Raw genomic sequence first — 115,343 nt, forward strand, 5'->3', positions numbered from 1 at the left:
AATATGATGATCTTGGCGACCGCGCCGCCGCGCTCGCGAAGCCGTTGGCCGATCACGCGGGCTGCGACAGGCCCGAGATCCGGCGCATATTGGCCATTATGGCCGACGCTGGTTCGAACGCTGCGCTTGCGATTGTCCCATTGTTTGCGCAGCGGAAGGGCCGTTAGCCAGGTCGCTAAACATATCCGCGCTTCCCTAGCCCGGTAGATGTAGCCTGCTAACCTATGCGAAACCGAGCCGTGCTAAACTTAGACCTGACAAGGATGCTTTAACGGGTACAGTTCAGTCCGGACTGACCGTCGTTCGGCATCGGCCTGAGCAAGGTTGGACGCGGGGCTTTCGAGCAAGCGGAACAGCAGCTAATCGTGCAAAGCGCGCGGCTCTCGATTCCGGAAATCGATGCTCTCGCCGACGGGTTTGCACATGGCACCATCCAGCTGAACGACCTCCTGCACGGGCTGCTGAAATAATGGGACAGGCCAAACAAAAGAAAAGCCGCTACCAGCAACTGCTGAAGGACAACCCGCTGTGCTGCCTTTGTGGAGGCGTGACCAAGTCGTCCACGGTCGACCACATCCCGCCTCAGGCGTGCTTCCCGCGTGGGTTCTTCCCGGAGGGTTTTGAGTTCCCCGCGTGTGAGGCCTGCAACGGCTCGACCAAGGCGGAGGACCAGATATTCGGCTATCACATGCAGATGGGAAACCCCGACCTGTTCACCAAAGACTTGTGGTCGATGTGGCGGCTGCAGGATGGCATCAAGAACAACTATCCGGCCGCGCTCCTGAACACCAAGCTCAGCAATCAGGCCAAGGCGGCGGCACTGGCTGAAATGGGGATTCATGTGCCAGCGGACGCCGATTTGTCGAACATGCCGTTGGCTGGTGTGCCTGCAGAGTTTCCGGCGGCGGCCACGAGGATCGGGCGGAAGATGGCGTGTGCGATCTACTACAAACAAACGGGCGGCAAGTTCCTTACGAAGAAGCACTACATCTGGACCGCAACGGTTCACAGCAGCCATCCGCGCGCGTCGCAGCTAACCGACTACGTGAATAGGATGTTGCCTGAAAAAGAGGTTGGCGGCCGGGGCAACATCAAGGATTACGGCAGGCGGTTCGGTTACCGTTACGGGTACAAGGAGAAGGAGGACTTCATGATCTCCACCTCGCAGTTTGGAGTCGGGTTCATCACGATCTGTACCAGTGGCATCCTTGATAAGGGCAAAGAGCGGATACCACCCGAGGAGCTTCAGACCATTTTCCCGACGCCCAAAGAGCGGGCAGCTGTCGCTGATGCAAAGGAAGCGGAGAAGCCAGCAGCTGCCCCAAAGGTTTGATTGAGCCTAGTCCTCTACGCTGACGCTCACTTTGCCCGGTCCGTCCTCGATATGTCGGCGTATGACCTGCCCGATGCGACCAAGACACTTTCGGCCTATGCCGACGAAGCGTTGCGGAGCCTGAATGCCGAAAGGATGCCCGGCTTTGCCGGGCATCCTTCTTTCGTCCAGCGAACCGCGTACGTGATTAAATGTCCGTAATCCCTACCGCCATGTCGTCGACTGCGCTTTCGAACATCAGCGGGTTGCGGAGCGCCTGTTTCAGACGGTCGGCCCAGTCCTTGTGGGTTTCCTCCCAGGCAAGGAACGCTGTCGCGACGATGCCGCGATGGCGGAAGAGGTACTGATTGAGGATTTTCGCCGGGATATGGCCCGCGACCACCGTTGCGTTGGTCGGTTTGGCACTCGCGAAAAGCTGGAATCCGCGTGCGACGTCGCCGACATCGCCCTGGGCGGCAATGTCGGACAGGGCCTCCAGCACCGGGCCGGAGGGGGTGTTGTATTTCTTGCTCCCCTGGTTCGCAATCGCCGCCAGGATCTTCGCCAAGTTCTCAGGTTTCATCTCGGCTCCTTTCGAGCGTTGAGTGTGTGCGGCCCTTTTGCGCCTCTGGTCCGCCAGGGCCAAAAGTTCATCGGCATCTTCCTTGGTTGGCACCCACGTGCGTATTTCATGCCAGCCGGCGAGTAATCGGGCTTCCCGCTGCGTGCGTACTCGGGTTTTCGGGTCATTCGCCATCGGTACCTCCGTGAGTGGGTGGAGCCGATATAGGTCGCCGCCAAACGTTATACAAGCCAAAAAGTAACACACTTACAAAAATAGTGCGTCTGAACGGGATGTCGTGATCCGAGCCCGCATGCGGTCTTGCCCATCCGGCTTCCATCCCTGACGCATCACGAGAGCCTATCAAGCCGCCGACGCGGCCATGAGGGAGGCCAAGGAGGCTGCCCCTCTCGCCGAAGCGAAATCGACACGACCGAGGCTCCTCCGTCCTCACGGACTCCGTGCACCCGAACCACATGAATTGATTTCGCGTGTTCCTGCCCGGGTTTCGTCGGGGCTCGGACGACTAAGACGCTGAAGTCGCTCGAGGTGCCTTGAGCCTGGCGGAATGACCGATCAGGCGGCGATATGGGGTCGAACACTGACCGGGCAAACTTTGCCCGATGAAGCCGACCCAGAATGGCAGCTTACCGTGGAGCGATTCCCAACACCCGACAATCTCGAAACGGCCCCAAAGCCGCCACCCGGCAACGCACTGTGAGACAATCTCTGCCGCTTCCTGTTAGGCGAAATTACAATCGGGCCCGCTAACAATCGTGGTTGCGTCTTTAGAGACTATCCATCGACTACACTAGGCAAAGTATCTTCGACGACGCTCAAATTCCTATCGAACGCCTCGATATCGGATGCGTGGGCTCGGAGAGATCGCACCTTGTTCAGGATCGCCGCAACAGCCGCTTCTTTCTCGGGCGGTATGCGTGTGGTCACCGCTTTGGCCGCCAACGCGGAGAAATCGATAGCGGCATAAGCTGGTTCAGCGTCTGTCGCTTTCAGCCGTTCTTTTACGGGTGCGCGCCTGCTTGGCGGCGGAGCTATACGGCCTGCCTTTGCGGCAAATGTCGCGCCGCGCCGCAAGCGGGTCTGCATAAGGCCCGAGCGGTACGCGGGTGCTGCCGGCACAATCGTCGGGAGCGCAGGAGATGGAACTGCCGCGGAAGCGTCCAATGCAGGGCTTTTCGTGCGCGAAGCGTCGGTAGAGGCGGGCAGGGGCATGAACGCGCGTTTGGCGAGCTGGCCGTCGGCGAAATAGAAATTTCGCGTGCCAAGGATCGGCAGTTCCCCACGCGGCAATATGATGACCTTGTTCTTGTCGAGGGTGCGGATTTCGTCCGGCCGCATCAGGGGCCGCCGCACTTCCTTGCGGTGCTCGGAGCGAGTATAATAAGTGTCGAACAACGTAGCCTTGGTGCGCGTCACGTCCTTTTGCACGTCCGACGTTTCGCCGAGCTGCTCGGAAACGTAGCGCAGATCGTCCGCGTCCTGCGCGCCGAAAAAGATCTGCACGCGAGCGGCGTTGATGAGCGTCTTGCGCCCTTCCTGGCGATAGATCTCGTCTACAGCCTTCAGCGACTGCACGAAAAACCACATCGAAACGCCGTTGCCGCCGAGCACGCTCGCCATTTCGGTCACGTTCTCGAGCTTGCCGAGGTTCTGGAACTCGTCGAGCAGCACAAGCACCGGATGCTCGTCCGGACGCGGCATGGTTTCCGACATGAAGTTCATCATCTGCGTAATCAGGACGTTGAACAACGGTCCAAGCGAGGTGATCTGCTCGCGTCGCACGTCGAGATAAAGAGAGATCCGCTCGCGCTTGAGTTTGCGAATATCGAACGTGCTGCGCGAGGTAGCTCGCATCAGGCGCTCGTTGAGAAAGGGGGCCATGCCGGTCCGCACGCCGGCGTAGATTCCAGAAAACTGCCGCTCAGACATCTCAAAATATGGCAACAGGGTTTGCAGCGTGAAATGCGAGCATTCGCGGCGGCGTTCCTCGCGCAGCGAGCCGATGAATTCGAGGAGCGGCCGCTCGGCGCCGTTCATGATCTCGAGGATTGTGGAGAAGGTCTTCTTCTCGTTCGGGATCGCAGGCGATTCCATGACGAAGGACGCTATGCCGGTAAAGAGGAGGCGGGCATCGTTGACCCAATAGGGATCCGCGTTCGAAGGGGGGCGCGGAAACAATGCCGCAGCGATGTTGCGAAGGTCGATGTCGCGCTGTGCCGAATCCAGCGAGATGAAGTCCATGGGATTGTAGCATGCGGTATTGCCGTCCGGATCAGCTGGCGCGAAACGCACCACGCGGCTCATGGTCGAACGGTAACCAGCAGTCGCCGCATAGGTCTCGCCCCGCAGGTCGAGAACCACGAGCGAATGCGGCCAGGTCAAGGCGTTCGGGATGATGAGAGACGTGCCTTTACCGGAGCGCGGCGGCCCTATGACGAAGCCGCCGACATCATCGCCATCAATCCACAATTTCTTGCCGCCGACCAGCTTGCGGTGCCTTAAGCGGATCCTGCCGGAGCGCCGATCGCGGCCGGGCGACAAAATTTCGGCAAGCCTACCGCCGGCTCGGCCGACGAAGACGCCGCCCACTTTCGTCAGGCCGGTTTTCGATACGCCGCTCATCGTCATGAAGCGAGAGTCATTGCGCTTTCTCGGGCGCATGAGAAACAGGCTGACCAGGGGCGCAAGAAACCCTAATGCGCCCGCTGCAATGGCGTATTGGACCCGGCCAAAATTCCTCGCCATCGTGTCGCCCCAGGCCTGACGAACGACCGGCAATGGATTGGCGTTCAGCTGGTCGAACAGGACGTGGGAGCCGGTCCGGTACCAATCAGTCGCGGTATAGGCGACCGTGAAGAGCAGGACACCCAGGGCCATCGCCATGAGCACCATGAAAATTGCTGTTGCGACTTTCTGCATGGATAGGCCCCGCTAGATCGTCTCGGCCTTGGTGAACTTGATCTCGCTGATGCCGCGCCGGCCGCCTTCGGTGCGGACCATCTGGACGACCACCGGAATGACCTCGCGCAGATAGTCGAGGATTTCGCCTCGTGAGAGGCCCGTACTGCCCTGCATGACCATCAGCGCCAGCCGCTCGTAGGCGGATCGGGCGGAATTCGCATGAACGGTCGTGAGCGAACCCGGGTGGCCGGTGTTGACCGCCTGCAGGAACGCGAAGGTTTCAGCGCCGCGCAATTCGCCCAACAGCAGACGGTCGGGCCGCATGCGAAGCGAGGCCTCAAGCAGCTGTTGGGCGGAGACTTTGGCAAGGCCCTGGTCGCCCTTCGAGGCTATCAGGGTAACGTTGTTGGGAGCCGGCAGCCTCAGTTCGCGGGTGTCTTCGATCGTGATGATCCGTTCATGAGCCGGGATCTCCTTCAAGAGCGCATTCAAGAACGTCGTCTTGCCGGTCGACGTGCCGCCTGAAACGACGATCGAGACGCGGTTGCGCACCGCATACTGCAGGAACTCCATCGGCGACGTGTCCTGCAACATCTCGACAAGTCGCTTTTCTTCGGTTGACAGCGCCAAGCCGCTGCCCATCGCCGTGTCCTCGAACGCGCCAAGATCCTTGTAGGCATCAAGGCTCATATCCATGATGACCTGTTTGCGGATCGAAATCGCCCCGCCTTCGGGAGCCGCGGGCGGCAAGATGCATTGGATGCGCTCACCCGAGGGTAGCGCTGCCGACAGGACCGGTTTTTCTTCGTTTATGACCTGATTTGTCGCCGAGGCGACGCCCGTCGAGATATGCCTAATCCAGCCGGGCGTGACTTCGCGCTTGACGACGTGCTCCATTTCCTTGGCGCCGAGGCGTTCGATGAACAATTCACCTGGCCTGTTGATCGCAATCTCGGAAACCGCGTCTTCGTTCAAATAGGACCATATTGGCTCCAGATGAGCGCGCAGGACCGGGGCTCTTGCCCAAGGGTCGGGGAGGGGATGCAGGGCGTTCATTTCACCGGGCTCCCATAGCCGGGATAGAAATGATCCTTCGGAGTCGCGTAGAGGGGCGTCGGATCAATCGCCGTCTTCGGCCGCCCACCCGCCCTCAGACGCGCAACTTCTTCTTGGACGGGATCGGCGTACAAATCCGAGAAATCGAGATCTCGCCGTACCAGCACGACAATCGATGTACCCTGGTCGACGTAGACTGTCGGGCCAATGTTCTGCGTGTCGCGAAAAGCCTCTTGCGCGAGTTGCTGCAGGGCGGTCGATGATTTGTCGAACGCGATGCCGCGGGCGTCGCGCTGCGAGCCATTGCCACCATAAGTTATGGTCGTGGTCTCACCAGTTACGGGATCGATCGTCGACACCTGGCGCTGTTGTCCATCCTGGCTCCTATCGCCAAGCGAGGACAGATATTCAGAGACGCCGCCAACGACGGAAAGCATGATGGCGTTGCCGTATCGTTCAACCCAGTGCGTATCGACACGGCCGCCCATACCGCCGCGGCCGATCGCATCTGCACCGGGCGACTTGATATCGACGGAAATGCCGTCCGAGCGAATGACCCTGTTCCAGACGATGAAAACACGCTTTTGTCCGCGCGCAAGCCCCGAGCGGTATTCTCCGGTGAGGCGCGAGCCCTTCGGAATGAGGATCCGCCTGCCGTCGAGCGAAAACACGTCCTCACGCACGACAGCGCGCACCGCGCCGGGAAGGTCGGTGTTAACAGCGGTTTCCAAATAGCCGCGAAGGATCGTTCCTTCTGGGATCAACGCATCGGTGCGTCGGAAGATTTTTGCTTTGACGATGCCGGAAGAGCTTGCCTCGGACTGTGCCAGGAATGCCTTGTTGGGATCACTGTCGGCTCCGGGGACCGGGACGATCTGACCGTCGGGCGCGATTTCGACCTGTGCCGCCTGGGCGCCGGCATCCGTCGAGCCGGTTTCACCATTTGTCACCATCTGGTTCGACCGCAAGCGTTCCCACACCGCCTTTTCATGCTCGGCGGCCTCAGCCTTGCGGCGAGCCTCGTCCTCAGCCGCGGCCTTGCGGCGGGCCTCTTCCGCCTCGGCCTTGCGGCGAGCTTCCTCGGCCGCCATTTGTGCCTCCAGCGCGCGCCGCTGCGCATCAAGGTCTGCGCCCTCCTGCACGGTCTGATCGACATTGTCAGCCTGCTGCGTGCCACTCTGGTCGGCGGCCGGCGGGGGCACCACGATCTGGTCGATCGTGCCGTCGGCAGGTTGAGGCGGCTCGTTCAACGCCGGCGGGCGAAACTCCGGCGGGTTGAAGTTTTCCTCGCCATCGCTGCGAAGATCGCGCGATACCGGCTCTCGAGGCCAGTTCAGCCATATCAGCGCGCCCACCAGCACCACGCCGAGGCCGACCAGGGCGATTTTGGTACCCACACCCGCACCGCGCCGCGCGACCGTCGGGCTGCCGTCCAGTTGGTTATAGTCGATCTGCGTCATCACCGCCCCCCGCTGGATCCGAACAGGGTGGAACCACCTGTCAGTTTCGTTGGACCGTAGACCTGCTCGATTGGATCGATGGCGTTGGGTCGAGCCCGGTTGTAAAGGCACAGCGTCTTGCCATCGGCTCGCAAGGTGAACTGCCGTGCCACCTTGTCGATGACGGTGTATTTGCCCTGCGTGCGAACGTTGACCAGAGACTCATGGCGCTTGTCGTCGACCACGAAAATCGCCGGAATGTCACCCTTGAATTCCAGAAACACCTTGGTGCCGTCGTCGAATACGGTGCGCGGCTTCAAGCTGTCATCGCCTTTGTACGCATAGTCGTAATTGAGATCGGCATAGTTCAGGTGCTTCAAATCCGGATCGGCGGCGCTCTCCTTGGCCTGTGAGAGCAGGCGCGCGTTGATATCCTCGTCCGGGTATTTGAACCGGACCTGGAAGGATGCGCGGTCGCGGCTATTGTCAGTTGCCTGCAGCAGCAGGGAATAGACGCGCCGGTTGGTGACGACGTTGACATTGGTCCAGGCATCGCGCTCCAGCGGCTTGACGAACAGAAATCTGGATCCACGTTTGGGAATGATCGACCAGCCCTTCGTGTCGCCAGCGGAGACAGTTTCGATGACTTCGGTCGGACTGAGTTCGACCATGGTTGAAATACCGAGAGCGGCGCGCACCGTGGTCACGTCGTCATTGTTGAAGGTGACATATCGGATGCGGCCATCGCGCGCCGTCGCGCTATGGGGTGCGTAGAAGAGAAGGGCGGCATACAGCACTAGCTTCAGGCGCCGTCTCATTGCAGGCTCCCCGCGGCCGGCGCCGATTCCTGGTCGCGGCGGTAATCCGTAACCTGAAATCCCAACGGGTTGTCGAAACGCCATTCGTTCTTGAGCGGCGTGGAGGTGTAGCGGAATTTTATCACCGCCACCCAATTGTTGGCCGTGGACGAATTGTCCCGACGCGTCGTCGTGGCAAAGCGCACCGAGGCCGTGTTGCGATTGAGCAGGGAAACCGACTTGATCTCGACCGCGACAGTGACATTGCGGCCATAGATCTTGTCGAGCGATTGCGGATTTGCAGGTGTGAAAAGCCATGTCAAATCCTTGGACGCCGCGTCGGTGGAGTAGAGCTGCGCCAGGTCGTAATTCTGTTTCAGTTCACGGGGATCAAAGGTTTCGCGGGCACGAATGTAGCGCACCAGATTTGCCGCCGTAACGGCCTCGTTCTGCGATAAATCTCCAGGCTTCAGCGCGCGCATGATCTCGAGGTAGCCCGTCGATTTGTCGACCTCGACAACGTAGGGTTCGAACTGGCGGAGCGGCAGGATCAGCACGAGCGCCAGCAGCGACAGCACCGCCACCAGTCCGGAAACGCCGCTGACGATCCATGCCAATGTGCGCGACCGCCGCATTGACCTGTGCGTGTCGTCTTCCCAGGTCGCGCCCGCTCTGTAATAGCGTCTGTCGACGAGCTCGCTGCCGCTGTTAGCAGCTGTTTCCGATGGTGTTGACACTTACGATTGCCTCGTTTGCGTGACGCATTCTGATCCAGGGCTGCGATCGATGATCGTTCGTATGTTCTAGGCCAGAGGCCTGGCGTTATCGCGCGCACCTTGCTGGATGGCGGAGCGAGCCGCGTCGTCCGCCCTTGCTGCTCGCGGGGATCGGAAGCGGTTTGCGGCGAGCTGCCGGGCGCCCCGAGCGGCGCGGCCGGCGGCCCATCGTGCACCGGAGTAGCGCACGGCGTTTCTGCCGAAGTTTCTATAAGGGTTGTATGCGCCCACGGTGCTGAGATACCCGCCGCCATTCAGGATGGAAGCAATCGAGGGTATCTGCATGAGAACGTAGATCCCGATGATCGTCACCAGCACCAAGGGCAGCACCAGCGACATCTTGCTGTCCATGGTCGCTCCGCCGGACGTGGCGGTGTTCAGGGCCGCATTGACGAGCGAGAAGTAGAAACCGAGAAAGCCGTAGATCAGGATTTGCTGGATCATGAGAAAGGTGGTGAGCGAAAGGAAGCCTTCGCTCATGCGCGAGGACCATCGGTAAAGCCAAAGGATGATCCATATCGGCGCCAGGGCGAGCGTGATGAACAACATCACCTTGGCGGCGATGATCGCGGCAATGGCAAGCGCTGCGAAGATGATGGCCGACAGCAGGACGAGCAGCGACAAGAGCGCGCCAAAAATGTCGTAGAAGGATCCGCTATAAACCTGATTGGCGACGTCCTGCGCCCCTTGGTAGAGGTTGTCGATCAGCGCTGGAATTGCCGCCTGGTCGTTGAGCTGATTCCCAGTGGCTCGCGACACGGCGCCGACGATGACCTTGCCGACCTCATCTGGAATGCTTTGAACAAGCTGGTAGATCGTCGCGGAGAATGTGCCCCATCCGGTCAGCAGCAGATAGATGATGACGGCGCGGCCGAGGCGATAGGCCGCTTCAAGCGGCGAGATCGACTCCCGCCCGCTCAGGATCGAATAGCCCCACCACACGATATAGAGGGTCAGCATGAGGGTGAAGACGTTGCCCATCGCATTGCCCAACTGCATGTAGACGGTGCGGACGAAGTCCTCACCGATGTTGTCAATGCCACCCAGAATGCTTGCGGCGAGACCGTTCATGGATCCTCGTCAATGATGTTGGCGAACGGCGTTGAATTGACCGGTTTTAGCGCGCCGCATTCGTCGGCGTGGGCATACGCCAGAGGCCCACACGGCGCTTTCCGTTCGCGATTTGCGCATCCGAAAAGCACGGCGCCGAGCCCAATTACAACGCATATGTGCAACGCCCGCCTCGACAAGCGCTAGCCTCCGCTCTTGCCAAATTCCGCGAACGGATTGACGTTGCGCGGTGTCATCATCTTCTGCACCTGGCTTTGACGAAGAAGATCCCCCTTCAGCTTCTCATTCAGGGCGGCGACCGCGCCGTTCTGGACACCGATCAATTCGTTGACCGCGCGCGCGTTTTCCAGCTGCATTCGTGTGTTCTGGTCCACCGATCCCTTGACGTCCTGCGACTGCCCAATCTGCCCGCTCGCGGATTGCAGGGACTGTTGGCGCTGGGTGACGCCCTGCGAGGCCTGCGAAGTCAGCGCGCTTAGCAGCGAGGCCACGTTGACGCTGCCGCCATAGGCTGTGTTGACGGCGCTTGTCTCCTTGCCGGCAATCTGCTGGAGTTGTTTCACCAGCTGGAGCCCATTGATGACGGCGCCGGCGATTTTCTGGATTTCGGGCGACAGGCCACCAAACGAAAGCGCGCCGCCATTCAGGATCGATCCGAACGACGGCGCCTGGGCAATCGACATGTTGCCGCCAAGGCCCATTTGTCCGATGCCGAGCGAACCGTCACGACTGCCGCTGAGAGCCTGCAGGATCTCCTCGCTCTTTTTCAGAATATCCTTGTTCGAATCCATGATGGAGTTGGTGTTGTCCGCATTCTTGCGGGCGACATCGAGATTGGCGCCATCAATGACGGCAATCTGTGCGTGGGCCGTGCTTGCCCAAAGCGCCAGACTGGTAGCAATCGCGAATTTTTTCATGTCAGCCTCCTATTGCTGTAGAGAATTGATCACGCTGGCAGCGCCGGCAGGATCACTGGTGATGATCATCGAGCTGCTGTCGGCCGAGCTTGCCCCCGCGTTCTCAAGTGCGCATGGTAGCCACCGGCCGCGATCGATCCTCAATCGTTCCAGTTCCGCGGGATCACAAGAGAACGGGCTTGGAGAGCCGCTCTTCGGCTGTTGCACCAGCTTGGACGACTGCGATGCCTGAACATTCTGCAACGATAGAAGTTGGGCCAGCAACGTCGTAAAATCCCCCGCCTGGGCGAGGTACTGGTTGGTGACATCGGCGTTGATCCCGCGAGCCGACGAGTTCAGCTCCCACGCATCTTTGTATTCGGTCACCTGGCCAACAGAGCCCGAGAGCGCCTCGATTGCCGCGTCGTTGGTGCCCATCTGCGACGAGCTTGCATCGAGGCCGCCCGCAGCCTTCCTGACCGCGCCCATAGCGTCGTTCTGGGCCGAGCCGCCTGCGCCGTCGGCGGTTACGATCGAGAAGGGTGGCGGCGCAGCGGCCGGAGCCTCGCCGCTCGATACATAGTCGTTGAAGTAGCTGTTCCAACGGCCGACACCACCGGCCCACTGGTTCTGCTCGCCTGCGTTCGATCCGTTGTAGAACGAGGCGAGACAGCTGTAATTCGTCGCCCCGCATTGCTTCACGCCCATTCCGAGGTATTTGACGCCGCCTTCGACGTTCTGCTCGTTCACGTCGCGGTCAAGTCCCATGGACTTGCCGGTGCCCTTGGTCAGCTGCATGACACCTTTGACGCCGGTATGGCTCCCGGCGCATGTGTCGAATCGTGATTCCTGATAGGCAACGGAAAGCGCCAGGCCTTCGGGCACACCGTACTTTTGCGCATAATAGCGGATCATCTTCACGTTGCCCGCGTCGCGCTGCAACGCTTCGGCAGGCGACCGGCGAAACATCTGTGAGCGGTATTTGTTCGAATAGGTGCAAACGACGCTTTTCTTCTTGTCGGTTTCGTCCTTCTTGGCCTCATCCGACTTCGTACTGTGCTGCTCGTCCTCTTGCCGCTTGTCGAGGTTCGGCCCGTCGATGACGGCGATCTGAGCGACAGCCACGGTCGTGCTTCCGGCTGTCGCGAGAGCCACGGCCAGACAAAAGCTGCTAAGCCGCTTCGTCATGCTCGTCCTCCCATCCGCAGAAGTACGGTAGCCACATCTGCGGCTCGTCGCCGAAGGTTTCCCGGAGCCGTGCGCATTCCTTGCTGTTGGCTTCGTTCGAGGACAAGACCTTGATGAGATCGGGCATCGCCGACAAATCGAGCTTGGCTACAACCGAGTCGCTGTCGTGCTTGACGAGGAAGGTGCGTGTTTCCTTCGCGGTCCGGCGCACGAACTCGAATTCCTTCGCTGTCAGCGAGAAGCGCTCCATGTAGGACTCTTTGCCCGCCTTCGGATTGGGGAAGAAAATGTTGGTCTTCGTTTGCTCGATCAGCGACGACGAGATGGAAGAATTGACGACGTCTTCCGCCGTCTGCGTGCCGAAGCCGACGACGCCGTTGCGCCGACGAATGGTCTTCAGTGTCTCATTGATGAAGGCAGCGAAAACCTCATCGTCCAGCAGCTTCCAGCCTTCATCGAGGAAGAGCATGATCGGCGAGCCATCGATGATGTCCTCGAGACGGTGGAAGATGTAGAGCAACGCCGCCGAGCGCAGCTTTCTGTCGCCCAGGATCCTGGTCATGTCGAAGCCGACGACGGGTTTTGAGAAATCGACCAGATCGACGGGATTGTTGAAAAGCCAGCCCTTGTCCTTCGGGTCGAGCCAAGGTTGTATGCGCGCCGCCAGATCGTTCATGCCAGGCATGAGCGAGCCCCGCAGCACTTCCGGCAGCAGGTCGAAGGTCCGCTGCTGGCGCGGAATCTTATAGATCATGTCGACGGCGGCGTTGATGACGCGCATCTCCGCCACTTCAAGCGCGCCGCTTTCCGGCGTCAGAATGTAGATGAGCAAATCTTCCAGGAAAGAACGGTTTTCTGACGTATCATCAAGCTGCAACGGCGCGAACCCGGTCGGCTGGGAAGGTTCCATCACCTCGTAGCGACCGCCGAGCGCCCGAACGAAAATCTCGGCGCCGCGCATGTAATCGAAATAAACACATCGTGGCCGCGGCATGATGCGCATGGCCTGCGCCATCAGGAACGACAGCACGACGGTCTTGCCCGAGCCGGTCGGGCCGAACACCGTGAAGTGCCCGACATCGTGAACGTGGAAATTGAAATAGTAGGCCGTCTGGCTGGTTGTTTCGAGCAAGGCGATGGGCCGGTTCCAATGCAGCCGCTCGCGTTGGCCGGACGGGAAATTGTGTCCTGAAAAAAGGCCGGCGAAATTCAGCGACGAGATCAACGCACGTCGCGCGATGTAGCTGAAGTTTCCCGGCAACTGCGCCCAGAAAGCCAGTTCCGTGTTGAGTGTCTCGCGGACCGGCACGATCGACATGCGCGAAAGCTCCGCCGTAATGTCGGACAGCGCACGGTTGAGGCCGTTCATGTCCGAGGCCAATGCCATGACGCTCATGTGATGCTGTCCGAACACGACTTCGCCGCCGGCCAGCTTGTCGGCGCCGTCATGGACGGAGACCTCGACCGTCGTGCCCGCCTCGTCGGAACCCTCAACCTGGTTGGCGATGGTGTTGATCCTGCGCATCGCCGTTACACGGTCTTCGATCGCGAAACTCTGGGTCAGGACAAACTCATGTGGCAGGCGCAAGAGACCGTCCAATGAGCCCGGAGCCGTGAACGGCGGGTATTCCTTGATTGAAACCATGGCGCCGAGCTTGGCGGCGTCCGGCCCGCGAAGTTCCAACGCCGACTTGCCGAAAAACAGCTGTCGCGTCGCCAGAACATCGCCAAGGGACATGCGCGGCAAAGGCATTTCCACGTCGATGCCGCCGGCGAGGATCTTCGCCAAAAATTCCGCGGGCTCGGAAAAGAAACTGTCGCGGCGCTTCACGACGCCGAGAAGACGCGCACCATAGGCCGTGAAATCCTTGACCATCCCGTCAAGGATGTCATGCAGTTCGACTATTGCATCTTCGCGGGTTTCTTCGCCTGCGGTGCTGATGCGGAACGCATTGAGCGCCTTGTCCACCCAGCCGACCCGGCCGACCATCGGACGGCGTATGACCGTCAGATACGCCTCGTTGACGAAAAGGTTCTTTGACCCAAGCTCATCCATGTAGCGGGCGTCGAGCTCGGCCACGAAAGGATTGTCAAAGTCGCCTTCGATCTCCGGCGTCACGTGGCGGCGGATGATCGTTGTGTAGACCGCAAAGCGAGAGGTCGAGAGATTGCGGAACGTCGTGTTGCGGTTGAACATACGGCTGTTCAACTCGGCCTGGTCCATGGTCTGGAACGGCAGGCCGCTGAGCTGGATGGCGCCGACCAGAAAGCCGCTCTTCGTCACGATCAGATTGTCATCGACATGGCGAAGGTAGGGGATGTGCATCGCAGCCGGCTTTTCGCGGCGGCGCTCACGGCCAAATTTCAGCTCCGCGTCGAGGCTCATGGCGAATAGCTCCTCGCCCCCCAGAAAGTGAGGTTCGCCACGGCTCCGCGTTTGGAGACGCGGCGTTCGAAAATGTGAAAGATGTAGGGGTCACGCTGGCACAGATATGCGCTGACCAGATGCACCACGCCGAACACGCCAAGGCCGAGCATGAAGCTGCTCGTGGCGATAAAGCCGATCACCGCCAGGATGCCATTCAGTGCAAAAACTTCATAGCGCACGCCCCATTTCATTGGGGGGCGTGTTAGTGGCAGGCTGACCGGCTCGACGTAGACTTCCTCGTCATCCATGTCTCAGCTGCCTCCCGCGGTCGCGCGAACCGCATCCACCAGCTGGGCAGCGCCGAAGATCAGAGCGATGCCAATGATGATGGAAAAAGCCATCATCCACGCCAGCCGGCCCGTCATGGCGAGGAAGCCGAGAAAACAGACCGCGATGATGGCGAATGAGCGGGCTATGTTGCCCTGCAGAACTCCGACGAACCACTGCAGCACGTTTTCGACGGGCGCGGCCGACTGGGCGTATGCGGTGGCTGGCACCAGAGCTATTCCGACCGCCGAGGCCAAGGCCAATTTCAGGGCAAATTTGCCCGCTTTCCTGTATTCCACCCTTGGCTCCTTTCAGTTGCCGAAATCCATGACATGACCCTCCTGCCAAGCGTCTCCGCTTGCTGGCGGAGCGGCCGCGAGCATTTCGGATTTGGTCAGGACGGACTTCCTCACAACACCGCCGAACTTCCAGCGGTTCAGTATTTTCACGATGTATTCCGCCGTCTCCGGATTCACCGGAATCCCTTGCGCCTTGTAGACGCTGTTAGGCCCGGCGTTGTAAGCCGCCAGCATCAGCAGCGGATCCTGGAACTCGTCATAGAGTGACTTCAGATAGCGCAAGCCAGCCCGAACGTTCGCCCGCGTATCGCAACGGTCGCGCACGCCGAGATCGGCCGCCGTCGCCGGCATCAACTGCATGATCCCAAGGGCTCCGGCCTTGGAAGGACCCTGATTGGCGCCGAGATCGCTTTCAGCCCATGCAATCGCCTCGGCCAGATCGGCGTCGAAGCCTTCGTCCCGCGCGATTGAACGCACAAGTTCGGCGACTTCAGTACGGTTCCCGGTCTTGCACGCCCCAGGCCCCTGCGCCCCGACTGAGGGAAGGGCTTGCGCCGGCGTTGCAAAGGCGACTGCGACGCGGTCTGATGCCAGATCCCGGCCGTGAGCTTCCAAGGGCATTGTAGCGGCACACAGAGTGAGCAGGAGAGCTGTTCGAGTGTTCATACTGTCGCCAAAATTTAACACTTTACTATGGCTACACGCAGCCCTAGTAAAGTGTCAATACCATATGCACCGCGAGGACGGATTTCGATGAAACAGACGGCCCTTTGCACGGTTTTTCTGCTCCAGGGTGCCGTGGCTTATGCTGCAGGCGCCGACGCCCCGAGTGCCTTCTCGCAGCCGTCAGAGCACTACCTGCTCCAGTTTGCGAAGCCGGGCGAAAAGGTGTTTGTCTATGAACGCTACGATGCGAAAGGCGTACTCTTTCAGCGTGATGCGGCCGCTATCATCGGGCCAGTTAAAGTGCCGTCGGCGACCGAGCGCGTGGTCAACGGGGTCACATACCGGCTTCGCGGCCTTGCCGCCTGCCCAAAACCGAAGATTGCGTACAAGACGCAGCAGTGGGATTGCACGAAAGCCGCGCAGGACTACGAAGAGGCAATCTACAACAACCGTGCATCTGTCGTGCTTTGCAAAACACTTGTGCTGCAAAGCAGGAAGGGTGAACCCGACGCTGTGTCGTGTTTCTCTCTCGTGGGTGCGGGCAATGCAAACGACCCGTACAACGTCGCCTACGATGATGACGAAATGGTTTTTTTCGACATGGCGGCAATCGGACGCAACAAGGACGGCAAGTCGCTGCGCCCCGATCTGGAGCATTCCGCCGACCTCGGTGGACAGTTCCAGGAATGAAAAAGGCGATCTTCGCCGTGCTGGCGGCATTTGGTTTGTGCGCATCGGCACAGGCCCAGGATGCATCCGAGTCTGCCGTGCGAACGCCCTTCGCGGTATCGAAATCGGCTCAACTGCTGACTGGAGATACGTGGCGTGACGGCGACCACCTTTTCCGCCTCTATGGCGTGCAGTCATGTCTTCGCGGCACGTCGGCTGAACAGCCAAATGGGAACAAACTCGATTGCGGGAACATCTCGCTGGCGCACCTTGCTGCGGTGTTCGATAGCGCTGCGGTGACATGCCAGCCAATCGGCTACGCCCTCGACAAGGCGGCCTTTGTCGTCTGCGGTGCGCAGCTCAATGGCGACACAATCGACGTCGGCACCGCGCTCATAGCGACCGGATACGCGTTTGCCGCAACGACAGCGAAGGGCAAAGCCGTCAATGAGAACTACCTCGTCGCGGAAATCAACGCTAAGATGAAACGTGCAGGTTTGTGGGGCATGACGTTTCAGCATCCTGTTCAGCTGCTGCTAAATAAGCGGTCGGAGAGACAACAATGAAGCACGACGATGAGGCGCACAAATATTACTATCCCGTGGAAGGACGCGGTGACGGCGCTATTGGCGGAGCTGCGGCGTTCTTGGCGATCATCTTGGTGCCTGCAGGGCTGTATGCGGCCTGGAACACCGTGGCTGCATGGATTTCAGCACTCTTCTCCTAGGACTGCAGTTTCGTGAAAGAACCGAGCAACGCGCGCAAATCGTCGACGTCAATCTCGCACCAGCCATGAGCCGTCAGCCGTTGAAAGTAAGCAGCCTTCATTTTCATTTCCGCGATCGTGGCTACTGGTGCAATGGCAGCACGCCTTCGCACTGCGGCCTCTTCCGCCATAATCGCGTCCAGCTTTTGACCCAGCAGAACCGCATCCTTCCCCTCGGCCTCCATCGCTTGCTTGCCGAGACTTTCAAGCTCGGCGACGCTCTGACGATGTTCCGCAATCAGTTTCGCGACGCCTTCTGCCGCTTCCATCTGTCGGTTGCTGCAGACCAGTTGAATAGGCATCGTGTTGCTCCTGGCTTACATCGGTCAGACACAGATAGCCGTGGAGGTGAGGAAAAATAGGGATGGCACCATCCCTATTTTGAAGCGACCAATTCTGAAAGACAGGGGGCGGGGGGCGCCTGCGTAGAAGGATTGGCTTCTGATGTTTCGTGCCCTGGTGGTCGAAGACCAGACGCTTATGCGTCTGGCACTGATGAACGAAGTGCAAGCAAGCTTCGAAAAATGCGTCGTTCTGGGCGCCGAAACGCTGAACATCGCGACCGTAGAACTTCAAAACAACCATTTCGACATTGTCGTGATCGATCCTGGCTTACCCGGTTTTGATCCCACCTCACAAGGCGATCGCGTCGCTGTCGTCGATAGGATCATCGAGGCTTCACCCAGTGCCATCCATATTGTCGTCACCGGTTCCGACAACCGCTCCGAGGCAGATGGTTTCCGGCGAATCGGCGCCGCCGCCTATCTCGGCAAGACCGGCCTTGCGCCCGGCGTGTTCAGCGACGTACTGGACGACATTTCCACAAAGGGATTCTCCTTGCGCCTGTCGCGGGCTGTCATGACCAAGCCCGATTACCGCTTTTCCGTCCTTACACCGCGCGAACAGGAGGCCATTGACATGATGGCGCACCGCGCACCCGGCGTGAAACGCAAGGAGATCTTTTCGCTCATGGCCGATCGGCTCGGCATCGATGCCGGCTCGGCCGAGAAGTACTACAAGCAGGCTCGCGCCAAGCTCATGAGGCAAGGTCATCCGCTACCGCAGGGACTGTGATCGCGATGCCCTCTCTAACCGTACATGGGATCAAGGTTCCCGTCGAACCGCAGGATGTTTCGCCGGTAATCTGGCGAGCGCTTCAAAGCCAGAGCTATGAAGCAAAGGAAGCGAAGTGGATCTTCAGGGCGGTCAAGGCGCGCGATCGCGTACTGGAGCTAGGGTCGGGTATCGGCATCATCACCGCACTGATCGCAAAAATCCCCGGCGTTCAGGTGTGGGCTTTTGAAGCAAATCCTGCAACAGCGGAACTAGCCAAGCGCGTGATAGCTGCCAACGATCTCGACAATGTCACATATTCTCAGGGTATCCTCACAGCAGGTCCGCCGCGGTCCTTCACCTTCTACGTTCGCCGCGACCTTTGGATGTCTTCCACGGACAAAGACCAGGGACCGTATGAGCGCGAACTTTCGATCGTCTCGGGCGACGTCGATCGGTTCATCACCGATCATCGAATAAACGCCCTCGTCATGGATATTGAAGGTGCCGAGAAAGAACTTCTGCAGGATGCCGAGTTGCCCGGCGTCGAGCGCATCTTTCTTGAGCTGCACGACCATCTCTATGGCCTTGACGGCATCCGCAACATCACGCTTGCGCTCGCAGAAAAGGGATTTGCCTACGATCCGCGGGGCTCCCGAGGACCTTGCGTGCTCTTCGCCAAGAACGATGGACCCCGCGAATACGAGGATATGGAAGATGTTGCGTAACGCTCTCGCCGCGCTATTTGCCATGGCCCTACCGCTCGCCAGCGCCGCCGAGGAAATTCCCCTCGATCCCAACCAAGTGTCGGTTCAAGACGCCAGCGGAAAGACCGTCGCGGTCTTTTCGGTAAAGCAGCTGCGGGCAGACTTTCCACAACAGACCTATGACACGCGTACCCCCTGGACGAGCGACAATGAGAAAATTGAATATCGTGGGCCGCTGCTTGCAAACGTGCTTGCCAAGGCTGGAATTGCCGCCGCGCAGGCGGTGAAAGTTGTCGCCTATGACAACTTCGTTTCCGATATTCGTATGGACGAAATCCAGTCTTACAATCCGATCCTGGCAGTCGAGCGTCGTTGCAACGAGAACGACAAGGCCAGCTCGCTCTGCTCGTCAGGCCAGGAGTTCCGCCCGATCAGCATGGTTGAGAAAGGGCCCATCTTCATTGTTTGGCCCTTCGACCAGTTGCCCGCTTCCTACGTTCCCGCAAGAAACTCAATCTGGGTGTTTTTCCCAGTCATCCTACGCGCCACGCAATGAAGTTCTACAACGGCCGTTTGCTCGCTGTTCTGCCGTATCTCGGTATGGCTGCAGCCCTTGGCCTGAGTGCGTGGACATTCATCCAATCCGACCGCTATCGCCAGGAGACGGATGCCATCCTCAATCAGACCTTCGAGATTCAGTGGCGCGCGGCACAGATTCGCGAGCGCCTTATACGGGTCTATGGCTATCTTCGCATTGCCGACGCGACGGGCAAGCTTGATGCGGACATCGATCGGCAAATGGCGCTGGTGAGTGTCAACGTCGCCCAGCTGGAAAACCTGCCCTATCTGAACCGCTTTTTTCCCGATCATGACGCCGAACTCCTAGGCGGGGTTCGCCTGACCCTCGAGCAGAAAATCGCCCCCCTTGTGTCGGCGCGCAAGAACTACACACAAGCCATTGCCGACATGACCAAGCTCGAACAGTCAATTTACGAGATCTCCAGCTCCACCGTTGATCACAGCGCCACGTTGCAGCAGACCGCCAACATCGACATTGCGGCCTCGCGCAACTGGTTCATCTTCGCCATAGCGCTTGGCCTCGGTGCCACCTTCTATCTCGTTATCCATCAGCGCTATTCCTCGGCCAATCGCCGTGACCAGCATATGCGCTCGTTCGCGTCGCTGTTTGCGCATATGACCCGATCGCGTGTTACAGCCTTGCGTCTTTTCCTTGAGCACGCACAGCCAGACAAGCAGCCGAGTGGTGAAATGCTTGACGCTGCGCGCGGTGCTGCCAACGAACTGGAATCGATCACCAACAGCGTGCTTCAGATCGCCTATGCACCACAAGATTCCAGCACCGTGGCGCTCGGCCAACTGCTTGAGGATCTCACGCGCGATCGCAGCAGTTTCGTGCAAGTTCGGGTCGATACTGAAGCGCGTCTGCATCCTGTGCCGGCGGCGCCCTTCCGGCTGGTGGTCAATGAGCTGATCGAAAACGCTCTGGCCGCGTTTTCCAGCGCCAGAACCGCACGAGTACTCATCTCCGCGACACTCAAACGACAACCATTCCTCCCCCGCAGTTATCTCGTGCTAGAAGTGGCCGACAAGGGCGCAGGCATGCCACCTGCAATCGTTGCAAAGGCAACTACCCCTTTCTTTTCAACGCGAGCTGGAAATCATACTGGCCTTGGACTGACCGCATGTTCCCAGATGGTCTCGACGCTAAACGGAAAGCTCGTCATCCATAGCGCCCAAGGTGTCGGTACAACCGTGCAGGTCAGGATTCCTGTGCGTTCCACCGCAGCTACATTTTGGCAATCGTCCTCAGGTGCCAGCTGAAAAAAGGTAGAGGGCGCGGGTGGATCGCAAAGAGCTCTGCTCCATTTTCACTTGAAGCGCAGGGGCATGCGCTACCATCGCGAAAACCTGCCGAGCATTCGTCTGGGCCAGCCTAGCCGATGATGACCCTGGCAGCTTACGGCTCTCTGAAATGAGGATCTACGACTCCGGCTGCGTCAGAAGCAGGTGGTCAGTTGTTGGGGGAATTTTGTCGGAAAAGAGGAAGGTCGCTGGATCAAGTTTCAACGCCTTGGCGATCGCGGCAATCGTGTCGACGCTGATGTTGCCGCTCGCGCGTTCCAACTTCATGTATGTCGCCTCCGCCACGCCGATGAGCTCAGCCATCTCATAGCGGTGCAAAGTACGTCGTTGTCGCTCAATATCGATGATCTGCGCCAGACGCTTGCGGATCGCATTGTCGTCCAACTGATGCGCCCAATCCGGAACCTTCTTCCCGCCGGCGAGCAGTCCTGCAAAAGACACTTGCAAACCGCTTGCCATGATCTGCAGCGTCGTCAGCGTGACATTGTTTTTCTGACGCACGGTCTGGATGTAAGTTCGATAGGCCAGTTTTTCGCCCTCGGCGGTCCGAAACAGCTCGGCCATGTGCATATGGGAGAGACCACGTCTGGCTCTCTCCCGCTCAAGCGTCAGGGCAATGTTGGCGCGCAACGGGTTGTTGACCACGCCCGTATCGTCTCGTTTCATAAATCGATGTAGTCGCACAAACCTGCCTTTTCGATCTGTCTTTTTTCGCGCGGATCATCCATAGTAAACTGTCAAATCTGCAGCGAGGAAAAGGCTATGACCATACTCAAATTCCTACTTGGGGGTGCCGTCGCCATCGCGGGCGCCGCAGCTCTTCCATCCCAATCAAAAGCGTCGGAATGGGGCTGTCAGGTTCTCCTATGTCTTTCCGGCGACTGGCAAGGCACCCCCTCGTGCCACCCGCCAATTTACAAGTTGATTGCGGCGATGGAAGCCCCGGGTTTTAATTGGCCGACCTGTCCGCAAGCCAACTCCAGCGCGGCGAGATATGAGAAGTATGAGGATTGTCCGTCTGGCTGGCAAGCAGTTGGCAGCGCCGAATCTGATCGGCCGGGCTTAGGTCAAGAACGGAATATCTGCCGCATCGCGGCCGATAGGCTCTCCCTGCCCGTTGTTTTCAAAAACAACGCCCTCGGCGGGCATCATGGAGACGGATCACGTCCGGTCCAAATCGAAATCGACGGTAAGGTGGTTGCGGCAACAATCCAGACCGCGGGAAACGATCGAGGGCATTCCCTTGGTAATGACCCGACCTACTACACCATCCCTCGACCGCTGCGCGGAAAGCCCTGGTTCATCGAGTATGATGACGCGAACGGCGTGCGCCAGAAAAGCTGGTTCAATCTCAACATGCCATGAGCCAGGTGATCACGCAGGACGAGGTACTATGAGGGTGACAATTCAGGGTGGTTTGTAGTGTTCAAGGTGCTTCTCCTGTCCACTGTGATTTTCAATATAGGCGCTGTGTTGACAGAGGCTGGTCAGAGCGACAAGCCGCGATCAAACGTGGACAATCCTATGTGGCCCGCTTCACTAAAATGGGACTGCAACACAGCTGCCAAAATCGTATGCGAGCGTGATGGCGGTTGCTCGGTGGCTGAGGACCACACTGGATTTGTGCTGAACTACGGCAGCAACGAAGCTGAGTTTCCGGCCAGCAATGTCAGGATCAAACGGCACTATCAACAGACCGTGCAGGGGAGCCCTTTGCAGCAGGAAGTTAAAGTTGAATTGGCCGACAATCGCGTTCTTTGGCTGACGGCCGTGGATGCCAGCCGCACTTATTCGCAAGCGTGGGTCGGCGCACTGAGCGAGTTGAAGGGTGGCGCGGTTCTGATGGAATCCGAGGGGGTCTATTGCATGCCGCACAAGTGAGTGCACCGAGAGGGAGGCGAACCAAGGACGAAATGGCTGACCTGGAACGCCTGCCCGACTGCTCAGAAGAGTTGAGAGATTTAATCAAAAAGGACGGGTGAAGCCTTAAGTAGCGCCTGTCTGTCAAAACAACACATCGAGTAGGCGTTACTGTTAGGAGCTGAGGGCTATCGGCCCTTGACAAGTGTCATTAAAGCCTACTAAGCTGTTTCTTTACTTTTAAAGTGCGAAAAATATTTGAAAGTCGCATAATCTATCTTATGGAATTATATAACCATATGAAGTAACGTTGCTAATTTCAAACGCTTGCTAGTCGAAAACGTCGCCGTAGAGGCGTTTAGGACGCACATTAAGCTGTGTAGCTGGAACAACGTTGAGGCGATCACTTGATAAGCATTAGCCAAAGGGTGCTCGGGTCGACAGCGCTTACTCAATTCCATGTTATCATTGGAGCTCCGAGTCATTCAGAACTTCAGGAGACGGCGCGCTTGGTTGAGCAAAGCCAAACGACGCCGCGTTCAATCGTCATTCCGAACCGCGTCCCGATAATCGGAATAGCGACTTCTCGCGTGATCTGGCGTGCAAGCTTTACAGGAACCTTCTCCAGCACCATGGAAAAGGCTCCGGACCCGCGACTGCGGCAGCATCGCGCCTTATCCAGTCGGCATCATCGCCCCGCCCCTGCACCCGATAGCCACCGAATGTGCTCACCGCCCACGGCATCAGCCCAAAATTCTCCATAACTGGGATGCCGCGAGCGGAAAGAAAGCGGATCGTGACAGCCATGCTCTCGCCGCCCTCGAGCTCACGGCCGCGCAGCGAGTCTCCGTCGTCAATCGCGCAGCTTGCGGAAGGCCTGCTCTGGCCCCTCCTCGTACGAGACGAATGGCATGTCGACGATCATAAGTGCTCGCTCAAGTCCTTCCCATGCATCATTATCATGTCGAGCGTGACGCCGAGTGTCGAGCACAGGACTTGTAGCGCCATGCCGAACTTTCGCCTAGGAGGGCGACGTCACAATCCCGGTCGAAGAGGCTCGCCATTGGCGCAGTGTGAGCTGTGAGACAAACCACCGGCGCCGCTCCTTTTCGGGCGATCACGTCCGGTGGTGTTATGGATCTCGCCTTTCCAATGACGCTCACTGGCAACTCGCACCTATGTTGACGGAAACAATGGTCGCCGGGGCAGCCGCTGCGTCATGTAGGGCTTGTCCCGCCGATCGAGATAGACGGATGGGCCTTCTCCGGCCTTGGTAATTTACTATGCTCCTTGAGCATTGCTTTGAGCGCCTGAAGCGATACCTCCGGCAGGGCATCAGCTATGGGCCGCTCTCCTGCGTACAACCTTACATGCAAGAGCCTCACCTCATAATATGAACATGTCTCATTTTTATCGTTATTCAAAACTAACAATAAGTGCATCCTTTTCGAATCATAGCTCAGCAGCTGCGCCGACACTTTAACAGTATCTCCGATACGTAGTTCTTTAAGATATGAAGTATGTGTTTCTATCGTATATATAGTTCGATCCGTATTATTGAGATAGTCTTCATCGATACCTATAGATTCAAGTAACGCCTCAAGCGCTTGATTGAACACCGTGGCGTAGGCAAAGCTCCCCATGTGCCCATTATGATCTATCCATTCCTGTTTCACGGGAACGCTAAGGACAGTTGGTAGCGAAGTCATAAAACTCTCCAAGAGTGATAGCGAAACCACGAGCCGGTCGCAAAAATAGCCGCAGTGACGGCGCGGATACCTTCCGACTCGGGCCAACATTTTTTTACAGCGGGAGCCGTTCAATCGGCAATAGATCGCGACGGGCGTCTAGCTCAAATGCCGAACGGCCGGTCGCATAAGTTACAGCCTTTCATCATGCGCGGGCACAGCTCGTCGGTCAGTTCTGGGCCCTCCAGTTTCGTCATCGGCGTCTTTTCTATCGAGATTCGTTGTGCTGGATATATAATCACCCTTATCTACGTGTTTTCGCCGGTCATGGCGGTGCGATCGAAAATTCCTCCGCCTTCGCAGCAGGACTTTTTGGCGCATCGGCGCGGTCGAGAGGGTCTCATCGTCGAAAAATCCTGCAGGGTGATATGACAATTGATAATATAATGCGTCACCTTTATCAACGAACCGATGCGGCTTAGGGCCCCGGCGGCTGCCACAGTATCTGGACATTTGCTGGATTTAACGCAGCGAACGCTAATTGCGCTATTCGTGAACGTGAACCGCATATCAACCCACGTCGATAACCACATGGAGATTAGGATGATATTGCCCCGATCTTCCAGGGCTACGCCACTCATAGTTGCGGCGAAGCCAAAAGCGTTCAAATCGGATGTTAAACCGGACTGATACCGGACTGATGGAGAGATCAATGCTGCCCCTACAAAATATCCTGACCACCGTCGTTAAGCATGAATGGGTAGATTACAACGGACATATGGGCGATTTCGCCTACCCTATCGCGTTCAATGTTGCCCTCGAAATTTTTCTGGATAAAATCGGGCTAGGCTCTGCATACCGTGAGGAAAATAATTGCACAGTTTATACGTTGGAATCTCACACGTCATTCCTCAGGGAACTTCATATGCGCGATGAGATAACTATATCTGGAAATGTTATTGACTACGATTCGCGGAGAATACACGCAATATTTTCGATGCATAATAAAGATTCAGAAATTTGCGCATACTACGAGCTGATGCTTATGCACATGAAACGATTGGAAGGACAGAAGCCATCCGGTGAACCGATTCCGACAAACGCCTTACTGGAACTTCAGAACATTTCGGCGATGTACCATGACACGCCTCGGCCGGAGCGGGCGAACGCATCGATTTCAATACGAAGGTCCTAAGCCACGAGTCAGCGAAGCAGCCTAGGGCATTGGACACCAAGCAAGCCTAAGAATGCGCCGTTATAGTGCACGACGTCCCGTCGCCTCTCCAGTCGGAGACGCGACGCAGGGGACCGCCAATAAGACCGCCTTGACCGAAGCGAGGGATGGCAATGACCGGTGGAGCGGTATGGCCTTGGCACGTTGCCTTCTGCACCTTGTGGCAACGTGTTGTCCCACCGGCATCCGCAATATCGGCCTGATCTGCGTCACCAAGTTGGACTCATTGCCGGCAGCCCAATTAAGCGGCGTTCAGGCCTTCGAGCACAGATGGGTCCCGGGAACTATATGTCCCTCTCGCACGAAAGTCGAAGCCTAGGATTGCCTTGGCAGCATCCGGTCCACTCTAAGACGGTCAACTGGCACCGCAGTCAATCTGTGCGGCAACAACAACACAGATTCCTGGGTTGCTCGAGCCGTGTTTCTGAAGCTTCCTGACCTAGCCAGAAACCCGCTCCCGCGTTCCGCAGTGACATGGAGGCAGTGACATGGAGAGAGAAAGATCTGGCCTTTTGAACGCGGCCTCATTAGATAGTTTTCGAACAATCGCTGACATGAGGCAACGGATGACGGTCGACCTTGAGCGCTACACCGTGATTTTCACCGCGCTGAGTGAAGCTACGCGGTTGCAGATGATTCAGATGATCGACGAAGCCGGCGAGATGCCGTGCACTGCGCTCATTGACAGACTTGCTGTTGCAAAGTCAACCGTCTCCTACCATGTTAAGATCCTCGCCCATGCAAAGCTGATTTCGGTGCGCAAACAGGGCCGCAACTACTTCTACACACCGCGCCGCGATGTGCTAGACGAGGTTATGCCTGGGCTTCGCCGGCGGCTTGCCTCCTCCGTTCCGTCGAGCGAGCAGCAGTCCCCCAATCCGAGCCCTGACCGCCCGGCTGCAACGGCAGCTTGAACAAATCTCGCCCGACGGCATTCTGACTAGCGAGGATTGGTCAGGACGATGCACCAAGACCGGGCTTAGCTGCGCCAACGAGGATTGTCGTGTTCCCCGGTGGGAGTTTGCCGTTCATCATATCCTGGTGGGCCTTGCCGACCTGCTCGAAGTCGCGAACCTCACCGAGGCAGGGATCGATTCGCCCGCTGCGGACCAACTCGTTGTAGGCTTTCGACTGCCCCTCGTTCGAGCCGTGTGAGCCCTGAAGGCGCTTCTGACGCACCCAGTGGTACCGCAAATCCACCACTGCCGAGTAGCCCGTCGTACCGGCACAGATGACGACCATGCCGGCAGTATCACAACAGAAGATCGAGGTCGGGATTGTATCCTCGCCAGGATGCTCGACGATGATGCGCGGGCTGCGCCGTTCGCCGAGAATATCCCAAATCTTCTTGCCAAAGGCCCGCGCTTGCGAGGTCCACGCCTTCTGAGCAGCGTCATCTGTCCAGTGCGGCGGCTGCCCCAATGTGTGAATTCGCGGCGATCAATATAGCCAACTGCGCCCAGTGACTTGCAATATTCCCCCTTGTCTTCGCCAGAGACAACGGCAACCGGAAGAGCGCCCGCTTCACGCGCAATTTGGATGGCTTGCGAGCCGACACCGCCGGAGCCGCCCCAGACTAATACGACGTCGTTTTTGTCGACAGCGTGCTCCTTCCAGCCATGCAGCATCCGGAAGGCGGTAGCACCGACAAGTGTGGGTGCCGCCGCTTGTTCCCAAGTTAGGTGGTTAGCCTTAGGCATAACCTGGTGGTCATAAGCGATGCAAAACTGGCCGAACGAACCGAAGTTGGTGTTGTAGCCCCAGATTTGCGCACTTGCGGCCAACATGGGGTCTTTGCCTGCCTTCACATGTGGGTCGTTGGGGGCCCAGCTTCCAGGAGCTACCACTACTTCGTCGCCTACCTTTATTTTCGAGACCTTGGAGCCAATAGCATAAACGATGCCCGATGCGTCGCTGCCGCCGATATGAAAGCCATGTGGCGATCCCTGCCCTTGCCGCACAGCGATCACATCAATCGGCACTCCTTGGCCGCCCAAACGTTGTTGAAGTTGAGGCCGGCTGCCATCACAGCAATAAGTACCTCATGGTCACCAGGGGTGGGAACATCGATCTCCTCAACCTTAAACGCATCGACCGGGTCGCCTAAGCGGCTGGATCGAATCGTTTGCGCGTACATGCGCTTGGGGATTTCCCCAATGGGTGGCAAGGACCCAATCGGCACAATGTCTACCATTTTAAACAACTCCAGAGTGTGTTTGGAATATTCACGCCCGCGCTGGAAAGCGCGCCATTGCAGTGATTAAGCAAAGTGGCCGCCCCCACGCAGGCTCTTGGCGGCAACGGACTCGCAGAGCGCCTTCTCCGGTGCACGTACGCGCCAAACATGGACACGGGGCAGCGTCGAATTCGTCCCGCAGTCCACCCGTTCTTTGGCCAGTGATGTTAGACTGTCATGAAGGATCTCCATAGTTACCATCTCTGCTCTCCCCTAGACTGTGGTCACGGGTATCAGTCATTCGATCACCCACCGTGAGTTTCTAGTAAGCCCCTCTCGCAGCCGTATCCGTCCTTAGAGGCCTTGCGAGTTGAGTTTGATAGTCGTAAAATAATCAAACTATTCTGGCAAGCGTCATTCGTAGTGGTGGATCGCCGATTTATCGAGCCGCAAGCCGGATCGCGCACGAAAAGGGTCTGTTGAATGGATTGGAGAACACTGGCCGCCCATGAGGTCAAGGCAGATCCCGACACGCTTATCTGGCGCACGCCGGAAGGCATCGCACTCAAACCTCTCTACACAGCACAGGATCTCGAGGGAAACGACCATCTCGGCGGCTCGCCGGGGCAAAAACCGTTCCTGCGCGGGCCGCGCGCAACCATGTATGCCGGCCGCCCATGGACGATTCGCCAATATGCCGGCTTCTCGACTGCGGAGGTTTCCAACGCCTTCTACCGCAAGGCGCTTGGCGCCGGCCAGCAAGGCGTGTCGGTGGCCTTCGACCTTGCCACTCATCGCGGCTATGACAGCGACCATCCCCGCGTCGAGGGCGATGTCGGCAAGGCGGGCGTGGCGATCGATTCCGTCGAGGACATGAAGATCCTGTTCGACGGCATCCCGCTCGACAAGATATCGGTGTCGATGACCATGAATGGTGCGGTGATTCCGATCCTCGCCAGTTTCATCGTTGCGGGCGAGGAGCAGGGCGTGCCCCGCGCGCAACTCTCAGGCACGATCCAGAATGACATTCTCAAGGAGTTCATGGTTCGCAACACCTACATCTACCCGCCGGAGCCCTCGATGCGCATCGTCGCCGACGTCATTGAATACACGGCGAGGGAGATGCCCAGATTCAACTCGATCTCGATTTCCGGCTACCACATGCAGGAGGCCGGGGCGACGCTGGTGCAGGAACTCGCCTTCACGCTGGCCGACGGGCGCGAATATGTCCGCGCTGCGCTGCAGAAAGGCCTGGATGTCGACGACTTCGCAGGCCGGCTGTCCTTCTTCTTCGCGATCGGCATGAACTTCTTCATGGAGGCGGCCAAGCTGCGCGCAGCGCGGCTGCTGTGGACGCGCATCATGGAAGAGTTCCAGCCCAAGAAGGCCTCGTCGCTGATGCTGCGCACGCACTGTCGGACATCCGGCGTGTCGCTGCAGGAGCAGGATCCCTACAACAACATCGTGCGAACCGCCTTCGAGGCGATGAGCGCGGTGCTTGGCGGCACGCAGAGCCTGCACACCAATTCCTTCGACGAGGCGATCGCGCTGCCGACCGAGTTCTCAGCTCGCATTGCACGCAACACGCAGTTGATCCTGCAGCATGAGACGGGCGTGACGAAGGTGGTCGATCCGCTGGCAGGCTCTTATTATGTCGAGAGCCTGACCAAAGAGCTCGCCGACGCCGCCTGGGCGATGATCGAGGACGTCGAGGCCATGGGCGGCATGACCAAGGCCGTCCATGACGGACTGCCCAAGCGCATGATCGAGGAAGCCGCGACCCGCAAACAAGCGGCGATCGACCGCGCCGACGAGGTGATCGTCGGCGTCAACCGGTACAGGCTCGAAGAGGAAGCGCAACTCGACATCCTCGACATCGACAACAAGGCGGTGCGGACCGCACAGATCGCACGCATCGAAACGATCAGGCGCCAGCGAGATCCCGCAAGGGTCGCAAAGGTACTTGCCGCGCTGGGTCAGGTCGCCCGCTCTGGCGAGGGCAATATCTTGGCGACAGCCGTCGAGGCTGCCAGGGCCCGCGCAACGGTCGGCGAGATATCGGATGCGCTGCGCAAGGTCTTCGGCGACCATGCCGCGACCCCGAACGTAGTGCGCAAGGTCTATGATGCTGCCTACCGTGGTGAGCCGGAATACGAGATGCTGGTGAAACGCCTCGCAGCCCTGCGGGCCGACCGGGGAGAAGCGCCCAGGATATTGGTGGCCAAGCTCGGACAGGACGGCCATGACCGCGGAGCCAAGGTCATCGCCTCGGCCTTTGGGGACGTCGGGTTCGATGTGATTGCTGGGCCGCTGTTCCAGACGCCGCAGGAAGCGGCGGACCTTGCGGCGACGCGGAAGGTCCATGTGGTCGGCTTGTCCTCACTGGCGGCCGGCCATAAGACCCTGGCGCCCCAACTGGTCGAGGCGCTCAAGGCAAATGGTGCTTCGGACGTAATCGTGGTGGCCGGCGGCGTCATCCCACGACAGGATTATCAGTTCCTGCTCGATCACGGCGTCGCCGCGGTCTTCGGTCCTGGCACCAATGTACTCGACGCCGCGCGCGCCGTGCTCGACCTGATAGAAGGCAAACGCCGGAATAACTAGGACCTCGAGGTGGCTTGGGAAACCATGCTTCGTCGAACTGTGCATACCTTCGGCTAAATTGAGGAAACGCTATTGCGTGCAGCAATTTCTATCCAAGTCGGTCCTTCCGACACTCTCCAGATCTGCGATATCGATCCACCGACCGCGAAAGCAGACGAGGTTGTTATCGAGGTCGCGGTGACTGCTCTCAATTTCATGGACACTCTAATTATCTGTGACCGCTACCAGGTGAAGCCATCGCGCCCATTTTCGCCAGGAGCTGAATGCGCTGGCTATATCGTGGAGGTTGGCAAGGCGATCACGGATTTTCGGGTGGGGGACCGCGTTTGTGCCTATGTGGGCCATGGCGCGGCGCGAGCGAGGGTCGCAATCAAAGAGTCGGCTCTCGTTCGGATACCCGATAACGTTACCATGGAACAGGCCGCCGCCGTTATCATCACCTACGGAACGGTTGTTTACGCATTCCGGGATCGTGCGTTTCTGTCAAAAGGAGAGACACTGGTAGTCACTGGCACATCCGGCGGCGTAGGAAGCGCCGCGATAGAGTTGGGTCAGCTGTTTGGGGCACGTGTGATCGCTTGTGCCAATGGCGACCACAAGATTGCTGAGCTCCGGGCACTAGGCATCGATCTGATCGTGGACCCTGATGGCGACAATGTGAAAGACGCCGTTCGCAGACTTACCAATGATGTCGGAGCGGATGTTGTGCTCGACGTTACGGGGGAAATCTCACCGAGCAGCTGGTTCGGGCCACCGCATGGGGCGGACGCTATCTAGTCGTAGGTTTCGCGGCGGGTCCGATACCGAAGCTCCCATTAAACCTCGTCATGCTGAAGTCGATAGACGTTATCGGAATCCATTGGAGCGCTTGGGCCCACCGCGATCGCCCAGGTTACCGGCGATTGACCGAGTGGCTCCTGGCACAGGTCGCCGATGGGCTTCTGTCGCCTCGCATTGACGCCCGCTATCCGTTGGAGCGGATCAGCGATGCCCTATCATCTATTGAGCGCCGCAACGTGAAGGGGAAAGTCGTGATCACCTTCTAATGCCTTGATCTATGCTCCGATTTCCCGACAGACGATTAACGGTACAGTCTAGCCGGACGCGACTTCTCAGCCCCAAAACGCGGGTGTTCCGAGCTCAATCCTCCGGCGGTAGCGCTCCTTTGATGTTCCGAAGTATCAGGTCCGCGCTAACGGTTCGGGGATCTTGCCGTACCCTCAAATATTAGGCGTGAAAACGACGTGTCCAAAAGTTCGCTTAGAGTTCCGGGGCGCGGGCCCGGTCTCAGAAACGTCTCAACTAGATTTAGTTTCTAAGGTGATTGGTCAAAAATTGACGGAATCTCTCCGACTTTGGATTTCTAAAAATTTCAAAAGGCGCCCCATCGTCTTCGACCAGCCCACGATGCAGAAAAATGACCCGATTAGAGACATCTCGCGCGAAGTTCATCTCATGTGTCACGATCAGCATAGTTCGGCCCTCTTCGGCGAGGTTTCTTATGACGCGGAGTACCTCTCCAACCAACTCTGGATCAAGTGCGGATGTCGGTTCGTCGAAAAGCATAACCTTCGGTTGCATCGCCAAAGCGCGTGCGATCGCGGCGCGTTGCTGCTGGCCCCCAGACAGATGAGCAGGATAATGGTTGCGTTTATCGGCGATACCGACCTTATTAAGTAATTCCTCAGCTTCGGGGACGACGCTGGCCCGGGAACGTTTCTGCACGTGTATCGGGCCCTCGATAACATTCTCGAGTACGGTCATGTGTGACCATAGATTGAAGCTCTGGAAGACCATTCCCAAGCTGGACCGGATCCGATCGACTTGCCTAACGTCAGCCGCTCGCATCTTGCCGTCCCGCCCCTTTCTTAGGCCTATGGTTTCACCCGCGATGCGAACCACGCCGCTGTCTGGCACATCCAGCATACTTATGCAGCGCAGCATAGTCGACTTTCCCGACCCAGATGCGCCTAACACGGAAATAACTTCTCCCTTGCGAGCACCCAGTGACACCCCTTTAAGAACATCCAAGTGTCCGTAACTTTTCCTGAGTTCCTCCACTTCGACTATGAGGGACGCATGTAAATCGTTCATCCGTGTTACTCCGCCCATATCATGACCGCATACCAATGTCGCTCACTGGGATAAACCGACCGGGCTAACCCTAAGGTGGGTGGGAGCTTGGCCAGCATTCAATAGAAAGAATAGACCTTGTTATAAGGAAGTCTATCGGGAGATATATCGACGCAGCGCAAACGAAGACCTCGATCACTCGACGTGTTTCTGATATTGACCTGCCAGCGATGCCGGTCGCTTTCATCAATCTCACGATTGACGCAAGTGACGTCGACTTAACGATGCCAATGATCTCGTTGGAATACGCGCGCAGCGCCTGCCGGGTCGCAACGGGAAGTATGATCATGAACTTTGCCATGCCACATGCCCGCGCGACTTCAACCGCTCCGACAAGAACTGCGTCCAACCCTCCCCAAACGATCTCGCCTCATATGCAGCTGTATTAGGCGTGAATGCAAGCACTGCGCACAGATATGGGGACGCAAAAAGGACCTAGCCACGCTTTCTGGGATTCCGGAGAAGGTATCTCGACCGCAAAGCCTGCGGCGCAATGATGCGTCGAAACACCGCAAAGCGGTGCATGCCTATGCTTCGAGTCGTTTCAAGTTCCCCTCGCGAAATCGCCAGGAACGCACCAGGAAACACCTCCGCTTGATGGGCTGCAGAAACGACTGCTATCGCCACTATACCTGTCGCGAACACCGGTAATCCTATGAACCAGGAGTAGCCGAATAGTGCTGCAACCACTCCTGAAAGCATACTGCCGCCAATGTAAAACAGATATATGATAAACAAATCAGGTATCCCGCACAGGCCAGTCGTGTAACAGTCTGGTAGGATACTGCCCCAAGCTTCATGCGACAGTCTACCCCATGTGCTCAGAGACCGAAGCATTGCTCCCACTCCGAGTGAGATAAGTGAGACGGCAAGGATTATCAGAGCCCCCTGGGCAAGACCAATCCCCCCCCAACCATGAGTCACGATCAGATCGAAGTAAGTCACGTATTTGCCTCCTATTGTTTTCGGATGACGATGTATACATAAGATAGATTGATCAGCTATGGCGTTATTGCTGCGCGGTAGCTCTTATTCCGTCATCAGCGCTGCGGAGTGATGTCCTCCTTGAACCATTTGACCGAAAGTTCCCTCAACGTCCCGTCGTTGATCATCGAATTGATCGCTTCATCGAACGCGACCCTCAACTCAGTGTCTTCCTTCCTCAGACCGATTGAACCACCGCCGCCCAAGATGTCGCCGCCGAAAAACAGCGGGCCTACAGGGGCATAGTCTCGAAACTCGGGGTTCACGAATGCAGCGCGGTGAGCGCCCGTTGAAGAAAATACGGCATCGACGCGCCCAGACAGCAGATCAAGGTAGCTTTCCTCGGCTCTCGTATAACTCCTGATTGAAAATTCCGCGAAGTATTTTTTAAGAAACTCCTCATTGATCGTGGCAACCTGGACGCCGATCGTTTTCCCTTTTAACAACTGTCTAAGAGTCTCGATTTGCTTTGCGGCAACACCATCGTTGCCGTTTAGGTCAAAGCGCTTTCCGCTACTATTCATCTGACCAAGCGGTCCACTACTGAGGGCGGCAAACCCGTTTGGAAACCCCCCATAGTCGCGAGAGAAAGCCATAATTTCGCGACGTTTCGGCGTCGGCTTAATGCCCGACATTACCGCGTCAAATTTTTTTGCAAACAGACCTGGAATGAGGCCGTTCCAGTCCTGAGCAACCATTGTGCATTGTACCTTCATCCGTTTGCACAACTCAGCTGCCAAGTCGATCTCGAAACCATTTAACTTGCCTCCCGCCTCGGTGAAGTTCCACGGCGGATAGGCACCCTCTGTTCCGATAGTGATGCTGTTGGGAAGCGCCAAGGCCAGGCTCGTCGACGCTACGACTAGATATGCGGCTATTAAAAGCGATTTGACCGGCTCCATATGACGTGCTCCCATTGCTATTTAATTGGCCCGCGAATTCAGCGCGCTCTTGGAAGAGAGGCACTCGCAGCGGATCCAATCAAATGCTTTTATTTTCACCTTCATGAGTTCTCCTCATGACGAAGACGGTTGGAAAACGTACCGTCAAGTCGTCGGCGGCTAGAATCTGGGTGGCAGACTGGAGCAGGCTGACGCTTCGACGTCCCTGGATCAGCGGCCCAAAGCTGTCCCTGTGCGCCGAAGGTCCGCGCCGCCATGAAGCCGATTGTTGGCTTTGACAACCGCGTAAACGGCCGACGTCTTGATCGAGTTCTCCGGCAGCCAGTTCACACGATGGCCAAACCCAGCCAGGATTTCACCGACCTCTTGGCCGATGCCTTCCTCTATGTCGAGTCGGCCCGGGTAATAATCGTGTGGCTCAAAGCTGTCTGGAAAGTTCCTGGTCACAAATCGGGGCGCGTTGATCGCAGTTTGTATATCCATTCCGAAAACGAGATGGTTCAAAAGGACCTGAAGCATCCCCTGCGGCTGCATATCCCCACCCGGCGCGCTGAATGGCATCAGAAACGCGCCGTCGCCTCGCAGCGCCATCGCCGGGTTCGGCGTCAGGCGTGGCCGTTTGCCCGCGGCGATGCAAGACGCATGGCCTGGTATCGCGAACGATTGGGCGCCGCGCGTGGAAGGCGCAAATCCCAGACCCGGTATGACCGGACTTTCCCACGATACGTCGCTTGGCGAACAGGCAAACCCGTTTCCATCGCGATCGATCACGTTGATGCAAGATGTGTCGCCGGGCAAGCCGGGCTCTGCGCTGGCCGGCATCGGCGCAATGTCCGGACGCGACCGGTACGGCTCGGCCAGCATTCCCGGCTGCGGCATATCCCGAAAGGCCTCACGCGGCTTAAGCCGGGCTATTCTCGCGACTGCATATTCTTCAGACAACAAAGTGCCAAGAGGAACATCAACGAACTTTGGATCGCCAAAATAACGTTCTCGATCTGAAAAGCATAAATCCATTACCTGGCTTACGGTGTTTATGTAATCCACGGAGTTATGCCCAAGAGAGTCAATATTCAGTTTGCTTAGCAGCGATAGCATCTGGAGAAGAACAGGGCCTTGGCACCATGGCCCGCAAGAAAAAACCGTCGTGCCTAGAAACGGATATGAGACGGGTGCCTCGATGTCCGATTGAAAATCGTTCAGGTCGTCGGCGGTCAGCAGTCCGCCGTTTTCGCGGTGGAATCGAACCATCGTCTGGGCAATGTCGCCGCGGTAGAAAGCATCCCTCGCGGCATCGAGCCCCGCAGCCCGATCGCGCTGGGCAGCTGCCTTTTCTTCATCTGCCATATACTGGATGGAGCGGGCAAGGTCTTCCTGGACCAGCATGTCCCCTTCCCGCAGGGGGTTTCCGTCACGCAGGTAGATCGCAGCGTTCTGCGGCCATCTCCTATAGCCATCGACATTGTCCGAAAGGAAGGTGGCCATAATCCGATTGACCGCGACGCCTTCTCGCGCATGCCGAATCCCAGCGGCGGCGACTTCCGAGAAGGTCATGGTCCCAAAAGTTTTCAGTGCTTGGATATAGGCGTCCGGGGCGGCCGGGACGACCGTTCGGGTGATGTCCTCCGGAATAAACCCCTTTCCTTTCTTTATGAAATCGCCGAGGCGCGTGGCACGCGGCCACCAGCCCAGCCCGCTGATCGTGTATGCGCGCTTTTGCGCGGCGAGATAGAGGATCATGGGCGCCACGCCCGCGAACTGGACCTGGTCGCTATGGACAACAGCGAGCGTGATTGCGCCTGCGACGCCGGCGTCGATCGCATTTCCTCCCGCATCCAGGATGGCAACGGCCGCTTCGGTAGCGAGATGCTGTCCGGCAGAGACCATGAAATTGTCGGCGATTTCTTGGCGGCGCAGGTGGCTCATGTGCCATAACCCCATTTACTTCGAGCATGATCCAAGGCTCTCGGTGTGGCCTTCTAGAACTCAGCGCCATTGTCCGCAGTCAAATGAGAAGTTTGTCGACGGCATGAAATTGTCGTCGTCGTGATCCGGCGAAGAGGGTCGAGGCCTTACCGGGCGGAATGCGGGACACGAGGCGAAAAGGCATGGCCGTCACCCGAAACGAGGCAGATCTCGATCCTCAATGGACGAATGGGGACCGGTGCGTGCCGCGCGCGGCGGCGTACTCGGTCGATCAAGCGACCATCGGCAAAAGCTGGTCTATCGACTTTTTCGCATCGCCATAAAACATCCGTGTATTTTCCTTAAAGAACAGTGGATTCTCGATCCCAGAATATCCCGTGCCTCGGCCTCTTTTGGACACAAACACGGTTTTAGCCTTCCAGACCTCCAACACCGGCATGCCGGAAATCGGGCTTGTCGGATCTTCCAGCGCGGCGGGATTGACAATGTCGTTGGACCCGATGACGATGACGACGTCGGTGTTTGGAAAGTCGTCGTTGATTTCGTCCATTTCCAAGACAATGTCGTAGGGCACCTTCGCCTCGGCGAGTAGGACGTTCATGTGCCCTGGCAGCCGGCCGGCGACCGGGTGTATTGCGAAGCGCACGTTCTTGCCCGCCGCTCGCAGCTTGTGGGTCAGTTCGCTGACCGATTGCTGCGCCTGGCTGACCGCCATACCGTATCCTGGCACGATTACGACGCTCTCTGCGTCATTGAGCGCGGCAGCCACCCCTTCCACGTCTATCGCCACCTGCTCGCCTTGGATCTGGAGGGCGGACTGCTGCGGCGCGCCGAATCCGCCGAGGATGACGGAGATGAAGGACCGGTTCATCGCCTTGCACATGATATAGGACAAGATCGCGCCGGATGAACCGACCAGGGCGCCCGTGACGATCAGCAAATCGTTGCCCAGGGTGAAGCCAATCGCGGCGGCCGCCCAGCCCGAATAGGAATTCAGCATGGAGACCACAACGGGCATGTCGGCGCCGCCGATCCCCATGATGAGATGCCAGCCGATGAACCCGGCAACCAAACTGGCCACGATCGGCGTCCAAACTCCGGCGCCGAGAAAATAGGCGACGCCCAGAGCAAGGCAGATGACCGCAGCGCCGGCGTTCAGGACATGGCCGCCAGAGTATTTCTTCGACTTGCCGTCGATCTTGCCGGCCAGCTTGCCGAAAGCGACAATCGAACCGGTGAAAGTGGCCGCGCCGATGAATATGCCGAAGAACACCTCGACCTTGAGCATCGCGATTTCTGCCGGCGTTTTATGTGCCAGCACGGACGCAAAGCCGGTGAAATTCTCAGACGTATCCTGAACGCGAGCGGCCAACACGTCCATTAGCGTGATTTCGGCGTTGAAGCCGATGAAGACGGCGGCGAGGCCGACGAATGAATGCAGGGCCGCCACAAGCTGCGGCATCTCCGTCATCTGGATCCGATTGGCGAGATAATAGCCGATCAGGGCGCCAAGCGAGAGCGTAATAATGGCCAAATACCAGTGGCTCGTGCCCGCGCCGGCAAGGGTGGTGACGAGAGCCAGCCCCATACCGACGATGCCGTACCAGACGGCGCGCTTGGCGCTTTCCTGGCCGGAAAGGCCGCCAAGCGAGAGAATGAAGAGCACGGCGACGACAACATGGATCGCCGCGGTCAATCCATATGCCATAGACGCCCCTTACGACTTTTGGAACATGGCGAGCATGCGCCGTGTGACGAGAAATCCGCCGACTATATTGATCGACGCGATCAGCACCGAGACGGCCGAAAGGCCGACAACCCACCAGGAAGAGAACCCGATCTGCAGCAACGCTCCCAGGATGACAATGCCTGAGATCGCGTTGGTCACGGCCATCAAAGGCGTGTGCAGCGAATGGCTGACGTTCCAAATTACCTGGAAGCCAACGAAGCACGCCAGCACGAATACGATGAAATGGCCGATGAAGCTTGGAGGCGCATACAGGCCGATGATTAGCATAAGTACGGATCCAGCGCCCAAAAGCGCGAATTGCGAGCGCGATTGCGCGCGGAAATTCGCCTGTTCCTTGGCGCGTTGCTCCTCCGGCGTCAGTTCCTGCGGCTTTGCTTTAGGCTTCTGCGCCGCGATCGCGGCGATCTTGGGCGGCGGCGGCGGAAACGTCGTCGCGCCGCCATGCGTGACCGTTGCCCCGCGGATCACGTCATCTTCCATATTGTGCTTGATAATCCCATCCTTGGCCGGCGTGAGATCGGCTACAAAATGCCGGATGTTGTTGGCATAAAGTTCCGAGGCCTGGGCGCCCATGCGGCTGGGAAAATCCGTATAGCCGATGATGGTGACGTTGTTGCCGGTGACGATCTTCTCGTCAGGGACCGTCAGATCGCAATTGCCGCCGCGCTCGGCGGCAAGGTCGATCACGACCGAGCCGGGCTTCATCGCGCCGACCATTTCGGCCGTCCACAGCTTCGGCGCATCGCGGCCGGGGATCAGTGCCGTGGTGATGAGGACATCCACATCCGGAGCTTGGGAAAGAAAGAGTTCGAGTTGCTTGGCGCGGAACTCCGGCGACGACGGCGCTGCGTAGCCCCCGGTGGCGCCGCCGTCTTGGGAATCGGAAAAATCGAGAAGCAGGAATTCCCCGCCCATCGACTCGATCTGCTCGGCGACCTCCGGGCGCACGTCGAACGCGCGTACGATCGCACCCAGGCCGCGAGCGGTGCCAATGGCGGCAAGCCCGGCGACGCCGGCTCCGATCACCAGCACCTTGGCCGGAGCGACCTTTCCTGCAGCGGTCACCTGGCCGGTGAAGAAACGCCCGAAGTTGTTTGCCGCCTCGATGACGGCGCGATAGCCGGCAATATTGGCCATGGAGGAGAGCGCGTCCATCTTTTGCGCGCGGCTGATGCGCGGCACCATGTCCATTGCGACGACGGTTACGCCCTTTTCGCCGCCCCGCTTCAGCAACGAGGCATTCTGCGCAGGGAAAAAGAATGAGATCAGGGTCTGTCCGGTCTTCATCCTCTCGAGTTCGACATCGGTAGGCTGACGAACCTTGGTGACGACGTCGACCGTATCGGTCAGCTCGGCGGTGGACCTCGTCACCGTTGCTGCGGCCTTTTCGTAGTCAGCATCGCCAAAGCCGGAAGCGACACCTGCCCCCGTCTCGACGAAAACCTGATGCCCGAGCTTTGCCAGTTGCACGGCGGAGGTAGGCGTTATCGCGACCCTCAATTCGCCCGGATATGTCTCCTTCAGCGCGCCTATCTTCATCGCATCATTTCTCTAATTCGCTCTAGACGGGTTGCCCTGCCAGATGTCGTCAAACGGACCGATTCAGCAGGCAACACACCGCCAAACGCGGCGCTACGCCCTGGGAAGATATCGGGCCAACCTGCTTCCACGCCGCGAAGTGGAGCATTCAACCACTCGATATCAGCGAAAAGCGCATGTCAGACAATTTGTTGTCCATGGCTGGCCGACTGCTAGCTTTCATTTAACTGAAAACGCTCGCGCCGTTCCCGGCGTGACTAGACAATGGAACCAGACGCCGGTTCCAAGAAAATTGCTGATGCGCGGCTTTGCTCAGCCGGCGACCGCCCGCCCTTCGATTTCGGCGATCTGATCGGCCGAAAAGTCGAGGCTTTCGAGGATTTCCTTCGTGTGTTGACCAAGCCTTGGCACGGGCTTCGAATAACAAGCTCCGGTTTTTGAAAAACTGGCAGGGTAAGCCATGGTGATCATGGCGCCTTCCGACGGATGCTGCTGGTGTATGAAAAAATTTCCTTCGGCAAAGTAAGGATCGGCTAGTAAGTCCTCAAGCGTGTTGATCCGTCCGCTCGGAATCTGCAATTCGTTGAAGAGCTCAAGCCATTCGTCGGTGGTCTTGTTCTTCAGCATCACGCCGAGCATTTCGTAAAGCTCGCCGAGCCTTGGAACACGATTGACGGCCTTTGCGTAGAGTGGATCCTTCGCCAATTCCGGTCGCTCCAGCACCTCGAACATTTTCGCCCAATGTCCGTCCGTGCTCGCCATCAGGGCTATATAGCCGTCTTTCGTGGCGTAAGGCTTGCGATGCGGCGTCAACGCCCTTTGATAACCGAGACCCCTTTCGGGTTCGGCCAGAACGCCGTACCACAAATGGTCGATCAGGTTGAAGGCAACCATCGTGTCGTACATCGGGAGGTGGATTTCTTGCCCCTCGCCGGTGCGCTCCCTGTGGATCAGGCCCACCATGATAGCGTTGGCAAGGCTGTAACCGCAAACCTTGTCGGCGATCATCATCGGGAAATATTCGGGTTCCCCGCTGCGCCTTCTGAAAAGATCGGGAATTCCGCTAATGCCCTGGACGACGTCGTCATAGGCTGGAAGTTCGCTCCTGCTGCTGTCCTTCCGAAAACCGGTAGCCCACGCATAAAGTATATCCGGCTTACGCTTCTTGATGGAATCGTAGTCCAACCCAAGTCGTTTGGCGGCACCCGGCCGCATGTTGTGAACAAGGACGTCCGCCGTGTCGATTAGCCGGAAAAGGGCCGCTTTCGAAGCGTCGTCCTTCAAATTGAGCACGACGCCACGTTTGTTTCTGTTCATGTTTAGAAAAAAAGCGCCCATGTGCTCGTTTCGGGACGGTCCGACCGATCGCATGAAGTCGCCTTCCGGCGACTCGACCTTTATGACATCCGCGCCCATGTCGCCCAAAATCTGGGTAGCGATCGGGCCGAGAATGTTGATGCTGAGGTCTACAACGCGAATGTGCTGCAAAGCGCCGCTGGAATCGTTTGCGGAACTGGAAATCTCGTGTCCCATAATTACTTGCGTCCCTCACTACGAGACCGAACCATACGTGCCGTCGTATAGCTCATGACGGTCTCTTGCCGTTGGTTGACCACGCTGTTCACCGATCGGACGATGCCGAGATGCGGCCTGCTCTTGCTTTTTCGAGCTTCCGTGACCTCGAACTCCACATGGATCGTATCGCCGACGCATGTGGGCGCGTGGATCGCCATCTGCTCCATGCCCAGAAAGGCCTCCGCAGTCTCCTGGCTCGCGTAGACCGCCAGAAGGCCTTCGGCGAAGCTGAACGTAAGGGCCCCTGGTACGATGCGTTTTCCAAGTTCCGAGTGCGACTTGACGTATTCGATATTGGTGAACAAGACCTCCGTCATCCCCACGCAATTGACGAAGTTCACCAGGTCCGCCTCCGTCACTGTGCGTCCAGGCGTAGCGAATTTTCGACCCAGCGGCAGGTCTTCGTAATAAAGTCCGATACCCAGTCTTTCCATGATACTGCTCCGTTTTCCTTAGCTCGGCGTGCTTTCCTTACCCAGCAAAGTTCGGGCAATAATATTTTTCTGGATCTGGCTGGTGCCCTCAACGATCTGCAGAACCTTTGCATCGCGGAAATAGCGATTGATCGGATAATCGTTGGAGATGCCGGCGGCGCCGAAGAGCTGGACCGCGTCCGTGGCGACTTTCATTGCCGTATCGGTGGCGTGCAGCTTTGCCAACGCCGCCAGATGTCTCAATTCGTGGCCGCGCAGTCCATTGTCGACCGCGCGCGCCGTTTGATAGATCAGGTTGCGCGATGCCGCGATCTGGGTGGCCATGTCCGCGATCATCCAGCGAATGCCCTGGAAGTCCGAAATTTGACGGTTGAACGCCCGCCGGTTTTTGATGAAGTCGATGGCGTGGTCCATCGCGCCCTGCGCCAGACCAAGAGCGCGCGCGGCAGCGATCGGACGTGCCCGGTTGAGCTCTTCCATGGCGATGATGAACCCCTTGCCCTCTTCGCCGATGCGATTGCTTTCCGGGATAAAAACGTTGTCAAGGTAAAGCGGCGAGGAAGGCACGCCGCGGCCGCCCATCTTGTGTTCGCTGGGTCCGATCTGGAACCCCGGCGTTCCCGGCTCCACGATAAACAGGCTGAGCGCGCCCCGCTCTTCAGGCGACCCGGTGCGCGCGGCCACCAGAACGAAATCGGCGACGGCGGCGTTCGTGCACCATACCTTGGAGCCGTTGAGCCGATAGCCGTTACTCTCGCGAACGGCGCGGGTCTTTATGCCGGCGACGTCCGATCCGCTCTGTGGTTCGGTCAGCGAAAAGGCGCCCCTGATGGCGCCGGAAGCCAGACCCGGAAGATAGCGGCTCTTCTGCTCCTCTGACCCCGAACTCAGGATGATCGCGAACTGATCCCACTGCACGACGAGCATATAGGCTGTATTGTAGCAGACGCGGCCCAGTTCCTCGATAGCCAGGCACGAAGCGGTCATGCTGCCCAGCCCGCCATACTCGGCCGGAAACGGGATTGCGAACAACCCGAGATCCTTCAACATGTCGAATACGTCTTGCGGATATTGGCCGGTGACATCGATTGCCTGCGCCCGCGGCGCAACCTTTTCGGTCGCCAGCCGCCGGGCCAGATCGCGCACGCTCAATTCGTCATCTGTAAAATCGTCAAGTTTAATTGTCATTACCTGCGCCGCACTAAATCATTTACCCACCGCACGAAAAGCTAGGTGGCCTGGGTATCGCCCATTTCGCCAGCTTAATCCTAGCGCATCGATTACCCTCGGCGGCCCGCCCCCCTCAAACTCTTTTTATTCTTTTGGCATGAGATTGGCTCATGAGGACTTGAAGGCCATCGACGCCTATTGGCAGCGGGCGACCCGATAAGCGTTATGAGCGGTGTCCAAGACGTCCCGGCACCCATCCGACATGCCGGAGGCCGAAAAAATTTCCGCAGCCGTAAAATCTTTTTCGTTGAGACCTTCTTGTGATCGTATTCCTATAAAAACGGGAAATCCCAAACAAGGCAGACAATAAGGAAGGGGATCATATGGAGGACTATATTTCATTTCGCCAGGAGCTGTCGCGTCGTGCAGTGCTCAAAGGCGTAGCAGCTCTTGCAGCAATTTCGCTGGTTGGGCCGAAGGCGTTCGCTCAAGACAGCAAGCCCAAGGGCGGCTCGGTGCGGTTCATCAATGCCAATGGCGCACAGACCGACACGCTGGATCCTGCAACCTGGGGACATTCCTTCACCGGTGTCAGCTATGCGGGATCTGTCTGCAACAACCTTACGGAGGTACTTCCCGACGGCAGCGTCACCCCGGACCTTGCGGAAAAGATCGATACGGCCGATGCAAAGACCTGGATCTTTCATCTCCGCAAGGGAATTACTTTCCATGACGGCAAGCCCCTGACCGCGGCCGACGTCGTCGCCTCGTTTGAGCACCACACAAAGAGCGCGAAGACAGCGGCTAAGGCAATCAGTTCTCAGATCGACACCGTCTCGGCGGAAGGCGATAGCGTAAAGATCGTCTTGAAGAATCCCAATGCCGACTTGGCTTACCTTGTAGCGGCTTGGAACTTTCCAATTCTTCCCGCCAACGCCGATGGCACTTTAAACTGGGCTGCGGGCATCGGAACCGGGCCGTTCAAGCTTGAGGATTTTCAGCCAGGACGTTCCCTCAAGCTGAAAAAAATCCCAACTATCACAAGCCTGGCAAACCCCATTTCGACGAAGTGGAATGGTTGGTCGTAGCCGACGTCGTTTCCGCCACCAACGCCCTTATCTCGGGTGAGGTCGACTGGATCGCGGTCGCAGATCCGAAGACGATGGATCTCCTCAAGCGAAACCCGAATTTGGAGATACAAACCATCCGTTCGCCGAGGCATTACAGCTTCTCGATGAACACGCAGATGGCGCCGTTCAACGACGTCAACGTTCGGCTCGCTCTGAAGCATGCAATAGATCGCGATGAGATCGTAAAGAAATTGTATGGAGACACTGCCACGGTGGCGGATGACAATCCGATTGCGCCGATCCTCAAGTTCTCCTCGAAGCCTTCGACGCCGCACACCTACGACGTCAAAAAGGCGAAGGACTATCTGAAAGCGGCTGGCCTGGACCAGTTAACGATCAATCTGTCGACCGCGGACGTAGCCTTTCCGGGCGCTGTGGACGCTGCGCAGCTTTTTCAACAGCAAGCCGCGGCGGCCGGCATCACCATCAATGTTGTCCGGGAAGCCAGCGATGGCTATTGGGCAAATATCTGGCTCAACAAAAAGATCGGCTTCTTGGCCACTGACTGGACGGGGCGCGCCACCGCCGACTGGACGTTTTCAATCGAGCTGGCCGAGGATGCGGCCTGGAATGAAACGTTCTGGAAGAACGACAAGTTCAATCAGCTTCTGGTTGCGGCGCGTGGCGGGACCGACGATGCGAAGCGTGCGCCCATGTACGCCGAGATGCAGCAGATCGTGCATGACGATGGCGGCATGCTGACATTCGCATTCGCAAACTATGTACATGGCGCGTCCAAAAAGATCGGGCACGACGATATTGGCGGCTTGATGATGTACGATTGCTATCGCTGCACGGAGCGCTGGTGGCTCAATAGTTGAGCCACCTGACCCGGAGCTCAAAGAAAAAGCGTACGCTGCGGCGTACGCTTTTTTGTTTTCGGTCCGCCGGCTGATGGCCTGCAGCCGGCCTTTTCTATCCCTTGATCGTGCACAGCTCCAATATCGGGACCATGTCGGCCGCGCGCTCCAGATTCCAGATGTGATCGAGCAGGCGCTGCGCTACGTCCGATCCGGCGACCGTTCCACATAGCGACAGGAACTTGCCCTGCAGGTCGGTATCCGACATCGGATTGTCTGGACTTCCCGGCGGGATCGTCAAGGTGCGCGAGTACGTCCGACCGTTGTTGAGCGCAATCTCCACGCGCGAGCCCGGTGTTTTGTCCCTGTCGTACAAGGCGTTCATTTCCGGATCCAACGTGACCTTGATGCGCCTTGAGTAGTCGCGGAGCCGCCGGTCCGAAAGGGTGGCCTCCGCCCCCCATTCCGCCCCGGGAGCGAGCCCGAGCAGCATTGCCGCAGCGTTGTGCGGCATGCTGAACTGGGAATCTACAATGTTGCTTGGATCGTAGACTTCCTGCAACTTCACCCAGTTAAACGAGTGTATGTCGACCTGCTTCACATCGTCCGCCGAAAAGCTGTTTTCCGTCTGCAGACCTTTAATGGCAGCAAGCGCGGTGTGTTGCCATCGGCAGCAGGGGAACGGTTTGAAACCTATCGTCTGGACCTCGAATTTCGATCCGAGCCCATCGACCATGCGCTCGAAATCGACTTGGTCCGAGCCGAACATCCGCCAAAAGCCGGTTTCCCCGTCGAGGATGTATCTGTTGCCGATAAAGCCTTGCTCGGCCAGGAGCGCTGCAAGCGTCCCCGCATGAGCCGACCAACCGATTCCTTCTTTCACCCAATGGATAGGCCGCTCGAAGACTGGCCAACCCCATTTCTGTCCGGAAGGAACGGGCGCCGTTGTGCCGGCAATGCCAAAAGCATTTAGGGTCTTTTCGACCGAAAGCCCGGCCGCCTTGGCGCTTGCCGCCACGCTGCCGAATGTATGCCAGGTCCCCGTGCCCCACACTTCTTTCATTCTGGCAGGAGTCGGCTGGATCGCGGCGCCCACGCGGTTTCCGACGTCGTATCCGACGATGACGGCGTCGAGGAACTGAGCGCCGGACAAGGCGCGCGGGCCCGCAAGTGCAAGGACGGAGGGGATCACGCTTGCGCCGAGATGAGCTCCTGGCTTTGTATCGTCGAAATCAAGAGCGTTCGCTGCCGTCGCGTTGAACATGGCGGCATCGACGGCCGAGCCCTTGTCGGGAGTTCCCACAAGCACAGCCTGTGGGGCACCGAGCATCGGACGGTATGCTCGCAGCATCGACTGTCCGATGGGAGATTGGCTTCCGCCGAACATGCAACCGATGCTGTCTAGGATCAGTCTCTTGGCTGCATGAACGACGTCGGCCGGATACGCCTCGAAGCGTGTACTGGTGGCGTAGTCGACCAGCTGGTAGGTTCGCCAGTCGGTATAAGGTTGTGAATCCATCACCGTGTTCCTTCCTTCACAACTTTAAATAGTGCGAGCTCGCCACCGACGCCTGCCTGCGATACTGCGGCCAACCTTGCATCGTCCGATGTGGGCTTCGAGGGCAGAATGTATTCAACCACGGCGCGGTGACATTGTTTAATTACTGCATGCTCTTCGTTCGACCTAGCGGGAGTGACCGCCGGCGCGACGAAAAAAATTGGACACGTCTTAAAACTTTTCATTTTATGCCGCCGGTCTCCCGACCCAATGTGCCAAAGCTACAAGAATAAGGAGTAGTGGCAGGGCGTTAGCACCTGTCGAACAGGGAGCCTCGGGAGGTTGCATTGGAAGACTATTTCCTTTTCAGGCAGGAAGTTTCGCGCAGGGCGGTGCTCGCGGGTGCAGCCGGCCTTGGGGTTCTAACCTTCGTGGGGCCGAAGACGTTGGCCGCGGACGGCCCGCAACAAGGAGGGTCCGTAAGACTTGTCGATCCGAACGGCTCCCAGAGCGACACTTTGGACCCGGCAACCTGGACGCATGAAGGCATAGGGGCCGGGTATGGCGGTTCTGTGTGCAACAATCTGACGGAAGTTATGCCCGATGGCGGCGTGACCGGCGACTTGGCGGACAAATTCGAAACAAGTGACGCCAAGACCTGGGTCTTTTATCTTCGTAAAAATATCAAGTTTCACAATGGCAAGCCACTGACCGTCAAGGACGTCGTTGCTTCCTTCGAGCATCACACCAAGAATAAAGCCACAGCGGCAAGCGCCATTAGTTCGCAGATCGACAATGTATCGGCAGATGGAAATGGCGCGGTCAAATTTGTTCTGAAAAGTGCAAATGCGGACTTGGCTTACCTGCTTGCGGCTTGGAATTTTCCGATCATGCCCGCGGACGACGACGGCACCCTGAACTGGGCCGCAGGCATCGGCACCGGACCGTTCACCCTGGAAAATTTCCAGGCCGGCCGTTCCCTGAAGTTGAAACGCAATCCTAGCTATCACAAGCCCGGCAAGCCCTATTTCGATGAGGTCGAATGGGTCTACATATCGGATGTCGTCTCTAGCACGAACGCCCTTACCACCGGCGAAGTGGATTGGGTCGCGCAGCCGGATCCGAAGACGATGGATCTCCTGAAGCGCAATACCGGACTTCAGATGATGAACATCCATGGGCCTCGGCATTTCAACTTCGCCATGAATACGCAATTGGCACCGTTCAATGATGTGAACGTCCGTCTCGCGCTGAAGCACGCCATAAACCGGGAAGAGATTGTCAAGAAACTCTATGGTGACACCGCGACCGTCGCTAACGACGATCCGCTTTCGCCTGTGCTTAAATTTTCCACGGATCCGTTGCCGCGCCATACCTACGACATCGAAAAAGCCAAGCAGTATCTGAAGGCCGCCGGGTTGACCGAACTGTCGATCGAACTTTCGACGGCCGACTCCGCTTATCCGAGCGCGGTCGAGGCGGCCGAACTTTTCCAGCAGCAGGCAGCGCCTGCGGGAATCAACATCAAGGTCATTCGCGAAGCCAGCGACGGCTATTGGTCGAATGTCTGGCTCAACAAGAAGAAAGGCTTCCTGGCCACCGACTGGACAGGCCGGGCGACTGCGGACTGGACCTTTTCGGTCGAACTCGCGAGCGACTCGGCGTGGAATGAAACGTTCTGGGAAAACAAGAGGTTCAATGAACTTCTCGTGGCGGCCCGGGGCGAGACCGACGATGCCAAGCGTGGACCCATCTATGCCGAGATGCAACAGATCGTGCATGACGACGGCGGACTTCTCACCTACGCCTTCGCCAACTACGTCCACGCTGCCTCGAAGAAAATCGGCTACGGCCAGATCGGCCCCCTCATCTACGATTGCTATCGGCTGGCGGAACGCTGGTGGATTGTGACCTGACACTTTCGCGGTTGAAATCAGGCCAGGGGCAAACCAGTCCCTGGTCTTTGCGCGTGTTCCTTCCGTCCCGCTGAGGTCAGGAAAGACCGGGCCTCAATGGACAGTAAGACCGTATGTCCTTCTCTGCCGGTGAGGTGGCTCGCCCTACACTGTGCGTTCGAGGGTTGCTCGGGCGAATCGAGCCGATCCTCACTACAGGAGAACGAGCCGTGGCGGATTTATGAAGGAACATTTGTCGGAATCGATGTTGCGAAGCTGAAGAACGCTATTGCAATTGCGGAAGCGGGCTTCTTCGGCGAGGTCGACGCGTCGGCTACCAGCATGCGGCGGTCATCGGCCGGATCGCCAGCCGCTTTGATCACATGCATTTCTGCTACGAAGCTGGGCCGACCGGGTACGGCCTTTATCGCCTGATCCACAGCCCGCTACCGCATGCTGAGTGCACGGGGCAAGAAGACACCGGTCGTCTGCACTGCGATCGCCCGTGAACTGGTCGGCTTCATGTGGGCAGTCGCAAGGGGAGGCGCCACCTGATCGCTCGCCTCAACGGCGCCATCTCGCGCAGGGGCGGAGGCAGCTTCCGCTTATGGAGCGACTTTGAAAGATTGCGATACTTTAGCTTGTCGTCGCGCGTGCAGCACCGGACGGTAAGACCGTATGTCCGCTTCTGCCGGTGAGGTGGCTCGTCCTCCTGTGATGAGGATCGGCTCGGACCGCCCGAGCAACCCTCGGACGCGCAGTGTAGGGCGAGCCACCTCACCGGCAGAAGCGGACATACGGTCTTACACCGGACGGCATGAAATGCCGTTCCGCCTTTGAAGGTTCTAGGACGCGTTGGCGCCCGCCCTGCGGATTTTGCTGCGATCACGAAGAATGACTTTTGATGCATTGAAACCCGGAACGCCGGTCACGCCGCCACCCGGATGGGTGGACGCCCCACACTGGTAGAGGCCCGCGATCGGCGACTGGTAATTCGCATAGTGGGGCGCGGGGCGCTTAAAGAATATCTGATCCGCAGTCAGCTCTATGTGATGGATGTGACCACGCGGCAAGTCGAAGCGCCGCTCCAAATCGAGAGGGGTGAGCGTCTCGCTGTGGACGATGCTATCGGAAAATCCAGGAGCGAATTCGTCGATCGATTTCAACGCCGCTGACGTCAATGCATCCCGCTGCTCGTCCCAATTGGTCCCGCGCAGCGTATAGGGTGCATGATTGCCGAAGATATTGATCACATACTTGCCTTCCGGTGCAAGTGTGGGATCGACTAGGCTAGGTACGCAGATTAGCATTGTCGGGTTTTGGGAGAAGTGATTGTCCTGAACGTCCGTGAATGCTTTGTGCATATACTTCATTGATGGCGCGATGCGGATTTGTGCCGGATAGGCAAAATCCGCTTTTGCGGCTTGGAAGGAAGGAAAATCGACGAGCCTGTCGACCGCAATGTTCATCTTGAAGGATGACGACTCGCTGCGCGCATTGCGGATGTCTCGTACGAATTCCGCTGGAAGCTCGGTTTCCGGGACTAACTTCGTAAAAGTCGTGAAAGCGCTGGCGTTCGCCACAACCGCATTGCAGCTGATCGTGTCCCCGTTGGCCAATTCGACACCCATAGCTCTTCCGTTCCTCGTGAGAATCCGTTTGACCTCCGAATCCAGCCTTATTTCTGCTCCAAGTTGCTTTGCCGACTGCGATAAGGCTTCGGAGATTGACCCCATGCCGCCTTTCATGAAACCCCAGGACCCGGCAGCCGTATCGCCGGCCCGTAGCATCGGCCGGATCAGGACAAAGGCGGTACCCGGCGAATGCGGCGACGTGAAGTGACCGCCAGCGCAACCGGCATAAAAGCCGATCACCGTCTTTATGTCGTCGCTGCTAAACCAGCGGCTTAAATAATCGAACGCACTGAGCGTCAGCAGATCGTAGACTTCGTAGAATTGATTGCCGATGTCCCTGAACCGCCAGGCGAACTTTGCCACGTCGATGGCGCCGGACATGCTTTTCGCCCCAGGGTCCGGCGGGATTTCCCAAAGTAAACGCTGCATGTAAGGACCGATCTTGCGCAAGTGGTCCCTATAGCGAAGGAACGCCTCGCCATCGCCGCCATGTATCTTGGCAAACTCCGCGGCCGTTTCTCTCTCGTCTTCTTTGAAAAAGACACTGCGGTTGCCTTCCAGAGGGTGGAACACGGGCGGCAAGGACAGCACCTCGAAACCATATTTCTGCAGTTCGAGATCCAGGATTATCTTGGGTTGCAGGAGGCTCATGACGTATGAGGCCGTAGACACCTTGTAGCCCGGCCATAATTTTTCGCTCGCCGCGGCTCCTCCCACGATACTGCGCCTCTCCAGAACACAGACACTCAGCCCGCCCTTCGCAAGATATGCCGCGCAAACCAGGCCATTGTGGCCCGCGCCAACGACGACCACATCATATTTCGTTCTCATCGGACGACCCCGCATCGAGATCCAGGCAAATCAGCCTGGCATTGCCGTTTGAATCGGTCACGATCTCTTCCTCTAGGCATGTGTTGGCCCTTCACCGCTTTTCTCGTTTCTGCCTGTAATCAAATTTCCGAGCCGTGAACCTTCCGCATCGGCTTGCGTTCCATTCAGAAGCAGCGGATATCGGACTGCAGCGTATTCATCGTCCCAGAAAATGTACTTGACTTAAAGTAGCGCAATCCAAAGAAAAAATCATATGCTAACATTTCTATCGCATATGAATTCTCCTCGCATCGATGATATGGAAGCAGAAACAGCAAAGTAATGTATACGCAAATGCATCCTTGGATCCAAGCCTCGTTGTGTTGCGTCTCGGCCAATGCTAAGCGGAAAATGACCTGACAGCCTATGGCCGTGAAGACTATCCGAACGACGTGCATGCCATGAAAATAATAGGACGCCGGAATTATCAGGCGCCCTATAATCCGATCGGTTAAAGTATAAAGCGAACGGGCTTAGATCACGCGCTTTCCAACCACCAGCGCTCCGCCATCCGGTAGTCGTCGCAATGGAGATGACCGCCAATCTTGTCATGGCCGATCGTCGTTGACGCCGCGTTCACATAGTCTGCGAAAGCAAGCGTGATCATTCCGCCGTCATCGGAGCTCAATTGCTGCGCTTCGGCATACATCGCGGCGCGTTTCGCTTCATCCTTCTCGGCACGAGCGCCAACCAGCAACTCGTTGAAGCGTGGGTTCTTCCAACGAGCCTCGTTCGTCGACGACTCGGCGGCCAATTCGACTGTCAAGGTCCAGTCGATGTTCGGCCTGCCGCCCCATTCGGCGGCGAAGAATGGGCGATGCATATAGACGCTCGACCAAAAGGCATCGTTTGGCTCGCGCACGACATTGATGTCAATTCCCGCTTCCGCCGCGCTTTCCTTGTACAGAAGCGCCGATTCCACACAACCAGGGAACGCTACATCGGCCACTGACAGGTTCACAGACAGCTTGTCATGGCCGGCGGCCTTCAGATATTCGCGCGCTTTCGCCGCATCGAAAGTGTGGCGCGGCTTTGGATCCGCCGCGAATTTCAAGAGCGGCGCCACCGGCGTATCATTGCCGGGCCTAGCATACTCGCCGTAAAGCTTTTTAACGATGCCCTCGCGATCGATCGCATATTTCATCGCGAGCCGGACATTGTTGTCGTCGAAAGGTGCCTGTGTGACGTCCATGAGGAAGATGTAATGACGTGGGCCGGGGATATTCTGAAGAGCCACGTTTGGATTCTTTTTCAGAAGATTAATCGTCTTTTGATCGACTTCGTACATCCACTGGATGTCGCCGGACATTAGCGCGTTCGTCCGCGCGCCGACGTCGGCGATCACTAGCCATTCTAGCTCATCGAAGTACGGCTTGCCCGGCTTATGATAGTTCGGATTCTTTTTCAGCTTGAGCGAGACGCCGGGGTCGAACTTCACGATCGAAAATGGACCCGTGCCGATTCCTTTTTGCCAGTCGAGAGATCCGTCCGGCGCTGCCGGCATGATGACGAGCATCCAGGCTGCCAGCATATAGGGATAGTCGCTGTTGGGACCTTTCAGCGTTATCTTGACGACATAATCACCGTCAGCCGACAAGTCGGCGATTTGATCGACGATCGGCTTGCCGTCGGTGGCGACGTCGGGGCCGATGTGGTGCTTCAACGACGCCACGACATCGTGCGACGTCAGTTTTCTTCCATCATGGAAGGTCACACCTTGCCTGATGTGGAATATCCAGTTTTTGTTGTCCTGTGATGCAAAGCTTTCGGCCAGATCGCCTACCACGGAGCCGTCCGGCAAGATTTCCGTCAGCGTGTTGCACACCGACCCGGCATAGGAAACGCCTTGGAAAACGTCGCGAATTTGACGCGGATCCAGCGAGTTTTCAGTCGAGCCTTCCGCCATAGCGAACCGGACGGAACCGCCCTGCTTGGGCGTAGAGGCTCGAGCTTTACTTAAGGGAAGGCCCAAGCCTCCCAGAATGCCGACTGATGCCATGCTACCCAGCAGCAGTCGACGCGACAATATAGGATGTTTTTTCATGCTCAGCTCCCCACTTGACAGTTATTGAAGCCCATAAAAACATGATTGATCAGCGTGTGGGTGACTTCAATCGAAAAGAATTCCGCGCCCTGCCGAAATTATAATGGATTTTCCTCTGCCTCGCCGCCGCCTTGATCGCGGGATCCGGCGCCGGTCCCGCAGGCAAAATTTGGTTTGTCATTTTTTTCCGGCCGCTAAAATTAATTCCAACCCTGGCGGCATGACACCCGCGTCGATCCGACGTAGGGATTCGGAATTGGGGTGAGCGATAAGCCGTATTGGAGGGACTTGCATGTCGAAAAGAGGAAGTGACGACCAGATCCTGGACGCTGTTGAAACGCACCGGGAGAAGCTTTTCGAAGCGGTAAGCGCCGCTGTCCGGGTGTCGAGCGTGTCGGGGCAGGAAGGAAATGCCGCTTCCTTCTTTTCCAATCGCCTGCAGCAGCTGGGTTTTGAAGTTCAGACCGACTGCGTCAGCCAATCTTTTGCCGGCAACAACATTTCTTTTGTCGAGGAGCGGGATCTGGCCAATCGGCCAAACGTCTATGCATGGCACAGGTCGCCTGGAAGCAACCAGGCGCCATTGGTGCTGAATGGCCACATCGACGTGGTTCCGACAGGTGACGCAGGCCTGTGGACACACGCGCCCTTCAGCGGCAACCGCAGCGAGGGCTATATATGGGGCAGAGGCAGCGCCGACATGAAGGGAGGCCTGCTTTGCGGCATTTTCGCAGTTCACGCTCTGAGGGAAGTCGGCATATCCCTCAATCGGGACATCCAGATCCAATGCGTGGTCGGCGAGGAAACGACAAGCATCGGCTCCCATTATGCACTTGCTACACAGCCTCGCCCATCCGCGGTCATCGTTTTGGAGCCGTCGGACAATTGCGTGATCTCGACCTGCGGCGGGTCTATGCATTTTGAGATAGAGGCCTATGGCCGAGCCGCGCACACTGCCGTGTCCTGGACCGGCCATAGCGCAATGGAGACATTGTGGGACATCTATTCCGGATTGAAGACATGGTCCGTGTCGCCACAGAACCCGGTCGTGCCGCCCCCGGACGTGGCATGGCCACGTCATGATCCTTTCGCGGTTGGGCGCTTCCAGGGCGGCGAGTGGCTGGCCACGTTGCCGGAATCGGCCCAGATGATCGGGCGGATCGGCGTGCACCCGTCCCAGACCATCGAACAACTGAAGGGTGCCTTCGAAAAGGCCTTTTCCGACATCAGCGCGCGTTCAGCGAATGCGAGCAGACCGGCAATGGTTCGATGGCTGGACCAGGGCACGCCGTCCTGGACGACTTCGCCGGCTGAAGATTTGGTTCGATCGTTGCTGGAAGCGAACTACCTGGCAGGAGGGACCGATCGTCCTCATGGCGCGACCTACGGTAGCGATGCAGCCGTTTTCGCATCGGCCGGCATTCCAACGGTGCTGTTCGGACCGGGAACCATTTCCGATGCTCATGTGGTCGACGAGAAAGTCTCTGAAGAAGCATTGATCAGCGCCACGCGCACGCTGGCGCTCGCCATCGCGAGGATCGCAAGCCGCGACGGCCGGTAAGGGATGCCACAGGATTGAAAAGCGCCGCGCGGTATCCACAACGCAAGGACGAATGACAGGTGACGGGCCATTTCGGTGTTCGCCATCCCGCCGGCTTACGGGCAGCAGGTTTATCAAGCGGACGTTTAATCGCGGGCCGGTGCAGGCGGAGGACGGCTGGCGCGTCCACCTTCCGGCATGCGTCAATAGCCCAGGGCACACCCGTCCTTGCGATGATCGGACCCGGCCTCCAGCACGCCGCGCTCGCGATTGATCCGAATGGCCTGCCCGCCGCCAATTGCGATTGGGCTCCTGCGAACCGGGTGGCCAAGGGCCGCCAATCCCGCGATCGTATCGTCATCGACTGGGGTTTCAACGTCGAGCCAACCCGCCTCCGGGAACAGTCGCGGAGCGTCTATCGCGGCCTGCGTATCCATGCCGAAATCGACCAGGTTCGAGACGAAAAAGGCATGGCCGGCGGCCTGATACTGCCCACCCATGACGCCAAAGGCGACTTCGCAGCGGTTATCGCTGTCCAAGAGCATTGCCGGTATCAATGTATGAAGCGGCCTTTTGCGGGGACCGATGCAATTGGGACTGTTGCGGTCCAGCGAAAAGCCCATGCCACGATTTTGCAGCGTTATTCCGAATTTTGGCGAGGTAAGCCCGGACCCGAAATGGCTAAACAGGCTATTGATGAACGAGACGCAATTCAGATCCCTGTCCACGACTGTAAGGTAAACGGTGTCGGACCCCTGTAGACGGACGTCTACTTCCGGTTCGGGTAGAGATTTTTCAAGAGAAATGGCGCTTCGCAACCCGTCCACGAAACGATCGTCAAGGAGCTCGGACACGCTGGCGCGTGCTGAACGAGGATCGCTCACATGCGCGTTGCGCACGGCATAGGCCAGCCGCACCGCTTCCGTGTAGATGTGATAGCGTTCGACGCTAGTGGAGCCCCCCTCTCGAAGGTTGAAGCCCTCCATCAGCTTTAGGATCAACAGCGCCACGATCCCCTGGCTGTTGGGGGGAAGTTCAGCCACGCGATGCCCGCGGTAATCGGCGGTGACGGCCTGTTCGTAAGACGACCGCTGGCGTTCCAGATCGGCCAGCGTGTGAAGGCCGCCGAATTTGCTCAGCGTGTTTACAATGTCATCTGCTATTGCGCCCTGGTAAAAGGCATCCCTGCCGCCGGCGGCGATGGCACGAAGGGCCTGTCCGAGTTTCGGCAGTGCGAACTTTTCGCCGGGCAAGGGCGCACGCCCGTTGGACAACAGCAACGCGGCGCTTTCTGCGTTGCCTGACAGTTTGCTGACCTCGTCCGCCCAATACGCACTCACGTGCGGGGTCACGGCGAACCCTTCTTCAGCCAAGCGGATCGCTGGCTGCAAAACGTAATCGAGCCCCAGCTTTCCATAGTCGGTCGAAAGCGTCGCCCACGCATCCACAGCGCCCGGGACAGTAACGCAGTGCGGGCTAAGCACCTCGAGCTTGCTGATGTTGCGCTCTTCAAAATAAGCAACATCCGCAGCGCCGGCCGAATAACCCGACCCGTTAAGGGCCACCACGGGCCCCTCCCCTTTCATCTGTAGCATCGCGAAACAGTCGCCCCCGATGCCTGTCGACATCGGCTCAACAACGCATTGCACCGCACATGCCGCTATTGCGGCGTCCACGGCATTCCCGCCTTGCTGCAAAATATCAATTGCAGCAAGCGAGGACAGCGGGTGCGACGAGGCGGCCGCACCGTTCATGCAATAAACAGGCGAGCGTCCGCCTAACTGAAGATCGCGCAAGTCTAGACTCGCCCGAATTTCGCGTGGGCTTGCTCGAGGACAGGCTTGAGAACGTTTATAACGTAGTCGACATCGTCCTTGGTCGTGATCAGCGGCGGCGAGAAAATCAGGGCGTCATTGGCGACCGCCCGGACAATGAGTCCGTTTTCCGCCGCTGTGAGCGAACTCCACGCCGCGACCTTCTTCTCCGGGTCGAACAATTGCTTGGTCTTCTTGTCAGCGACAAGTTGAATACCCCAAAGAAGACCCTTGCCTCGCACTTCCCCGACAATCGGTAGCGAAGCGATTTCCTCGTTGAAGCGTTTTGCGACATAGTCTCCCGTCGCTGCCGCCTTATCCACAATACCTTCGTCGCGATAAATGTTGAGCACTTCCAACGCGGCGGCCGCACAGACGGGATGACCGCCATATGTGTATCCGTGCGAAATGAAACCCTTCTGGCCGAGCGCGTCATTGACCGTGTTCGAGACCCGCTCGCCTATCAACAACGCGGAAATCGGAAGATAGGATGAAGACAGCATCTTGGCGCTGACCATCATGTCCGGCTGCAGGTTGAAGTGTTGGGTTCCCCACATTTTGCCGGTGCGGCCAAAGCCGTTGATCACTTCATCCACCACGAAAAGGATCTTGTATTTCTTCAAGACCTTTTGGACTTTCTCGAAGTAAGTTGCAGGCGGGGGAATGGCGCCGCCGCTGCCGATGATTGGCTCCGCGAAGAAAGCCGCGATTGTATCGGGGCCTTCCCGCAAGATAAGCTTCTCCAGGTTCTCGGCAAGCCTGTCGGAGTATTGCTCTTCGGTCTCGCCGGGCAGACCGAACCTGTAGTAATGCGGACAGTCGGCATGCAGGAAGCCGGGCAGCGGAAGTCCGTACTGAGCATGCTGATGCGGCGTATCGCTCAGGCTTGCCGTTATGATGCTGGTCCCGTGATAGCCTTGATGACGGCCGATGATCTTGCGGCGCGCCGGCTCGCCCTTGGTCATCCAATACAGCCACGCGATCTTGACGGCCGTGTCGTTGGCTTCCGATCCGGATGACTGCAACATGACGTGCTTCATGGGCACCGGCGCCACTTCGATAAGCCGCTCGGAAAGCTCCATCGCCGCATCGGTGCTCTTGTAGAAGAAGGTCTGATAGTACGGCAGCTGGTTCAACTGAGCCGTTATCGCATCGACAAGGCGCTTGTTGGCAAAGCCGAGTCCAACGCTATATAAGCCGGACATCCCTTCGAAATAACGCTTGCCCTTGCTGTCATAGACCCACGGGCCATCTCCGCGCGTGATGACGGTGAAGTCGGTTGGCTGCGCCGCTGCGAAGTTCGTGTAGGGGTGGGCAAGCTTAACAACATCCGCGCTGGCCATCGGCAGGTTCCTTTCTGTTTTCAAGGCGGCGTCGGTTGCCGACCATACGGCAGGTCCGAAAAGACCGTGTGAGATGTCCGCCCCGGCATGCCCGAACGTTATCTTCCGCAAGGTCTCATATACACCGTTGGCCGATTGCGCCACGTTCGCGAAGCAACTGGAAGTGAAAAAGATTTCAATGCGTTTTAAAATTTCTTGCAGTTGCCGCGATGGCTCCGCCGGAAGGTATGGGATAGGTTGCCGCACGGAGCGACCACGCTCTGGGCAAGTGTCATAACGGAACGAAGACCTTGATGGACAATACTATTCTTTTCGATGTTGCCGGGCGCGTTGCGACCATCACGATCAACCGCGAGCATCGGCGCAACGCGTTCGACATGGAAACGCTTGAATCGTTTTACGATGCCCTGCTCAAGGTCAGGCGCAGCGATGCATCCATCCTCGTCTTGTCCGGTAAGGGCATCAAGGCCTTTAGCGCCGGGCAGGATTTGAAGGCCAGCGCGTTGTATACCGACCGGCAATTGCAGGAATTTTCCCGGGTGATGCTCGGCGTCATGGAGACGCTTGACGAGTTGCCTTGTGCGACGATTGCGGCGATCGAGGGGTTTTGTCTTGGCGGCGGGCTGGAGCTTGCGCTTGGCTGCGACCTGCGCATTGCCAGCGAGGCGGCGCGGTTTGGTTTTCCGGAAGTCAGGCTGGGGGTACTGCCCAGCGGCGGCGGCACCGTGCGCGCGCCGCGCGCCATCGGCATGGCCCGGGCCCGCGAGATGCTGATCTTCGGCGAGCAGATCGATGCGCGCAAGGCTCTCGACTGGGGTCTGGTCAACCGCCTCGTTCCGGCCGAGACCGCGCTCCAGGCCGCGCTCGACTATGCCGCGACCTATGGCGACACGGTCAATCGGCAGACCGTCTCGATCCTCAAGGACATCCTCGTCTCCGGCCAGGGCGCCTCCACCCGCGTCGGACAGACGCTCGCATTCCTCGGGGATTGCGCCCTAATGGGGTCGAGCGAGTACAAGGCGGGCATGGCCAGCCTGAACAAACCCAAGAGCTGACCGGGCGGCGTGACAACCGATCCGCGCGTCGGGCCGCTGGTACAAATGATGCGTGGTGCCAAGGGCGGCGGGGTGCGTCCCAGGGCACTGGACAATGACGAAGCCCTGGAGACAGCCGATGATCAATCTGCGCCTGAAAGAACCGACCTTCGATTCCGTTTCCGTTGGCGAGACGCTTGGTCCTCGCCACGTCGTTGCCGACGAACGCTTCCTGCATCAAGGCATGTTTGCCCTGGATGACTATAGAAGCTGGTATACGCAGGAATTTCCTTCCCTGGGCCAACGGGTCGTTCCGTCAGCGATGATCTTGCGAGACCTCCATCTGTTGATTGGATTCTATTACGATCCGGCACGCATGATGGGGCTTCATCAGCGGGAGGTGGTTCGGTTTCACCGACCGGTTCCGGTCGGGACCAAGATGGTCTATGAGGGACGTTTCAGCGACAAATATGTGAGGCGGGGCAAAGGTTACGTCGTCTACGAGGCGGAAGCACGCGATGCTGTCTCCGGTCAGATGCTGGTGAGCCAGATATGCACCGAAATCATGCGCGTATCGGAAAATTACGACGGCGGCGCCGAGGCTGGCGGTGCGCCGGCGAGACGGGTTGCCGGCACGCTGCCGACGGAAACTCCGGCGGCGGATCGCGCGTACAAGGGAATGCCGGAGCTTGTCCCCATCAAGGGCCTCGGAAAGCGCGCCTATCAGGACCAGATGTCCGTCTTTTCAGGCTGCGACATGCAATGGGTGAACATTCACACAAGTGTCGACAGAGCTGTTGAAGGCGGATACCGCGACACGCTTCTCGCCGGGTTGATGCAAACCTGCTGGCTGAGCGAGATGGCTGCGAACTTCTTCGGCGAAAGCTGGTTGTACGGCGGAACGATCGAGCACGTTTATCTCAAGCCGGTTTATCACAATGAGAAAATCGCGTGCGAAGGTATGACGGTTCGTTCGCCGGACGACGAAAGGATCAAGCTGGAGGTATGGACCAAAAACGAGAATTCCGACCTGACCTCGGTCGGCTGGGCCAGTTGCCCTTGAAGGGTGGCAAGCGCCAAGTTAAGCCTCGCATGCAAAAACACCGCTTCCATTTCAAAAGCCGATGTAATCATCATGGAAACCGGATCGTCCTTTTCCACGCATTGTACGACTGTCACAGCGAGCTGCCGGCTGATTCGGCGAAAGTTGACAGACGGGGCCTGTAATTGACACTGGGGCGGCTTGCCGCTAACCTGATCATGGGAACGGTACGCGGGGACATACAAAAGCTAAATCTCGCCTGCGTGCTATTGAGTAGCAAAACATTCTTGTATGTGGGTCGGCCATGGCTAGGCGCCGTAGGATTCCTTCTCTCACCAGTTTGCGCAGCTTCGAAGCGGTCGCCCGCAATCAGAGCTTCACCAATGCAGCCGAAGAGTTGTGCGTCACTCAAGGTGCGGTAAGCCATCAGGTAAAATGGCTGGAAGAGCAACTTGGAATACAGTTGCTCGAGCGGGACTCACCAAAGATCAGCTTGACAAAATCAGGCGAAAAATTGCTTCGGGCCGCCTCTGAGGCATTCAACGGCATCGAGCAGGCCGCCGACGAAATCAGAGGTGACGCGGAAGGGGCCGGCGAGTCGCTCTACCTTCGTATCAGCTCCCAATTTTCCCAGTTTTGGCTTGCTCCTCGCATACGCGAATTTTTGAGAAGCAACCCGGACGGGCGTATTTATGTCGGCACGTCTTCGCCCGAGCTTATAGGATGGAGCGATCGTGACGTCATCAGCATCGAGCCGCGTGACGCCACCTGTACGGTCGACGGCGGCGAGATCGTTTTTCGCTCAGATCTGATGCCGCTCTGCTCGCCCTATCTGAGCGATGAGGAGTATTCGCGAGAAGACCCCAATAGGCTTCAAAAAGGTGTTCTGCTGTGCGAGCGAAGCCACGATTGGTGGTCCGACCTCAGCTTTATTTCCAATTTCGAATGTTTGCTCAGGGGCGGACGATTGTATTTCGAAGATCCTGGCATGACCGTTCACACGGCGGTCGGCGGTCAGGGCTGGCTCATGGGGTCGACGACAGTCCTTCGCTCCCTCTTGGAGTCGGGAAAACTGGTGGCGCCCTTTGATCCGCGGATGGCCGTGCCGCGCGCCTACTACCTCGATTACAGACCCAGCGCTTTGAAAAAGCCTTTGGCACGGAAATTCAGAACCTGGCTTCTTGACGAGTCGCAGGCCTACCGGCACTAGGGCAGGGTCGGCTGACAAGCCAACAACGTCCGTCGAGGAAATGTCGGCTCGCAAAGGTGCCGCGGAGACCGCGTGGTATCTTGGGTGCTGCCGTGATATGGCTGACATTGTCCGAGGATTCAGTCGGGACTCAATCAGTGGTTCTCAAGCTCGAAGAAGACGCCGCCTTCATGTCGGCCTCAGAGCTCAGCCGTCGTCTGGAAGCCGGTGAGCTGACCTCGCAGGCAATCGTCGAGGATCTTCTAACCCGGATACAAGCATCCGACGGGATTTTGAACTCATTCGTATCGGTCTGTCCCGATAGCGCTCTGGCCGCGGCAAGGGCGTCGGACAACAGGCGCGAGAACGCCGCCTTGAAGGGGCCGCTGGACGGCGTTCCTTTTGCCGCAAAAGACCTTTTCGACGTGAAAGGCATGGCGACGAAAGCCGGATCGAAGGCCGTTAAGGGGCAACCGGCAAATAAGACCGCGACGGTGGTCGGCCGTCTTGTGGCTCAAGGCATGGTTCTGCTTGGCAAGACCCATACCACTGAATTGGCGTTCAGCGGCTGGGGCACGAATCCGAGCGTTGGGACGCCTGTGAACCCGCACGATTTGACTTTGCACCGCGTTCCGGGTGGATCTTCAAGCGGATCCGCCGTCGCAGTCGCATCCGGCCTCGTTCCGGTGGCGCTTGGAACGGACACCGGCGGATCTGTCCGCAACCCGGCGGCTTTATGCGGCGTGATCGGACTGAAGACATCGGTCGGCCTCATAGGGCGTAACGGGACATTCTTGCTTGCTCCCACCTTCGACAGCATCGGTCCGATAACGAGGTCGGTCGAAGATGCTGCCCATCTCTTGGCTGTTCTGCAGGGCGAGGACGCCGGCGATCCGGCGACGTACGGGGCACCAATCGTCGACCCGCTTGGAGCCTTAGACGAAGGTGTTTCCGGGCTGACCTTTTGCGTCCCGCCAAGAGATGCTATGCTTGCCGCGGAGCCTGCGATCCTCGACCAGTTCTATGTTGCCGTCTCCGATCTCGCTGCGATCGGCGCAACCATAGAGGAACGTCAGCTGCCGCGCCCGTTGCAAGATTATATCACCGTGGCCGACGATATAAGTGGCGCGGAGATGTGGCATCGCTTCGGCGCCATGATCGAGGCCCCCGAAAGTCTCGTGGATCCAATAGTCGCGGCCCGGATTTCCCGTGCGAAGAATATTGATGTTTCGAGATACCTCCAATGCATCGAGATACGCCGATTATATCAGATCGAGTTCCACGACCACTTCCAGCACGCGCACGCTTTGCTGCTCCCCGGTTCGCCTATTACGGCAAGAGCCAGCCTTGGCGCGCACGAGGCTGACGCGCCGTTTGGCATTTTCGCCCGACTTGCGAACCTCATGGATTTCGCGGCGCTGAATCTGCCGATCGGACGCGAAAGCGGACTTCCCGTCTCACTGCAGGTCATTGTACGGCGCTATGCCGACCCAATGGCCCTTAGAATCGGCCGGGCTCTGGAAAGCCACCGGGGCGGCCTGTTTCATCCGCCAATGATCCAGCCCGCCGAAAAACACAGTCACGCATCGTCACGCGTAGATGAACATTGACGGCGTGGTCGGGCTGGTTCAGCCAGTGTGACGGTAGGTAGCATTCAATCGCCCGTGCTGATGTATCGGCGATATTGTCTATGCGATAATACACCGCACCTCGAATGCTGCATTGGATCAGAGTCCTTCGCGGCCCAGATAAATTCGGGAAGGTTCGTCGGCCTATAGGGGTCTACGCTGCTTTGTATCTGTTGCTAAATTCGGGTCGCTGACATAACAAGGCCGGTGGCTCTTGGTGGCGCCATTGACGACTGGTCAAAATGAAAGGACCTCGCTGATGCCGGATCAGCATTTGAAAATGATCGATAAGGCGCTGAACCTTCTCGATCTATTCGAAACCCCGGGACACCTGATATCCATCGGAGAGGCCGTCGAAGCGCTAAAAGTTCCGCGCAGTTCGCTTTACCGGCTCGTCGCCACCCTCGAATCCAGGCACCTGCTGCAAAGGGTCGATGAGGGGTTATATTCGCTTGGGCCATGGTTCAACAGCCGCATCCAGTACGATGTATTGAATCCGCTGCTCCGACTCCAGACATCGCCGATCCTTCAGAAGATTTCAGAACAGGCGGACGAGACGGCGTTGCTTGGCCTGCGGTCGGGCGTCAGCGTCATCTATGTTGACCGGTGCGAAACCGCCCATGCTTTGAAAGCGCTGTCGGATCTTGGCAAGCCGTTTCCGATTTATGCCGGATGCACGGGGCGATGCATTCTAGCATGTCTTCCGCAGGACGAAATTCTGAAAATCCTGGATCGTAAAAAACTTCGGAGAGTGACAAACAATACCATATCCGACCGAAATCAGCTTATGAAAGAGCTCTCCATGATTTCGAGGCGGGGCTATGGGGTCTCACATGGCGAGATCTACAGCGGTATCCATGGCGTTGCCATACCGATAAGGGATGCCGACGGCGCGCCTTTGGGTGCAATATCGATTGAGGCGCCGGGCGACCGTTTTCACGCCAAGAAAATTCCCCTGTTCGTTAACGTGTTGCGCTCGTTCGAGGCAGATTTCGCGCGGATCCTGAAACGCTCCAATCCCTAGGCGATCCCCACTCGGCATGGTCGCCCGCGCGGGCGCCTGGAGTCTTTCGTTGTTCATCAACCTGAAAAGGCCCTACGCGTGTCGCGATTAATTGGCCTCATATCCGGCAGCTTTGAAGAAGTTTCTGCATTCGGCCGGCTCGAACAGGTGGCAGATATCGCCGAGAGCTTGGCAGAGTGCGTCGAAGGTTCTGGCCGCCTTCTTTCGCAGCCGTGCCTTGAGTTTTGAATAGGCCATCTCGATCGGGTTGAGATCGGGCGAGTATGGCGGCAAGAACAGGAGCCAGGCGCCCCTTTGGCGAACCAGTTGTGCGGCGCGCTCGTTCTTGTGGAAGCCGACATTGTCGAGAATGACGATATCGCCGGGCGACAGTTCGGGAGCGAGCTGCGTTTCGACGTAGTGTTCGAAGATGGCGGCATTCATCGGCGCGTTGACGATCCATGGCGCGACAAGACCGTGGCATCGCAGCCCGGCGATAAAGGTCTGCGTCTGCCATTTGCCGAATGGTGCATGCGTCCTGAAGCGCTCGCCCTTCGGCGCCCAGCCTGTGCGTTTGGTCAGCTTGGTGTTGGTCGACGTCTCATCGATGAAGATCAACCGCGCCAAAGCCTTGTTGAAGAAGCGCTTTTGCCGCCCCATCCATAGTTCACGCGCCTGGCGCACGTCGGCCCGCTGTTGCTCGCTGGCCTGTAGAGTTTTTTTATGACTGAGCCCCAGGCGCTGGAGCAGGCGCCCGACATTGGAGCGGTGCACGTTCACCCCACGCTCCTCCAACTCGACGCAAAGCTCATCCAGCGTCAACTCGCCGGTCTCGGCCAACCGCAAGCGGACAAACTCCGCATACGGCTCAAGCTTTCCGCCGCCAATATGACCCTGCCGACGCGCTTCAAGCGAACCGGTCTGCCGGCGCAGGTTGATCAGATTGTTCACGAAGCGAGGCGAAACACGGAAATGGCGCGCAGCCTCGCGGTGGCCATGTCCCTCATCGACATACGCAGCAACACGCCTACGCAACTCAAGCGGTAGCGGCTTGCCCATCGCGGTCTCCTTTCAACCGCAATGAATCATGAACTCAAATCAAGGGGAATCCTGAATCCCTTAAATCGCGACGTGCTTTTAGCTCTTGTCGAGAGCCGACCTGATGTCGTCGTGCGACGAAAACTTCATGCGTGGGCGGTTGGCTGAACGGCCGTTCTCGATTTCGGCCTCGTTCAACTTCTTCCAGTCAGTCCATGTGAAAACGCGCAACTCGGGGTCACGACCCCGAAGCGCGTCGACGATATCGAGATCGAATGACCGATCATCGGCATTGACGGTCTGAAGAATCGCCGGGGCCAATTTCTGCGCGGCGATGCGTTGCGCCGGAATGACCGCCGGCAAGCGAGGAGCCGCCGCCCAACCGGTTGCGAAAACGTTTGGCAAGGGCTCGACGCGGCCCTCCACATTCGCGATGCATCGGACAGCCGAATCGAACGGCACGCCCTCAAGTGGTTCTATATCCTGCCCTATGGCGTGCACGATGAGATCGACCTTTATCGAGCCGCCATCGTCCAGGATCAGGTTTCCGCCTTCATAGGAAAGCGGACGGGTGCCGAAGCGCAAACAAAGCGGCTTGCGCGCGCTGGGCGCCTGCTGCGCGGCGGCCTGCAACAGATTCCACGCTTCGATATTGCCATCCGCGGGAGAAGGTTCCGACGGCTCGATGGCCACTTGGACCTGAAAGTCCGTCAATTCCAGAAGCTCTGAAAGCTCGGTCTTTGAAAAACGAGTGTGAAGGGGAGAGCCGCGGCCGATGATTTCAATTCTTTCGGTGTGCAACCGGGAATGCCACTGCAACACGTTTTCCGGAATGTCGGTTGTCGACAGCTGCTCTGTCGTCTTCCCGAAGAACCGGCCTATGTCCAGGCTGACATTGCCGTTACCCAGGATACAGATCGAGCGAATATCAGATGGCTCGACGAGTGGAGCCGTTGCGTCGGGATGACCGTTGTACCAGCGCGCCAGGTCGAAGGCGGTAACATTGTTCGCTTCGTCGAAACCTTTGCCTTTGAGGCGGCGGCCTTTGTTCATGCCCGTCGCCAAGATAAGGGCGTTGTAATGCTCGCAAAGTTCGGCGACTGATATATGCCTGCCGATTTCCACCCCCCAGGAACCGGACATTGGGCTTTTCCAAAGCCCTGCCAAGCACGTTTATTACATTTTTCGTGCCTTGATGGTCCGCTGCCACTCCATAACGCACGAGGCCGAATGGAATGGGCAAACGTTCGAAAATATCAATTCTCGATTGCGGCAGGCCGCGCGACAAAATATCGGCCAAATAGGAGCCGGACGGCCCGGACCCGACGATCGCTATCTGCTTCATCCCGCTTCCGCGCTCCAGCACTATTATTCGTTAGTTGAAGCCACCTAAGCGACAGCTTTTAACTGCTCCATCCATTTGTCCGCCCAAGCCTGCAAATCGGGTTGTTCTCCGGACGCATCGATGGTCATGGGATCCCCCGCCGAGGTGGCGCCAAGCTCCTGCAACAGGCGCTGCCAGTGCTTTCCGCCCCACGCGAACGTATCCTTGTAGCGCATATCCCCAAGGCTAATCACGCCGAAAACGATATGGCTGAGGTCGGGCCGCCCGGCCTTCAGTTCTTCGAACAGGGCTTTACCAGGGTCGGGAACCTCGCCGTCGCCATATGTACTGCTCACGATCAAAAGCCGATCGAACGAGCTGAAGTCCGACGCATTCACCTCGTCCATGAGTCGTATCTCGGACTGGCCATCGCCAAGATGGACCGAAATATCCTCTGCGACAATTTCGGCTGTGCCAGTCATGCTTGCAACAAGGATCGCGATCCCGGTCACCTTCGCTCTCCAGAAAACCAGGCCATGTGTTGTTCAATGTTTCCTTGCGGACCGCGCCTAGATCGCCAGGCGCAGTTCACTAACAGGTCGCGGTGCAGGGACCGCATTTGCTTCGAGACCTTAAGCCGTGGCTAAAGCCGGAGTGCTCTTGCTGGCGGCTTGGCGCTCGATTATCTGGTCGACGTAATATTGCAGGAAGTGCTGGATCGGCACTTCATGGACCGACATCGATCCCGGCACATACGTCGGCGACCGCATTGCGCGCTGCATCGATCCGACCATGCTCCGGTCTTCATCGAAAATGATTTTCAGGAAATCTTCCGTGATCCTGAACGACTCGTCGATGTCGGGCAGTTGGAAAAAATCTTCCGGGAACAGCGAATAGACGGTGAACCGGCAGCGCTTCGGACCTAGCGGCATGGCAACCAAAACGCGGTTGCTGTCGATGCGGCCAAATACGGAGAAGTTCGGCCACATATAGCCAGATACCGAGAACGCATCGTCCTTGTCTTCCAACCACGGCATCTTCGGGTAAAGCCGCTTGGCACCGGGCGCTGTCGGCGCGGCCTCGTAACTCATGGAGTTGCCGCCCCTGGGACGAAGCCGCCAATTGTCGTCGTTCCAGGTGAAATTTGAACCAAATGATTTCGCATGCAGAATATTGACGTGATAAAAATCCATCAAATTCTCATGGACAAACTTCCAGTTGCATTCCAGGTCGACAACGAACTTGCTGCCGATCTTGCAGCGGTCCATTTGCAGGATCCCGAACTCTTCCTCGAACGGCGCGATGAGATCGGACAACGGAGCCGTTTCGTTGCTGAGGCAAACGAGAATGTTGCCACGCCAAGTGTCGACCCGAACCGGCCGGAGGCGGCAGTTCGAGGCGTCGAAATCCTTCGACTTCTCCATGCCTGCGGCGCCTTTCAGCTTGCCCTGCAAGTCATAGACCCAACCATGGTAGGGGCAGAGGAAGGCACGGGTGTTGCCCACGCCTTCGGCAACCGCCACACCGCGATGGGCGCACATATTGTAGAAAGCGTTCAGGTCACCCTTACGGTCTCTGGTGACGATGATAGGCTCGCCGACAATTTCAACCGTGAGATAGTCGCCCGGCTTCGCGAGTTCCTCTACGCGGCCGACATGGATCCACTCCTTCTTGAAGATGAGCTCGATTTCAAGCTGGTAGATCTCGTCTGAACTGTAGATCTCTCCCGGAACGTGGCGGGACCTATCGATTGGACGCCGGACGCCCTCGTAACCGTGCGTGTGCGTCTCGGAAAGAATATGCTCATCCATGGGTGTCATTCTCCTTCAGCTGCACTGCTTCAATGCGGACTTAAACGCATCGATCGTCCGGTCGATGTCGTCGGGCGTGTGCGCCGTCGACATATAGAACTTCGATTCCGGCTTCAAAATGCCTTCCGCCCGCATGAGCTTGTTTATGCATTTCTGTAAAGCGGCATCGCCCTTTATGTAGGTGCGGTAATCCGATACGTCACCAGACGTATAGACGACGTCGAACAGCAACGGCTCACCGACAACCTGCGCGGGGAACGACGCCGACTCGATGATTTCCGACAGCGCCCCCATCAACCTTCTGCCGTTCTCGTACACCTGGTCGTAAGCGCCGGGCCGCTTGAGGATTTCAAGCGAGGCAAGACCTGCCGCGGAGGCCACAGGGCTTCCGGAAAGCGTTCCAATTTGCGTCACGAACCCTTCTTCGCCGACGGCGGACTTGTCGAAGTGGGCCATGATCTCCGTCCGGCCCGCCAACGCGCCAAGCGCGAAACCGCCGCCGATGATCTTGCCCAGCGTGCACAGATCCGGCACCACGCCGTAATATTCCTGCGCACCGCCATAGGCGAAACGAAATCCTGTCACCACCTCGTCGAAGATAAGCACGATGCCCAGTTCAGCAGTGACCTCCCGCAGTCCCTCCAGGAAGCCCGGCCGCGGCGGCAGCAAACGCTGGAACGGTTCAACGATGACGCAGGCCAAATCGTCGATGTTTTCCCGGATCAGGCTGGCTGCGGTATCGAGGTCGTTGAAAGGCGCGACGATGACCTCATCCTGAAGGACGCGGGGAATACCGGGCGAATCCGGCCGCGGCCTTGGGAAATTCACGAGCTGCTTCGGCGCCAGGCTCATGAGCGAGTAGTCGCTCATTCCATGGTAGCCGCCTTCGAACTTGAGGATCTTGTCCTTTTTGGTATAGGCCCGGGCGATCCGCAAGGCGTAGAGCACGGCCTCCGACCCGCTGGTCGTGAAGCGGACCTTCTCGGCACACGGGACAGCCTGCACGATCTCGTTGGCCAGGCGGATACCCGGCTCGTTATTGGCAAAAAAGTCGATCCCGACTCGACCTGCCGCTTCACTGCGGCGTCGACTTCCGGATGGCAATGGCCGAGGAACATCGGTCCGGAGCCGATGAGATAGTCGATGTATTCTCGACCTTCCGCGTCCCAAACATGTCCGCCGCGACCAGCCGTCAGGATGAGGTCGGAGGCCATGTTGCCAAACCCGCCTCCGGGAAGCACCTTGGCGGCAATGGCTTTCAGCTCGCTGTCAAGCTGCTGGCCCGGCCGCTCTAGCGTAAGATCTGACATATTCAAAAGTGCCTCCGGCCGCTTAGGGAGCTGAAACGGGAGTCAAAATGACCCTGCCGCACAACTATGTCAACAAATTTTGGGATATCAAATTACCATAAAATGGGATTTCGAAATGAAGAGCCGGTGAACTTTCGGGGTATCCCGCAGTCTCAAAGAATGGGACATGCCTTCACGCAAGGATCCAAACCCCGCGGATGCAGAAATAACGCGCGTGTGGCTTTTCCGACGCCATATATCTCTTCGCTTTCTTCGACGGGCCAGGTCCGTCATCCGCCATCGAATCCGACCGGTCAAAGCGCCGCGCGGCGTCCCCAAACCCAGTTCCCCACCGGTGTCCTTTGCGACAGATGGCCGGCCCACGATCACTGCGCCATGTCCAGGCGACGCATGACCTCGGAGGCGATCGGCAAAGCGCATGTCAGGCCCGGAGATTCGATGCCGAACAGATGCACCAGGCCGGGGAGCCCATGATCGGCCGGCCCATCGATGAGGAAATCCGCAGCTGGCTGGCCAGGGCCGGACAGTTTCGGCCTGATGCCGGCGTAGTCCGGCACCAGCGTCCTGGATTCAAGCCTCGGCCAGTACGTCCTGATTTGCTCGTAGAAGCTGTCGGCGCGCTTGGCGTCCACTTCGAAGTTTTCCGCGTCAATCCATTCGACATCCGGGCCGAAGCGCATGCCGCCGCCCAGATCAAGGGTTGCATGGATGCCGAGCCCACCATCGACCGGCGTTGGATAAATAAGATGTGAGAATGCGGCGCGGTTTGTGTATTTGAAATAATTGCCCTTGGCCAGCACAAGCGCAGGAACCCGATGGGCCGGATAACCCTCGCAAGCGGCGGCGATGGCTTGAGCGCCAAGCCCTGCCGAATTGATCACGACGTCAAAATCCAGTTCGACCGGCTCAACGCCACCGAAGGCGACCGTCCAGGCCTGGGAATTTCGTGTGATCCGTTCGACCGGTGTCAAAAAGACAATTGCTCCCCCGCACGATTCTATGTCGCCCTGGAATGTCAGCATCAGGGAATGACTATCGACGATACCGGTTTCCGGAGACAGCAACGCCCCTACGCATCGCAGTTCCGGCTCGAGTGCTTTGGCGTCCTGTTGTTCGATCAGCCGCAGATGCTCGACGCCATTACGCTGACCCTGGGCGAAAATCGCTTCAACGCGCGCCATCTCGGCCTCGTTCGCCGCGACGATAAGTTTGCCGCATTTACGGTGCGGAATGTTTCGCTCTGAACAGAACGCAAGCAACGCGCGATTGCCGGGCGGGCACATGGCCGCGCGAAGGGTGCCCGAAGTATAATACATACCCGCATGGATGACTTCGCTGTTGCGCGATGAAATGCCTTCGCCGATCCGTGGCCCTTGCTCGGCGACAATGACGTCATGTCCGGCGAGCGCGGCGGCACGTGCAATCGCCAATCCAACGACGCCCGCTCCAATCACCAATGTCTGCATCGATCAATCACTCGCACCAATCCGTATGGGTAAGTTTTGCCGTGTGTTGGTCTCACAGCATTCCACGCGCATCGCTTGGAAGGAGACCCAGCACCAGATGCGGTACGCCGCAAGCGGCGCACCGTCGGGACCATCGCTTCAATCCTAGGCGTCTCTTCGGCTATTGGATGCTGAATCCGCCATCGATCGCAATCGACTGGCCCGTCACATAAGAGGCGCCATCTGACAGCAGAAACGCGGCCACATTGGCGACCTCCTCCGGTTCCGCGACCCGCCCTATCGGCACTTTCGCCGCGAACGGATGGCTACGGCTTCCGTCGGGCGCGTCAACGAAATCGGGCTCCGTCATCGGCGTTCGCGTCGTCACAGGATTGATTGTGTTGACCCTTATGCCCTTGTTGGCCAGCTCGACTGCGGCCCCGCGCGAGAATGCGACCAGGCCGCCTTTGCTGGCGCTATAGATGGCCGATCCCGGATAAGAGACGTCGGCCAGGATGGAGCCGTTGAACACGACAGCGCCGCTCTTCCGCTCCAACATGGCGGGCAAAACCGCCTTCAGGCAAAAAAAGGCGCTTTTAAGATTGGTATTGATCAGCTTGTCCCAGGTTTCCTCGTCCTGTTCGATCAAGGGACGATGCAGCCTGCTCACGCCTGCGTTTGCAAAAAGACCGTCGATCCGGCCGAAATGCCGGAGGAAGCGGTCGCTCATCTGGCGCACGCTTTCCCAATCCGTCACATCGGCAGCCTCGAAAAATGCCTCACGGCCGGTCTTCTTAATGTCTTGGGCGACACGCTCTCCTTCATCCCTGTTGCGCCCCGTGACGGCGACCGAAGCGCCCAGGGAAGCGAACAACTGCGCTGAAACTCGCCCAATTCCCGACGTTCCACCGGTAACGACGATGACCTTTCCCTCGAGCATGCCTGCCATCTTTACGCGCTGACTTGCCATTTATGCCTTCACCATCGGGCAACCGACCGTTTTGGGATCGGGAAATGCTACGTCGGCAGGGATCTTGGTGACGACTTTCAAGAAATCCCATGGACCTTTCGATTCCTCGAGCGTCTTAGCCTGCATGATGTATGGCTCGAAGACCATCTTGTTGGCCTCGTTGATCTGTCCGTGATCCGTGAAAAGATCTTTCACCGGCATAGCCTTCATCGCTTCGACCACTGTCTTCACCTCGGTCGAATTCGTCTTTTGCACGGCTTTCAGGTAATGAGTGACTGCGGAATAATTCGCTGCTTGGAAGTCCGTCGGCGCGCGATTGCGAACAGCCATGAAGCGTTTGGCGAAGGCGCGCGTGTCGTCGTTTAAGTCCCAGTACCAGCTTTGCACCGTTTGCAAACCTTGTGCTGCCGGCAAACCAAGGGCGTTGATGTCAACGATCGAAACTACCGGCGAGACCACCGTCTGCTTTTGGTTCATTCCAAATTCCGCCGCCTGCTTCAACACGGTAACGACCGGGAACATCGCAACGAAGACGACATCGGCGCCGGACGCCATCGCCGTCGCGATAAATGACGAATAGTCGCTCGAATCGGTCGGCAGGCGCACCGATCCCAACACCTGCCCTTTTTCGCGTTCGATGACTTTCGTCGCGTCGGCTTCGATCGCGTGCCCGTAGGCGTAGTCCGCGACGATGAGAAAGAACGTCTTCCTGCCGGACCTGACCAGAGGCGTCAGCATGCCGTTCGACTGGGTATAGGTCGTAAGATCCCATTGGATGCCGTTCGGCGAACAGGACGCGCCGGTCAGCGCGCCTGTAGACGTTCCCACATGCACGATAAGCTTGTCGAATTGCTCAGCGACTGATTTCAATGCCAGCGAAGCCGCCGAATTGGCGATGCCGAAGATCGCATCCACCCCAGAACCGTACCATTCGCGCGCGGCGCCAACGGCAATATCGGCCTTGTCCTGGTGATCGGCGACGAGCAACTCGATCGGGCGGCCGTTCACCTGTTTGCCAAAATCCTCTATCGCGAACTTAACGGTTTCGACCGACCCGATGCCGCCATAATCGGCGGAAAATCCGTTTTGACCGTTGATGATCCCGATGCGGATCGGTTTCGATTGAGCAAATGCCGGGGCGCCGAAGGCGGTCAACGACGCCAGGGACCCAGTTGCCTGCAACAATTTTCGCCGACTGATCATCCAAGCCTCCCACCTCACGATAGATTGAATCGGTATGGCCGCTGTTGCGTGCCGTGATTATCATCCGTCAAAAGATGATCTTTGACCATCCCATTTTTTCGCGCATATCGTCCTAATAAATGAGATTGTCAGCGTGATTTGAAGCCAGTATATTGCCGGTGATTAAATCGACGGCGTGTGGCCGATCGCCGACAAAGGGAGTTCCACGTGCAGTTTAATCCTCATGGCGGTAACCAACGGGTCGGTCTTATCGTCCCTGCCTTAAACGACCTCATCGAGCCCGAATGCGTGTGGATGGCGCCCCAGGGCATTTCGTTCCACTCCACCCGCGTTTACATGAAGGAGACGACCGCCGACGATTTGAGGGGGATGAATTCCGAATTAAAAAACGCCGCCCGTCTGCTTGCCTCCGTTAAGCCGCATGTCGCCGCCTATGCCTGCACGGCTGCGTCCTTCCTCGACGGCCAGGACGCCCTGGCGCGGCTGGAGGAAGTAATTCGTGAGGAACTCGATTGCCCCGTCGTCATTACGTCGGCTGCGATGGTCGATGCGCTCCGCTCGCTTGGCGTAAAGCGCGTGGCGTTGGCGACGCCCTACCCGGCGGACGTGACGGAGGCGGAGGGACGTTTTTTCACCCAAGCCGGCTTCGCCGTCGTTTCAAGCACTTGCCTTGGCTATTCGGGATACAGGATCGTGGAAGTGCGGCATCCGGAAATCATGGAACTTGCGCGCCGCGCCGATCATCCCGATGCCGAGGCGATCTTCATAAGTTGCACGGGATTGCGCGCGCTGGAGACTGTCGGCGATCTGGAGAAGGAGCTGGGAAAGCCTGTGCTCACCAGCAACCAGGTTACCTTTTGGGGCATCATGAAGGCCCTTGGCCAACGCGTCAGCCTCTCCGGCTTTGGAACACTCTTGTCCTGAAGCTACCCCGACGTCTTGGCAGCCGGCTGCTTATCAATCACTGCACCGAGCCGACACGTCCATTTGAAGGTTTCGCGCGTTCGCTGCCATTGACAAAGGAGAAACGCCACGGTCGCGGCCTCAATCGGATCGAAATGCCGCGCCTTCGATGCTCTGGTCAATCATGCGGCGCTGAAAAGGAGATCGTCGACCTTGCAAAATTGCGGGGTATGGGCGCCTTGCGGCGACACACCTGCGGTTGATCGTGGCGCTCCCAAGAAAGCAGCGGTGCCCGCGCGTCCTAGCGTCAACCACCAGCATATCTGCGCCGCCTCAACGATATAAGGAAGACAGGCCTTCAGGCGGCCATCGGGCTGCGTCGATCAAAGATCGGTTGGACAGAAGGGGCGACTGCCAGCCATTGCGAGCGGCGGTTACCGCGTAAGATATGGCCGTCGAAAGTATCGATGACCAGACCGGCAAATTCAGTTCCCGGCGCAACCTGGGTATGATCCCAAGCGTGGGAAGCTGCGCGCAGGCGATGAACATCGCTTCCGTTTGAGGCGTGACGGTTTCGTTGACCTTCTCATAGACCTGATCTTCGTTCACCGCCATCAGGCGCTCGACGGTGCCGCATCGAAAGCTGTTGAGCCTTTCGACCTCGATTCCCGATTTACGAAGATAAGCGGACAGACGATCGTTCACCTCGTCCATGTAGGGCGAAACCACGGCGGTTCTGGCAACGTTGGCATCGTGCATTACGGACACCATTGCGTCAGCGGTACTGACCACTTGCGCTCCGGTCATCGCTGTCAACCGCTCGACAATCTCGGCATTCTTTTCCGGCCCGGCCAGAAAGCCCGCAGCGGTGCATCCATACAGAATGTAGTCGACACCGTCATTTACGAAGGGCTCGACAGCCTTGAGCGTATTGGTCGTGTATTGCGGCAAAGTCTCCAGACTCAGCAAGGATGTTCCCCGCTCGACGCGGGCAACGGGAAGCGGCGCCAGTTCAGGGCACATTGCAACCAATTCGGGCTGCATCGTCGAGCTGTTGGCAGGGACGACCAGCAGGGCTTTCGGGACCGTTCCGGACATGATGTTTTTTTACCCATCGTCGAGACAATATGCGGATTACGGCGCAGATTGCAGGTAACAGTGAATACAATAGCTTGGCAGGTCAAGCTTCGCGTGCTTTGTCATCTCGAATAATGAGACACACGTTCCCGAAAGTTGACACGTGTGGCCAACCCGCCCACGCTGCGCCCCGGCGAAAAGCGACGAGGTGCGTTGGAGCTCGGTGCGTCGCCGCCGACGGATGCTGCTGGCTGAACGCTCACCGACATGAGATGGCGGCAAGGAATTCTTCAGGCGGAGGCGGCAATTGACGTCCGGTCTTTACAATAACAATCAATCGGGAGTTCGGCATGAAAGTCTGCTGGAATGAAAGTCAGCTCTTGTACGCCCCGCGCGTCGGGCTCCAGACGGGCGAGTTGAGGCCGTTTGCCGATGTACCACGCCGCGCGACGGCGCTGCTTGGCGCTTGCCATAAATTGGGTCTGGAAATAGCCGTGCCCGCTGAAGCGCCGCGGGCATGGCTCGAAACGGTGCACGACGCGGCCTATCTGGATTTTCTGCGCGATGCGCCGGCAGCCTGGATGGAACTTCCCAATGCTGCGCCCGAGTTGATTGCGAACGTTCATCCCAGCATCGAGATGCGGACGACGGGTCGTATTCCGACCGGCATCGTCGGCCGTCTTGGATGGTACACCTTCGACGCTTCATGTCCCCTCACCGCCGATACTTGGGCGGCGATTCTTGCAAGCGCCTCCTGCGCGCTCGGCGCGGCCTGCGAAGCGTGCGAGGGGCGTTCCGCCTACGCCCTCATCCGGCCACCGGGACATCACGCCTACCGCGCGCGCGCCGGCGGCGCTTGCTTCGTCAACAACGCAGCCCTAGCCGCCGAACGCCTTCGGGCCGCAGGGGCGGCGCGCGTCGCCATCCTCGACATCGACGCCCATCACGGCAATGGCACGCAAGGTCTCTTTTGGGAACGCTCGGATATTTTCTGCGTGTCGCTGCATGGAAATCCAGACGAGTATTACCCTTGGTACACGGGGCATAGCGATGAGCTGGGCATCGGCGCCGGAGCAGGATACAATTTGAATATGCCGCTAAAGCGCGGCGCGGACGACGCGGTATGGCTCGAAGCGCTTGACGCAGCCGTGGCGTCGATCAAGGCGCGTGGTGCCGAGGCCCTTGTTGTCAGTCTTGGCTTCGATGCACACCAGGACGAGCCCATGCGCTTCCTTTCCGTCACGGACGACGGTTTCGCCAATGCGGGCGAAGCGATCGGCAAACTTGGTCTGCCGACAGCGATCGTGCAGGAAGGTGGCTACAACCTCGAGACCATCGGCGGACTGCTGGAGCGTTTCCTCGACGCCTTCGCTGTGGCGTCGCCTCTTGCGTGATCGCCAAGCGGTCGGTGCATGTCCGGAAGATGCCGGGCAAGAGAGCTAAGAGCCGTTCATGGACTTATGAAAAGCCTTGGCTGATAGACCGATACATGGCGTCGACAAGGTCGAGAGCCCGCCTGCTCGGGCCAATGAGCCCCGGTGCATGCAGCCGATTGGGGGCGTAACCGAATGCGAGCCCCGTCAGCGGATCGGCAAAGGCGAGCGCCCCGCCCGCGCCGTTGACGCCTACCGCCGATGCATTCGGGCCGATCGCAAAGGTCGCGGGCGTGTTGAGGAGAAATCCCGAAGCTTGCCGGCACGCGCGGTTCAGCATCACGTCCCGCAGCTGGTGCCGTTCCTTGGTGGCTTCGCACAGTACGTTCCGGCTCAGCAATTTTTCGCCGCGCAACGTGCCGTCGATGAGGGTGGAATAAAGCACGGCAATCGCACGCGCATTGCCGTGCCCGTTGCTCGACGGGATTTCTGAACGCCGATAGGCTTCGGCGTTCAGATCGTTGGGTTGCGGCATTTGCACGTTGGTGAGACGAACAAGCTCCGTGGGCGGCGCTAGCGTCGTCGTCGCCTTGCTTTCTTCCAACTCTATTGTCGCACAACGTGCGATGTCGGCATCCTTCAGCCCGATCCGGAAATCGATCCCCTTCGCCAGATTGGAAGCAAGGAATTCTCCCACGGTCTGCTTCGCGACCCTGCGTATAACTTCGCCGAGAATGAAGCCGAAGGTACGGGTGTGATAGGCCATCTCCTCTCCCGGCTTGAGGACCGGCGCCTGCCGGGCCAGAGCTGTGGTCATCGCAGTCCAGTCGAAGACCGCGCCAGGCCAGAGTGGATCGGTCACCACCGGCAGTCCGGCACGATGGTCCAGGACCCATTCGAGCAGGATGTTCTCCTTGCCGTTGGCGGCGAATTCCGGCCAGTATTCCGCGACCGGCATGTCCAGTTTCAGGACGCCGCGCTCCACCAGAAGGTGGATGCAGAGCGCCGTTACTCCTTTTGCAATCGACATGGTGCAGCAGATTGTGTCTTCTTCCCAGGGCGATCCGCCGATCGCATCCCGGTATCCGCCCCAAAGATCGACGACTGGTTGTCCACGGTAAAGCACGCAAACGGAAGCACCGAGTTCCAAATCCTTTTTGAAATTGTTGCGGAAAACATTGAAAACATGCTCGAAGGCGGGTGCGTAGGATCCTGCGAGCGGAAATGGGCCGCTGCGAGCGGCCACCGATGTCGAGATGGTCTTCATGACGTGGCCAGGCCTCTATCTCTTTGCCTTTGCCTGTTCGGCGGTTGGCCCCCCAGCCTTGCATGGACACGGGCGCCGGAGGCGTATGCGACGATCAAAACGATCTCGTCGGGCCGCGGCGCGTCCGAGATCATCACCGAAATCGCGTCGTAGTGGCTGCGCACATATTGATCGTCGATATTTCCGAGCGGAAGATCGAGAGTGGCGCCTGCGGCGCCCATCTTCTGGCAGCCGGGAACGAAGGCGGTGCCCCCGCCCAGGGCTGCCCGAAGGCCTGCCCCTCCCGGAGAGTGCCACAGGACGGCATGCTCCAACTCACCACCGACGCCGACGATCGAACCTTTGCCGTAAAGGTCGATCTCGTCTTTTGGCAGACCGATCGCCTCGATCGCCTCGCGCGCAAGCCGCTTCCCGAGCGGCTTGAGCGCCTCCATGAAAGGTATGAGGTCGCTCTCGAACTTTCCGGCGAACGGGTTCTTGACGACGGCCAGCGCGGCAGCGCGGCGGCGCGGCTCTTCGCGCGACGGCCCGCCATCATGGTAGGTGCACTCGACGATTGTCTGAATCTTGCGGATGTTTATGTCGATCATTCTGCTGCAGCCCTTTCGGTGTCGAGCTCTTCGATGTTCAATCCGTAGTCGGCCTTGACCCGTCCCGCCGTCGAATAACCTCTCAAAGGTCCTGCCGGATGGCGGCCTCGGACCGTTCGGAAGGGCTGCCGTAGCCACCTCCTCCTGGCGAGCGGACCTGCAGGAAGTCGCCCGGTTTAAGCACATAATTGCTACCCTTCGAAACATGGGGCGGCACGGACACGACGCCGCCCTGCGACACTTCGATCTCGTTGCAGCGGCCTTCTCCACCTCCAAGTAGCCCCGGAACGCCCACCGTGCCGTGATCCATGATGAACGACGCCGTCGCCTCGCCGCGCAGAAGGCGCACCTTGTAGCTGACGCCCATACCGCCGCGATGGCGACCCGGTCCGCTTGAATCGGGGCGAAGGGCGTATTCGTCGAAAATCACGGGATAGTGCCGCTCTATGATTTCGATCGGCGTCGTCTTGGAGATACCCACCGTGGAGCAGGCATTGGAAAGCCCGTCGGTTTCCCACCAACCGCCATGTCCGCCGCCGACGAACATGTACATGACATATTGCCGGTTCTCGTCGGGATCGAATCCGCCGAGACTTAGATTGCCGACGGTGCCGAAAGGGGAGGCGAACATTTTTTCAGGGATAGCCTGTCCCATGGCGACGAAGACCGCTTCCATGATCCTTTGCGACACCTCACCGGCCGCCCCCGCGCATGGACGCGGATACGTGGCGTCCAAAAAGGTGCCGACCGGCCTTTCGACGTTCAAGGGAACAAAGCAGCCCGAATTGATGGGCACATCTGGGAAGATATGCTTCATTGCGACATAGACAGCGGATGTCGTCAGGTCGGCGGGGCAATTCATCGGCCCCTTGCAGGGCGGGCTCGACTGGGAAAGGTCGAAGTCGATTTTGTCTCCCTTGACCCTCATTATGAGCCGCACCGCAAGCTTTTCGCTGCCGACGCCGTCATCATCGCAATAGGTCGTGGCGGAATACTCGCCATCCGGTATGGAGGATATGTAGTGGCGCATGAGCCTCTCGGACCGCGCCTTGAGTTCGACGGTCGCTTCCGAAACGACGTTGGCCCCGTATCGATCAAGCAAAGCCGTCAGGCGTCTGGCGCCCACTTTCAAGGCGCCGACATGCGCCCGCAAGTCGCCGACACGTTCTTCCGGGACCCGGATATTGGTCAGCACGAGGGACAAAATGTCCTCGTCCATCACCCCGCGGCGATAGAGCTTGACCGGAGGAATGCGCAATCCCTCCTGCTGGATTTCGGTTGCGGTGCTGGTGAAGCCGCCGGGAACCATGCCGCCGATGTCGGGCCAGTGGCCGGTATTGGACAGATAGCACCACAACTTGCCCTTGTAGAAAAACGGCGCGACGAGCTTAACGTCCATCAAGTGCGTGCCCCCAGATAGGGGTCGTTGATGAGGATGATGTCGCCTTCTTCAATATCCTTGCGTGCGGCGATGACCGCCTGCGTCGAGAACTGCATGCAGCCGACGAAGCTCGGAAGCCCGGTTTCGCCCTGTGCGATCACTTCGCCCGTCTCGGGATGATAGATGCCGTTGGCGCGGTCGCGGCCTTCGGAGATGACAGGAGAAAACGACGTTTTCTCCTGCGCAATGTCCATTTCGGATGCGACCTGCTTCAGCCCGTTTTGAATGACGGCTAACATGATGGGCGATAAGGTCATGGCTTCTCTCCGACGGTGATCACCAGGTTCCCATGGGCATCCACCGTCGCGCTAGCGCCCGGGTCGACCACGATCGTAGTGTCGAACTGCTCGATGATGGCTGGGCCGGCCACACAATATCCCACCGGCAGCAGCTCCCGCCGGAAAATCTTGGTCTTGTGGAAGCTGCCGTCGAAGAACACGTCGCGAATGGCCTTCTCTGTCGGTAGCGCCAAGTCGCTCGCCGGCCTGAAGAGGTCGAGGCCAAGCGTCGGACGCACGCCCCGGACGGTCGTGCGTGCGTTGGCCAGGACAGGAACCATATCCGTGAGTTCGACATCGAACCGCTGCCGGTATTGCCGCATGAAGTCGTCCAGAACCTTGCGCCGGTCCAGGCCGGGACTATCGATGCGCATCCGGAAAGTGTGCGTCTGGCCCTTGAAAAGCAGGTCGGCCTCATAGGTTGCGGTGATGTCAAGGACGTCCACGCCCCCTGCCCTGATCAGCTCTTTTCCTTGCGCGAAATGCGCGGCGAAGATGGCGTCGATGTCGGCATCCGCAATCTCGAGCAACGGTTTGCCGATCGTCTGGACATAGTCATGGCGCAAATCCGCCAATGTGCATCCCAACGCCGAATTGGCGCCCGGAAAACGCGGCACCAAGACCTTGGGGATGCCCAGTTCGGCGGCAAGGCCGACGGCATGGACCGGGCCGGCGCCGCCGAAAGCGAAGATGGCGAAGTCGCGCGGATCCTCGCCCCTTTCGATAGTCATCAGTCTTATCGCGGCGGCCAAATGGTTGACGGCGACGGAAATGACGGCTTGGGCCGCCTCCAGCACATCCATCCCCAGCGGCTCGCCAATCTTTTCAAGCAGCGCCGCTTTGACGGACTCCATGGGCGCCGACCGATTGATGCCGGCGATCGAATCGACGTCCAGTCGGCCGAGCATCAGGTTCGCGTCCGTAACCGTCGGCTCGGTGCCGCCACGGTTGTAGCAGACGGGCCCAGGCCACGACCCCGCGCTTTCAGGCCCGACCTGGAGGATACCCGCGCCGTTGACGCGCGCAATCGACCCGCCGCCCGCGCCGATCGTGTGGATGTCGATCATCGGGACGCGGATCGGGACGCTGTAGGCCACGTCCTTTTCGGCGGAGATGTTGGGCTCGCCGTTGCGGATGAGCACGACCTCGAAGCTGGTCCCGCCCATGTCGCAGCCAATGATGTTGGGGATGCCGGCATCCATCGATATGCGCGCGGCCGCCAGCGCCCCTGCGGCCGGCCCCGACATGACGGTCTGCGCGGCGCTTTGCGAGGCGCCCTTGGCAGTAATGGTGCCGGAATTGCCCTGCATGACCAGCAGGTCACCGCTGTAGCCGCCTTCATGCAGCTGGTTTTCGAGCGACGAAAGATATTGGTGCATCAAAGGCTGGATGTAGCCATTGATCGCGACGGTCGAGCCGCGCTCGAACTCGCGGACCTCGGGCAGGATTTCATGCCCCACGGAGACGAATTCGTTCGGCCAGATGCCGCGCGCGATTTCGGCGGCGCGGCGCTCATGTTCGGGATTGGCGTAGGAGTGCAGGAAGTGGATGACCAGCGCCGGCACGCCCTTGCGCTTCAGCGTTTCGACCGCTTCGATGAACTTGGCCTCGTCCAGGGGCACGACCGGGCGGCCATCGGCGCCCATGCGTTCGGGCACCTCGATACGGTTCTCACGCGGTATCAGAGCCTCGAAAAAACCGGTCATGCCGTAGTTGTTTGGCCGCGTGCGGCGGCCAAGCTCGATCACGTCGCGCATGCCCTGCGTGGTGATCATCCCGCAGGCCACACCCTTGCGTTCGAGAACGGCATTGGTGCCGACCGTCGTGCCATGCACGATGCTCGCGACGCTCGACAGGGGAACGTCGATGCTTTGCAAGGCGTTCAGAACGCCCTTTGCCTGATTGTCCAAGGTGGACGGCACCTTGCCGATCCGAAATGCATTGCTTTTCGGGTCGACCGCAACAACGTCGGTAAATGTCCCGCCGACATCGACCCCAACCTGCCAACGCTCCAAACCGTTCTCCCATACTTTGTAAACCACGGCACCATGCGCAGATCGGGCGACGGTGTCAATAAATTGGGACAACTAATCCCAATTTATGGGACATAAACGTTTGCGCTATGGCGGTTGTCGCAAGTTTGTACTATCCGATATGGGAATGGACATCTGGAAACCGATTGAATTGGAGAACGATGACCCTGGCAAATGACATCATCTTGGAAGCCAAGGGCCTGACCAAGAGGTTCGGCGGCTTTACCGCCGTTCAAGGGCTTGACCTGCAGATAAAGCGCGGATCGATTCATGCGCTGATCGGCCCGAACGGCGCCGGCAAGACCACGTGCTTCAATTTGCTGACGCGGTTTCTGCCCACGACCTCCGGAAGCATCCATTTCAACGGCGCGGATATAACCGTGTTCTCGCCGGCTCACGTCGCTAAGATGGGAATGGTGCGAAGCTTCCAAATTTCGGCGGTCTTTCCCGATTTCACATGCCTAGAAAATGTGCGCTTAGCGCTTCAGGCCCGCCGTGGGAAAAACTTTGACTTCTGGCGGTCGCAGAAAGTGCTCGACACCTACAATTCGCGGGCGGAAGAACTTCTGGCCGAGGTCGGTCTGTCCGAGCATGCCCATGAACCGGCCGGACAGCTTTCTTATGGACGGCGTCGCGCGCTCGAAATCGCGACTACACTGGCCCTTGATCCGGAAATGCTGCTTCTGGACGAACCCACGGCGGGAATGTCCCATGCCGATGTCGGATTGGTCGTCGGGCTGATCCAGCGCATCCGCAAGAACCGCACCATCCTAATGGTCGAGCACAATCTGGCCGTCGTGCAGGGGTTGAGCGACTGGATCACGGTGATGAGCCGCGGCAGGATCCTCGCTGAAGGCGATTATCAGACCGTCTCTTTCCACCCCGAGGTGATCGGCGCCTATTTGGGGTCGGATGGGGCCTGACATGTTACAGATCGCGGACCTCAATTCCTGGTATGGGCAAAGCCACATCCTCCAGGGCGTCAACATCGAGGTAGAAGAGGGTGAGGTCGTTACCCTGCTGGGACGGAATGGAGCGGGAAAGACGACGACGCTCAAAAGCATCATGGGCCTGGCGGGACGAACGACGGGCAGCATAAGATTTCGCGGCCAGGAGATCCGCAACATCCGGCCGGATCTCATAGCGCGCAGGGGCATAGGCTTCTGCCCTGAGGAACGCGGCATCTTCGCCTCGTTGACTGTCAAGGAGAACCTGGGCCTGGCTCCCGTGGTTGCCGAAGGCGGTCTCACCCAGGATGAAATCTTCACGCTTTTCCCGAACCTGGAGGAACGGCTCGAGAGCGGCGGAAAGAAACTTTCCGGCGGCGAACAGCAAATGCTCGCTTTGGCGAGGATATTGCGCACGGGAGCCAAGTTGCTTCTGTTGGACGAACCCACCGAAGGCTTGGCGCCGGCCATTATCCAGCAGATCGGCCGAACGATCCACGCGATCAAGGCGAGGGGCTTCACCATATTGCTCGTCGAACAAAACGTCGGCTTCGCCACGTCGGTTGCGGACCGTCACTATGTGATGGAACAAGGCAAGATCGAGCAGGTCATCTCCAACGAGGAGGCGAAAAGCAATCTTGATCGCCTCCACCAATTCCTTTCTGTTTGACGGAAGCGGCGACATGACCACGATCCTTGGTTATCCGGCAATTCTTCTGTACACCCAATTGACGCTGGGTCTTATCAATGGCGCCTTTTATGCGTCGATGGCACTTGGTCTGGCGGTGATCTTCGGCCTGCTGAAGATCTCCAACTTTGCCCATGGCGCGATGTTCATGCTTGGAGCGTATGTCGCCTGGGCACTGTTCAACTATGCGGGGATCGGCTACTTCGCTTCCCTTTTCTTGGCGCCCCTGCTGATCGGTCTTTTCGGCGTCCTGATCGAACGCACCATGCTGCGGCGCCTGTATCACCTCGATCACCTCTACGGCTTGCTGCTGACATTCGGCCTTTCGCTCATGCTGGAAGGCATCATACGCGACGCGTTCGGCAGTGCTGGCCAGCCTTTCCCGGTTCCCCCGGTTTTGGGAGGCATGATCAATCTCGGCTTCATGATGCTGCCGGTGTACCGGGTCTGGGTCGTCCTGGTCGCCGTCGGCATGTGCATTTTGACATGGCTCCTGATAGAGCGCACAAGCCTGGGGGCGACCCTGCGGGCGGCAACCGAGAACGCCCCCTCGTGCAGGCGCTCGGCATCAACGTGCCGCTCGTCGTCACGCTCACCTATGCCGGCGGCGTGGCGCTGGCCGCCTTCGTCGGTGTTCTCGCGGCCCCGATCTATTCGGTGAATCCGGCCATGGGGTCGTCTCTTTTGATCACGGCCTTTGCCGTTGTGGTCATCGGCGGGATGGGCTCGATATTCGGCTCGATCCTGACCGGACTTGCACTCGGCGTCATCGAAGGGATGACGAAGGTTGTCTATCCGCAGGCGTCGACGACCGTCATCTTCATCGTCATGGCTGCCGTCCTTTTGGTTCGCCCTGCCGGCTTCTTCGGGAAGGAAATTTGATGGGCGCCTACGATCGTCATTTTCCGACCACGATTTATCTGGTCATCGCCCTTGTCTCGATGGGCGCAACGCTCGTGCTTTATCCGGTCTTCGCGACGAAGATCTTGTGTTTCGCGCTTTTCGCGCTCGCCTTTAACCTTTTGGGATACGCCGGGTTGGTCAGCTTCGGCCACGCCGCTTTTTTCGGCATGGGCGGTTACGTCGCCGCCTATGTGGCGAAGGTCTACGGTTTTACCCCGGAGGCCGCTCTCCTGGCGGCCATGGTGGGCAGCGCCATCCTTGGGGTGTGCGCGGGATGGATTTCGATCCGCCGATCCGGGATCTATTTCGGCATGATCACCCTGGCACTGGCCCAGATGGTGTATTTCTTCTGCCTGCAGGCGCCCTTCACCGGCGGCGAGGACGGTATACAGGATGTCCCGCGAGGCGCCCTATTTGGGCTGGTGTCGCTGCAGAGCGACTATCGCATGTATGCCTTCGTGGTCGTTGTTTTTTTGCTCGCGGTTTTTCTGTGTTTCCGGACGGTTTATTCCCCTTTCGGCCATATTCTGAGATCAATCCGCGACAACGAGCAGCGCGCGATCTCGCTTGGCTATAAGGTCCAGGAATACAAGCTTTTGGTTTTCGTGCTTTCAGCCACCCTGTCCGGGCTGGCGGGCGGGATGAAAGCCCTCGTCTTCGGCGTCGCGACGCTTGCCGACGTGCATTTCATGACTTCCGGCTATGTCCTGCTGATGACGGTTGTTGGCGGCATTGGGACACTCACCGGACCCCTCGTTGGAGCGATGATCTTTACCGGTTTGGATTATTATCTCGCGTCAGAGGGCACTTGGATTTTGATCATTCAGGGACTTATCTTTGTCACCTGCGTACTGACATTCAGACGCGGCCTGATCGGCGAGTTCGCCTTCCGGCTAAAAAACGCAATTTGTAATGAGCAACGCCCGGCGTGCAATCCATCCGGCCGACCGCATGGATCGCCGGGGCGACTGCCCTTTGGGATCGCCTTGGAAACAAGGCCAAGACAGGTATTTGGACGTGTTCGACATAATCATCGTGGGCGGCGGCACTGCGGGATCGGTGCTGGCCAATCGGCTTTCGGCCAAAAGCAGCCGCAAGGTTTTGTTGATCGAGGCCGGCCCGGACACCCCGCCCGGTCATGAGCCCAAGGAGATATTGGCCAGCTATCCGGGTACCGTCTATTTCGACCCTCGGTTTCATTGGAGCGACCTCAAGGTTACCACCGAGGTCGTCAGCCAGAACGATCCTCATCGCAATCGCCCTGCGTTGCGCAAATATGAACAGGCTCGCGTGCTAGGCGGCGGCTCATCCATCAACGGCCAGATGGCAAACCGCGGCTCGCCCGGCGATTATGACGAGTGGGAAGCGCGAGGTGCTCAGGGATGGGGCTGGGAAAACGTCTTGCCTTATTTTAAGAAAGTCGAACGCGACCTCGATTTCGGTGGACCCTATCATGGCAAGGGCGGCCCCATACCGGTTCGCAGAATCCCCAAGGAGCATTGGACGAAGCACTCGATGGCGGTGGCGGAAGCCTGCAGGCAAGCCGGATACGCTTTCGTGCCCGATCAGAACGGCGAGTATGTCGACGGCTACTTCCCGTCACCCATGCCAATGAGAATGAACAGCGTGTATCGGCTGCCATGGGCTACCTGGATAGGGACACGCGAAGCCGGCCGAACCTGACGATTCTGACCGACACGGTGGTAAGCGAGCTTTTGTTCGAGGGCCGGCAGTGCGTCGGCGTGAAGACTGGCGGGAAGGATCCTGGACAGGAGTTTCGTGGCGGGGAAGTGATCCTGTCCTGCGGAGCGGTTTATTCACCGGCGCATTTGCTGCGAGCGGGGATCGGTCCGGTAGGCCATCTCAAGGAGATGGGGATCGAGGTTCGCGCGAACCTTGCGGGGGTTGGTCAGCGGCTCATGGATCATCCGTCGGTCGCGTTGTCGTGCTACCTGCGTCCCGATGCCCGCATGAACGCATACACCAAGCGCCATATGCAAATGGCGTTGCGCTATTCTTCTGACATGCCGGGAACGCCTCAGGGCGACATGCTGGTCGTGGCATTGTCCAAATCGGCGTGGCACGCGGTGGGCAATCGGATCGGCACGCTCAACATCGTCGTCAACAAGACCTATTCCGACACCGGTCAGGTGAAACTTGCCTCTCCCGACGCCAACATATCGCCGGCAGTCGAGTTCAATCTGCTTTCCGATGTCCGCGATCTCGAGCGACTGAAGGATGGTTTCCGCAGAATGGCGGCGCTGCAAATGAGTGCCCCGATGCGGGCCGTCACAGACAAGCCCTTCCCGGCGGCCTATTCGAACCGTGTGCGCAAGATCGGCGTTGTCAGCACAAAGAACCGCATCTTGACGGCCGTTGCTGCCGCGATGCTGGACGGCCCGTCGTTCCTACGGCACTACATGGTCGAACATTTCATAACCGAGGGCTTCAAATTCGACGATGTGACGAACGACGATGACGCGCTCGACGCCTTCGTGCGCAAGGCATCGATCGGCGTTTGGCATGCTTCGTGCTCCTGCCGCATGGGCAGGCAAGACGATCCCATGGCCGTGGTCGATTCTCAGGGCCGCGTCAAAGGCGTCGAGGGGCTTCGGGTTGTCGACGCCTCGATCTTTCCAGTGATCCCGTCTGCCAACACGAATTTCCCGGTGCTGATGACCGCCGAAAAGATCGCCGACGCGGTGGATACGTGATGACAGCCGGGACATGCGTTCCGGACGCCCAGCGTGCCGACGGATTGCGCGTGAGATCGCGCAGCGCCCTGCTGGACCGGATCCCGATCCGACTTGGGAGAAATGGTGGCGGCAAGCGCTGTGACGGACCCGCTTTGCGCTGAAGGCGGCGCCGCTCGCGGCATTAGTCGGACTTCACCCAGACCGATTTCACATTCAGATACTCGTCGACATGCTGGATGCCGGATTCGCGGCCGTAACCGCTGCTCTTGTAACCTCCGAACGGCACGGCAGGGTCCAGGATGCCGAAGCAATTGACCCAAACCGTGCCTGCGCGAATCTCCTTGGCCAGCTTGTGGACCCTGCCTATGTCGCGCGTCCAGATGCCGCTGCCGAGGCCGAACATGGTGGCGTTCGCACTTGTGACCAGATCGTCCATCCCCTTGAACGGGATCACGGAAATAACCGGTCCGAAGATTTCTTCCTGGGCAATGCGCATGTCGTTGTCGACATTGGAGAAGACGGTGGGCGCCACGAAGTAACCCGCCGCCAGCTCGCCCTCAGTCATGCGCGCGCCTCCGGCGACCGCTTTGGCCCCCTCCTTTACGCCGATGTCGATGTAGCTTATCACGCGTTCGAGTTGACGGCGCGACACCAGCGGACCGATTTGTGTCTGCGGATCGATCCCGTTTCCGATGCGCAGCTTCTTGCCGAAATCCGCGACGCGATGGACGAACTCTTCATAGATGCTGCTTTCGACGAACAGCCGCGTACCCGCGCTGCATATCTGCCCCGAATTGCCGAAGACACCCATTGCCGTGCCGGGAACCGCCGCATCGAGATCGGCATCGCTGAAGACGATGTCGGGGGACTTTCCACCCAGTTCAAGCGTGACACGCTTCAAATTGCCGGCCGAAGCCCTGACAATGGCCTGGCCCGTCGCGTTCGAGCCCGTGAAGGCCACCTTGTCCACGTCGAGATGGGCGGCAAGGGCCGCACCCGCCGTTGCGCCGAAACCGGGAACAACATTGACCACGCCTGGAGGAACACCGGCCTCTAGGCACAGTTCGCCAAGTCGCAGCGGCGAAAGCGGCGCCTCTTCCGAAGGCTTCAGGACGATCGTGCATCCGGTGGCGAGAACCGGGCCGACTTTCCAAACGCTGGCGCTGAGCGGACCATTCCAAGGGATGATCGCGCCGACGACGCCGACCGGCTCCTTCAACGTATATGTGAAATAGTCTCCAGGGGCCGAGTTGCCGATCGTTTCGCCGACGATAGAAGTCGCCATGCCGGCATAGTAGCGCAGCATGCCGAGGATGCGCTGCTTGCCGGCCCGCGTCCGACTGATTGGAGCCCCCATGTCCAGCGTGTCGGTCTCGGTGAGTTCGTCGAAATTCTTTTCGATCAGATCGGCGAGGCGCAGCAGCACCGCCTGACGCTCGAAAGGTTTAAAGCGCCTCCACTCGCCTTCAAACGCCCGCCGAGCCGCGGCGACCGCCAAGTCGATGTCCTCTGCGCCGCCTTCAGCAACAGTCGCGAGCAGCTCGCCCGTCGCCGGGTTGCGGCTCTCGAATGTCTTTCCCGAAACGGCGTCGACCGACTTGCCGTCGATCAGGAGCTTCCGTACTCCCGGAACAAACTTCATGCCGTTGCTCCGGCCGGCCGTCACATTATCCATGTCCATACCTTCCCGTCGTCGAGACTTTGGCTAACTAGCGAGGACAGCGCGCGCACCATCAAAATCGAAAGTCGCCAACCGGCTTGGCCGGTCCTTGGCGGCCAACATTTTGATCGCCGCGATCATCTCGCCGATCGCAAACCGCACAACGTCCTTGCCTTCGATGATGCACCCGCAGGAGCCGCAAATCCGTTCGATTTCATAGTGTCGGCCCAAATTCTCTATTTCGGCGACAATTGTATCGACTTTCGCTCCCATCAGCCAATCGAACTTCATCGCCAGGAAGTCGGCAATCACCTTTTTAGATATGCCGTCTTTGGTCGACCTGATGCGGTTTGCCCCGGGCGACATGGTCAGGAAAGACCAGCCATCCGAGCCGAAAAACGTCCGCGTCCTGTATTCATAGAAATGATTGGCGGCCAGCACGCGAAGATTCGTCCTCAGCACCTCGATGCAGATGCCCCCGAATGAAATGGCAGAGCCGGGTGAAAGCCAGGTCAGTTTGGCCCCTGCCGTGGCCTGGAGCTGCGCTTCGGCGCTGGCTTCGTCCATAGAATCGAAGAAATCCAGCGGGCTGATGGCGCCGCCGCAGGACACCGAGCGAAAACGGAATTCCTTCAGCAACCATTGCAGGTTGATCATCGAGTCTCGGCTCGCGCCGTGTGAGATAAAGGCTGCGATTGGGCACGCCCTCAATCAATGCCGCGATGCCATGGCGGATCTCATCACGGTGGATGCCGAGGCCCGTATCAATGAGAATGAAATCTTGTTCGTTCTTCAGGACATAGCATTGGCTGGGAAGGATGCCCTCAGCCTGGGTCGGAAACCAGGTATAGGGGCGATCGGCGGGCAGCTCGCCGCCCACCGCGTACAGGACGCCCTTGCTGAGCTCGGTAACTGATTTTGGATACTCACCGGACATTGAAAGGTCGCACTTAAGATGCCATTCCCGCTTTGATGATCGGAAGAACGGCGTCGATGTTTGATATGACCGGCCCATGGCCGGAGGCGATGCGCTTTACATCCAGTTTTCCCAACAACGCGTCGACGTCCGAAAACGTCTCCGTAACATCGTTGAAACCTGTCCAATGCAAGGAAGCGTGATTGAAGAAGCGCACCATTTCGGGATTTGGCGGCTCGACTTCATCTGAAAAAAGGCTGCACTGCTCGGATCGGTGGTAGTGCAGATACGAAAAGCCGTCCGATACGAACAGCGTCCTTGTCTTGGAATCAAACGCCCAAAGCGTGTTTGGTATGTCGCGCCATATCGCCGGCACGAACAGGATCTTTCGATCTCCCAGGTCCACCGTATCGCCCGGCAGCACGCAGGTCATACGCCCTTTGAACTCAGGATAGTAGAGATCGTAATCACGCAAATCGCCTATGGCGACGGCGTTGGGGAACTTCTTCAGCCATTTGGGCATCAGGCCGCCATGGGGAAACTCCGCATGCGTCGGCATGATGTAGTCGATGATCCTGCCGTCCAGGAAATCGTCAATATCCTGTTCGATCTCTCGGCTATGGATGGGATGGCCGGTGTCGATCATGATGCATTTTTCGCTGCCTTTGATCAGATAGGCGCTGAAATGCGAGTGAACGACTTCGCCTTGATAGTTCACGTCAAGGCATCGCCCTGTCCACATCGTGTCGGATCCGATAATACGGGGAAGGTTTCCGCGGATGGCACTCATACTTCTTGCGTTTCCTTCCAGTCCGGAGCGGCCGCCCCCGGCTTCGTCGAACGGTTTCCATCGGATGAGCTTGGACCGGATTCCACCTTCGTCGTTCTCTGTCTTGCCGCAGTGTTGTCCAGGTTGGCGAGCTTTCGTTCGAATTGAGGAAGATTGAACACGCGTTGCGCGTTGCCGCCCAATATCGCTCGCTTTTGCGACTCGTTCAGGAAAGGAAGGTCGTAGATGACACTCGGCAGATCGAAGTCCCAATGCGGATAGTCGGAGCAAAACAGAAGCTGACTTTCCGCCTTTATGAACTTGAACGTCTGCTCAAGCATCTCCTGTGAGGTCGTTTCCATCGGCTGGCAGCCATAGAACATGTCCGTGATGTATTCGCTCGGCCGCTTTTTCAAAGAGGGGACCTCCGACGAACGCATCATGTATTCATTGTCGAGCCGCTGCATGACGAACGGCAGCCATGCGACCCCTGCCTCCAGCCAAAGGACCTTGAGCGCTGGGAAGCGTTCGCTCAGTCCGTTCGTAATCCAGTTGCAAAGCTGGAGCATGTTGTAGAAGGGGAAGCCCAGCGCATGCACCGTGATGAAGCGGTTGGCCTGTTCGAAATTCCGATCGCCCCAGTTGAACCCGCTGTGAAAGGCGATGGGCAAACCGCGCTCCTCTATGGCGCGGAATACTTTCATGTTCGAATTGTCGTGGACCGGCCTGTTTCGGACTGTGGTGATCATGTAGCCGATCACGCCCGGCTTGCCGGAAAAGTGCTCCACGATCTTCAACGCCTCGTCGGGGTCGTTGAATGGCAGGTAAAGCATGCTCTTGATGCGATCCTGCCGCGACAAGACCCGCTCGACCAGCCAGCGGTTATATGCCCAGGCCAGAGCGTTCTCCACAAGCGGCTGCGGATGCAGGCCCAACAACAGCATCGGCGTCGGAAAGAGGTTGATGTAGTCGATCCCCGCCGCGTCCATCCAGCGCGTCGATATGGTGATTTCAGGATCGACATCCTTGGGTGTCTTCTCGATGCGGCGCAACGGGAAGCGCGTGATGCGCCCGCCCAAATCCTGCGAGGCCGGCTGGGTCGGCACGAGGAACGAGCGGCCTGATTGCTGCGCGCTCTTCGCTGTCTGGCGAAGCACCGGATCGTCGATATATTCGATGATTTCAGCGAAACGGTCCGTTTCGAAATGATGAGCGTCGACATCGACGATCATGAAATCTTTATAATTTCTTTTTACGGCCTGCCGTCTGGCGTTCTCCAGATAGCTTGAGGTGTCGAACTCCTCGATCGACAATGCCTCATGACTCGTCGGCAGTCTCATCTCAACCCCCGCACTATGTTCCAGACCACGTCTGCCACATGCCCAATTCAAAGACCTCCAGATTGGCGCTCTTCAGCATTGCGGATGCGGCGACCATGACCTCTGTAGCGCCAACCGCCTGAGGCGACGAAAAATACCCGGGATCCCGTTGAAGGCGCCTCTGTATCGCGTAGAGCTGAACGCCGATTTCATTGATCTTGTGAACGACGTCCGCTGACACGTGCTCCACCGAATGCCCCGTCTCTATCTGACTTCGTGCAGCGCTGATGTAAGCTTCCACTTCGGAAAGACTTTTTGAGCAGCTTCTCGGAATCAAACGAGGACATAAACCGTGCTGCCCTCGAGCAACGTCTTGTATTCTTTCAGGCCAACGCGCGGATTGACCACGCAACGGCCCGATTCGATATGGAATTCATAACCGTGCCAGGGGCAGACGATATGCTCCTCGTCCATGTTGAAGCGTTGGCCATGATAGGTTTTGTCTTCCGAGATGACGTCCTCGACCTTATGCATCGTCAGCCCTTCACAGGCCGGACCACCCATATGGGGGCAGAGGTTCTTGTACGCGTAGAATTTATCCCCGCGGCGGTAGACACCGATCTCATAGTCTTCCAGACGAAGCAAGCGCGGAGAGGAGCCGTCGAAATCTCCAACATCTCCAACTGCGATTTTGTTCATCTATCTTCCTTGATCTAAATCCGCATTGCGGCGCCTTTGCGCGGCAATTAAACCAGAAGCGAAAGTTTGTGCAGGATCAGCGCCAGATCGGCTTCAACTCGTCCGCCATCTTGGCGAGCTTGTCCGAAGCAATGATTTTGCCGTTCTCGACGATCAGCTGCCCGTCTATTTCCACCGACTGCTGCGTGATGATCGCGTCGGGGTGGTTTTCCCCACCGCCATCGACCCACCAGGGCAACCCGAGGCCGACGGCGTTGTTGCCGGGCACGCGTATGTCTTCGATGAACGACGTTCCGGTCATTCGCGTGGCCGGATGGATGCCGTTGGTGAAATGGATAACATATCCGTAAGCACCGCCGCCGGCCCGCTTCAGCGCACGATCTAGTACGACGCCGTCGGTGCCGCCGCCGGAAAAATCTTTGATTTTGCCGTCGACCCGGAGGACAAACGGCTTCCTGGGTCGGCAGTAATATTCATGGAAGACATAGTCGACGGCGACTTCACCCTTCACCGATTCCAGTTCGGGGAAGATCGATACGCCGCCGGGCACGACATAGGTTCCCGGAACCTCGCAGCGCCTTGGCTTCGGTATGCCCGGCTTGGCCAGGAGATAGGTCACGTCAGTCCCGAGATCGTTGGTAAGCCGAACGGTCTTTCCAATCGACTTCTCGATGATCGAGTAGAATTCGTGGAACACTTCAAAGTAGCTGGACAGATCGACCCCGCCGAAAATGCGCGACAGCCCTCCTGCCCCGATGTCACCGAGCAGAAGGTGGCGCACTTTGTTCGTTTTCATCGCTGCGTCATATGCGTGCGATCCCGCAAGGTAAGGCCACGTGAAGTCGAGCCAAACATCGCAGTTCTGCCCGGCGGCCGTCACCGTCTTCGGCACGTATGGGTCGGCGAGGGCGCCCTGGAACGGGAGTGTCGGGATGACCAGTACCGTCGGGCGCGCGCCGGCTGCGACGACGGCCTGCATGACGGCCTGGACGGCTACCATGTCCGAAGAGGTATCAGCCGTGATCAGCACGGCCTCGTTCGCAGAGACCGCCATGAAATCGCGCACAAGGACATCTGCACCCTCGGCAAGCCCTGGAACTGTTCTAAGACCGTCCAATTCGCCTCTCCCATGGTATTGGTGCCATAAATAAAGAGGCGAATTCCGGGATGTTGTCAACACATATTTCGGGATATTGTAGTCCCATTTTATAGGACGAAAGGGCGTCAGGGTTTCGCGCCGCCTGAACCGGGTGCGGTTGCCATTCATCTGCGGGATCGGCCCCGGCGCTTCCGGCTCCGGGAACAGGCGGCTTGCAGTGGCTGAAATGTACGCGTTCGTATGTGCGGACAGGAGTTGGCGGAATGGCCGTCGATCCGCTTTTGAGATCGGCGAAGGAAGGTCGCCGGAGGCCTTTACGCTTTGATGGCGCGATGCCGTCCGGAGCGGGAGCATGGTCGATGGGAAGCCGGACCTGCCCCGTCGACCCCCCAGAGTACGGACCTGAATTTCGGCAAACGCGACGCCGCGGCCGGGGTCGAAAAGGGTGCGGCCTCTACGGCCGCACCCCAGATGACAAAAGTCTCGAAAGCTTCGGCTATCCGCGGTTTCATTCCTACCTTGAGGAACCAATGGCCGCCGGACTTATCAGGACGAGGTGTCGGACGCCGTCTTAAATGCTGATGACGTGCGGCCGGGTGAACTCCTTGACGCCGTCGAGGCCGAATTCGACGCCGAAGCCAGATTGCTTGGTACCGCCAAACGGCGCATGTGTCACGATGTCGTTGTGTTTGTTGATCCAGATCGATCCGGCTTCGATCCGGTTCGCGATCTCGTATGCCCTTTCCTTGTTGGCCGACCATACGGAGGCTGTCAGCCCATAAAGCGACGCATTGGCCCGTTGCACCACATCGTCGACATCAGAAAACCGAATGACCGGCAGGATTGGGCCGAATTGCTCCTCATCGACAAGGCGCGACCCGTCCTTTATGTCGCTTACGATCGTCGGCTCGATGAAATAGCCAGGGCGGTCGATGACATTGCCGCCGGTGATCACCTTGCCGTCGCGGCGCGCGTCGGCAAGAAAACCCTTGAGCTTTTCGTATTGGGCTTTGTTCTGAACGGGGCCGAGGGTAGTTCCCTGTTTCATCCCATCGTCGACCACGGCGTTCTTGGCCAGGGAAACAAGCTCTTTGCACATCGCGTCGTAGATCGAGTCGTGAACGTAAAGCCGCTTGATGGCGACGCATACCTGCCCCGCATTGCCGAAAGCCCGTGCGAAAATATCGGGAGCGACTTTCTTTGGTTCGACATCGTCGAGCACGATGGCCGGGTCGTTCCCGCCCAGTTCCAGGGTCACGCGCTTGACCGTTTCTGCTGCGCTGGCCATCACCTTTTTGCCCGTTGCCGTCGAACCGGTGAAGGTCACGGACGCAACGTCGGGATGACCGGACAGCGCATCGCCGAGATCGTTGGCGTCGGCTATGATGTTGATGACGCCCGGCGGCAATATGTCTTTCACCAATTCGCCGAAGCGCAACATCGAAAGCGGCGTGGTCGGCGCCGGTTTCAAGACAACCGTGTTGCCTGCCGTCAAAGCGAGCGCGATCTTCAGCACCGGCGTTATGATCGGGAAATTCCAGGGGTTGATTGCGGCAACCACACCGAGCGGCTTGCGATGGTTTTCGATGCGCCGTGTCGCGCTGTCTTCGAGCACTTCGACCGGCAATTCGATCTTGGCGATGTCGCGAATGCCCATGGCTGCCCAGACGACTTCGCCGGTGGCCTCCGGCAGGGGCTTTCCCTGCTCCTGCGTCAATATGCGGGCCACGTCCTCGTGGTTCGCCTCCAGCACATCGGCGACCTTGTTGAGGTATTCCTGCCTCTTTGCGTGAGGCAGCGCCGCCCAGGCCGGGAACGCTGCTTTGGCTGCGGCAACCGCGTCGTTGAGTTGAGCGAGCGATGCGCGCGCGCAGGTGGCAAAAACCTCCCCGGTAGCAGGATTTACCACGTCCAGTGCGGAAGCGCCTTTGACGAGCTTCCCGTTGATGAGCAATTCGAGCATTGTCGCCTCGCTTTAGAGTTTCATTTCGCCACAAGCTTGCGGCAAATGCCAGGTCGGCCCAACCATTGGGCCGATCTGATACGTTGCCTTGCTTGTCGTTGTGTTTCGAGACGGCCGGCGCCGAACATTCCTGCGCCAAGCCGGAAATCGCAGTCCTCACTCTTTGAAGATGTTCTTCAAAGTCCAGTCGTAGTCGAAATTATAATACGCCGACTCATTGTCTTTTATGTTCGGGAAGTCCTTGTTCAGGGTCTCCGCCGAGATTTGAATGAGAGGACCGTAGCTGATCTTATTGGGCGGTGTCTTTCCATGGAGCATGGCCCAAGCCATGTTGATCGCCACGCTTCCGATGCCGGCGTCGGTCGTGATGGCGATTGTATCGTAACCTGACTGCTTGTTCAATTTGCGCAGCAGATTGAGGTCGAAACCGCTCACTCCCATGACGATCAGCGGCAGGTCGATGCCGGCGGCCTGGAAAGCCTGCGCCGCGCCGTAGGCCATTTCGCCCTGCGTGAACACCGCATCGAATTTGGGCAGGCTGGGTAGAAGCGATGTCAAGCGCGACTGGGTTGTGGACTGGTTCCAGTCGCCATGCATCTCGGCGGCGATCTTGATGTCGGGATAGGCCTTCAGTGCGGCCATTAGATCATCCTGCAACGCGGTGTCCGCTCCCATGCCCGCCAATCCGCGAATGTTGAGAACCTGACCCTTGTTGTTGATGCGCTTAGCAATGTAGTCGACTGTGATCTTCTGCATCTCGGCGTAGTCGAAGTGAAGCTGGTAGGGCCGTTTGTCCGTGACGGGGCCACTTGCGAACACGATCGTCGGAATGCCGGCGTCGAGCGCGCGGTCGATTGCGCCGTTGATCGCAGTGTCGGACGTCGAGTTGATCAGAAGGAAGTCGACCTTCTCGACGATCATGTTGTTGACCTGTTGGATTTGCTTTTGTGGGTCGCTTCCCGCGTCCACGACCTTGAGTTCGATATTCGCGCCCTTGGCGTTCAGCTGATCGACGGCCCAGTTTGCCGATTTGACGATCGCAACCTGCCAAGTGTTGACCAGATATGGCATTGTAATGCCGATCACCACTTTCTTGGCGTCATCGGCAAATGACGGCCCCGAAAGTGCGATGCACAGGCCAACGGCCCCGCAGAATGCTATGGCTTTACTGATCAGTTTTTTCATTGAGGTGTTCACCTTCTTTCCGCGCGCAGTATGCAGGTCAAGTTCTTTACGGTCGCCGGATGCCACTTATGCAAACAGTGACGATGACGATCAGTCCTTGCACGATCGCCTTGATGCTCGGGTCGACGCGCAATATGTCCAGATCGGTCAAGGCAAGCGTGACAAGGAGTGCCCTGATTGCCGTTCCGATGACCGATGTTATCCCCCCGGCAATGCTGGTGCCGCCGACGACCACGGCGGCGACCGAACCCAGCAGGTAGGTATTTCCAAGATCCGCCGATACGCCACCTTGGAACGTGCTCAACAGGATTCCAAGCACAGCCGAGATCAGGCCCGACAGGGCAAATGTGGCAAATGTCATGCGATCCAGCCGAACGCCGGCCAGGCGCGCCGCCTCGCGATTTTGCCCCATGGCATGGAGTTTGCGGCCGTAGACCGTAAACGCCAGGAGCACGCTCATCGCGATCAAGACGATGATGATGAGATAGAACACGCTCGGGAAACCAAGGTACCGTGTCCGCAGGACATCCTGGAAATCGCCGGCGGTGGTACCGGTCCCCAACGACTGGGCTTTCAGGGTCAGGCTGTAGAGGATGTACCCTGTTGCCAGCGTGGCCACAATCGTCGGAATGCGGAGTTTCGTTACCAGGAAAGCGTTGAGCAACCCCGAAGCGACGCCCACGATAAGGCTGAGCGCCAGAGACGCCCAGATGTCATCATAGCCAAAGAAACCTGCGCTCATCACATAGGCTGAGTAGGTCACGATATATGGCAGCGACAGATCGAAATTTCCCGGCCCGCTCGCGATGACGATCATCTGCGCCACGCCTGCCAATGCCAGAAACGCCGCGATTGTCGCATTGTTGGCCAGAAACGAAAAAGAAAAATTTCCCGAGGCCACGACGCCGAGCGCCCAAAGCGCCAGCGTGATGACGAAGGCGCCCAGCCACGATCGTCTCGACAAGAACGCCAGCAGACCCGAAGACTGGGAAAACGCGTCCGGACCGTTGTCTCGGCCGCCCCCGAGTGCAGGCACGGGGCTGTCTGTAGTCGTCATTTGCGAGCCGTCAGCAAGTCAACAGCGTAGCTTGTTCCCCGATGCCGCCGAGCGCCGGATAGCAGAGTGGCCCGCATCGGGCGCCGATGGACTGCTGGACATCGGCGCTTCGCCATCCGCAACGGCCTCCCCTTCAGCGGCAACCAAGTCAACCGGTCGGGCCGACAGCGTCACCTCGATCCCCCGCACGTCGGTAGTCTCGACGACGATCATGCCTACCCTACCGCTGCAGGAGAGCGGAAACATTCTTTTCGAGTCAACAAAAATATAGGACTAACCAGTCTCATTTTTCAAGACGGCAACGTCTAGGCCGTTGGCTGCAACCGTCGTACCCGGCTCAGCGGGCACCGGCGAAGCTAAGCGGCCCCTTTCAAGGCCTGATCCGCGGCCTTTGGCATGTCGTCCATGATCAATGTCTTGCTTTCAAGGAACGGCAGCAAGCCCTCTCGTCCTCCTTCCCGGCCGATGCCCGACTGCTTGAAGCCTCCGAAGGCTATGCTGAAGTCGGTTCGAAAGGAATTGTGCCCGACCGTGCCGGATCGCATCTGCCGCGCGACGGCATAAGCGCGATCAATGTCGTTTGTGAACACGGAGCCGTTGAGACCAAATGGGCTATCGTTCGCTATGTTCACGGCGTCGCTCTCGTCCTCCGCCGATATGACGGCCAGGACGGGCCCGAAAATCTCCTCGCGCGCGATCGTCGAATGATTGTCGACATGCGCGAACACCGTCGGCTCGATGAAGAACCCACGATTGAGATGCGACGGTCGCCCGCCGCCTGACGCAAGGGTGGCCCCTCCTTCTTGCCGACCTCGATGTAGTGTTCGACGCGATCGCGATGGCGCCGCATCGCCAGCGGCCCCATCCCGGTCTCCGGATCGAACGGGTCGCCGACCTTCACCTGGACGAACTCGGCGCTCAACGCGTCGACGAATTCGTCGTGACGGCCGCGCGGCACCACGACACGGGTCAGCGCCGAGCAAACCTGCCCCGTCAGATAGGGCGCCCGGCTCGCGATGGTCTTGGCTGCCAGTCCCACATCGTAGTCTTCCAGCACGACCGCTGCCGACTTGCCCCCAGTTCCAGCGTGCATCGAGCCATGCGTTCCCCGCAAAGGGACGCGATCTTACGGCCGGCGGCGGTGGAACCGGTGAATGTCACCTTGTCCACGTCACGATGCCGGACGAGCAGCTCCGACACCTCGCGGTCTGCGGTCACCACGTTGAAGACGCCTTCCGGCAATCCTATCTTCTCGCAAATTTCGGCCATCATGTAAGCTGCCAGCGGCGCTTCCGGCGAAGACTTCAGGACGACCGTGCAGCCGGCCAAAAGAGCTGGTGCACACTTGTTGGCTATCAGGCCGGGCGGTCCGTTCCATGCGATGATGGCAGCGACGACGCCGACAGGTTCACGCACGAGCAAGCCCACGTTTCCGCCAGCCTTGGGCGTGTGACGTTCTACGAACGGAAATGTCTCTGCCAGGCCGGCATAGTACCGGTACGTGTCGCTGACACCGGAAAGCCGCGCCTTCGCGGCATGATTCACGATTCCGGATTCGGTCGTCCAGACCAAGGCGAAATCGTCCGAACGCCGGTCGACCTCTTCGGCGATCTTCTTCAGATAAACGGCGCGTTCGGCATGCGTCAGCTGGGGCCACGGGCCTTTGTCGAACGCGTCACGGGCCGCGGCCACCGCAGCGTTTATGTCGGCAGCCTGCGCTTCGGCAACCGTCGCGAACAGCTCTTCCGTGCCCGAATTGATGACATCAATCGTGGAACCGCTCGACGGCGCGCGCCACCGGCCTCCGATGAAAAAGCGATCCGCATGCTGGACGGGAATATTGGAGGTCATGCAGAAACGTTCCTAAGCGATCCATTGGCCTTGATTGGCAACACCTCACCCTTTGCCGGATGAGGAACCGTTGTGCCGCATCGGAACTGTCCATGCAGCCGGCTTGTCCCAATGCCGGAGATTTATAGCGACGCTGCGGTGCCAGGCAAGCGTAAAGCGCCATGAGTCCCAAAAAGTGAGAAATCGTGTCTCAGACTAGGGGCCGGGCTCTTTCTTCGCGACGGCGACGGGTAGGCCGTCGGACCCGGCATTTGACACCGCAGTCACGCGGCTGGCTTGCCGAGCAGAAAGTCCGCAGCCTTCTCTCCGATCATGACCGATGTCGCGTAGGTATTTGCAGACACGATGCGGGGCAGGATCGATGAATCGGCCACGCGTAGGGCATCGATGCCGTGAACGCGCAGTCCGTTGTCGACGACGTTGGCCGGATCGGACGCAGGCCCCATACGACAGGAGCCGCACAGGTGGAACGCCGTCGTACCATACTCCCTCGCGAAGCGCAGGAGGTCGTCATCGCCGGTGAGGCCTGCGCCCGGCAATTGTTCCGTGTCGTAGTAGGGTCTGAGAGGCTCGCTTTCCAGGATACGCCGAGCCATGCGCAGGGCCGACAAGAGCACCTGCTGGTCCTTCTGCTCCTTCAGGTAGTCGAGTTGGATGGCCGGATCTGCGGCGGGGTCGGGCGAAGTGATGGCGACTTGCCCGGTGCTTTCCGGACGCATCTGCCAGACCCCGCATGTCATTCCGGGATAGGCGTCGAGCGTTCCAATCTTGCCGTGCTTGTAACTGGCAGGCGTGAAGATGACCGTGTAGTCGGGCTGCTCCATGGCCGGATCCGACGACCCGAAGGCGTAGACAATCGCTGCGCTCAGTCCGAGCACGCTCGGTCGCCGCAAGGCCCATCGCGCAACTTGGCCAAGCAGTCTCGGCCCGGTGACCAAGTTGTTGATCGTCTCCGTGTTGCGGACCTTTGCAACGATCCTGACGCTGTAATGGTCGCTGAGATGCCTCCCGACGCCGCGCAACGGGTGCTTCACGGCAATGCCCAGCGTCTGCAGCAGTTCGGGGTCCCCGATGCCCGAGAGTTGGAGGAGCTTTGGGCTATTGATCGCTCCAGCGCATATAACGACCTCTTTGCGGACCGTTACGCTTTCGACCTGGCCGCCACGCTCCCGCCTGAAGGTAACGCCGGCTGCCCGCTTCCCGTCTAGGACGATCGAGGTGACCTGCGCACCGGTGACGACGCTCAGATGGGGGTTGTTCATCACCGGGTGGAGATAGGCGTGCGCGGCGCTGACGCGGCGCGTGCGGTGGATAACGCGCTGGTAGTAGCCGACACCGGCCTGGCTTTCACCGTTGTAGTCGGGATTGTCGGGGAACCCCAGACCCCGCGCGCCGTCGATGAATGCATCGCAAAGTGGATGTCTCCAATCGCCGTCAGTAACCGGCAGCGGACCATCGAAACCTCGGTAATCCTCGTCAGCGCCGGCGCCGATACGCTGTTCCAACCGCCGAAAATAAGGCAGCACGTCCTGATAGCTCCAACCGCTGTTCCCGAGCTGTGCCCAGACATTGTAGTCTTCCGCCTGCCCGCGTACGAACAGCATGCCGTTAATGGCGCTCGATCCGCCGAGTGTTCGGCCTTGCGTGACGCTAATCTGCCGTCCGCCTGTCCAGTCCGAACGTTCGGTCTTGAATTGCCATGTAAGCGCGGGGTTGAACATCGTCTTGATGAAACCTGCCGGCATTCGGATGAAGGGATTGTTGTCGGCCGGTCCGGCTTCGATGACGCAGACGGAGGCGCCTGAAACGACGAGCCGGTGTGCGATCACGCACCCGGCCGAACCTCCGCCGACGATAATATAGTCGAACGCACCCATGGACGTTGCCCTCGATCAATTCGGATTTTCAAGATGGAACGGAGAGATGCCCGTCCAGAGCCGCGGCGAACTTACCCGACGCGCGCCGCGAACGACGACAGGCCGGCGCATGTCCAGCGACGGACGGATGAGCGCTGGCCGGCGCCAGATTCTCAAGCCCAAGGCGCTTTTCGCAAGACGTCGTGCCGGTGCTTTTTGCGGACGCGCGGACGCGCAAGGGCGCCGGGACGTAATCCAGGCATGCAATCTGGAGGGCAAGCGCCCTGACGCCGGTCATCATTGCTTGGCTTTGGAAATGGCCCGCACGCTCAGCACGACAATTAGGATGATCCCGGCGATGGCGGTCGAATACTGAGAACTGACACCCGAAAAGTCGAGGATCGAATTCACCAGCGACAGACCGACAACCGCCATGATCGTGCCCACGGGCGAGACGCGTCCGCCGCTGAAGTGGCGCCGCCAACCACGACCGCCGCTACGCTGGCCAAGGTATAGGTCGTCGCCACGTTGGCGTTTCCCGCACCGGTGGATGCCGTGATGAGCAGCCCGGCGACAACGATCAGGGTCGCTGCGATCGAGTAAAGGGTCGCTCTGGCCTTAAGCGGCGAGTAGCCGAGTTCCCGGTATATCTTGGGACTGCCACCAAAGGCTCGCAGCTTGATGCTGGACTTGAACCCACGCAGTATCCAAACGCCGATCAAAGCCGCCGCAACCAGGAAATACACCGGCAACGGGATCACCCCGACATTGGTGGCGGTGACCCATGTCAACCAGTCGGGCGTGCTGCCGCCTGGACGGTCGAGCAGCGCGAGGCTCAAGCCCAGCCACAGGAACGAGGATCCCATAGTCACCACGACGGAAGATACCCGCATGAGCTCCACGATCGCGGCCATCAGCGCATAGCTCGCGATGAAGCCCAGGAGAGCGACAGCGCCAAGCGCCGTATGATCAACCAATGTCGTCGCCGCGATGACGTTGACGAGCCCCACGGCGTAGCCGGTGCCGAGATCGATGTCCCCGCCCAGGAGAAACATCATTTGCGCCAACGCCGCAAAGGCGATCGGCACGGAGGCTTCCAGCAGCAATTGGACGCCGAACGAGGACATCGCATTCGGCTGTACCCAGAATGTGATCGCGAGCATAAGCACCATCAGGATCGCTGCCGGCATCGCGCTCATCGAAAACAAGCGCGAGAGCAGTCCGTGCCCCCCATGCTTCGTCGTGCCTGACGCGGTCCCGCGTCGCGGCCGACCGGATGCGCGAACGAGGCCTGCACGATCTTTTCGTCCGACACTTCGTCCCGCGACAGTTCCGCCGCTATTCGGCCGCGCGCCATGACGTAGACGCGGTCGCATTTCTGGAATTCCGCGTTTTCCGTGGAATAGAGGATCGCGCTGCGGTTGTTTTCCTTGACCTGGTCCAGAATCCGGTAAATCTCGCGCTTTGCGTTGAGGTCGACGCCGCGAGTTGGATCATCCAGCAGCAACAAAGGCGCGTCGCTCGCCAGCGCCCGCCCCAGCAGAGCCCGTTGCTGATTGCCGCCGCTGAGGCTGAGGATGCTCGACTTCGCCCGTTTCGCAAGCCCCAGCTCGTTCAGCCATTTGCCGGCGACCGCGCTCAACGCCTGTGATTTTACGAAATGAAAACGTGACGCTTTATGGAGCGCCGAGATGCTTACATTGTCTTCCACATTCCATATCGGCAGCAGACCCTCGCGTTGTCGATCGCCGCTTACATAGGCGATGTCGCTTTCGGAGCGTATGAATGATGTCTTCTTGTTCCGGGCGCTGAAGATTGCCTGTAGAAGGTCGTGCTGGCCCGCACCTTCGAGGCCGGCTATCCCGACGAGTTCCCCACGACCGACGGCGATCGATATGTCCTCAAGCCGACCCGTCTTGAGACGATCGACGGTCAGGACGCAGTCTTCCGGCGAGCGGGAAACGTCGATGTTCACGGCCTTCGCCTGGCTCTTGCCCGAAGGAGCGCCAAGCAGCTCGAGCAGCCTGTCATGGTCTATGGATCGGCCATCCCCGTCCCAGGAAACGAGCCCCTCCCGCAAAATGACCACGCGGTCCGCGAGTTGAAGCGCTTCCTCCAACTTATGCGTGACATAAATGACCGCGACGCCCTCACGCGCCTTCTGGCGAACCAGTTCGCTCAACTGGCTAGCCTCTCGCGCTGCCAGTGCCGATGTCGGCTCGTCAAGTATGACAAGACGAAGGCCATCCTCGGTTATGGCCCTGACGATCTCCACGATTTGCCGTTCCGCCACGGTAAGGTCGTGCAGCTCGGCTCGGACCGGAATCCTGTTGTCGGGAAAAATTTTCATCCGCTCCCTGGCGCGAATGAGCACCCCCTGGTGGGATAGCTTTTCGCCGGAGGCAAGGTGGAGGTTTTCCGCGACCGAAAGATTAGGAAATGTGGAAAGCTCCTGAAACACCCGGTGGATGCCGTAGCGATGCGCGGCCGCCGCCGAATATTGATCGAAATCGATCCTCTGACCATCGACCGCAACCTCGCCAGAGCTAGGTGCGAAATTGCCGCCCACAATGTTCAGCAGCGTTGATTTGCCGGCACCGTTGGGGCCTAGCAGGACGAGGATCTCGCCCAGCCGAATGTCCAGGGACACGCCTTTGAGCACATGGTTCGCTCCGAAAGACTTCGTAAGATCCCTGATTGAAATAAAAGGTTGGCCCTGCGCGTCCCGTAAAGAGGGCGCCTCGGAAAGGGAGGAGGCGCCGTTGCCCCGATGCGGTGACTTGGTGGCCGATGCCAGAGTCCGTTCTGCTTCCAATGTTGATCGTCCCCAGCACGCTATTGTTCGCCGGCCAATAGGCAGAATAGGCCGACTATTCCCCACGCGAGGGTCATCCGTCAACATGAATTTAAGACAAGCCAATCTCGCCAAATGAGACGCGACGACAGGTCTTCCAGGCCGAAATCTGAAAGCTCCGCGTCGCCAAATCGACGGATCGATGGATGCCATGGGGTCGTTGCTGTCTCATAAGATGAGACGACAAAATCCTGTTTTATTGACAGCAGGTTGTCTTCGGTCTCTCTATCTTCGAGGGGCAATCTGTTTAGTCCTGCATGAAAAGCGGAGCGATCTTGTCGCATCGACGCCGGGACTGCCATTTTCTTTTTATGGGGTCAGCATGAACAAGACTTGGACCAGTGACGTTCCACAAGGCAACACGCTCCCCGCCAGCGCGCCCGCGGTTATCGTCGGCGGCGGCATTATCGGTGCTTCAACTCTTTATCACCTGGCCAAACGCGGCGTCGGCGGTGCGGTATTGCTTGAGCGCAAGAAGCTTGCCAGCGGCACAACATGGCATGCCGCTGGCCTGGTCGAACCACTCGCGCCGTCGAGCAGCCAGGTCGAGCTCTTGAAATACACGACCCGGCTGTTCATGGACCTTGAGGCCGAGACCGGCCAGGCCACCGGCTACAGGCCTAAAGGCACGATCAGTCTCGCTCTGACCGAGACACATATGGAGCAGCTTCGTCGCGAAAATGACCACGCACGCCGCATGCAGGTTGAAAGCGGCATCCTGATGGTCGAGGCGCTCAAGGAACGGTGGCCGCTGATCAACTACGATGACGTTGTGGGCGGCCTTTTCGTCGGCCCCAGCGGCCAGGTCAATCCGCTCGACGCCACCCTCGCTATGGCGAAAGGCGCCAAACAGAACGGCGCCCTCATTTTCGAAGATACGGTAGCGACGAGGATTTTGACACGCAACGGCCGGATCGTCGGTGTCGAGACGGACCGGGGGGTTGTTGCAACGGAGAAGGTCCTCCTGGCTTGCGGAATGTGGACGAGCCGGTTTGCGAAAGCCCATGGGGTGGCTGTTCCCCTTCACGCCGCCGAACATTTTTACATCGTTACCGAACCAATCGAGGGCTTGCCTCGAACGCTTCCCTCATTGGTCGTGCTCGAAGAGGGAACCTACTGGAAGGAGGATGCCGGCAAACTGTTGATCGGCGGCGGCGAGACAAAGGCAAGGCCTGGGGCCGCGACGGCATCCCGGAGCGCTTCGAATTCGACCAGCTTCCCTTTGACATGGAGCATCTCGAGCCGATGCTTGAAGCGATCTTCAACCGGATGCCCGCCCTGGCCGATCTCGGGATCAAGACGTTTTTTACCGGCCCCGAGAGCTTCACGCCGGACGGACTTCCTTATGTCGGCCCCGCTCCCGAAATGCCTGGCCTGTTTATCGCCGCCGGCATGAGTTCGCATGGCATCATGAATTCCGGTGGCGTCGGCTTGAGGATGGCGGAATGGATGATCGATGGCTATCCGAGCCAGGGAATGGGGTCCGTCCTCGCCTCGCGCGCCCACCCTTTTCAAGCCAACGCCGCATACAACGCCGAGCGCGTGACGGAGGCTGTCGGATTGAACTGGCGCCTGCATTGGCCAGGGCGGCAGATCGAGACGGCGCGCGGCATAAGGCGCGTTCCCCTCCATGACCGGTTGGCGGCCGCAGGTGCGGTCTTTGCAGAATATTGCGGATGGGAACTGCCGATGTACTTCGATCCGAAGCAATGGGCGTGGCCCACGGCGCCGTCGCTCGGTTGGCAGGAATGGTCGGACAAGGTCGCGTCCGAATGCATCGCGGCCCGCGACGGCGTCGCGCTTATTGACCAGTCGATGTACGGGAAGCTTCTCGTCCAAGGCCCCGATGCGGTCAAGGCTCTCAACCATGTCTGTGGGGCGCAGATGGACGTCGCTTCGGGCGTCTCGGTCTATACCCAATTCCTAAATCCGCGCGGCGGCATTGAGGCTGACGTTACCGTGACCCGCCTCGGAGAACAGAAGTTCCTTGTGGTCACAAGCAATCCGATCCGCGACCGCGCCTGGATCGAGGCGCACGCCGACCGCTCGTGGCGCGTCGAAATCTTCGATGCGACCTCCGCTTATTCCTTTCTGGCCATTCACGGTCCCCATGCCAGATCGGTCATCGCTTCGATCACCACCGAGGATGTCTCCAACGAAGCGTTTCCCTTCGGCGCCGCGCACGAGCTTGACCTGGCCTATGCTCGTGGTTTGGTCATTCGCCGGTCTTTCCTGGGCGAACTTGGCTATGAGCTAATGGTGCCGACAGAATTCACGGCGGGGGTCTACGAGGCGCTTCTGCAGGCGGGGAATCCTTTCGGGTTGAGGCATATCGGGATTTTCGCCATCAGCAGCTGCCGCCTGGAGAAGGCGTTCCGGCATTTTGACCACGATATTGCCGAAGACGATACGCCCTACGAAACTGGACTTGGCTTTGCGGTGGACCTGAGCAAGCAAGAGTTCCTGGGAAAACGGGTCCTCGAAGCGCAAAAGGCGGGTGGCCCCACCACCGAACTGCGAACGGTCTGCGTGGCGGTCGACAGTGCGTCGGCCCGGAACGGTCCTTATCTGATCCACAACGAGCCTGTTTGGCGCGGCGGTAGCATTGTCGGGCATGTCACGTCAGGAGGCTGGGGCTTCAGGATCGAGCGCATGGTGGGGCTGGCCAGCGTGCATTGCGCCGGGGGCGTCACAAAGGAGTGGCTGGAGCAAGGTGGCTTCGAGGTGCAGATCGCAGGGAAAATGCATCCTCTGGCGGTACAGCTGCAGCCTTTCTATGATCCCCGAGGAGAAAGGATGCGCGGCTGATCCAGAGGAGCAGGAAGCTGCGCGAGACAATGCAGCGCGAACCTTTGATCGGTTATGATCTCGGTTTTGGCGCCGGCATGACGATACCAAGCGCCGTCCGGCCGCCATCGACAAATATCGTCTGGCCGGTCATATAGCTGGCATCGTCGCTGGCTAGGAAACTCGCAACCGAGGCGATTTCCTCGGGCTGTCCCAAACGGCGCAACGGTGTGCGCGCGAGCGCGTTTGCAAGCGCCTCGGGATTGTCACGGATCGCCGTGGCCATGTCCGTCGCGATTGTTCCCGGCCCGATCGCGTTGATGCGTATGCCCTCGTCGGCCAAAGCCAAGGCGGCCGCTGCCGTAAACGCGGAGACACCGCCCTTCGAGGCCGTGTACGCCGTCGCTATCCCTGCTGTGATTTTGCAATTGACCGACGATATGTTGACGATCGCACCCGGCTTCTTCGCCGCTATGAGTCGTCGGGAAACGGCCTGCGTCGCGACGAAGACGGACTTGAGGTTGACGCGAATGACCTGGTCGAAATCCTCCTCCGTCACGCTCATGAAATCCTTGGCACCATAGATGGCGGCGTTGTTCACGAGGATGTCGGCGGTTCCGAAATTTTTCTCTGTTTCGGCAATGGCAGCCTCGATCTGCGCGCTGTCACCGACGTCGCATTCGGTAAATCGCGCCGGCAACCCCTCCTCGGCAAGTTTGGCTGCCGACGCGCGGCCGCGTTCCGCATCCCGGTCGGCCAACATCACCTGCGCTCCGTCGCGAGCCAGACGCCGGGATATTGCAAAGCCCATGCCGGCCGCTGCACCCGTGACGATCGCGATTTTTCCCTGATGTCTCATGGTCGGCTCATTTCCTCGCTGTGGTTTTCTTCAGTGGGTGGTCGCGTCGAACCAAGTGGATAGAGGTTACGATCGCTGGCTGCTACGGGCTCCAGGTCCGTCCTGCGCGGCCTTTTCATAGGGCGGCATAGTCTCAGCGACGGTGACGCCGGCCCAATGCTCGAGGTGGCGGATTGGATAGACGTTGTCCTTCGGGCCATCCCCTTGCGAAATGGCGAACGCCAGGAATTGCCGCATCGCTTGGCTGACGGGCATCGCCGCCCCAAGCCTCTCGGCCTCGTCGAGACAAAGCTTGATGTCCTTGTAAAGCAGGTCGGTCGCGAAGCGCAGTGGAAAGCTCCGATCGAGGACGCTGGGAGGGATGCGCTCCTGCGTGGCATAGGAGCGGCCGCTCGACGCGTTGAGTACATTAAGCATCACTGTCGGGCTCAGCCCGGCCTTCGTCCCGAAGACGAGCGCCTCGCAGCTTGCGATCATGGTCGCGGCATACAGCGTGTTGTTTATCACCTTCATCGTCTGGCCGAGGGCTGGATCGGCTCCCAGGTAGAAAATATTCTTTCCGAGAACGCACAGCAGGGGCCCGACTTCCTTGAAGACGGCTTCGGGACCGGAGGCCATGACCGCCAGCGTACCCTTTTCGGCTGCCGCGAGACCGCCGCTGACGGGCGCACCGAGAAAGGCGATGCCGCGTTCTTCCAGGCACGACGCGACCTGCATGGTCGCGGCCGGACCGGTTGTCGAAAGGTCCACAACGACGCGGACCTTGCCGCTCGCCGCGACCTGTTGCGCCACCGACAGAACGGCGGCCGGAAGGGGCAGGCTGAGCAGCAGAATATCGACCTTTCGGGTCATATCCGCAAGGTCGGAGGCCACGCTCGCGCCCTTGGCGACGAGGCGTTCGACCACGTCCCGCTTAAGATCGAAAACGGTGATATTGTGCCCGGCCGCCAAAAGCCGCACCGCGAAATGAAATCCGATGTTGCCAAGCCCGACTAGCCCAATCTGCTTCAACATGGCCTGTAAGGCTCCATCAACGCATTTCATCAATATTGCGCCCGGTAGGGCAGTCGGCCCAATCTGGCATATCGTTCAGACCGGGCCGACAAGTTCTGTGCCAATGTACAAATCAGGCGATCCACATCGACCTGAAATCAAAGTTGCCGAAGGAGACGCCGGTCTTCGACGGCTGTATGCCATGCACCTTATTGCTGAACGCATCGATGCTGCACGGGAAATAAGGTATGATGTAGCCACCTTCTTCGTAGTCGATCTTCTGCATCTGGTGCACGATGTCCTTGCGCTTTTCCGGATCAACTGTGGCAAGAGCTTCGTTGAATAGATCGTTGTATTTGTCGTTCTGGAAATGTGTCTGGCCGAAGCTAGCGCCCTTGACGGTGGCATACCCGGCCATCGCCAGGTAGCCGACGTAGTACCAGGTATCCATTGAGAAATCCCAGTTGAGATAGTTGCTGCCAAATATCTCCGCGACCGTGACCTTGTTTATTTTGACGGTGATACCGGCCTCGCTTGCTTGCCGTGCAAACACCTGCGCGGTTTGCACCACACCGAACGAGATGTCGGCGACCACGAGTTCGATGGTGAGATCCGACTTTCCAGCTTCGGCAAGCAGCGCCTTGGCCTTGGCGATGTCTTGCTGCCGTTGGGGAAGTGATTTGTCGAAATTCGGATCAAACGGACTGAATACGTCGTTTCCGATCGTGGCATTTCCGCCGAAGACGATGTCGTTCATCTTCGGTCTGTCGATGACCAGGCGAAGGGCGTGCCGCACGCGCACGTCGTCGAACGGCGCCTTGTCGCAACGCATGACCAGGGGCGTTATGGCGCCGCCGGGCGATACCAGCACCTGACCGAACACTTTTGCCAGATCGATGGACGCCACCGACAGCTGGTTGATGACATCGACCTGCCCGGATTGCAGGGCGTTCAACTGCGCCGTCTCGTCCTGGAAGTTCGTGATGATCAGCTTCTCGATATGGGGCGCCTTGTCCCAGTAACCGGTGTTGGCGTCGTACACGCTTTCCTGTCCCGGCGTGAACGACGCGAATTTGAACGGTCCGGTCCCGATCGGCTTTTGCGGATCGAACCCGGAGGGAACAATACCAAGCGTGTAAAAGTTCGACGCCAGCACTTGGTCGAGGATCGAATAGGGCCCGTGGCAGGGCAGTTCGAGCGTCAGCTCATCCACCTTCCGGGCTTTCTTAAGGTCAAGGCGCGACAGTGCCGTCACGGAATTATACTGATTGTCGACGACCCGGTTGAAGGTGAAAAGGACGTCGTCCGCACTCAACGGCTTGCCGTTGTGAAACGAGATGCCCGGCTTGAGCTTGACGGTCCAGACCGTCGCGTCCGAATTCGGCTCGAGGCTTTGCGCGAGCGAATTCTCGATCTGCGCATCCTTGTTGAATCGAACAAGCGTGTCGAAAAGTGGGAACGTTCGCCCAAAATCGATGGTCGTGAGAGCGCGGTTGGTGTCGAGGGTGTCCGTCGGGCTGCCTCCCGTCAGTCCTGCCCGCAAGGTTCCCCTAGCAAGGGGGCTTCATCAGCCGCCGAGGCGTTCGGAAGCAGAAGCCCTCCGCCATAAAGTGCGGTGAGGCCGGCGCTGCCGTGCCGAAGCAAACTGCGGCGTGACAATTCGAAATAAAATGGTGACTTCATTGCGTTCTCCTCCCTTTGTTTCTCACGGTAACTCGTCGGCGTGGCGGCGCCTTACCGTCCCATGCCTTACCCCTCTCCGGACCGGGGGATGCGAGGCATGACGATTGCCACGGCGCGGCATGCTGGTCCAGAACCTCGTGTTGTGACGCGCAGGCATGCCTGGTCAGTCCGCGTGTTGATCGGCGCCGCGTTCTTCGGGCTCGGCGAACCGTTCGAACCGCGGAAGGTCGCTGATAAGTCGGCGCGTATAATCTGTCTGCGGCGCGTTAAGGACATCTTCGACCGCACCGCCTTCCATGAGTTGCCCCGCTTGCAGGACGAACACCTGCTGGGCGATGCTGCGGACAAGCGGAAGATTGTGCGTGATGAAAGGAGCGACAGGGACTGTTCCTTCTGCAATCTCCGCAGCATCTCGATGACGGAAGCCTGGACGGACACATCGAGTGCCGACGTGATTTCGTCGCAGATGAGCAAATGCGGCCGCACCACCAGGGCCCGCGCTATCGCGACGCGTTGGCGCTCGCCGCCAGAAAGCTGATCCGGATAAGCATTCAACAGGCGCTTCGGCAGTGATACGGCGTCCATCGTCTCGGCAATGCGCCGTTCCATTGCCTTCCGGTCGAGTTTTGTAAAATGTTCGAGCGGCTGCATGATCAAGCCGCCGATCGTTCGCCGAGGATTGAGGGATGCGTACGGGTTTTGAAACACGTACTGCATTTTGAGTAAGCTGGCGCCGGAACGCTGGCCGATGCGGGGATGAAGCGGTTCGCGCTCGAACCGCATCTCTCCCGTCCAGGATTGATGCAGCCCGACCAGGCACCGGGTCAACGTCGTTTTGCCCGACCCAGACTCCCCAACCAGAGCGACGCATTCATTCTGACCGACCGATAGATTGATTCCGCGCAGCACATGGTGACCCCCGTAATAGGCCTGCAGGTTGTTGATCTGGAGAACGGGGCCGGCTTGCCCCGCATCCGCCGCGCTGTGCTCGATCTGGGCGTCACCGTCATCGTTGGCACGAAGGACAGCCGCTTCGCGGCTTTCGACAGTGTTGGCAAGAAGGCAGCGTACCACGTGCTGCTCTTTGCCGACGACGGTCATTTGAGGAAATTCCGCTTTGCACTTGACGGAACTGATGGCGCAGCGCGGCTCGAAGGAGCAGATCGCGTCCGCCTGGCCTATTTGCGGACGAATGCCATCCATGGCGACGAGACGGATACGGCGCTGCGCGGAAGGCACGGCGCGAACAAGGCCGCGCGTGTAGGGATGCTGCGGGTTCGACAGGACCTCCGAGGCGGGCCCGCTCTCAACCACGCGTCCGGCGTAGAGAACCGCCACCCGGTTGGCCAACTCCGACACCACGGCCAGGTCGTGGCTCACATAGATCATGGCCAGGCCGTACTTCCTGCGAAGTGATTTCACCGTATCCAGGATCGTGCGTTGCGTTGTGGCGTCCAGGCCGGTCGTCGGCTCGTCCATGACGATGAGGCTCGGTCGGCAGGCGAAGGCCATTGCGATCGCGACGCGCTGTTGCTGGCCGCCGGAAAGCTGGTGCGGAAAAGCATCCAGAACGCCGGCTACAGATGACAGCCCGACCTCGCCCAGCATCTGCAAGATGCGTTCATCCGCCTCACTAGCGGTTCGTCCGTGGGCGGTAGCGCCTCGCGCATTTGCGAGCCAATGCGTCTGGCCGGATTGAGCGCCGTACCCGGATCCTGGGGAACATAAGCCAGCACGTTGCCGCGCAGCTTGACCATCGCCTTGGCCGACAGGCCGGTTATGGCCATCCCGTTGACGCTGACCCTGCCTGAAGCCACCTCCAGGCCGCGCCTTGTATGGCCGATCATGGCGAGGCCCAGGGTCGTTTTTCCGGAACCGGATTCGCCGACAATTCCGAGAATTTCCCCGGTCGTGAGCGTCAACGACACATCGCGAACGACTTCGGCGCCCGTGGCCTGGATGCGGACGGTTAGATGCTCCACGACAACGCGGGGATTGGTTTCGGCATCTGCACCGCGGCCCTGCTTATCTTGATCGTTCAAGTTTGACCCCCTACTTGGGGTCTGCTTTTCGCGGCCAAAGCCTGCCTGCCCGCCGGGTCCGCTTGGCCGATACCGAACGGTCCGATCCCAAGGCAACGCGCGCCACGGCGTCGGCAAAGGTGTTGATGCCGATCGCAAAGATCATGAGCAGGATGGCAGGTGCTAGGATGGCCCAGGGATTGAGGGACGCTCCTATTCGGTTCTCATTGATCATGTAGCCCCAATTGGCATTCGGGGCTGGAACCCGAAGCCGAGAAAGGCCAAGCCGGCCATGATGATGATCGAATAGGTTATGCGAAGGCCGGTCTCGACCATCAGCGTCGTCGTCAGGTTCGGCAGGATTTCGCGCCGCATAACCGCGCCCGGCTTTACACCGGTGATGGCCACCGCTTTGACGAAGTCGCGTTCGGAGACGTCCAATGCGGCAGAACGGATGACCCGGGCTACTTGCGGGGCATGGGAAACGCCCACGGCCAGGACGAGCAGAGAAAGGGAGTTGCCGAACACTGAAACGAGCAGCAAGGCGAAGACAAGCTGCGGAAATGCGAGGATGATGTCGACGACGCGCATGATGATATTGTCCGCCCAACCGCTGAGATAGGCCGCCGTTATGCCCGCCGTGGTGCCGGCCACCACGCCGAGCGCGGTTGCGCACGCGGCCAGAATGATGATCTGCCAGCCCCCGGTAAGTGTGCGGCTCAAGACGTCGCGGCCCAGCAGGTCGCCGCCGAGAAACGCATCGGCCGACGGCTTTGCGAGCGTTGCGACAATTCCGACCTCGTTCGGATCGCGCGGCGCAAGGAAGGGTCCGGCGAACGCGATCGCAAGGATAATGAAGCTCAGCACGAGCCCGATGGCACCGCGCCGCGACAACGCCGCGCGTTTGATCACATGGAGCCACTCGGACCGCCGGATCGGGACTACGTCGTCCACGATTACATGGCTCATCGCGGGAACCTCTTGCGCGGCGTGGCCAGCAACACCAGCAAGTCGGTGACGATGCTGATGACCACATAAAGAATCGCCAACAAGGTGACAATGAATTGGATCGTTGGGATGTCCCTGCCCTGGACGGCGTTGTAGAGCCCCAAACCCACGCCGGAATAGTTGAAGATGGCCTCCACGACGACAACGCCGCCCGACAGGTAAAGCATTGTCAGGCCGCTCGCCTGGATGGTCGCCGCGACGGAGTTCGGCAGCGCATGCCGAAACAGGATCTGCGTGTTGTCGAGGCCTTTGAGCCGGGCCATCTCGACATATTCGCTTTCCAATGCCTCGATTGTCGCCGCCCGCATCATTTGGAATATGTAAGGCACCGACACGATCACCAGCACCAGGATCGGCAATACCGTCAGCGACGGATGATTCCACGGCCGCTCACCCGGTGGGATCGTGGAAACGGCCGGAAACCAATGAAACACGTTGGTGGCCAACAGAACGGTTACGAAGATCGCAACGACAAATTCAGGAAGGGATATTGTCGCCAGGGACAACACCGAAAGAAATTGATCGATCGGCCTCCCGCGCCGAATCGCAGCGACAAGACCCAGACCAACCCCGATAAATATGCCTATCGTCCCTGCCGTGACGACCAGTGTCGCCGTATTGACCAGTTGCGGTCCAGTCAGTTGCGCAACCGGCTGATCGTTGACCAGGCTATTGCCAAAATCGCCTCGCACCAAACCACTGACCCAGTGCAAGTACTGTTTCACAGGCGGCTGGTCGAGCCCCATTTTCTTCTCGAGGAGAGTGACCTTTTCCGGCGTTGCGTTGCGGCCCAGAACCGTGCGCGCCGCATTGTCGGGAAGCAGTTGCGTCGCTGCGAACACGAAGATGCTCACAATGACGATCGTCAATACGCCGAGAACAAGGCGCTGGATCAGGAGGTCTCTGATCGGATGGGCAACAGAACCGCGACGCTTCCCGTAGGCAGCGGGCGGTGTTTCATTGTATGAACCGATGCTCGTCGACACTCAGACACCCATACTGAGCGGTTCATCGTGCGAACCGAGTTGGCACTGATCACCGCACGATCGCATCTCGACTTCGCCAGATGATCGCAACCCGATGCGGTGGGGCTAGTGCGAACTGGAATGTCGCGCGAGTCGCCGGTGAAAAAATGCGTTTAACCATTGCGGCCCCACTGAGCCGCATGCCATCGGATCATGTGACTTCGGCAGCCTTCCGCATGCATTTATCGCAGGGATCGCCTCAGCCCGGGGCGCACTGCTCCCCAACATAGTCCAGCAGCAAAGTCACCACGAGTCAATTGGAATTGGGACCGTGCGTACCAGGATTTGAGACTGGACAGCGTTTATGTCGTTCGCCGCGCGACCCCGGCGGATGCGCCTCAATTCAATTTCACGCCGTCCCTCGTCAGTGTATCTGCGACGGCTTTGATTGACTCGCCGAGATTATCGACAAGAAGGTCGATGTCATCCTTGCTGAGGATGAGCGGTGGCGACAGCACATTCAGGTGTCCGACCGGGCGCACCAGAATTCCCCTGCTCTGCGCCTCGGCCGTAATGCGCCTGCCAATGCCCACGGATGGCTCCAACAATTTCTTGGATTGTTTGTCTGCGACGCTTTCGACGCACAGCATGAAGTGGCTGCCGCGCGCGTCGCCCACCAAGGGCAAATCGCACAGTTCTTTCAAACGCGCCTCGAAATAAGGTCCGACCTCGCGAACATGGCCGCAAATATCTTCCCGTTCCATGATCTCGATGTTCTTAAGCGCGGTCGCGCAGCAGAGCGGATGGCCGGAGTAGGTGAAGCCATGCGTGAATACCGCACCCTCGGCCTGAGGCACGCTGAGCACATCGTAGATTTCATCCGAAATGATTGTCGCCGACAGAGGAACATAGGCTGAAGTCAGCCCCTTTGCACATGTGATGATGTCCGGTACCATACCAAATACGGATTCCGACGCAAAAAAATGCCCAAGGCGCCCGAAGGCCGTAACAACTTCGTCGGCCACGTAAAGCACACCATATTCCCGGCAAAGCTCGGCCATGCGGCGGTGATACCCTTTCGGCGGCACCACGACCCCGCCCGCGCCCTGGATCGGCTCGGCAAAAAACGCGGCGACATTCTCGCCGCCCAGTTCCTCGATTTTGGAACGCAATTCGTCGACGAGAAAATCGAGAAATTCCGATTCGCTCATATTGTCCGGCCGGCGATACATGTTGGGTGACGACACGCGATAGATCAGGCCCTCGCGGACAAGGTCGAAACCGATATGATCGAAGTCGATGCCC

The 115,343-nt window shown here is 58.7% G+C and carries 91 protein-coding genes and 10 pseudogenes (1 of these 101 running past the window's edge); 34 read left to right on the forward strand and 67 right to left on the reverse strand.

Features of this window, described 5'->3' with window-relative positions; all coding sequences use genetic code 11:
- The first annotated feature begins 469 nt into the window (after positions 1 to 469).
- Positions 470 to 1,333 carry a hypothetical protein gene (locus ACVDG8_RS36885; protein WP_447250556.1) on the forward strand — a complete coding sequence of 288 codons (864 nt, stop codon included), beginning with the start codon at positions 470 to 472 and terminating at the stop codon, positions 1,331 to 1,333.
- 187 nt (positions 1,334 to 1,520) lie between these two features.
- On the opposite strand, the gene ACVDG8_RS36890 is transcribed toward ACVDG8_RS36885, so the two are convergent.
- The 13 genes from ACVDG8_RS36890 to ACVDG8_RS36950 all read right to left on the reverse strand — a co-directional run bounded on the left by ACVDG8_RS36890 (position 1,521) and on the right by ACVDG8_RS36950 (position 15,628).
- A complete protein-coding gene (locus tag ACVDG8_RS36890; RefSeq protein ID WP_447250557.1) occupies positions 1,521 to 2,069 on the reverse strand; it encodes a hypothetical protein in 549 nt (182 codons plus the stop codon).
- Between the two features lie 600 nt (positions 2,070 to 2,669).
- On the reverse strand, positions 2,670 to 4,814 hold the full coding sequence (locus tag ACVDG8_RS36895; protein ID WP_447250558.1) for a type IV secretory system conjugative DNA transfer family protein: 2,145 nt from the start codon (positions 4,812 to 4,814) through the stop codon (positions 2,670 to 2,672).
- Between the two features lie 12 nt (positions 4,815 to 4,826).
- On the reverse strand, positions 4,827 to 5,852 hold the full coding sequence (virB11, locus tag ACVDG8_RS36900) for a P-type DNA transfer ATPase VirB11 (protein ID WP_447250559.1): 1,026 nt from the start codon (positions 5,850 to 5,852) through the stop codon (positions 4,827 to 4,829).
- On the reverse strand, positions 5,849 to 7,312 hold the full coding sequence (gene virB10, locus ACVDG8_RS36905) for a type IV secretion system protein VirB10 (RefSeq protein ID WP_447250560.1): 1,464 nt from the start codon (positions 7,310 to 7,312) through the stop codon (positions 5,849 to 5,851). Before virB10 ends, virB11 begins: the two co-directional genes overlap by 4 nt.
- Entirely contained in the window at positions 7,312 to 8,109 is a 798-nt protein-coding gene (locus ACVDG8_RS36910) for a TrbG/VirB9 family P-type conjugative transfer protein (RefSeq protein WP_455707898.1), read from the reverse strand. Before ACVDG8_RS36910 ends, virB10 begins: the two co-directional genes overlap by 1 nt.
- Positions 8,106 to 8,825 carry a virB8 family protein gene (locus ACVDG8_RS36915; RefSeq protein WP_447250562.1) on the reverse strand — a complete coding sequence of 240 codons (720 nt, stop codon included), beginning with the start codon at positions 8,823 to 8,825 and terminating at the stop codon, positions 8,106 to 8,108. Before ACVDG8_RS36915 ends, ACVDG8_RS36910 begins: the two co-directional genes overlap by 4 nt.
- A 66-nt stretch (positions 8,826 to 8,891) precedes the next feature.
- On the reverse strand, positions 8,892 to 9,935 hold the full coding sequence (locus ACVDG8_RS36920; RefSeq protein WP_447250563.1) for a type IV secretion system protein: 1,044 nt from the start codon (positions 9,933 to 9,935) through the stop codon (positions 8,892 to 8,894).
- Positions 9,936 to 10,117: 182 nt separating this feature from the next.
- Positions 10,118 to 10,852, reverse strand: coding sequence for a type IV secretion system protein (locus tag ACVDG8_RS36925; protein ID WP_447250564.1), 735 nt, complete (start codon positions 10,850 to 10,852; stop codon positions 10,118 to 10,120).
- Positions 10,853 to 10,861: 9 nt separating this feature from the next.
- Positions 10,862 to 12,019 carry a transglycosylase SLT domain-containing protein gene (locus ACVDG8_RS36930; RefSeq protein WP_447250565.1) on the reverse strand — a complete coding sequence of 386 codons (1,158 nt, stop codon included), beginning with the start codon at positions 12,017 to 12,019 and terminating at the stop codon, positions 10,862 to 10,864.
- Positions 12,003 to 14,405: a VirB4 family type IV secretion/conjugal transfer ATPase gene (locus ACVDG8_RS36935; protein ID WP_447250566.1), complete on the reverse strand. Its 2,403-nt coding sequence runs from the start codon at positions 14,403 to 14,405 to the stop codon at positions 12,003 to 12,005. The genes ACVDG8_RS36930 and ACVDG8_RS36935 overlap by 17 nt, the downstream gene beginning before the upstream one ends.
- Positions 14,402 to 14,695 carry a type IV secretion system protein VirB3 gene (locus ACVDG8_RS36940; protein ID WP_006339854.1) on the reverse strand — a complete coding sequence of 98 codons (294 nt, stop codon included), beginning with the start codon at positions 14,693 to 14,695 and terminating at the stop codon, positions 14,402 to 14,404. The genes ACVDG8_RS36935 and ACVDG8_RS36940 overlap by 4 nt, the downstream gene beginning before the upstream one ends.
- 3 nt (positions 14,696 to 14,698) lie before the next feature.
- The gene (locus tag ACVDG8_RS36945; RefSeq protein ID WP_447250567.1) at positions 14,699 to 15,013 is read right to left on the reverse strand and encodes a TrbC/VirB2 family protein; all 315 of its coding nucleotides are present in this window, start codon (positions 15,011 to 15,013) and stop codon (positions 14,699 to 14,701) included.
- A 12-nt stretch (positions 15,014 to 15,025) separates the two neighbouring features.
- Complete coding sequence (locus ACVDG8_RS36950) at positions 15,026 to 15,628, reverse strand: transglycosylase SLT domain-containing protein (RefSeq protein ID WP_455707899.1); 603 nt, start codon at positions 15,626 to 15,628, stop codon at positions 15,026 to 15,028.
- A gap of 138 nt (positions 15,629 to 15,766) precedes the next feature.
- Here ACVDG8_RS36950 and ACVDG8_RS36955 point away from each other — a divergent pair, with 138 nt between their 5' ends.
- From ACVDG8_RS36955 to ACVDG8_RS36965, 3 genes are read left to right on the forward strand one after another with little or no spacing between them, the layout of a single operon-like run.
- Positions 15,767 to 16,369, forward strand: a complete 603-nt coding sequence (locus tag ACVDG8_RS36955; protein ID WP_447250568.1) for a hypothetical protein — start codon at positions 15,767 to 15,769, stop codon at positions 16,367 to 16,369.
- Complete coding sequence (locus tag ACVDG8_RS36960) at positions 16,366 to 16,914, forward strand: thermonuclease family protein (RefSeq protein ID WP_447250569.1); 549 nt, start codon at positions 16,366 to 16,368, stop codon at positions 16,912 to 16,914. Before ACVDG8_RS36955 ends, ACVDG8_RS36960 begins: the two co-directional genes overlap by 4 nt.
- A complete protein-coding gene (locus tag ACVDG8_RS36965) occupies positions 16,911 to 17,075 on the forward strand; it encodes a hypothetical protein (protein WP_181061387.1) in 165 nt (54 codons plus the stop codon). The genes ACVDG8_RS36960 and ACVDG8_RS36965 overlap by 4 nt, the downstream gene beginning before the upstream one ends.
- On the opposite strand, the gene ACVDG8_RS36970 is transcribed toward ACVDG8_RS36965, so the two are convergent.
- A complete protein-coding gene (locus tag ACVDG8_RS36970) occupies positions 17,072 to 17,416 on the reverse strand; it encodes a hypothetical protein (RefSeq protein ID WP_447250570.1) in 345 nt (114 codons plus the stop codon). The two genes, ACVDG8_RS36965 and ACVDG8_RS36970, sit on opposite strands and share 4 nt — an antisense overlap.
- Positions 17,417 to 17,558: 142 nt before the next feature.
- On the opposite strand from ACVDG8_RS36970, the gene ACVDG8_RS36975 reads away from it, so the two are divergent.
- From ACVDG8_RS36975 to ACVDG8_RS36990, 4 genes are read left to right on the forward strand one after another with little or no spacing between them, the layout of a single operon-like run.
- Positions 17,559 to 18,188 (forward strand): response regulator, encoded by a 630-nt coding sequence (locus ACVDG8_RS36975; protein ID WP_455707900.1) that lies wholly within the window; start codon positions 17,559 to 17,561, stop codon positions 18,186 to 18,188.
- Between the two features lie 5 nt (positions 18,189 to 18,193).
- The gene (locus ACVDG8_RS36980) at positions 18,194 to 18,895 is read left to right on the forward strand and encodes an FkbM family methyltransferase (protein WP_447250676.1); all 702 of its coding nucleotides are present in this window, start codon (positions 18,194 to 18,196) and stop codon (positions 18,893 to 18,895) included.
- Positions 18,885 to 19,430, forward strand: coding sequence for a hypothetical protein (locus ACVDG8_RS36985; protein ID WP_447250573.1), 546 nt, complete (start codon positions 18,885 to 18,887; stop codon positions 19,428 to 19,430). The genes ACVDG8_RS36980 and ACVDG8_RS36985 overlap by 11 nt, the downstream gene beginning before the upstream one ends.
- On the forward strand, positions 19,427 to 20,716 hold the full coding sequence (locus ACVDG8_RS36990) for a sensor histidine kinase (protein WP_455707901.1): 1,290 nt from the start codon (positions 19,427 to 19,429) through the stop codon (positions 20,714 to 20,716). The genes ACVDG8_RS36985 and ACVDG8_RS36990 overlap by 4 nt, the downstream gene beginning before the upstream one ends.
- A gap of 159 nt (positions 20,717 to 20,875) precedes the next feature.
- On the opposite strand, the gene ACVDG8_RS36995 is transcribed toward ACVDG8_RS36990, so the two are convergent.
- Complete coding sequence (locus tag ACVDG8_RS36995) at positions 20,876 to 21,403, reverse strand: helix-turn-helix domain-containing protein (RefSeq protein WP_447250575.1); 528 nt, start codon at positions 21,401 to 21,403, stop codon at positions 20,876 to 20,878.
- A 117-nt stretch (positions 21,404 to 21,520) separates the two neighbouring features.
- Here ACVDG8_RS36995 and ACVDG8_RS37000 point away from each other — a divergent pair, with 117 nt between their 5' ends.
- Together ACVDG8_RS37000 and ACVDG8_RS37005 are read left to right on the forward strand one after the other, a co-directional pair.
- Positions 21,521 to 22,123 (forward strand): hypothetical protein, encoded by a 603-nt coding sequence (locus tag ACVDG8_RS37000; protein WP_455707902.1) that lies wholly within the window; start codon positions 21,521 to 21,523, stop codon positions 22,121 to 22,123.
- A gap of 57 nt (positions 22,124 to 22,180) precedes the next feature.
- Entirely contained in the window at positions 22,181 to 22,639 is a 459-nt protein-coding gene (locus tag ACVDG8_RS37005) for a hypothetical protein (protein ID WP_447250576.1), read from the forward strand.
- 541 nt (positions 22,640 to 23,180) lie between these two features.
- Here the strand turns inward: ACVDG8_RS37005 and ACVDG8_RS37010 are convergent.
- Positions 23,181 to 23,781: pseudogene (locus ACVDG8_RS37010) on the reverse strand (3-methyl-2-oxobutanoate hydroxymethyltransferase); the annotation flags it as partial.
- A 54-nt stretch (positions 23,782 to 23,835) separates the two neighbouring features.
- Positions 23,836 to 24,327 carry a thioesterase family protein gene (locus tag ACVDG8_RS37015; protein WP_447250577.1) on the reverse strand — a complete coding sequence of 164 codons (492 nt, stop codon included), beginning with the start codon at positions 24,325 to 24,327 and terminating at the stop codon, positions 23,836 to 23,838.
- Between the two features lie 691 nt (positions 24,328 to 25,018).
- Here ACVDG8_RS37015 and ACVDG8_RS37020 point away from each other — a divergent pair.
- Together ACVDG8_RS37020 and ACVDG8_RS37025 are read left to right on the forward strand one after the other, a co-directional pair.
- Positions 25,019 to 25,501: a thioesterase family protein gene (locus ACVDG8_RS37020; RefSeq protein WP_447250578.1), complete on the forward strand. Its 483-nt coding sequence runs from the start codon at positions 25,019 to 25,021 to the stop codon at positions 25,499 to 25,501.
- A 605-nt stretch (positions 25,502 to 26,106) separates the two neighbouring features.
- On the forward strand, positions 26,107 to 26,454 hold the full coding sequence (locus ACVDG8_RS37025) for an ArsR/SmtB family transcription factor (protein ID WP_447250579.1): 348 nt from the start codon (positions 26,107 to 26,109) through the stop codon (positions 26,452 to 26,454).
- A 40-nt stretch (positions 26,455 to 26,494) separates the two neighbouring features.
- On the opposite strand, the pseudogene ccrA reads toward ACVDG8_RS37025, so the two are convergent.
- Positions 26,495 to 27,734, reverse strand: a pseudogene (ccrA, locus tag ACVDG8_RS37030) (crotonyl-CoA carboxylase/reductase).
- 465 nt (positions 27,735 to 28,199) lie between these two features.
- Between ccrA and scpA the strand changes: the two are divergent.
- From scpA to ACVDG8_RS37045, 3 genes are all read left to right on the forward strand, one after another.
- Positions 28,200 to 30,320, forward strand: coding sequence for a methylmalonyl-CoA mutase (gene scpA, locus ACVDG8_RS37035; protein WP_455707903.1), 2,121 nt, complete (start codon positions 28,200 to 28,202; stop codon positions 30,318 to 30,320).
- Between the two features lie 72 nt (positions 30,321 to 30,392).
- The gene (locus tag ACVDG8_RS37040) at positions 30,393 to 31,097 is read left to right on the forward strand and encodes a zinc-binding dehydrogenase (protein ID WP_455707904.1); all 705 of its coding nucleotides are present in this window, start codon (positions 30,393 to 30,395) and stop codon (positions 31,095 to 31,097) included.
- Positions 31,061 to 31,366, forward strand: a complete 306-nt coding sequence (locus tag ACVDG8_RS37045; RefSeq protein WP_455707956.1) for a zinc-binding dehydrogenase — start codon at positions 31,061 to 31,063, stop codon at positions 31,364 to 31,366. The genes ACVDG8_RS37040 and ACVDG8_RS37045 overlap by 37 nt, the downstream gene beginning before the upstream one ends.
- 262 nt (positions 31,367 to 31,628) lie before the next feature.
- Here the strand turns inward: ACVDG8_RS37045 and ACVDG8_RS37050 are convergent, their stop codons facing one another.
- The 8 genes from ACVDG8_RS37050 to ACVDG8_RS37085 form a co-directional block, all read right to left on the reverse strand.
- Entirely contained in the window at positions 31,629 to 32,414 is a 786-nt protein-coding gene (locus tag ACVDG8_RS37050) for an ABC transporter ATP-binding protein (RefSeq protein ID WP_447250583.1), read from the reverse strand.
- Between the two features lie 1,079 nt (positions 32,415 to 33,493).
- Positions 33,494 to 34,339 (reverse strand): transporter substrate-binding domain-containing protein, encoded by an 846-nt coding sequence (locus ACVDG8_RS37055; protein WP_447250584.1) that lies wholly within the window; start codon positions 34,337 to 34,339, stop codon positions 33,494 to 33,496.
- 210 nt (positions 34,340 to 34,549) lie between these two features.
- Positions 34,550 to 36,265 (reverse strand): gamma-glutamyltransferase family protein, encoded by a 1,716-nt coding sequence (locus tag ACVDG8_RS37060; protein WP_447250585.1) that lies wholly within the window; start codon positions 36,263 to 36,265, stop codon positions 34,550 to 34,552.
- A 271-nt stretch (positions 36,266 to 36,536) separates the two neighbouring features.
- Positions 36,537 to 37,973 carry an NAD(P)(+) transhydrogenase (Re/Si-specific) subunit beta gene (locus ACVDG8_RS37065; RefSeq protein ID WP_447250586.1) on the reverse strand — a complete coding sequence of 479 codons (1,437 nt, stop codon included), beginning with the start codon at positions 37,971 to 37,973 and terminating at the stop codon, positions 36,537 to 36,539.
- Positions 37,974 to 37,982: 9 nt separating this feature from the next.
- Complete coding sequence (locus ACVDG8_RS37070) at positions 37,983 to 39,554, reverse strand: Re/Si-specific NAD(P)(+) transhydrogenase subunit alpha (protein WP_447250587.1); 1,572 nt, start codon at positions 39,552 to 39,554, stop codon at positions 37,983 to 37,985.
- A gap of 312 nt (positions 39,555 to 39,866) precedes the next feature.
- The gene (locus ACVDG8_RS37075) at positions 39,867 to 41,087 is read right to left on the reverse strand and encodes a CaiB/BaiF CoA transferase family protein (protein ID WP_455707905.1); all 1,221 of its coding nucleotides are present in this window, start codon (positions 41,085 to 41,087) and stop codon (positions 39,867 to 39,869) included.
- Between the two features lie 2 nt (positions 41,088 to 41,089).
- Entirely contained in the window at positions 41,090 to 41,563 is a 474-nt protein-coding gene (locus ACVDG8_RS37080) for a MaoC family dehydratase (RefSeq protein WP_447250588.1), read from the reverse strand.
- An 18-nt stretch (positions 41,564 to 41,581) separates the two neighbouring features.
- Positions 41,582 to 42,751 carry an acyl-CoA dehydrogenase family protein gene (locus ACVDG8_RS37085; protein WP_447250589.1) on the reverse strand — a complete coding sequence of 390 codons (1,170 nt, stop codon included), beginning with the start codon at positions 42,749 to 42,751 and terminating at the stop codon, positions 41,582 to 41,584.
- 365 nt (positions 42,752 to 43,116) lie between these two features.
- Here ACVDG8_RS37085 and ACVDG8_RS37090 point away from each other — a divergent pair.
- Positions 43,117 to 44,684, forward strand: a pseudogene (locus ACVDG8_RS37090) (ABC transporter substrate-binding protein).
- Positions 44,685 to 44,778: 94 nt separating this feature from the next.
- Here the strand turns inward: ACVDG8_RS37090 and ACVDG8_RS37095 are convergent.
- Entirely contained in the window at positions 44,779 to 46,182 is a 1,404-nt protein-coding gene (locus ACVDG8_RS37095; protein ID WP_447250590.1) for an MmgE/PrpD family protein, read from the reverse strand.
- 326 nt (positions 46,183 to 46,508) lie between these two features.
- Here ACVDG8_RS37095 and ACVDG8_RS37100 point away from each other — a divergent pair, with 326 nt between their 5' ends.
- The gene (locus tag ACVDG8_RS37100; RefSeq protein ID WP_447250591.1) at positions 46,509 to 48,077 is read left to right on the forward strand and encodes an ABC transporter substrate-binding protein; all 1,569 of its coding nucleotides are present in this window, start codon (positions 46,509 to 46,511) and stop codon (positions 48,075 to 48,077) included.
- 216 nt (positions 48,078 to 48,293) lie between these two features.
- Positions 48,294 to 48,493: pseudogene (locus ACVDG8_RS37105) on the forward strand (IS110 family transposase); the annotation flags it as partial.
- Positions 48,494 to 48,901: 408 nt separating this feature from the next.
- Here ACVDG8_RS37105 and ACVDG8_RS37110 read toward each other — a convergent pair.
- Together ACVDG8_RS37110 and ACVDG8_RS37115 are read right to left on the reverse strand one after the other, a co-directional pair.
- Positions 48,902 to 50,521, reverse strand: coding sequence for a phytoene desaturase family protein (locus tag ACVDG8_RS37110; protein ID WP_447250592.1), 1,620 nt, complete (start codon positions 50,519 to 50,521; stop codon positions 48,902 to 48,904).
- 517 nt (positions 50,522 to 51,038) lie between these two features.
- A complete protein-coding gene (locus tag ACVDG8_RS37115; protein ID WP_447250593.1) occupies positions 51,039 to 52,604 on the reverse strand; it encodes an ABC transporter substrate-binding protein in 1,566 nt (521 codons plus the stop codon).
- A 391-nt stretch (positions 52,605 to 52,995) separates the two neighbouring features.
- Between ACVDG8_RS37115 and ACVDG8_RS37120 the strand changes: the two genes are divergently transcribed.
- Positions 52,996 to 54,165 carry a M20 family metallopeptidase gene (locus tag ACVDG8_RS37120; protein WP_455707906.1) on the forward strand — a complete coding sequence of 390 codons (1,170 nt, stop codon included), beginning with the start codon at positions 52,996 to 52,998 and terminating at the stop codon, positions 54,163 to 54,165.
- 182 nt (positions 54,166 to 54,347) lie between these two features.
- On the opposite strand, the gene ggt is transcribed toward ACVDG8_RS37120, so the two are convergent.
- On the reverse strand, positions 54,348 to 55,940 hold the full coding sequence (gene ggt, locus ACVDG8_RS37125; RefSeq protein WP_447250594.1) for a gamma-glutamyltransferase: 1,593 nt from the start codon (positions 55,938 to 55,940) through the stop codon (positions 54,348 to 54,350).
- 2 nt (positions 55,941 to 55,942) lie between these two features.
- A complete protein-coding gene (locus ACVDG8_RS37130; RefSeq protein ID WP_447250595.1) occupies positions 55,943 to 57,301 on the reverse strand; it encodes an aminotransferase in 1,359 nt (452 codons plus the stop codon).
- A gap of 293 nt (positions 57,302 to 57,594) precedes the next feature.
- On the opposite strand from ACVDG8_RS37130, the gene ACVDG8_RS37135 reads away from it, so the two are divergent.
- From ACVDG8_RS37135 to ACVDG8_RS37155, 5 genes are all read left to right on the forward strand, one after another.
- Entirely contained in the window at positions 57,595 to 58,356 is a 762-nt protein-coding gene (locus tag ACVDG8_RS37135; protein WP_447250596.1) for an enoyl-CoA hydratase/isomerase family protein, read from the forward strand.
- Between the two features lie 118 nt (positions 58,357 to 58,474).
- Positions 58,475 to 59,398, forward strand: a complete 924-nt coding sequence (locus tag ACVDG8_RS37140) for a hypothetical protein (protein WP_447250597.1) — start codon at positions 58,475 to 58,477, stop codon at positions 59,396 to 59,398.
- Positions 59,399 to 59,681: 283 nt separating this feature from the next.
- The gene (locus tag ACVDG8_RS37145) at positions 59,682 to 60,587 is read left to right on the forward strand and encodes a LysR family transcriptional regulator (protein WP_447250598.1); all 906 of its coding nucleotides are present in this window, start codon (positions 59,682 to 59,684) and stop codon (positions 60,585 to 60,587) included.
- A gap of 137 nt (positions 60,588 to 60,724) precedes the next feature.
- Positions 60,725 to 62,176 carry an amidase gene (locus ACVDG8_RS37150; protein ID WP_447250599.1) on the forward strand — a complete coding sequence of 484 codons (1,452 nt, stop codon included), beginning with the start codon at positions 60,725 to 60,727 and terminating at the stop codon, positions 62,174 to 62,176.
- A gap of 277 nt (positions 62,177 to 62,453) precedes the next feature.
- Positions 62,454 to 63,218 (forward strand): IclR family transcriptional regulator, encoded by a 765-nt coding sequence (locus tag ACVDG8_RS37155; RefSeq protein WP_447250600.1) that lies wholly within the window; start codon positions 62,454 to 62,456, stop codon positions 63,216 to 63,218.
- A gap of 87 nt (positions 63,219 to 63,305) precedes the next feature.
- On the opposite strand, the gene ACVDG8_RS37160 is transcribed toward ACVDG8_RS37155, so the two are convergent.
- The 9 genes and pseudogenes from ACVDG8_RS37160 to ACVDG8_RS37200 form a co-directional block, all read right to left on the reverse strand.
- Positions 63,306 to 64,256 carry an IS630 family transposase gene (locus tag ACVDG8_RS37160; protein WP_447250601.1) on the reverse strand — a complete coding sequence of 317 codons (951 nt, stop codon included), beginning with the start codon at positions 64,254 to 64,256 and terminating at the stop codon, positions 63,306 to 63,308.
- 78 nt (positions 64,257 to 64,334) lie between these two features.
- Positions 64,335 to 65,378, reverse strand: coding sequence for a hypothetical protein (locus ACVDG8_RS37165; RefSeq protein WP_455707907.1), 1,044 nt, complete (start codon positions 65,376 to 65,378; stop codon positions 64,335 to 64,337).
- A gap of 246 nt (positions 65,379 to 65,624) precedes the next feature.
- Entirely contained in the window at positions 65,625 to 66,071 is a 447-nt protein-coding gene (locus ACVDG8_RS37170) for a flavodoxin domain-containing protein (protein ID WP_447250604.1), read from the reverse strand.
- Positions 66,072 to 66,191: 120 nt separating this feature from the next.
- On the reverse strand, positions 66,192 to 67,370 hold the full coding sequence (locus ACVDG8_RS37175; protein WP_455707908.1) for an aromatic ring-hydroxylating oxygenase subunit alpha: 1,179 nt from the start codon (positions 67,368 to 67,370) through the stop codon (positions 66,192 to 66,194).
- A 15-nt stretch (positions 67,371 to 67,385) separates the two neighbouring features.
- Positions 67,386 to 68,474 carry an aspartate aminotransferase family protein gene (locus ACVDG8_RS37180; RefSeq protein WP_447250606.1) on the reverse strand — a complete coding sequence of 363 codons (1,089 nt, stop codon included), beginning with the start codon at positions 68,472 to 68,474 and terminating at the stop codon, positions 67,386 to 67,388.
- Positions 68,475 to 68,482: 8 nt separating this feature from the next.
- Positions 68,483 to 68,680 (reverse strand): annotated as a pseudogene (locus ACVDG8_RS37185) (hypothetical protein); the annotation flags it as partial.
- A gap of 365 nt (positions 68,681 to 69,045) precedes the next feature.
- Positions 69,046 to 70,146 carry an NAD(P)/FAD-dependent oxidoreductase gene (locus ACVDG8_RS37190; protein ID WP_455707909.1) on the reverse strand — a complete coding sequence of 367 codons (1,101 nt, stop codon included), beginning with the start codon at positions 70,144 to 70,146 and terminating at the stop codon, positions 69,046 to 69,048.
- Positions 70,147 to 70,306: 160 nt separating this feature from the next.
- Positions 70,307 to 71,095 (reverse strand): SDR family NAD(P)-dependent oxidoreductase, encoded by a 789-nt coding sequence (locus tag ACVDG8_RS37195; RefSeq protein WP_447250607.1) that lies wholly within the window; start codon positions 71,093 to 71,095, stop codon positions 70,307 to 70,309.
- The gene (locus ACVDG8_RS37200; protein ID WP_447250608.1) at positions 71,096 to 72,298 is read right to left on the reverse strand and encodes an ABC transporter substrate-binding protein; all 1,203 of its coding nucleotides are present in this window, start codon (positions 72,296 to 72,298) and stop codon (positions 71,096 to 71,098) included.
- Between the two features lie 177 nt (positions 72,299 to 72,475).
- Here ACVDG8_RS37200 and ACVDG8_RS37205 point away from each other — a divergent pair, with 177 nt between their 5' ends.
- Positions 72,476 to 73,222, forward strand: a complete 747-nt coding sequence (locus ACVDG8_RS37205; protein ID WP_447250609.1) for a maleate cis-trans isomerase family protein — start codon at positions 72,476 to 72,478, stop codon at positions 73,220 to 73,222.
- Positions 73,223 to 73,534: 312 nt separating this feature from the next.
- On the opposite strand, the gene ACVDG8_RS37210 is transcribed toward ACVDG8_RS37205, so the two are convergent.
- A complete protein-coding gene (locus ACVDG8_RS37210; RefSeq protein WP_447250610.1) occupies positions 73,535 to 74,299 on the reverse strand; it encodes a maleate cis-trans isomerase family protein in 765 nt (254 codons plus the stop codon).
- 329 nt (positions 74,300 to 74,628) lie between these two features.
- On the opposite strand from ACVDG8_RS37210, the gene ACVDG8_RS37215 reads away from it, so the two are divergent.
- On the forward strand, positions 74,629 to 75,672 hold the full coding sequence (locus ACVDG8_RS37215) for a histone deacetylase family protein (protein ID WP_447250611.1): 1,044 nt from the start codon (positions 74,629 to 74,631) through the stop codon (positions 75,670 to 75,672).
- 64 nt (positions 75,673 to 75,736) lie between these two features.
- Here ACVDG8_RS37215 and ACVDG8_RS37220 read toward each other — a convergent pair whose 3' ends face one another.
- The 4 genes and pseudogenes from ACVDG8_RS37220 to ACVDG8_RS37235 all read right to left on the reverse strand — a co-directional run bounded on the left by ACVDG8_RS37220 (position 75,737) and on the right by ACVDG8_RS37235 (position 81,242).
- Positions 75,737 to 76,918 (reverse strand): serine hydrolase domain-containing protein, encoded by a 1,182-nt coding sequence (locus ACVDG8_RS37220; protein ID WP_447250612.1) that lies wholly within the window; start codon positions 76,916 to 76,918, stop codon positions 75,737 to 75,739.
- Entirely contained in the window at positions 76,915 to 77,508 is a 594-nt protein-coding gene (locus ACVDG8_RS37225) for an amino acid synthesis family protein (RefSeq protein ID WP_455707910.1), read from the reverse strand. The genes ACVDG8_RS37220 and ACVDG8_RS37225 overlap by 4 nt, the downstream gene beginning before the upstream one ends.
- A gap of 82 nt (positions 77,509 to 77,590) precedes the next feature.
- Positions 77,591 to 79,206 (reverse strand): annotated as a pseudogene (locus ACVDG8_RS37230) (hydantoinase B/oxoprolinase family protein).
- A complete protein-coding gene (locus ACVDG8_RS37235; RefSeq protein ID WP_447250615.1) occupies positions 79,203 to 81,242 on the reverse strand; it encodes a hydantoinase/oxoprolinase family protein in 2,040 nt (679 codons plus the stop codon). The pseudogene ACVDG8_RS37230 and the gene ACVDG8_RS37235 overlap by 4 nt, the downstream one beginning before the upstream one ends.
- 185 nt (positions 81,243 to 81,427) lie before the next feature.
- On the opposite strand from ACVDG8_RS37235, the gene ACVDG8_RS37240 reads away from it, so the two are divergent.
- The 5 genes and pseudogenes from ACVDG8_RS37240 (at position 81,428) to ACVDG8_RS37260 (ending at position 86,512) form a co-directional block, all read left to right on the forward strand.
- A complete protein-coding gene (locus ACVDG8_RS37240) occupies positions 81,428 to 82,183 on the forward strand; it encodes an ABC transporter ATP-binding protein (RefSeq protein WP_447250678.1) in 756 nt (251 codons plus the stop codon).
- Positions 82,173 to 82,877 (forward strand): ABC transporter ATP-binding protein, encoded by a 705-nt coding sequence (locus ACVDG8_RS37245; protein ID WP_447250616.1) that lies wholly within the window; start codon positions 82,173 to 82,175, stop codon positions 82,875 to 82,877. The genes ACVDG8_RS37240 and ACVDG8_RS37245 overlap by 11 nt, the downstream gene beginning before the upstream one ends.
- A gap of 13 nt (positions 82,878 to 82,890) precedes the next feature.
- A pseudogene (locus ACVDG8_RS37250) lies at positions 82,891 to 83,777 on the forward strand (branched-chain amino acid ABC transporter permease).
- Entirely contained in the window at positions 83,777 to 84,940 is a 1,164-nt protein-coding gene (locus tag ACVDG8_RS37255) for a branched-chain amino acid ABC transporter permease (RefSeq protein ID WP_447250617.1), read from the forward strand. Before ACVDG8_RS37250 ends, ACVDG8_RS37255 begins: the two are co-directional and overlap by 1 nt.
- Positions 84,858 to 86,512: pseudogene (locus ACVDG8_RS37260) on the forward strand (GMC family oxidoreductase). Before ACVDG8_RS37255 ends, ACVDG8_RS37260 begins: the two are co-directional and overlap by 83 nt.
- Positions 86,513 to 86,675: 163 nt before the next feature.
- On the opposite strand, the gene ACVDG8_RS37265 reads toward ACVDG8_RS37260, so the two are convergent.
- Together ACVDG8_RS37265 and ACVDG8_RS37270 are read right to left on the reverse strand one after the other, a co-directional pair.
- Positions 86,676 to 88,136, reverse strand: coding sequence for an aldehyde dehydrogenase family protein (locus tag ACVDG8_RS37265; RefSeq protein ID WP_447250618.1), 1,461 nt, complete (start codon positions 88,134 to 88,136; stop codon positions 86,676 to 86,678).
- A gap of 63 nt (positions 88,137 to 88,199) precedes the next feature.
- Positions 88,200 to 88,811, reverse strand: a complete 612-nt coding sequence (locus tag ACVDG8_RS37270) for a hypothetical protein (protein ID WP_455707911.1) — start codon at positions 88,809 to 88,811, stop codon at positions 88,200 to 88,202.
- Positions 88,812 to 88,881: 70 nt separating this feature from the next.
- Between ACVDG8_RS37270 and ACVDG8_RS37275 the strand changes: the two genes are divergently transcribed.
- Positions 88,882 to 89,070 carry a hypothetical protein gene (locus tag ACVDG8_RS37275; RefSeq protein ID WP_455707912.1) on the forward strand — a complete coding sequence of 63 codons (189 nt, stop codon included), beginning with the start codon at positions 88,882 to 88,884 and terminating at the stop codon, positions 89,068 to 89,070.
- Between the two features lie 34 nt (positions 89,071 to 89,104).
- On the opposite strand, the gene ACVDG8_RS37280 is transcribed toward ACVDG8_RS37275, so the two are convergent.
- The 12 genes and pseudogenes from ACVDG8_RS37280 to ACVDG8_RS37335 all read right to left on the reverse strand — a co-directional run bounded on the left by ACVDG8_RS37280 (position 89,105) and on the right by ACVDG8_RS37335 (position 103,530).
- Positions 89,105 to 89,860, reverse strand: coding sequence for an oxygen-binding di-iron domain-containing protein (locus ACVDG8_RS37280; RefSeq protein ID WP_447250620.1), 756 nt, complete (start codon positions 89,858 to 89,860; stop codon positions 89,105 to 89,107).
- Positions 89,857 to 91,179 (reverse strand): amidohydrolase family protein, encoded by a 1,323-nt coding sequence (locus tag ACVDG8_RS37285; RefSeq protein ID WP_447250621.1) that lies wholly within the window; start codon positions 91,177 to 91,179, stop codon positions 89,857 to 89,859. Before ACVDG8_RS37285 ends, ACVDG8_RS37280 begins: the two co-directional genes overlap by 4 nt.
- Before the next feature lie 312 nt (positions 91,180 to 91,491).
- Entirely contained in the window at positions 91,492 to 91,857 is a 366-nt protein-coding gene (locus ACVDG8_RS37290; protein ID WP_447250623.1) for a Rieske (2Fe-2S) protein, read from the reverse strand.
- A gap of 76 nt (positions 91,858 to 91,933) precedes the next feature.
- On the reverse strand, positions 91,934 to 92,923 hold the full coding sequence (locus tag ACVDG8_RS37295; RefSeq protein WP_455707913.1) for a hypothetical protein: 990 nt from the start codon (positions 92,921 to 92,923) through the stop codon (positions 91,934 to 91,936).
- A gap of 604 nt (positions 92,924 to 93,527) precedes the next feature.
- Positions 93,528 to 94,919, reverse strand: coding sequence for an aldehyde dehydrogenase family protein (locus tag ACVDG8_RS37300; RefSeq protein ID WP_447250625.1), 1,392 nt, complete (start codon positions 94,917 to 94,919; stop codon positions 93,528 to 93,530).
- Positions 94,920 to 95,075: 156 nt separating this feature from the next.
- Positions 95,076 to 96,104 carry a substrate-binding domain-containing protein gene (locus ACVDG8_RS37305; RefSeq protein WP_447250626.1) on the reverse strand — a complete coding sequence of 343 codons (1,029 nt, stop codon included), beginning with the start codon at positions 96,102 to 96,104 and terminating at the stop codon, positions 95,076 to 95,078.
- Positions 96,105 to 96,150: 46 nt separating this feature from the next.
- Positions 96,151 to 97,161, reverse strand: a complete 1,011-nt coding sequence (locus ACVDG8_RS37310) for an ABC transporter permease (RefSeq protein ID WP_455707914.1) — start codon at positions 97,159 to 97,161, stop codon at positions 96,151 to 96,153.
- Between the two features lie 356 nt (positions 97,162 to 97,517).
- Positions 97,518 to 99,012 (reverse strand): annotated as a pseudogene (locus ACVDG8_RS37315) (aldehyde dehydrogenase).
- Between the two features lie 263 nt (positions 99,013 to 99,275).
- A complete protein-coding gene (locus ACVDG8_RS37320) occupies positions 99,276 to 100,889 on the reverse strand; it encodes a GMC family oxidoreductase (protein ID WP_447250629.1) in 1,614 nt (537 codons plus the stop codon).
- Positions 100,890 to 101,165: 276 nt separating this feature from the next.
- A complete protein-coding gene (locus ACVDG8_RS37325; protein ID WP_455707915.1) occupies positions 101,166 to 101,303 on the reverse strand; it encodes a hypothetical protein in 138 nt (45 codons plus the stop codon).
- Positions 101,276 to 102,058, reverse strand: a complete 783-nt coding sequence (locus ACVDG8_RS37330; RefSeq protein WP_455707916.1) for an ABC transporter permease — start codon at positions 102,056 to 102,058, stop codon at positions 101,276 to 101,278. Before ACVDG8_RS37330 ends, ACVDG8_RS37325 begins: the two co-directional genes overlap by 28 nt.
- Positions 102,059 to 102,063: 5 nt before the next feature.
- Positions 102,064 to 103,530, reverse strand: coding sequence for a sugar ABC transporter ATP-binding protein (locus ACVDG8_RS37335; RefSeq protein WP_455707917.1), 1,467 nt, complete (start codon positions 103,528 to 103,530; stop codon positions 102,064 to 102,066).
- Positions 103,531 to 104,044: 514 nt separating this feature from the next.
- On the opposite strand from ACVDG8_RS37335, the pseudogene ACVDG8_RS37340 reads away from it, so the two are divergent.
- Positions 104,045 to 104,821, forward strand: a pseudogene (locus ACVDG8_RS37340) (NAD(P)/FAD-dependent oxidoreductase); the annotation flags it as partial.
- 146 nt (positions 104,822 to 104,967) lie between these two features.
- On the forward strand, positions 104,968 to 106,530 hold the full coding sequence (locus tag ACVDG8_RS37345) for an FAD-dependent oxidoreductase (RefSeq protein ID WP_455707918.1): 1,563 nt from the start codon (positions 104,968 to 104,970) through the stop codon (positions 106,528 to 106,530).
- A 52-nt stretch (positions 106,531 to 106,582) separates the two neighbouring features.
- Here the strand turns inward: ACVDG8_RS37345 and ACVDG8_RS37350 are convergent, their stop codons facing one another.
- From ACVDG8_RS37350 to ACVDG8_RS37385, 8 genes are all read right to left on the reverse strand, one after another.
- Complete coding sequence (locus ACVDG8_RS37350) at positions 106,583 to 107,368, reverse strand: SDR family NAD(P)-dependent oxidoreductase (RefSeq protein ID WP_447250632.1); 786 nt, start codon at positions 107,366 to 107,368, stop codon at positions 106,583 to 106,585.
- Positions 107,369 to 107,434: 66 nt separating this feature from the next.
- Positions 107,435 to 108,412: an NAD(P)-dependent oxidoreductase gene (locus tag ACVDG8_RS37355; RefSeq protein ID WP_455707919.1), complete on the reverse strand. Its 978-nt coding sequence runs from the start codon at positions 108,410 to 108,412 to the stop codon at positions 107,435 to 107,437.
- A gap of 82 nt (positions 108,413 to 108,494) precedes the next feature.
- A complete protein-coding gene (locus tag ACVDG8_RS37360; protein ID WP_455707920.1) occupies positions 108,495 to 109,904 on the reverse strand; it encodes an ABC transporter substrate-binding protein in 1,410 nt (469 codons plus the stop codon).
- A 206-nt stretch (positions 109,905 to 110,110) separates the two neighbouring features.
- On the reverse strand, positions 110,111 to 111,652 hold the full coding sequence (locus tag ACVDG8_RS37365) for an oligopeptide/dipeptide ABC transporter ATP-binding protein (protein WP_455707957.1): 1,542 nt from the start codon (positions 111,650 to 111,652) through the stop codon (positions 110,111 to 110,113).
- Positions 111,622 to 112,086: an ATP-binding cassette domain-containing protein gene (locus ACVDG8_RS37370; protein ID WP_455707921.1), complete on the reverse strand. Its 465-nt coding sequence runs from the start codon at positions 112,084 to 112,086 to the stop codon at positions 111,622 to 111,624. The genes ACVDG8_RS37365 and ACVDG8_RS37370 overlap by 31 nt, the downstream gene beginning before the upstream one ends.
- Before the next feature lie 210 nt (positions 112,087 to 112,296).
- Complete coding sequence (locus ACVDG8_RS37375; RefSeq protein ID WP_455707922.1) at positions 112,297 to 113,034, reverse strand: ABC transporter permease; 738 nt, start codon at positions 113,032 to 113,034, stop codon at positions 112,297 to 112,299.
- Entirely contained in the window at positions 113,031 to 114,059 is a 1,029-nt protein-coding gene (locus ACVDG8_RS37380; protein ID WP_447250637.1) for an ABC transporter permease, read from the reverse strand. Before ACVDG8_RS37380 ends, ACVDG8_RS37375 begins: the two co-directional genes overlap by 4 nt.
- Positions 114,060 to 114,436: 377 nt before the next feature.
- On the reverse strand, positions 114,437 to 115,343 hold the 3' portion of the coding sequence (locus tag ACVDG8_RS37385) for an aminotransferase (protein WP_447250638.1). 497 nt of this gene lie beyond the right edge of the window; only the last 907 of its 1,404 coding nucleotides appear in the window; its start codon lies off the right edge, out of view; its stop codon occupies positions 114,437 to 114,439.

The organism is Mesorhizobium sp. ORM8.1 (genome assembly GCF_053005525.2).

Excerpts from the sequence above, each read along its gene's own strand:
- ACVDG8_RS36885 (WP_447250556.1), top strand. The coding sequence starts at position 470 with ATGGGACAGGCCAAACAAAAGAAAAGCCGCTACCAGCAACTGCTGAAG.
- ACVDG8_RS36890 (WP_447250557.1), bottom strand. The coding sequence starts at position 2,069 with ATGGCGAATGACCCGAAAACCCGAGTACGCACGCAGCGGGAAGCCCGA.
- ACVDG8_RS36895 (WP_447250558.1), bottom strand. The coding sequence starts at position 4,814 with ATGCAGAAAGTCGCAACAGCAATTTTCATGGTGCTCATGGCGATGGCC.
- virB11 (WP_447250559.1), bottom strand. The coding sequence starts at position 5,852 with ATGAACGCCCTGCATCCCCTCCCCGACCCTTGGGCAAGAGCCCCGGTC.
- virB10 (WP_447250560.1), bottom strand. The coding sequence starts at position 7,312 with ATGACGCAGATCGACTATAACCAACTGGACGGCAGCCCGACGGTCGCG.
- ACVDG8_RS36910 (WP_455707898.1), bottom strand. The coding sequence starts at position 8,109 with ATGAGACGGCGCCTGAAGCTAGTGCTGTATGCCGCCCTTCTCTTCTAC.
- ACVDG8_RS36920 (WP_447250563.1), bottom strand. The coding sequence starts at position 9,935 with ATGAACGGTCTCGCCGCAAGCATTCTGGGTGGCATTGACAACATCGGT.
- ACVDG8_RS36925 (WP_447250564.1), bottom strand. The coding sequence starts at position 10,852 with ATGAAAAAATTCGCGATTGCTACCAGTCTGGCGCTTTGGGCAAGCACG.
- ACVDG8_RS36930 (WP_447250565.1), bottom strand. The coding sequence starts at position 12,019 with ATGACGAAGCGGCTTAGCAGCTTTTGTCTGGCCGTGGCTCTCGCGACA.
- ACVDG8_RS36935 (WP_447250566.1), bottom strand. The coding sequence starts at position 14,405 with ATGAGCCTCGACGCGGAGCTGAAATTTGGCCGTGAGCGCCGCCGCGAA.
- ACVDG8_RS36940 (WP_006339854.1), bottom strand. The coding sequence starts at position 14,695 with ATGGATGACGAGGAAGTCTACGTCGAGCCGGTCAGCCTGCCACTAACA.
- ACVDG8_RS36955 (WP_447250568.1), top strand. The coding sequence starts at position 15,767 with ATGAAACAGACGGCCCTTTGCACGGTTTTTCTGCTCCAGGGTGCCGTG.
- ACVDG8_RS36960 (WP_447250569.1), top strand. The coding sequence starts at position 16,366 with ATGAAAAAGGCGATCTTCGCCGTGCTGGCGGCATTTGGTTTGTGCGCA.
- ACVDG8_RS36965 (WP_181061387.1), top strand. The coding sequence starts at position 16,911 with ATGAAGCACGACGATGAGGCGCACAAATATTACTATCCCGTGGAAGGA.
- ACVDG8_RS36970 (WP_447250570.1), bottom strand. The coding sequence starts at position 17,416 with ATGCCTATTCAACTGGTCTGCAGCAACCGACAGATGGAAGCGGCAGAA.
- ACVDG8_RS36975 (WP_455707900.1), top strand. The coding sequence starts at position 17,559 with ATGTTTCGTGCCCTGGTGGTCGAAGACCAGACGCTTATGCGTCTGGCA.
- ACVDG8_RS36980 (WP_447250676.1), top strand. The coding sequence starts at position 18,194 with ATGCCCTCTCTAACCGTACATGGGATCAAGGTTCCCGTCGAACCGCAG.
- ACVDG8_RS36985 (WP_447250573.1), top strand. The coding sequence starts at position 18,885 with ATGTTGCGTAACGCTCTCGCCGCGCTATTTGCCATGGCCCTACCGCTC.
- ACVDG8_RS36990 (WP_455707901.1), top strand. The coding sequence starts at position 19,427 with ATGAAGTTCTACAACGGCCGTTTGCTCGCTGTTCTGCCGTATCTCGGT.
- ACVDG8_RS37000 (WP_455707902.1), top strand. The coding sequence starts at position 21,521 with ATGACCATACTCAAATTCCTACTTGGGGGTGCCGTCGCCATCGCGGGC.
- ACVDG8_RS37015 (WP_447250577.1), bottom strand. The coding sequence starts at position 24,327 with ATGACTTCGCTACCAACTGTCCTTAGCGTTCCCGTGAAACAGGAATGG.
- ACVDG8_RS37020 (WP_447250578.1), top strand. The coding sequence starts at position 25,019 with ATGCTGCCCCTACAAAATATCCTGACCACCGTCGTTAAGCATGAATGG.
- ACVDG8_RS37025 (WP_447250579.1), top strand. The coding sequence starts at position 26,107 with ATGACGGTCGACCTTGAGCGCTACACCGTGATTTTCACCGCGCTGAGT.
- scpA (WP_455707903.1), top strand. The coding sequence starts at position 28,200 with ATGGATTGGAGAACACTGGCCGCCCATGAGGTCAAGGCAGATCCCGAC.
- ACVDG8_RS37050 (WP_447250583.1), bottom strand. The coding sequence starts at position 32,414 with ATGAACGATTTACATGCGTCCCTCATAGTCGAAGTGGAGGAACTCAGG.
- ACVDG8_RS37055 (WP_447250584.1), bottom strand. The coding sequence starts at position 34,339 with ATGGAGCCGGTCAAATCGCTTTTAATAGCCGCATATCTAGTCGTAGCG.
- ACVDG8_RS37060 (WP_447250585.1), bottom strand. The coding sequence starts at position 36,265 with ATGAGCCACCTGCGCCGCCAAGAAATCGCCGACAATTTCATGGTCTCT.
- ACVDG8_RS37065 (WP_447250586.1), bottom strand. The coding sequence starts at position 37,973 with ATGGCATATGGATTGACCGCGGCGATCCATGTTGTCGTCGCCGTGCTC.
- ACVDG8_RS37070 (WP_447250587.1), bottom strand. The coding sequence starts at position 39,554 with ATGAAGATAGGCGCGCTGAAGGAGACATATCCGGGCGAATTGAGGGTC.
- ACVDG8_RS37075 (WP_455707905.1), bottom strand. The coding sequence starts at position 41,087 with ATGGGACACGAGATTTCCAGTTCCGCAAACGATTCCAGCGGCGCTTTG.
- ACVDG8_RS37080 (WP_447250588.1), bottom strand. The coding sequence starts at position 41,563 with ATGGAAAGACTGGGTATCGGACTTTATTACGAAGACCTGCCGCTGGGT.
- ACVDG8_RS37085 (WP_447250589.1), bottom strand. The coding sequence starts at position 42,751 with ATGACAATTAAACTTGACGATTTTACAGATGACGAATTGAGCGTGCGC.
- ACVDG8_RS37095 (WP_447250590.1), bottom strand. The coding sequence starts at position 46,182 with ATGGATTCACAACCTTATACCGACTGGCGAACCTACCAGCTGGTCGAC.
- ACVDG8_RS37110 (WP_447250592.1), bottom strand. The coding sequence starts at position 50,521 with ATGAGAACGAAATATGATGTGGTCGTCGTTGGCGCGGGCCACAATGGC.
- ACVDG8_RS37115 (WP_447250593.1), bottom strand. The coding sequence starts at position 52,604 with ATGAAAAAACATCCTATATTGTCGCGTCGACTGCTGCTGGGTAGCATG.
- ACVDG8_RS37130 (WP_447250595.1), bottom strand. The coding sequence starts at position 57,301 with ATGGCCAGCGCGGATGTTGTTAAGCTTGCCCACCCCTACACGAACTTC.
- ACVDG8_RS37135 (WP_447250596.1), top strand. The coding sequence starts at position 57,595 with ATGGACAATACTATTCTTTTCGATGTTGCCGGGCGCGTTGCGACCATC.
- ACVDG8_RS37140 (WP_447250597.1), top strand. The coding sequence starts at position 58,475 with ATGATCAATCTGCGCCTGAAAGAACCGACCTTCGATTCCGTTTCCGTT.
- ACVDG8_RS37145 (WP_447250598.1), top strand. The coding sequence starts at position 59,682 with ATGGCTAGGCGCCGTAGGATTCCTTCTCTCACCAGTTTGCGCAGCTTC.
- ACVDG8_RS37155 (WP_447250600.1), top strand. The coding sequence starts at position 62,454 with ATGCCGGATCAGCATTTGAAAATGATCGATAAGGCGCTGAACCTTCTC.
- ACVDG8_RS37160 (WP_447250601.1), bottom strand. The coding sequence starts at position 64,256 with ATGGGCAAGCCGCTACCGCTTGAGTTGCGTAGGCGTGTTGCTGCGTAT.
- ACVDG8_RS37165 (WP_455707907.1), bottom strand. The coding sequence starts at position 65,378 with ATGTCCGGTTCCTGGGGGGTGGAAATCGGCAGGCATATATCAGTCGCC.
- ACVDG8_RS37175 (WP_455707908.1), bottom strand. The coding sequence starts at position 67,370 with ATGGATGAGCATATTCTTTCCGAGACGCACACGCACGGTTACGAGGGC.
- ACVDG8_RS37190 (WP_455707909.1), bottom strand. The coding sequence starts at position 70,146 with ATGCAGACATTGGTGATTGGAGCGGGCGTCGTTGGATTGGCGATTGCA.
- ACVDG8_RS37195 (WP_447250607.1), bottom strand. The coding sequence starts at position 71,095 with ATGGCAAGTCAGCGCGTAAAGATGGCAGGCATGCTCGAGGGAAAGGTC.
- ACVDG8_RS37200 (WP_447250608.1), bottom strand. The coding sequence starts at position 72,298 with ATGATCAGTCGGCGAAAATTGTTGCAGGCAACTGGGTCCCTGGCGTCG.
- ACVDG8_RS37210 (WP_447250610.1), bottom strand. The coding sequence starts at position 74,299 with ATGTCCGGAACGGTCCCGAAAGCCCTGCTGGTCGTCCCTGCCAACAGC.
- ACVDG8_RS37215 (WP_447250611.1), top strand. The coding sequence starts at position 74,629 with ATGAAAGTCTGCTGGAATGAAAGTCAGCTCTTGTACGCCCCGCGCGTC.
- ACVDG8_RS37220 (WP_447250612.1), bottom strand. The coding sequence starts at position 76,918 with ATGAAGACCATCTCGACATCGGTGGCCGCTCGCAGCGGCCCATTTCCG.
- ACVDG8_RS37225 (WP_455707910.1), bottom strand. The coding sequence starts at position 77,508 with ATGATCGACATAAACATCCGCAAGATTCAGACAATCGTCGAGTGCACC.
- ACVDG8_RS37245 (WP_447250616.1), top strand. The coding sequence starts at position 82,173 with ATGGGGCCTGACATGTTACAGATCGCGGACCTCAATTCCTGGTATGGG.
- ACVDG8_RS37255 (WP_447250617.1), top strand. The coding sequence starts at position 83,777 with ATGGGCGCCTACGATCGTCATTTTCCGACCACGATTTATCTGGTCATC.
- ACVDG8_RS37265 (WP_447250618.1), bottom strand. The coding sequence starts at position 88,136 with ATGAAGTTTGTTCCGGGAGTACGGAAGCTCCTGATCGACGGCAAGTCG.
- ACVDG8_RS37270 (WP_455707911.1), bottom strand. The coding sequence starts at position 88,811 with ATGATCAACCTGCAATGGTTGCTGAAGGAATTCCGTTTTCGCTCGGTG.
- ACVDG8_RS37275 (WP_455707912.1), top strand. The coding sequence starts at position 88,882 with ATGGCGGATCTCATCACGGTGGATGCCGAGGCCCGTATCAATGAGAAT.
- ACVDG8_RS37280 (WP_447250620.1), bottom strand. The coding sequence starts at position 89,860 with ATGAGTGCCATCCGCGGAAACCTTCCCCGTATTATCGGATCCGACACG.
- ACVDG8_RS37285 (WP_447250621.1), bottom strand. The coding sequence starts at position 91,179 with ATGAGACTGCCGACGAGTCATGAGGCATTGTCGATCGAGGAGTTCGAC.
- ACVDG8_RS37290 (WP_447250623.1), bottom strand. The coding sequence starts at position 91,857 with ATGAACAAAATCGCAGTTGGAGATGTTGGAGATTTCGACGGCTCCTCT.
- ACVDG8_RS37300 (WP_447250625.1), bottom strand. The coding sequence starts at position 94,919 with ATGCTCGAATTGCTCATCAACGGGAAGCTCGTCAAAGGCGCTTCCGCA.
- ACVDG8_RS37305 (WP_447250626.1), bottom strand. The coding sequence starts at position 96,104 with ATGAAAAAACTGATCAGTAAAGCCATAGCATTCTGCGGGGCCGTTGGC.
- ACVDG8_RS37310 (WP_455707914.1), bottom strand. The coding sequence starts at position 97,161 with ATGACGACTACAGACAGCCCCGTGCCTGCACTCGGGGGCGGCCGAGAC.
- ACVDG8_RS37320 (WP_447250629.1), bottom strand. The coding sequence starts at position 100,889 with ATGGGTGCGTTCGACTATATTATCGTCGGCGGAGGTTCGGCCGGGTGC.
- ACVDG8_RS37325 (WP_455707915.1), bottom strand. The coding sequence starts at position 101,303 with ATGGCGGTTGTCGGTCTGTCGCTGGTGAATTCGATCCTCGACTTTTCG.
- ACVDG8_RS37330 (WP_455707916.1), bottom strand. The coding sequence starts at position 102,058 with ATGCCGGCAGCGATCCTGATGGTGCTTATGCTCGCGATCACATTCTGG.
- ACVDG8_RS37345 (WP_455707918.1), top strand. The coding sequence starts at position 104,968 with ATGCTTGAAGCGATCTTCAACCGGATGCCCGCCCTGGCCGATCTCGGG.
- ACVDG8_RS37350 (WP_447250632.1), bottom strand. The coding sequence starts at position 107,368 with ATGAGACATCAGGGAAAAATCGCGATCGTCACGGGTGCAGCGGCCGGC.
- ACVDG8_RS37355 (WP_455707919.1), bottom strand. The coding sequence starts at position 108,412 with ATGAAATGCGTTGATGGAGCCTTACAGGCCATGTTGAAGCAGATTGGG.
- ACVDG8_RS37365 (WP_455707957.1), bottom strand. The coding sequence starts at position 111,652 with ATGCTGGGCGAGGTCGGGCTGTCATCTGTAGCCGGCGTTCTGGATGCT.
- ACVDG8_RS37375 (WP_455707922.1), bottom strand. The coding sequence starts at position 113,034 with ATGAGCCATGTAATCGTGGACGACGTAGTCCCGATCCGGCGGTCCGAG.